At 45.7% G+C, this 115343-nt stretch carries 80 protein-coding genes and 1 pseudogene (1 of these 81 only partly in view); 42 read left to right on the top strand and 39 right to left on the bottom strand.

Annotated elements, in window-relative coordinates; genetic code table 11:
• A protein-coding gene (locus tag ACJJIV_RS18635; RefSeq protein ID WP_444889912.1) for a hypothetical protein crosses the window boundary here: on the top strand, positions 1-67 show its 3' end. Its footprint begins 404 nt before the window's first position; only the last 67 of its 471 coding nucleotides appear in the window; its start codon lies off the left edge, out of view; its stop codon occupies positions 65-67.
• A 63-nt stretch (positions 68-130) separates the two neighbouring features.
• Here the strand turns inward: ACJJIV_RS18635 and ACJJIV_RS18640 are convergent, their stop codons facing one another.
• The 3 genes from ACJJIV_RS18640 to ACJJIV_RS18650 all read right to left on the bottom strand — a co-directional run bounded on the left by ACJJIV_RS18640 (position 131) and on the right by ACJJIV_RS18650 (position 4812).
• Complete coding sequence (locus ACJJIV_RS18640; protein ID WP_444889913.1) at positions 131-418, bottom strand: helix-turn-helix domain-containing protein; 288 nt, start codon at positions 416-418, stop codon at positions 131-133.
• A gap of 372 nt (positions 419-790) precedes the next feature.
• Entirely contained in the window at positions 791-2968 is a 2178-nt protein-coding gene (locus ACJJIV_RS18645; RefSeq protein WP_444889914.1) for a hypothetical protein, read from the bottom strand.
• Between the two features lie 932 nt (positions 2969-3900).
• Positions 3901-4812 carry a LysR family transcriptional regulator gene (locus tag ACJJIV_RS18650; RefSeq protein ID WP_252082208.1) on the bottom strand — a complete coding sequence of 304 codons (912 nt, stop codon included), beginning with the start codon at positions 4810-4812 and terminating at the stop codon, positions 3901-3903.
• 126 nt (positions 4813-4938) lie between these two features.
• Here ACJJIV_RS18650 and ACJJIV_RS18655 point away from each other — a divergent pair, with 126 nt between their 5' ends.
• From ACJJIV_RS18655 to ACJJIV_RS18665, 3 genes are all read left to right on the top strand, one after another.
• Positions 4939-5781 (top strand): type 1 glutamine amidotransferase domain-containing protein, encoded by an 843-nt coding sequence (locus ACJJIV_RS18655; protein ID WP_444889915.1) that lies wholly within the window; start codon positions 4939-4941, stop codon positions 5779-5781.
• Between the two features lie 160 nt (positions 5782-5941).
• Positions 5942-6769 (top strand): SDR family NAD(P)-dependent oxidoreductase, encoded by an 828-nt coding sequence (locus ACJJIV_RS18660; RefSeq protein ID WP_444889916.1) that lies wholly within the window; start codon positions 5942-5944, stop codon positions 6767-6769.
• 454 nt (positions 6770-7223) lie between these two features.
• The gene (locus tag ACJJIV_RS18665; RefSeq protein ID WP_444889917.1) at positions 7224-8099 is read left to right on the top strand and encodes an SDR family oxidoreductase; all 876 of its coding nucleotides are present in this window, start codon (positions 7224-7226) and stop codon (positions 8097-8099) included.
• Between the two features lie 265 nt (positions 8100-8364).
• Here ACJJIV_RS18665 and csrA read toward each other — a convergent pair whose 3' ends face one another.
• A complete protein-coding gene (gene csrA, locus ACJJIV_RS18670; RefSeq protein ID WP_444886612.1) occupies positions 8365-8553 on the bottom strand; it encodes a carbon storage regulator CsrA in 189 nt (62 codons plus the stop codon).
• A gap of 853 nt (positions 8554-9406) precedes the next feature.
• Between csrA and ACJJIV_RS18675 the strand changes: the two genes are divergently transcribed.
• Together ACJJIV_RS18675 and ACJJIV_RS18680 are read left to right on the top strand one after the other, a co-directional pair.
• Positions 9407-10000: a TetR/AcrR family transcriptional regulator gene (locus ACJJIV_RS18675; protein WP_444889918.1), complete on the top strand. Its 594-nt coding sequence runs from the start codon at positions 9407-9409 to the stop codon at positions 9998-10000.
• Positions 10001-10082: 82 nt separating this feature from the next.
• Positions 10083-11219: a methyltransferase gene (locus ACJJIV_RS18680; protein ID WP_444889919.1), complete on the top strand. Its 1137-nt coding sequence runs from the start codon at positions 10083-10085 to the stop codon at positions 11217-11219.
• A gap of 40 nt (positions 11220-11259) precedes the next feature.
• Here ACJJIV_RS18680 and ACJJIV_RS18685 read toward each other — a convergent pair whose 3' ends face one another.
• Positions 11260-12657, bottom strand: a complete 1398-nt coding sequence (locus ACJJIV_RS18685) for an amidase family protein (RefSeq protein WP_444889920.1) — start codon at positions 12655-12657, stop codon at positions 11260-11262.
• A 233-nt stretch (positions 12658-12890) separates the two neighbouring features.
• On the opposite strand from ACJJIV_RS18685, the gene ACJJIV_RS18690 reads away from it, so the two are divergent.
• From ACJJIV_RS18690 to ACJJIV_RS18700, 3 genes and pseudogenes are all read left to right on the top strand, one after another.
• Complete coding sequence (locus tag ACJJIV_RS18690; RefSeq protein ID WP_444889921.1) at positions 12891-13310, top strand: DUF2267 domain-containing protein; 420 nt, start codon at positions 12891-12893, stop codon at positions 13308-13310.
• Positions 13311-13799: 489 nt separating this feature from the next.
• Positions 13800-14648, top strand: a complete 849-nt coding sequence (locus ACJJIV_RS18695; protein WP_444889922.1) for a TolB-like translocation protein — start codon at positions 13800-13802, stop codon at positions 14646-14648.
• Positions 14649-14820: 172 nt separating this feature from the next.
• Positions 14821-15152: pseudogene (locus ACJJIV_RS18700) on the top strand (IS30 family transposase); the annotation flags it as partial.
• On the opposite strand, the gene ACJJIV_RS18705 reads toward ACJJIV_RS18700, so the two are convergent.
• From ACJJIV_RS18705 to tkt, 8 genes are all read right to left on the bottom strand, one after another.
• Complete coding sequence (locus ACJJIV_RS18705) at positions 15130-15621, bottom strand: TlpA family protein disulfide reductase (protein WP_444889923.1); 492 nt, start codon at positions 15619-15621, stop codon at positions 15130-15132. The pseudogene ACJJIV_RS18700 and the gene ACJJIV_RS18705 sit on opposite strands and share 23 nt — an antisense overlap.
• Positions 15621-17729 carry a TonB-dependent receptor plug domain-containing protein gene (locus tag ACJJIV_RS18710; protein WP_444889924.1) on the bottom strand — a complete coding sequence of 703 codons (2109 nt, stop codon included), beginning with the start codon at positions 17727-17729 and terminating at the stop codon, positions 15621-15623. Before ACJJIV_RS18710 ends, ACJJIV_RS18705 begins: the two co-directional genes overlap by 1 nt.
• Positions 17730-18057: 328 nt before the next feature.
• Entirely contained in the window at positions 18058-18657 is a 600-nt protein-coding gene (locus ACJJIV_RS18715) for a DUF4360 domain-containing protein (RefSeq protein WP_444889925.1), read from the bottom strand.
• Positions 18658-19364: 707 nt separating this feature from the next.
• Positions 19365-20390 carry a nitrilase-related carbon-nitrogen hydrolase gene (locus ACJJIV_RS18720; RefSeq protein WP_252082182.1) on the bottom strand — a complete coding sequence of 342 codons (1026 nt, stop codon included), beginning with the start codon at positions 20388-20390 and terminating at the stop codon, positions 19365-19367.
• Between the two features lie 418 nt (positions 20391-20808).
• Positions 20809-21618 carry an SDR family NAD(P)-dependent oxidoreductase gene (locus ACJJIV_RS18725; RefSeq protein ID WP_444889926.1) on the bottom strand — a complete coding sequence of 270 codons (810 nt, stop codon included), beginning with the start codon at positions 21616-21618 and terminating at the stop codon, positions 20809-20811.
• Between the two features lie 378 nt (positions 21619-21996).
• The gene (locus tag ACJJIV_RS18730; protein WP_444889927.1) at positions 21997-22311 is read right to left on the bottom strand and encodes a putative quinol monooxygenase; all 315 of its coding nucleotides are present in this window, start codon (positions 22309-22311) and stop codon (positions 21997-21999) included.
• Positions 22312-22539: 228 nt separating this feature from the next.
• Complete coding sequence (locus ACJJIV_RS18735; protein WP_444889928.1) at positions 22540-23049, bottom strand: ester cyclase; 510 nt, start codon at positions 23047-23049, stop codon at positions 22540-22542.
• 384 nt (positions 23050-23433) lie between these two features.
• Positions 23434-25434 (bottom strand): transketolase, encoded by a 2001-nt coding sequence (gene tkt / locus ACJJIV_RS18740; RefSeq protein WP_444889929.1) that lies wholly within the window; start codon positions 25432-25434, stop codon positions 23434-23436.
• A 529-nt stretch (positions 25435-25963) separates the two neighbouring features.
• Here tkt and ACJJIV_RS18745 point away from each other — a divergent pair.
• A complete protein-coding gene (locus ACJJIV_RS18745) occupies positions 25964-27259 on the top strand; it encodes a hypothetical protein (RefSeq protein ID WP_444889930.1) in 1296 nt (431 codons plus the stop codon).
• A 353-nt stretch (positions 27260-27612) separates the two neighbouring features.
• Here the strand turns inward: ACJJIV_RS18745 and ACJJIV_RS18750 are convergent, their stop codons facing one another.
• The 11 genes from ACJJIV_RS18750 to ahpC (ACJJIV_RS18800) form a co-directional block, all read right to left on the bottom strand.
• A complete protein-coding gene (locus ACJJIV_RS18750) occupies positions 27613-28329 on the bottom strand; it encodes a LytR/AlgR family response regulator transcription factor (RefSeq protein WP_444889931.1) in 717 nt (238 codons plus the stop codon).
• A 3-nt stretch (positions 28330-28332) separates the two neighbouring features.
• On the bottom strand, positions 28333-29418 hold the full coding sequence (locus ACJJIV_RS18755) for a sensor histidine kinase (protein WP_444889932.1): 1086 nt from the start codon (positions 29416-29418) through the stop codon (positions 28333-28335).
• 65 nt (positions 29419-29483) lie between these two features.
• Entirely contained in the window at positions 29484-30911 is a 1428-nt protein-coding gene (locus tag ACJJIV_RS18760) for an alpha/beta hydrolase family protein (protein ID WP_444889933.1), read from the bottom strand.
• A 452-nt stretch (positions 30912-31363) separates the two neighbouring features.
• Positions 31364-32794, bottom strand: a complete 1431-nt coding sequence (locus tag ACJJIV_RS18765; RefSeq protein WP_444889934.1) for an alpha/beta hydrolase family protein — start codon at positions 32792-32794, stop codon at positions 31364-31366.
• Between the two features lie 318 nt (positions 32795-33112).
• Complete coding sequence (locus tag ACJJIV_RS18770; RefSeq protein ID WP_444889935.1) at positions 33113-33643, bottom strand: MaoC/PaaZ C-terminal domain-containing protein; 531 nt, start codon at positions 33641-33643, stop codon at positions 33113-33115.
• Between the two features lie 22 nt (positions 33644-33665).
• Positions 33666-34514, bottom strand: a complete 849-nt coding sequence (locus ACJJIV_RS18775; RefSeq protein ID WP_444889936.1) for an HpcH/HpaI aldolase/citrate lyase family protein — start codon at positions 34512-34514, stop codon at positions 33666-33668.
• An 8-nt stretch (positions 34515-34522) separates the two neighbouring features.
• A complete protein-coding gene (locus ACJJIV_RS18780; RefSeq protein WP_444889937.1) occupies positions 34523-35836 on the bottom strand; it encodes an acetyl-CoA hydrolase/transferase family protein in 1314 nt (437 codons plus the stop codon).
• Between the two features lie 1243 nt (positions 35837-37079).
• Positions 37080-38609 carry a lytic polysaccharide monooxygenase gene (locus ACJJIV_RS18785; protein ID WP_444889938.1) on the bottom strand — a complete coding sequence of 510 codons (1530 nt, stop codon included), beginning with the start codon at positions 38607-38609 and terminating at the stop codon, positions 37080-37082.
• 758 nt (positions 38610-39367) lie between these two features.
• A complete protein-coding gene (locus ACJJIV_RS18790) occupies positions 39368-39508 on the bottom strand; it encodes an acetyl-CoA hydrolase/transferase C-terminal domain-containing protein (protein ID WP_444889939.1) in 141 nt (46 codons plus the stop codon).
• 406 nt (positions 39509-39914) lie between these two features.
• Positions 39915-41465, bottom strand: coding sequence for an alkyl hydroperoxide reductase subunit F (gene ahpF, locus ACJJIV_RS18795; RefSeq protein WP_444889940.1), 1551 nt, complete (start codon positions 41463-41465; stop codon positions 39915-39917).
• A gap of 77 nt (positions 41466-41542) precedes the next feature.
• Positions 41543-42109: an alkyl hydroperoxide reductase subunit C gene (gene ahpC, locus ACJJIV_RS18800; protein WP_444889941.1), complete on the bottom strand. Its 567-nt coding sequence runs from the start codon at positions 42107-42109 to the stop codon at positions 41543-41545.
• 298 nt (positions 42110-42407) lie between these two features.
• Here ahpC (ACJJIV_RS18800) and ACJJIV_RS18805 point away from each other — a divergent pair, with 298 nt between their 5' ends.
• From ACJJIV_RS18805 to ACJJIV_RS18815, 3 genes are all read left to right on the top strand, one after another.
• Positions 42408-45764: a Gfo/Idh/MocA family oxidoreductase gene (locus ACJJIV_RS18805; protein ID WP_252082167.1), complete on the top strand. Its 3357-nt coding sequence runs from the start codon at positions 42408-42410 to the stop codon at positions 45762-45764.
• Entirely contained in the window at positions 45761-46957 is a 1197-nt protein-coding gene (locus ACJJIV_RS18810; RefSeq protein WP_252082166.1) for an MFS transporter, read from the top strand. The genes ACJJIV_RS18805 and ACJJIV_RS18810 overlap by 4 nt, the downstream gene beginning before the upstream one ends.
• Before the next feature lie 562 nt (positions 46958-47519).
• Positions 47520-49094 (top strand): ATP-binding cassette domain-containing protein, encoded by a 1575-nt coding sequence (locus tag ACJJIV_RS18815; protein WP_252082165.1) that lies wholly within the window; start codon positions 47520-47522, stop codon positions 49092-49094.
• A 311-nt stretch (positions 49095-49405) separates the two neighbouring features.
• On the opposite strand, the gene ACJJIV_RS18820 is transcribed toward ACJJIV_RS18815, so the two are convergent.
• Positions 49406-50089 (bottom strand): glutathione S-transferase N-terminal domain-containing protein, encoded by a 684-nt coding sequence (locus ACJJIV_RS18820; RefSeq protein ID WP_252082164.1) that lies wholly within the window; start codon positions 50087-50089, stop codon positions 49406-49408.
• A gap of 348 nt (positions 50090-50437) precedes the next feature.
• On the opposite strand from ACJJIV_RS18820, the gene ACJJIV_RS18825 reads away from it, so the two are divergent.
• On the top strand, positions 50438-51490 hold the full coding sequence (locus ACJJIV_RS18825) for a Gfo/Idh/MocA family protein (protein WP_444889942.1): 1053 nt from the start codon (positions 50438-50440) through the stop codon (positions 51488-51490).
• 173 nt (positions 51491-51663) lie between these two features.
• On the opposite strand, the gene ahpC (ACJJIV_RS18830) is transcribed toward ACJJIV_RS18825, so the two are convergent.
• On the bottom strand, positions 51664-52230 hold the full coding sequence (gene ahpC / locus ACJJIV_RS18830) for an alkyl hydroperoxide reductase subunit C (protein WP_252082162.1): 567 nt from the start codon (positions 52228-52230) through the stop codon (positions 51664-51666).
• 246 nt (positions 52231-52476) lie between these two features.
• Here ahpC (ACJJIV_RS18830) and ACJJIV_RS18835 point away from each other — a divergent pair, with 246 nt between their 5' ends.
• The 3 genes from ACJJIV_RS18835 to ACJJIV_RS18845 all read left to right on the top strand — a co-directional run bounded on the left by ACJJIV_RS18835 (position 52477) and on the right by ACJJIV_RS18845 (position 55005).
• The gene (locus ACJJIV_RS18835) at positions 52477-53793 is read left to right on the top strand and encodes a DUF2157 domain-containing protein (protein WP_444889943.1); all 1317 of its coding nucleotides are present in this window, start codon (positions 52477-52479) and stop codon (positions 53791-53793) included.
• On the top strand, positions 53790-54311 hold the full coding sequence (locus ACJJIV_RS18840) for a GDYXXLXY domain-containing protein (RefSeq protein ID WP_444889944.1): 522 nt from the start codon (positions 53790-53792) through the stop codon (positions 54309-54311). Before ACJJIV_RS18835 ends, ACJJIV_RS18840 begins: the two co-directional genes overlap by 4 nt.
• 94 nt (positions 54312-54405) lie before the next feature.
• On the top strand, positions 54406-55005 hold the full coding sequence (locus ACJJIV_RS18845) for a CPBP family intramembrane glutamic endopeptidase (protein ID WP_444889945.1): 600 nt from the start codon (positions 54406-54408) through the stop codon (positions 55003-55005).
• A gap of 32 nt (positions 55006-55037) precedes the next feature.
• Here ACJJIV_RS18845 and ACJJIV_RS18850 read toward each other — a convergent pair whose 3' ends face one another.
• On the bottom strand, positions 55038-55622 hold the full coding sequence (locus ACJJIV_RS18850; RefSeq protein ID WP_444886578.1) for an exopolysaccharide biosynthesis protein: 585 nt from the start codon (positions 55620-55622) through the stop codon (positions 55038-55040).
• Between the two features lie 263 nt (positions 55623-55885).
• Positions 55886-56527 carry an NAD-dependent epimerase/dehydratase family protein gene (locus ACJJIV_RS18855; protein WP_444889946.1) on the bottom strand — a complete coding sequence of 214 codons (642 nt, stop codon included), beginning with the start codon at positions 56525-56527 and terminating at the stop codon, positions 55886-55888.
• Between the two features lie 244 nt (positions 56528-56771).
• Between ACJJIV_RS18855 and ACJJIV_RS18860 the strand changes: the two genes are divergently transcribed.
• Complete coding sequence (locus ACJJIV_RS18860) at positions 56772-58010, top strand: alkylhydroperoxidase-related (seleno)protein (protein WP_444889947.1); 1239 nt, start codon at positions 56772-56774, stop codon at positions 58008-58010.
• A 229-nt stretch (positions 58011-58239) separates the two neighbouring features.
• Here the strand turns inward: ACJJIV_RS18860 and ACJJIV_RS18865 are convergent, their stop codons facing one another.
• Positions 58240-58752, bottom strand: a complete 513-nt coding sequence (locus tag ACJJIV_RS18865) for a DUF4174 domain-containing protein (RefSeq protein ID WP_444889948.1) — start codon at positions 58750-58752, stop codon at positions 58240-58242.
• A 250-nt stretch (positions 58753-59002) separates the two neighbouring features.
• Here ACJJIV_RS18865 and ACJJIV_RS18870 point away from each other — a divergent pair, with 250 nt between their 5' ends.
• The 3 genes from ACJJIV_RS18870 to ACJJIV_RS18880 all read left to right on the top strand — a co-directional run bounded on the left by ACJJIV_RS18870 (position 59003) and on the right by ACJJIV_RS18880 (position 63368).
• The gene (locus ACJJIV_RS18870; protein WP_444889949.1) at positions 59003-60385 is read left to right on the top strand and encodes an MFS transporter; all 1383 of its coding nucleotides are present in this window, start codon (positions 59003-59005) and stop codon (positions 60383-60385) included.
• Between the two features lie 88 nt (positions 60386-60473).
• Positions 60474-61862: an MFS transporter gene (locus tag ACJJIV_RS18875; RefSeq protein WP_444889950.1), complete on the top strand. Its 1389-nt coding sequence runs from the start codon at positions 60474-60476 to the stop codon at positions 61860-61862.
• Between the two features lie 117 nt (positions 61863-61979).
• Positions 61980-63368, top strand: a complete 1389-nt coding sequence (locus ACJJIV_RS18880) for an MFS transporter (RefSeq protein ID WP_444889951.1) — start codon at positions 61980-61982, stop codon at positions 63366-63368.
• Between the two features lie 155 nt (positions 63369-63523).
• On the opposite strand, the gene ACJJIV_RS18885 is transcribed toward ACJJIV_RS18880, so the two are convergent.
• The 4 genes from ACJJIV_RS18885 to ACJJIV_RS18900 all read right to left on the bottom strand — a co-directional run bounded on the left by ACJJIV_RS18885 (position 63524) and on the right by ACJJIV_RS18900 (position 66890).
• Positions 63524-63709, bottom strand: a complete 186-nt coding sequence (locus ACJJIV_RS18885) for a GNAT family N-acetyltransferase (RefSeq protein ID WP_444889952.1) — start codon at positions 63707-63709, stop codon at positions 63524-63526.
• A 15-nt stretch (positions 63710-63724) separates the two neighbouring features.
• On the bottom strand, positions 63725-64039 hold the full coding sequence (locus ACJJIV_RS18890; RefSeq protein WP_444889953.1) for a GNAT family N-acetyltransferase: 315 nt from the start codon (positions 64037-64039) through the stop codon (positions 63725-63727).
• A 1272-nt stretch (positions 64040-65311) separates the two neighbouring features.
• Positions 65312-65551, bottom strand: coding sequence for a DUF1059 domain-containing protein (locus ACJJIV_RS18895; protein WP_444889954.1), 240 nt, complete (start codon positions 65549-65551; stop codon positions 65312-65314).
• Positions 65552-66062: 511 nt separating this feature from the next.
• Positions 66063-66890 (bottom strand): cupin domain-containing protein, encoded by an 828-nt coding sequence (locus ACJJIV_RS18900; RefSeq protein ID WP_444889955.1) that lies wholly within the window; start codon positions 66888-66890, stop codon positions 66063-66065.
• A 121-nt stretch (positions 66891-67011) separates the two neighbouring features.
• Between ACJJIV_RS18900 and ACJJIV_RS18905 the strand changes: the two genes are divergently transcribed.
• The 3 genes from ACJJIV_RS18905 to ACJJIV_RS18915 all read left to right on the top strand — a co-directional run bounded on the left by ACJJIV_RS18905 (position 67012) and on the right by ACJJIV_RS18915 (position 70293).
• Complete coding sequence (locus ACJJIV_RS18905) at positions 67012-67440, top strand: organic hydroperoxide resistance protein (protein ID WP_444886568.1); 429 nt, start codon at positions 67012-67014, stop codon at positions 67438-67440.
• A gap of 52 nt (positions 67441-67492) precedes the next feature.
• The gene (locus ACJJIV_RS18910) at positions 67493-68455 is read left to right on the top strand and encodes an alpha/beta fold hydrolase (protein ID WP_444889956.1); all 963 of its coding nucleotides are present in this window, start codon (positions 67493-67495) and stop codon (positions 68453-68455) included.
• 533 nt (positions 68456-68988) lie between these two features.
• On the top strand, positions 68989-70293 hold the full coding sequence (locus ACJJIV_RS18915; RefSeq protein WP_444889957.1) for a carbohydrate porin: 1305 nt from the start codon (positions 68989-68991) through the stop codon (positions 70291-70293).
• 581 nt (positions 70294-70874) lie between these two features.
• Here the strand turns inward: ACJJIV_RS18915 and ACJJIV_RS18920 are convergent.
• From ACJJIV_RS18920 to ACJJIV_RS18935, 4 genes are all read right to left on the bottom strand, one after another.
• Complete coding sequence (locus ACJJIV_RS18920; protein WP_444889958.1) at positions 70875-72215, bottom strand: serine hydrolase domain-containing protein; 1341 nt, start codon at positions 72213-72215, stop codon at positions 70875-70877.
• Positions 72216-72469: 254 nt separating this feature from the next.
• Positions 72470-72622 (bottom strand): hypothetical protein, encoded by a 153-nt coding sequence (locus ACJJIV_RS18925; protein ID WP_444889959.1) that lies wholly within the window; start codon positions 72620-72622, stop codon positions 72470-72472.
• A gap of 459 nt (positions 72623-73081) precedes the next feature.
• Positions 73082-73669 carry a hypothetical protein gene (locus ACJJIV_RS18930; RefSeq protein ID WP_444889960.1) on the bottom strand — a complete coding sequence of 196 codons (588 nt, stop codon included), beginning with the start codon at positions 73667-73669 and terminating at the stop codon, positions 73082-73084.
• Positions 73670-73927: 258 nt separating this feature from the next.
• Complete coding sequence (locus ACJJIV_RS18935; protein WP_444889961.1) at positions 73928-74860, bottom strand: LysR family transcriptional regulator; 933 nt, start codon at positions 74858-74860, stop codon at positions 73928-73930.
• A 147-nt stretch (positions 74861-75007) separates the two neighbouring features.
• Here ACJJIV_RS18935 and ACJJIV_RS18940 point away from each other — a divergent pair, with 147 nt between their 5' ends.
• From ACJJIV_RS18940 to ACJJIV_RS19010, 15 genes are all read left to right on the top strand, one after another.
• The gene (locus ACJJIV_RS18940) at positions 75008-76021 is read left to right on the top strand and encodes an NADP-dependent oxidoreductase (protein WP_444889962.1); all 1014 of its coding nucleotides are present in this window, start codon (positions 75008-75010) and stop codon (positions 76019-76021) included.
• Between the two features lie 461 nt (positions 76022-76482).
• Positions 76483-76992: a hypothetical protein gene (locus tag ACJJIV_RS18945; protein WP_252082145.1), complete on the top strand. Its 510-nt coding sequence runs from the start codon at positions 76483-76485 to the stop codon at positions 76990-76992.
• 2 nt (positions 76993-76994) lie between these two features.
• Positions 76995-79205, top strand: a complete 2211-nt coding sequence (locus tag ACJJIV_RS18950) for a tetratricopeptide repeat protein (RefSeq protein WP_444889963.1) — start codon at positions 76995-76997, stop codon at positions 79203-79205.
• Complete coding sequence (locus tag ACJJIV_RS18955) at positions 79202-82372, top strand: tetratricopeptide repeat protein (RefSeq protein ID WP_444889964.1); 3171 nt, start codon at positions 79202-79204, stop codon at positions 82370-82372. The genes ACJJIV_RS18950 and ACJJIV_RS18955 overlap by 4 nt, the downstream gene beginning before the upstream one ends.
• Positions 82373-82395: 23 nt before the next feature.
• Entirely contained in the window at positions 82396-82980 is a 585-nt protein-coding gene (locus ACJJIV_RS18960) for a tetratricopeptide repeat protein (RefSeq protein WP_444884439.1), read from the top strand.
• Positions 82977-83300 carry a hypothetical protein gene (locus tag ACJJIV_RS18965; RefSeq protein WP_252082141.1) on the top strand — a complete coding sequence of 108 codons (324 nt, stop codon included), beginning with the start codon at positions 82977-82979 and terminating at the stop codon, positions 83298-83300. The genes ACJJIV_RS18960 and ACJJIV_RS18965 overlap by 4 nt, the downstream gene beginning before the upstream one ends.
• A gap of 69 nt (positions 83301-83369) precedes the next feature.
• Complete coding sequence (locus ACJJIV_RS18970; protein ID WP_252082140.1) at positions 83370-84137, top strand: MotA/TolQ/ExbB proton channel family protein; 768 nt, start codon at positions 83370-83372, stop codon at positions 84135-84137.
• Positions 84137-84727: an ExbD/TolR family protein gene (locus ACJJIV_RS18975; protein WP_444889965.1), complete on the top strand. Its 591-nt coding sequence runs from the start codon at positions 84137-84139 to the stop codon at positions 84725-84727. Before ACJJIV_RS18970 ends, ACJJIV_RS18975 begins: the two co-directional genes overlap by 1 nt.
• Positions 84724-85269 carry an ExbD/TolR family protein gene (locus ACJJIV_RS18980; protein WP_252082138.1) on the top strand — a complete coding sequence of 182 codons (546 nt, stop codon included), beginning with the start codon at positions 84724-84726 and terminating at the stop codon, positions 85267-85269. Before ACJJIV_RS18975 ends, ACJJIV_RS18980 begins: the two co-directional genes overlap by 4 nt.
• Before the next feature lie 9 nt (positions 85270-85278).
• On the top strand, positions 85279-86658 hold the full coding sequence (locus ACJJIV_RS18985) for an AgmX/PglI C-terminal domain-containing protein (protein ID WP_444889966.1): 1380 nt from the start codon (positions 85279-85281) through the stop codon (positions 86656-86658).
• A gap of 279 nt (positions 86659-86937) precedes the next feature.
• Positions 86938-100116, top strand: a complete 13179-nt coding sequence (locus ACJJIV_RS18990) for an isopeptide-forming domain-containing fimbrial protein (RefSeq protein WP_444889967.1) — start codon at positions 86938-86940, stop codon at positions 100114-100116.
• On the top strand, positions 100116-105341 hold the full coding sequence (locus tag ACJJIV_RS18995) for an OmpA family protein (protein WP_444889968.1): 5226 nt from the start codon (positions 100116-100118) through the stop codon (positions 105339-105341). Before ACJJIV_RS18990 ends, ACJJIV_RS18995 begins: the two co-directional genes overlap by 1 nt.
• A 1063-nt stretch (positions 105342-106404) precedes the next feature.
• Complete coding sequence (locus ACJJIV_RS19000; protein WP_444889969.1) at positions 106405-110136, top strand: RHS repeat domain-containing protein; 3732 nt, start codon at positions 106405-106407, stop codon at positions 110134-110136.
• A gap of 8 nt (positions 110137-110144) precedes the next feature.
• The gene (locus ACJJIV_RS19005) at positions 110145-111485 is read left to right on the top strand and encodes a polymorphic toxin-type HINT domain-containing protein (RefSeq protein ID WP_444889970.1); all 1341 of its coding nucleotides are present in this window, start codon (positions 110145-110147) and stop codon (positions 111483-111485) included.
• Positions 111485-111946 (top strand): CPCC family cysteine-rich protein, encoded by a 462-nt coding sequence (locus tag ACJJIV_RS19010; protein WP_444889971.1) that lies wholly within the window; start codon positions 111485-111487, stop codon positions 111944-111946. The genes ACJJIV_RS19005 and ACJJIV_RS19010 overlap by 1 nt, the downstream gene beginning before the upstream one ends.
• A gap of 46 nt (positions 111947-111992) precedes the next feature.
• Here ACJJIV_RS19010 and ACJJIV_RS19015 read toward each other — a convergent pair whose 3' ends face one another.
• Complete coding sequence (locus ACJJIV_RS19015; protein WP_444891729.1) at positions 111993-112094, bottom strand: SymE family type I addiction module toxin; 102 nt, start codon at positions 112092-112094, stop codon at positions 111993-111995.
• A gap of 749 nt (positions 112095-112843) precedes the next feature.
• Here ACJJIV_RS19015 and ACJJIV_RS19020 point away from each other — a divergent pair.
• Positions 112844-113176 carry a hypothetical protein gene (locus tag ACJJIV_RS19020; RefSeq protein WP_444889972.1) on the top strand — a complete coding sequence of 111 codons (333 nt, stop codon included), beginning with the start codon at positions 112844-112846 and terminating at the stop codon, positions 113174-113176.
• A 277-nt stretch (positions 113177-113453) separates the two neighbouring features.
• On the top strand, positions 113454-113699 hold the full coding sequence (locus ACJJIV_RS19025) for a DUF5992 family protein (RefSeq protein ID WP_444891730.1): 246 nt from the start codon (positions 113454-113456) through the stop codon (positions 113697-113699).
• Between the two features lie 192 nt (positions 113700-113891).
• Here ACJJIV_RS19025 and ACJJIV_RS19030 read toward each other — a convergent pair whose 3' ends face one another.
• Positions 113892-114227 carry a hypothetical protein gene (locus tag ACJJIV_RS19030; protein WP_444889973.1) on the bottom strand — a complete coding sequence of 112 codons (336 nt, stop codon included), beginning with the start codon at positions 114225-114227 and terminating at the stop codon, positions 113892-113894.
• Between the two features lie 562 nt (positions 114228-114789).
• Between ACJJIV_RS19030 and ACJJIV_RS19035 the strand changes: the two genes are divergently transcribed.
• Complete coding sequence (locus ACJJIV_RS19035) at positions 114790-115185, top strand: hypothetical protein (RefSeq protein ID WP_444889974.1); 396 nt, start codon at positions 114790-114792, stop codon at positions 115183-115185.
• The last annotated feature ends 158 nt before the right edge of the window (positions 115186-115343 follow it).

A 115343-nucleotide genomic window follows, 5' to 3' on the forward strand; every position in this document is an offset into this window, starting at 1 on the left:
TTGCTTTACGGTTGTATTTAAGAGTTTAAGTCGCACTACTAAGTCTACTATTTACAGGCTCCCTTAATCTGAAGCCTGTTTCTGGCCCCTCTTAAAAAGCCCCACTGGTGACCCCAGCGGGGCTTTGTATTTAACTGATCTGCCGCTTGGTATCCCAGCGCCGGGGTTGATACTTGATAATCATCCCGTCCAGCAACTCCTTGACGATCTCTTTCTCTTCCGTTGGCAGTTGGCTGATAGCTTCAAATTGCAGCCTTAGCGGGTCATCCGGTCCGCGCTCAACTTCTTCGAATACCAGCGAGTCAATGGTGATACTCATGGCGACAGCAATCTTCTTTAACGTCTCCAGGGAAGGCTGTGTTGCCCCGGCTTCATAGCGCCGAATCTGATTGACATGAACCCCGATGGCGCCGGCCATCTATTGCTGGGTCAGCTCGCACTCACGACACAGGATAATAGGTCTCTGTTGGATACTCATCCGGCGATAGGTCCAGAAGCTGTTGAAGTGACCCATAAGGATATCCCCTAGCAACCATTACAGGCTGATCAATATGCCAGTAGTGGATTATAAATAAAATCCAACTTGGGTGCGGTGACATTCCCAGTCGCACAATGATGAGAGAAGTGTTTTCAGAAATGGCACCGAGATTTCTGGGGTCTATATGTCGACTACTCCAGTCAATAAGCCCCAAATAGTGATCCAATTGAAAGGGTAATCCTTTCATCCAATAAAGAATGGAGAGCAAAGCTCTCCATTCTTTAATACGATAATGATCGCTCGATAACTAGATTAATTGGCACTGTTTGAATGGTAAATCATCGCCTGCCAAACATTTTGCTTGCCGCCACCGTAATTATCATAGGTGGGGTTCTTGATGTATGACCAAGCTACTTTACCGTTGCCAAGGAAAATGGGTTCATCCAAGCCACCCCAACCAAACTTGGTTAGTTTTACTGGCCCTTCTAATACATTGAGGTCTGCGTCAATTTCCATAACATAATAGGCCTTGGGGACCAGCATACGCATTGCGCCATTCTTCGCTGAACTTCGGTTGTACGACAGGTTGTCGGAGATGCACTGAAATTGTGCGTAGCCAAACAAGTAGCGGCCATTTTTCAAATCAATAAGTTGAGGATCACTGATTTGACAGTCGGGCTCTTCTACCAGCCATTTAAAGCCTTGTCCCTCGATACTGCCGTTACCATCGACTTTGGCGATACCAATACGGGTTAAAGAAGAGGCGTCCAGGGCATCGCCTCCGCGTAGGCCCTGCCTGGAGATGGTTGGGTTGCTGTTGCTTGACATATAGGAGAAGAAGCAATTCGTACTATCTGAACATTGCTCATCAAAGGGGCCGCCACTACTTGTATCAATGCCGTATTCGCTTTGTAGGAAGCGATCCATTTCCTCGTCATCAATATACTTGGGGGAGACGATAAGCGATAGATTTGTGTCTTTATCAACCGGCACTACCGTGTGCCCACCGCCATTGGAGAAGAATGCATTGTCGGAGGGAACTAGGTAATTGTAACTTCCTTCAAATCTACTGGTAGAGGAAGTATCCTCCATTTTGATCGCAATAGTGTTTAACCCGCGAGACTGATTATATTTTCCGCCATCGCTGGTACAAATTGCTCCATACTTTTCATTACCTGGATTATAGAAGGCGCGAATATTTAATACGTGGCCATAGCCACAAAGCCAATACCAACCCCTATTATTACTTCCACTCATGTTTAGGGACCAGTTATCCCGATCAATAACCGTCATTCCTGCAGAGTAGTGGGAGCCACCATAGCTGCCGTCAAATACTCGCGCTGTTACTGAGAAGGCATAGCTGGTGCGGCCTTGGCTATCATTGTCCACATAGATAAGCTCCTGGGCTCCGGCATGGCCACCACCGTGCATCTTGTTCACAACATAGGCCGCAGGCTTTTCACTGAGTGGTTGATCGTCCCACTCCATGAGCCAGATCTGGTCGTTATATTTATAACCTCTCTCACGAATGTACTCGACCATCGCGTTATAGTCGGCTTCAGAGAGCTGATCGACGATATAAGCCATCTCCTCTTGCATCTCTTTCCCTTTAATGGTCTTAAAGGATGGAGAATCACCAAAATCGGTCTCTGGGAATTTAGCTTTAAGCCCAGGGAGGAAGTCCTCAAATGTCAGGGTGGCATGATCAGTAAAGTAGCCGATGTACTGACTATGATTGGTTGATATCATCAGGCCGATGTCCCTTTCAATACGGGCATCAATAGGGCTGATGTTATCTTCCATTTTCATCCAATCGCTACCGTATTGCTCTACCAAGTCACCCTGCACCTCATAGCGCTTGTTGGCTTGGTATTCCGTGTTGCACAAGACCGCAACCCGGGAGCAATCTGAGCTGGCCGCAATACCGTGCGACTCGTAGCATTGTTTTAGTATCGTTGTGTTACCGGTTTGATCGAAGCTTGAAGTCTCTGGGTTATATTGCAGCTCATAAACAGTGCCATAAGTGACTTCATCATCTCCACTCCCCTCGCTTAGGGTCTTAGAAACAAACATTCGAGGTTTGTCGGTGTCAGTTGCGCAGGCAGCTGTGTAACTTCGCATGGGGACCGACTTTAGGGTGTCGTCCTGGGTGCTGTCTGTTCTGGCAATATAGTGTGGGAGCCCGTGAACCTCTTGGGCATTGGGTTGGCCATTCGGTAAGGTGATATCCCGAGAAGTGATTCGGGCAAATCCCAAGTCTGCAGTTTCAATATCGCCAACAGTCACTGTACCGGGTTCATTGTCTGGAAGTGGTGTAGTGCTACCTGATCCGCTGCCGCCCGTACCACTTCCAGATCCCTGGCCACTACCATCCCCCCCCGTGGATGGGGCTGGACCGGAATCCGAAGAGGAGCCTCCACCGCCGCTGCATGAGGCCAATACGACAGTAAGTGCCAGTGCCAAAACTTTCTTGCTAAATAGCTTATCCATAGTCTGCTCGAAGATACATTATTTAAATCGAATGCAATGTGGGAACTTGTGGACCACTTCACAGTGTTGAAAAGGTAAATTTGGGGAATCATTCTAGTACCCTTTATTTACTTTTCTGTGCAGTACTTAATATATTTTCCACTGAACCCTTTTTTAAGCGAGGATCTTGATAAATTTAGAGAGCACGCAACTCTTGAGGTTTACAAAAGTATTATGATATGAAACCTCTCTGTTTGGATGGTCTCCAACTAGAGAGGACGTATACAGAACTTTGAGCAATCTCGGATATGTTCAATTCCAAGTGGGAAAATCAATAGGTAGTAAAGAAAGGTGGGCGATCTAGTTGGGAGAGAAATCACCAGTAACTGCGGAATTCGAATCTCAAAGTGTCTTGGCTGGGTGCCTGACATATTCAGTACTATCTCGTTGTCGATATAGAGTGCGATGTGGTGGTGATTGCCCATTACTGCATAGGCAGCGATATCTAGCGCAAATTTTCCAGCTGGTTTATGCATTTGAAAATCAATCCACAAGCGGAAATATTTGTAGTCTCAATATTCTAAAGACCTAATTTATGAAAGTTGTAGTGGTAGTTATGATATTGATAGTCGGTGTTGTCTATTTTTCCAGGCCGGAAAAAGCAAGTGAGTTACTTGCTGAATACTGCAGAGCTTCCTATCCGGATAGGTCATTAGAGAATTGCAGACAGCAAATAACGACCCCTAAAATAAGGTGTGATATTCTGAAAGGTACCCTGGAGGAAGGTGATGTGTGTGTAAGGTGGAGTCCGCCAAAAGGTTCTCGGCGGCCTCTTGATAACGATATCAATTTATAAACTAAAGATTTGAGAGGTTTCACTGATTGTAGTCACGTATAATAAAGCTGATACTTGATGCATTAATTAAGTTGGTTAAAACTAAACTCACTTGAAACTAGTATTCAATACGAGCAACTTCCACGATCTTTTCTCTCAACCATTTATTTGCCGGATCATCCTTATTTTTTAAGTTCCAATAGGCTTTCATAGAGTATTGGGGGAGGGTGACAGGTGGAGTAAAATGCACAATATTGAATTTTCCGGCAATAGACTGGATAAATTTTCTTGGTGCGGTGAGGATTCCGTCACTGCATTCTACGATGTAGGGCGCACTGGAAAAATTCGCTACTTTAAATTGAACATTTCTGGATAAGCCAATTTCTTCTAGTGCCTTGTCAACTGTTCCGCGGTTATCTCTCCCCGTGCCTGCCATAATATGCGGATATTGACAAAAACTATGAACATTTTTCTTGTCTTTCAAAAATGGATGGTTATTTCTTACCGCTGAGACAAAAGAGTCTTTATACAAGGTTTTTACTATCAGGCTTGGATGACTTGATTCCATAACACTGATAGAAAGATCCGCCTCACCACTCTCAATTTGGTTGGCGATCCTGTGCTTATCTAACTTTATAAAAATAACCTGAACTCTCGGAGCGTCTTTTTGCAGTAATGCTATTAGGGGGGGAGCGATACTTTGCTCCACCAGGTCGCTCGTCGCGATATAAAAAGTGCGTTGCGTACTTTCAGGATTGAATTCTTCTTGATTTAATATATTCCGCTCAAAATCACTTAGCCAGCGACTTAACGGTGTTTGTAGGGACTCAGCCCTTGGAGTCAGTACCAGTTGATTGCCTTGCCTGATGACTAGTGAGTCATCAAAGCTGTGGCGGAGTTTCTTCAGCGTATGGCTTACCGCAGACTGCGTTAGCCCTGCACGCTCACCAGCCCGGGTCAGGTTTCGGGTCTCAAATATAATCTGCAGAAGCCTTAGTTGGTTCAGCTCAATGTCCGAAATATTGCCCATTCTAACCAGTCTCAGCCATTAGTTATGCTCATGCCTATATTAGGTTAATTAATTTCAGTAATGAAGCCTGGGGTCCTATTCTGCCGCCACTTCAATTGATTCAACCCTAATTTCGAGGAAGTGATTATGAACTTGAAGAAACTGCTTGCGATGGCAGCATTACTAGTCAGCCCACTGGCAGTGGCAGATAACGTTCTGGTTGTGATGTCAGACGTGTCAGAAATGAAGCTGAAGGGTGGTAGTGACTACAAAACAGGCTTCTATTTGAATGAGCTTATGGAGCCGGTCAAATTGATGATGGAAGCTGGCCACACAATAACATTCGCTACCCCGATGGGGCTGGCGCCGACATTGGACCCGGTCTCAGACACGCCTGACCATTTCTTAGATACTAGTCAAGAAAACTACAATGCCCATAAAGCGTTACTCAACCAGCTAATGCTGACTGACAAAGATCACAGCCCAGTAGTTAGCTTTGCTCGCATTGAGCAAATCGGTATAGAGAATTTTGATGCGCTGTTTGTACCTGGGGGGCATGCACCTTTAGGTGACCTGGTATCCAATGATCAATTGGGCAGCTTCTTACGTCATTTTAACGCTGAGTCCAAGCCTACCGGTTTAGTGTGTCATGGCCCAGTTGCGCTGTTGTCCGCTTTGCCTAACAGCTCTGAATTTGAAACCCAAATGATAGCCGGTAAGAAAGCGAAAGCTGCCAAGGGCTGGGTATATGACGGTTACAAAATGACCTCTTTTAGTAACTCAGAAGAAGCTGTAGCTACTCAATACTACTTAGGTGGTGATGAGCTGTTCTACTGGCCTCAAAATGCACTCACCAATGCCGGTGGTAATTACTCCCGTAGCAAAGAAGATTGGCAGCCGCATGTAGTTGTTGATCGTGAACTGGTAACAGGCCAGAACAACAAATCCTCCATTGCTGTTGCTCAAGAGCTTCTAAAATTGATGAAATAGTCGTCTATCCTAGTAGCAGGCTTCTTCAGGCAAAACTCCATTGAGAGTCCCAAGGCTGTAAAGAATGATTTCGGTAAAAAGCCTATGCCTGAAGGAGCAGTATTAATACCGTATTCCACAAACTCTAATTTATGTCTTTGACGATAATCCAGGAATCCCAATGAGCACATCTACTATCTTTCAGCCGAATAATGTTGCAGTTATTACTGGTGGTGCCAGCGGAATAGGTTTTGCGGCAGCAAAGGCCCTATCAAAAAGAGGGATGAAGATTTGTTTAGCAGATGTTAACAAAGAAAAACTGGAAGAAGCTAAGCGCGCTCTACCAAATGATACTTTAATAGTAGAAACCGATGTGAGTGATTTTAGCTCGGTACTAGCGCTCAAAGATCAAGTTAAACAAGAATTCGGTCGTATCGACTTTCTTTTTAATAACGCAGGAACTGCTGTTAAAAATGGAAGTTGGGAGAATTTAGATGGTTGGAATAAGATTATCAACACAAACCTTTGGGGTGTGATTCATTGTATTCATGCATTTGCCCCCGAAATGATCAGTCAAAATAGCCCATCTGTTATCGTTACGACCGGATCTAAGCAGGGAATTACAACTCCACCGGGAAATCCGGCTTACAACGTCAGTAAGGCTGCGGTAAAAGCTACTGCGGAGGCGTTACAGCACTCTATTCGAAATACACCTGGAAGCCAGGTCTCATCTCACTTGTTAATTCCTGGTTTCACTTACACGGGTATGATTGGTAGCCCTAGTAAACCAGATGGCGCATGGACTGCGGATCAAGTGGTCGATTTTATGCTGGAGAGCGTCGAGCGTGGTGATTTTTACATTCTTTGCCCGGATAATGACGTAGATCGTGAAACTGATGTTAAACGCATGAGCTGGGCGATAGGGGATATTATTAACAATCGTCCGCCACTCTCTCGTTGGCATCCCGACTACCGTGAGGCATTTGAGGCGGAGATGGGTAAACAATGAGAATACATTTTTCCTTGTGGAAAAAATAACTAGAGTTATCTAAATGGTGTGCAGGTAGGGCTTAACTCAATTTTGTAATTGTTTAAGTTCTATACCTGTATGGTGCTAGATGACAGTTTTTAAGGTCTTAATTCCTTAGACTGCTTATTCAAAATATCTTATGGCTTTTTATTCTGTACGTTGTGTTTAGCTATTTTTCCACTAAAAACTAGATGCAAAATCTGATAGATAACCAGTGCGGATCTTAGTGCTGAAGGCCTTTGCTCTTAATTTTTTTCAAAACCCCCTGATTGAATATCTGATCAATAGGGGTGGCTTATGAAGCCTTTTGCGTACTGGTTTTGTGGCTATTATTTTTATTCATTGCTATATGCATTAAATCAATTTCATTAATGCACGTGCAAGTCTTAATCTTTACACCAGTTGATGTGATGCAAAATTTAAGGAGACAATCATGACTCAAACAGCGCTTATTACTGGTTCAAATAGTGGTTTTGGTTATCTAATTGCCAATACACTTGCAAATAATGGCTACAAAGTCATCGGCACCATGCGAGACCCAAGTGGCCGCAATGCTTCTGTAGCTAATGAGCTTATTACTAAAGGTATCGTTGTCGTCGATATTGATGTAACCGATGATGAGAGCGTCGCCAAGGGTATTGCTCAAGCAACTAAAGAAGTCGGCCCAATTGATATCTTAATTAATAACGCGGGAGTCGGTACGCTCGGGTGGCAGGAAAGCTTTACCATCGAGGACTTTAAAAAGGTTTTTGATATCAATGTTTTTGGCGTTCAACGTTTAATACGTGCAGTGTTGCCGCAGATGAAACAGCGCAGCAGTGGAACTCTTATTCAGATATCAAGCATTTTAGGTAAGTTCGTATTACCTTTCCTTGGTTCTTATAATGCCACCAAACATGCGGTAGAAGGAATGGCAGAGAATTATCGCGTAGAGCTGGCGCAATTTGGTATTCAATCTTTGATTGTTCAACCCGGCGGATTTGGAACCGATTTTGGCTCAAACCTGTTAAGAGCAAGTGACAAAGAAGTGGCTGCGAGTTATGGTGAATATGCATATGCCCCGGAGCAAATGTGGGCTGGTACAGAGAAGGGCCATGAATCAGAGAATGCCCCCAGCCCACAATTGGTTGCAGATGCGGTTCTGAACTTACTGAATACAGAGCCTTCAAGTCGACCGTTTCGAACAACTGTTGATGGTACAGGATTGAACCCTACGATAGAAAAGATCAATCAAGTTACCGAAGAGGCAATGCAGGAAATATATTCAGCATACGAAATGGGTAATTTATTCCAGCTTAAAAAGTACTAAACGGCTTATGATATTAGTGGGCACTCTGCATACTTTCACAGGTATAAAGGTGCCTTTTTGTAAATGTACCTATCAAAAATTCTTGAGTACGTTTTTTTGATTGGCCCGAAAGTAACATTTTCTCAATGGAAGTTAACTATAGTTAGTATATGGAGCATGAGGGAGAGGGATAATATAGACGCTTATATTGCGAAGTTTTCAGAGCCATACCCATATAGAGAATTTTAGGCCCTTAGTGGGCCTTTCCTATTGGAGACGTAGGCTCTCAGCCACTTCGGTTTATCAATTTTCTTTCCTCTTGAATGCGTATATAAATTTCTTCACGATGCACAGGTAGGAATTTGGGGGCATGTATTCCTATCTTTACTTGATTACCCTTAACCTCCAATACTGTGATAGAGACATTTGTTCCAATTCTTAGATTTTCGCCAGTCCGGCGTTTTAAGATCAACATTTTCTTTTCCTACTGATATGCAAGTTATGGCTAGGCATTCCGTAATGGGAAGGCGGCTTGAAGGGCGGTGTTTGCAGGAAATTTGAGGTGGAGCACGGGAACGGTAGGCATAGAAGAAGAAAAGGCGGGCGCAACGCTCCCAGAGCTTGGGGAATCGCTCCAAGCTGCTGAATGTACTCCACTTTATTGAAGACGAGCGGGTTTCTAGCGTACTATGCATATAGCCATCTTGATAGTCTGTGTATCAATTTGGTCAGCTGGCCCCTGGTGTTCCCGCACCATGGGTCAGCGCCTTTTACTTACTCTTATGTCACGCTACTGTTCTCCTATAAGTAAATGGATTATTTGGAAAGCTTTTCGGATTTTTAAACTTGAGCTATGTGCCGATTAAACTCGCACAGTGACAGCCAAAAATACCGATAAATATCTACCAATTCTACGCAGCTTTGACACTAAAACAAACTTAATAAAATCCAATAAGATTATTTTTGTGCCTATATTTCGTTCTTTTTCCTCTAGATATATCTGATTTTTCTCTCAAGAAACGCAAGCTAAATTCGCATTCTTTATAGATTCTTGTGTTTTAACTAGCTGCTAATAATTTCCTCATTGCGAGCAGCCTGAATGACTTAGAATTTGTCTGTATGAATGGGCACGCTAAAGAGTGACTAGTTATTCATTTAAGAGCTAATGTGAGGAATCAGATTGTTCCTGTTATCTCTGTATAGCGGTCTAAGGTAGTTAAGCGCTCAGTGTTCGTACAAACCCCTTATATTGAACAACAGTCATTATGGAAGGTGGTGCTATACCCTGTTAGCCTCCATTGCATTACAAATCGGGGATGGTAAGGAATATGCAGGAGTCAGATGTTGCCAATCGGTTGATAGAAGCGGCACGAGAGTGCTTTTTGAACGATGAGTATCACCGGGTTACCACTCGCCAAATTGCTGCCAAGGCGGGGGTGGCGGTATCAATGATTCGATATTACTTCGGCAGTAAGGATGGCTTATACGAAGATATGATTCGTCAAACCTTACTCCCCCTGATTAATGCTGTTGAGCAGCTGAGCCTCGATGGCGACTGGGATTTTGGTGACTTCTTCGACCTCTACTATGCCACAATGCAGGAGAATCCCAAGTTTCCAGCCCTAATCTTGAAAGTTATGGCGCTTAACGAGGGGCCAGGAAAGAATGTTATTCGCCAACTCTTAGAGCGGGGGCGCCAACGGGGGACCAGGAGATTGGCGGAAATTCAGGGCGCTGAACCTTCGGGCGCTGGCACTGAATATGATTTGCTCAGGATTGCGTTTGTCAGTCTTGCCATGTTGCCCATGCTGGCCAAGCCAGTTCTTGAGGAGCAAATGGGCCAGGAAATGGGGCCTGAGTTTTTAAAGCAGCTTGCCGATTTTAATGGCCGAATCCTAAAGGCCGGTTTACAAAATATGTAACCTTTCAAGTCTCTGTTTGTAATAACAGAGATGTTTATTTTATTGGATATTTTTATCAGACATTTTTTTCTGAGGAGTTCTTATGCCCGGGTCTATGCAAAAAAATAGAGTCTCTAATTGGATATTTCAGAGGGTTTCCAATGCGGTTTATAGTTTGTGTAATATCCCAAATCGCCTGATCCCGGTTCCCTTTCGTTTGATGCAAATAGGATCTTTATTTTGGCAATCTCGCTGTTTATACGCCGTTGCCTGTCTTAATGTTGCTGATCATATTGAAGATAAAGCCATTTCGATAGATAAGTTGGCGGATGCTTGCAAAGCCGATAAACAGTACCTCTATCGATTGATGAGAATGTTATGCGCAATGGGGATTTTTAAAGAAGAGGAACCAAAATGTTTTTCGCATAATAGAAATTCAAGAGCGCTTCGTACTAACGCCGACAACAGCGTAAAAAATATGATCCTGATGCATAATTCACCTGAATTTAGTAGGCCATGGTTTTCAAACTTTGAGGGGCATATCAAGGAGGGCAATGTGCCTTTTGAAGGTGTGTATGAAAAGGAGATGTTTGATTATATGAATGATCACCCGAAGGTTAGTGACCTATTTTCGGATGCAATGGATACTGTTGATCATCTTACCGGTTTACAATACCTGCAAGACTTTAACTGGAAGAATTTTGATCGAATTATTGATTTGGGCGGTGCAAAAGGCAGTAAAAGTGCCAGTATCCTTTCTTCGTACAAACACCTGACTGCAGTTGTTGTTGACAGGAGCAATGTAGAATCGACTGCGCGAGAGTATTGGCATAGTCACCTCGGTGATGATGTTAGGAAACGATTAGATTTTTATCCTACTGATATCCTAAATGACCCACTTCCAGATGCAGTAAGTGATAAGGACATCTATTTGTGTGTGGCTATTTTTCACTTGCTGAATGATACCAGGGCTAAAGAGCTTTTAATGAATATTCATCGGGCGATGGGTGAACGTAATACTACTTTAGCGATTGTTGATGCTGTACTGCCAGAGAAAGGGGCAGATCTCAATTTAGCGGCAATGGATATGCAGATGCTAATGGGAACAAAAGGGCGTGAACGAACGGTCAGTGAATGGAATAAGTTATTTGCTCAGAGCCCTTTCTACTTGGTTGAGACTGTCAGTGTTCGGTCTTTCGCTAAAGTGATGGTTTTAAAGAAAAGAGAAGGGTTAAAGTGAGCTGCCAGTCATTGAGGCATCTCTAATGGGGTCTGAAGTTTCACTTCAGGCCATTCGACACCAATGCTGGTATCTGAAGTTCAATTTCCTTTGCTATGGCGAGAAGTGTTGAGTCTGCGCCGGGCACTCCATCCAGTTCCAGACCTACCGGTAAGCCATTATTGCCTCGCCCAATAGGAATGCTTATTCCGGGAGCACCGGTGACTGCTGCTGTGGCATTGTTGTGTATGAGTGTGTCCAGAGTTGGAAGTATTTTTCCGTTTAGTTCAAGTTGATTTGATGAAGTACTAATAGATTGAGCTTCGATCGGTGCTGTTGGGAATACAATCGCATCTAGTTGGTGCTGCTGGATGATTTTTAGGTAGTTGTCGCGTACTCCAGGCATCTTCTTTAAAGCGTTTTGATAGTCGGCATTTGATGGTGCCTTAGGGCCGAGTACTGACTCCTGATAGACAGCCTTTACATCATTACTTTTGATCATTGCAACCAACTCAGCCAGTTGGGTATTAGGCTGGTAGCTCGCCAGAAATTGGGTCATAGCGGTTTTCATTTGATGAAATCCGATAGGAAACCCAACATCAAGGACTGCGCTCACTAACGAGGATAAATCGATTTCTATTAGGGTGGTTCCCGCGGAGCTAAGGGAATGTAACGCAGCTTTAAAAGCTTGGTATACACCTGGTGAGAGATTATCAAATAACGGGTGGGCAAGCCCAAGGCGCAGCTGATTGAGTGGCTTTGCCTGGGGTAGGGCAGACCTGTTTAATATCTCAAACAGATAAGCAGTATCCTCTACATTGGCGGCCATGGGGCCAGGGGTATCAAACGCTGGTACAGAGGGCACTATTCCCTCGGTACTCAGGCAGCCAGTGGATGGTCGAAAGCCCACAATTCCTGTGAGGGCTGCTGGCAGCCTGATTGAACCGGCGGTATCTGTGCCCAGGCCTGCAGATACGATCCCGGCGGCAATGGCTACTGCTGTTCCCCCGGATGAACCACCTGGAAAGCAGGATTTATCCCAAGGATTCCTGACGGCACCATAGGCGGCGTTATTCGAGGTTACGCCGAAGGCGAGTTCGTGCAAATTGGTTTTGCCAATGACGATAGCTCCGGCCTTCTCTAGACTCTCAATTATTGGGGCAGAAGTCTTGGCCTGGAAGTTCATGCCAGGTGTGCCCACAGTCGTTTGAAAACCTCTCACATTGATATTGTCTTTGACAACGATAGGGATGCCAGCAAGAGGCCAGTTATTGCTGCTTTCTTTCAGCTCGTTATCAATGCGCTGTGCTTTCTGTAATGCGCCTTGCCTATCCAGGCAGATAAAAGCATCCAGATCTGAGTGGGCCACCGCATTATCGCAGGCCTCTTCAATTAAGGATGTCGCTGTGATCTTCCTTTTGCGGACCATTTCAGAGAGCTGGCGTATAGACGTTGTCATGGTTTGGTTTTTATGAAAATTTGAATCAATCTTAGTACATGTCAGTCATAATCCTGCACACTTAAGGTTATGAATTATGATAGGCAGCGTGTTTGGTTGCCATACATGATTAATCGTTAGGAAAAAACATCAGATTATTATAAGTATAGAATACATCAATCACGCTACTTCAGTAGTGTTTGATATAAGGTGTTAATCGTAATTAATATTAATCAGGATTAGTAAAACTAATTATGACTGTGCCATTGGAATATGAGAGAGCATCTGAAAAATTTTTTGAATATTTAGTTGATGCTCGAGATATAGCTGGGCTTTGGAGTACGCATGTTACCTATACAATGACACAGGGCGTTTTTCATGTGTTCCGCCGTCGAATTTCTACATCCGATGCTATTGCGTTTTCCAATGTCTTACCCGTTTGCCTGAGATCTTTGTTTGTGGCCGACTGGGATTTTAACGAAGAAAAGAAAGACTTTGATAGTGTTGAGGAAATGACCAGGGAGGTGCGGTTATTACGAGGAGAGCACAATTTTTCAACAGTTACAGCAATTAAAGATGTTGCTAAAGCTTTACGGAAACATGTGGATGAAGAGGTATTTGATGAGTTGCTTTTAAAGCTTCCGGATGGGGCCTTTGAATTTTGGCGGCCCTAAGCGGGTAGATGCTCATAAGGAGGGTGGGAAAGTCTATACACATTGAGTCCGCTTTACGGTTTGGTGAGATGTATGGATTTTTATTGCATTCAGAGGATATGACTACTGTATGACTATTGGATAAGGCGATGTAATTGCCAGAAGGACACAAAAGAGTAGAGTAAATTTTACGAGGAAGAAATAGCTAAAGTAGAGGGTGGCCACAAAGTAAAAAGTATAGAAATCCTGAAACAGGGAGAATGGTGGATTGGAAACAGTTGAGGAGTCTATGGAGGTTGATCCGTATTGTTATTGCTTCTTGAGCTTACCACCGCCCATAACTGAAAGCCTGCCTAAGAGGGTGGTATTTGTATATATTTTATACATGCAGTGAGCTGATTGCCGCCAGCAGAATAAGAATCAGGCAAAATTCACAAGGACGTCAGGCGCTATATAGCCAAGTTGATTACAGTGATTGCCAGTTACCCCCTGATCAAATAAGGATAAGTCATGAGGCATCGTTCTACTTCAGTCATTTTACTTTCCCTGCTAACTCTAAGTGGTACCAGCTATAGCAAGGATACCCTTGTAGTACTTGAGGGCCCTTACCTTGGACAGAAGCCACCTGGGCTGACTCCACAACTGTTCGCCCCTAAGCCTTCGAAAGAGTATCGTGACTGGGGCGGTTACTTCACGCCCGATATGAAAGAGTACTACGTTACAAGAAGATATCACCAAAGTGGCAAATCCTCGAAAGTTGTATTCAAGCTTGAGAATAATCGATGGCATGAGTCTGAAGTGGCCTGGGGCGGCTCCATCTCACCGGATGGTCAAACGATGTATGCTAGAAATCAATATAGAGAGCGTACCGCTAATGGTTGGTCAGAGCTTAAAAGTCTTGGCTCACAATTTGAAGACATTCGTATTATGCGCCTTACTGCTTCTGCGAAAGGAACCTTTGTATTTGATGAGGTAGGTCAAAACGGCGATGGAATTCTTCGCTATTCACGACTGTTAGATGGTAAGCGTGAAACGCCAAAGCCTTTTGGCCAACAGATAAACACGGGCAAGTGGACTGCTCACCCCTTTATTGCCCCTGATGAGTCTTACATCATCTGGGATAGTGAAAGAGAGGGCGGATATGGTGATAGCGACATGTATATCAGCTTTCGCCAGCAGGATGGCTCATGGGGTGAAGCTATTAACTTTGGTGATAAAATCAATACAGAGGGGGAAGATGGTGGTGGGTATGTAACACCAGATGGAAAATATCTTTTCTACTGTCGTCGTTGTACCCCCCCGAATTTTGAAATAATGTGGGTAGATGCGCAGTATATAGAGACTCTAAGGCCCAAATAAATTCTATAGTATTAAATCTAGAGTGACGCTCAAAGATAATAAATCTTCTGCGAGAGCTATCTATTTCTAGAGGTAAAGTATCCGGCCATTTAACTACGCAAGTCGAATGAAGATTGATTTTAATTTGGCTGCAAACTTAATTGACTTTCTTAGTACGGACAAGGCTAAATAATTACCATTCGATAATGGTCTTGAATTCTCTGGTTATGAAAGGATTGCAGAAGATTTAGAGGTTGATATATATTTTGCCCACCTATATTCATCCTGGGGAGGATTAACGAAAACACTAACGGCCTTATTCGACAGTATTTCCCAAAGGATGCCGACTTAAATAAAATAACAGACGAGTAGGTTCAATTTGTAATGGATCGTCTGAATAGTAAACCTAGAGAGAGCCGGGGTGACAGGTCACCGAATGAGTTATTTAAGGAACAGCAAGATGATCTACTACAGCATAAGGAATTGCAGTTATTAATTGAAATCAAGAAGTATTACTACAGGTAAATCCAAAGCTTTGTTCCAGAATGGGCTGCAATTGCTCATCAGGAATATATCCTCTGAGCCGGCGCAGTGGCTTGCCATTGGGTGCTATTAGAAAACTGAAGGGGGTGCCGGGAGTTTCACCCAGCACTTGCTGGAGTTTTCGATTCGCCTGGAACATGGGAAATTCCGGGCGCAATTTTCGATACTCAGCCAATAGTGCTTTGCGCGATCCGTTAATACCCAGGGCAAGTGGCTGGAACTGTTGTGAACACTTGTGTGTAAGCCGGTTGAGTGCTCGAACCTGACGAAAGCACCAGGAGCAGTCGGGTTCTACCAGTACCATCAGGCTTGGCTTGTCTTTGAAGTGCTGCAAGTTGATACGCTCAGGCCCGGCAAGGCTGCGCAATTCAAAATCGAATAGGGAAGTGGGAACTTCAGTCGCGCCAGTTGGCGCGAACAGAAGTGTGAGGAGTAAGAGCCAGGCTCGCATTACAGGTTCCAGTCGAAGCCCAGGTAGAATTCACGGCCGCGCAGGGGACCATAGATATAGGCTACGTCATAGGCACCACTGGCATCCCAGAACAGAGGGGTTTCCCCTTCCTCGACCTGGGTGTAATCCGTGAGATTGTTGCCGCCCAGGTACAGACTGAGGTTTTCACTCACATCAAAGGTCAATTTCATATCCAGTGTCCAATAGGCGTCTGCGTTTGTGCTCTTTAACGAGACGTCGCCCAATTGGTTAAAGCCCTCATAGCCAAATTCATCCAGGTCGCGGGCGCCTACCCAGGTGGCGCTAGCGTATAGCATCCAGTAATCGGCTTTGTAATCCAGATTGAATAGTGCACGTTGCTCCACAGGGGCAATGGCAAAGGACTCCCGGAAAACATCGTCGTAATTGTAGGTCTCCAGAGTGCTGCCAATAGATAGATTGTCGTTCAGCGCATAACTGAGAGTAATGTCGGCAGCGCCTACAGAGGCACTTTCCTGCATTTGGCTAAGCAGCGGTACCCCGTCCTCGGTTTCACTTAATGCCGCGAGGTTATCTACTTCGGTAAATGCCAATGACAGGGTACTGTTAAGGCGCTCCCCTTCGAAGCTCAGCGCATAAGTTGCAGATAGAGACTTCTCCAGACTTTCAATGTCGATGGCAAAGCCATCTCCGGCATCCAGGATGCCGTGATCCGTTTCGAAAAAGGATAGGGGGGCTCGGTAGCCTCGCCCCATCGCTACGCGAGAGGTCCATTGATCGTCGTGCAGGTAGCGCAAGTCTATACGTGGGGCCACCACAGTTTCATCGATTTCAGTACCGGGTTTTTGCTCGGCGACGAAATCGGCTTTGGCATTATCCAGGCGTATGGCTAGTGCCAACTCAAGATCTGGTGACACTGTCCAGGTATCCTGCAGGTAAAGGCCGGTAGTTTGGTAGTCGAAACTATCTTCGATGTAGTTGTCGCTTTCCGCCCCTGCAGCAGAGTCGGAGCGCATGGATTCATCGCGAAGGTCGACACCAAACGTCAGCATATGCTGGTCATTCAGGATCAGGTTGTTGCGCATGTCGAAGTAATTGAGCGTGTCGGTAGCGCTGTAGTCGAACCCCTCGTAAAAGGAGTCCTGTTTATGCTCAGACCAGGCAACTGTCAGCAAAGTGTTATAGGACTCGTTAAATTCGTGTAGCCAGCTGCCGGAAATTTCACTGCGGGTGGTGGCTATCCATTCAGTGGTTTCCCAGGGTTTACCGATATATTGCTGTCGCACATCGTCGTCGACAAATAAGTGGTCAGACTCCACACCATCGTATCCGTGCAAGACCGAACCAATGCTGTCTCCCTGGGGACCGCCAAAAATATTGGAGTCGATGTAGGCCGTGCGCAGGATCAGGTTGTCCCGTTCACCCAGGTCTTGCGAGAGACGCACCACGTAACTGGTATTTTCCTGTAAGGGCGCTTCGCTGGCGCCGTTATCATCGTTGTCCATCTGGTGATGTTTGTCATCCTGGATGACTAGCGATGTGCGGGTATGTTCATCATCGCTCAGATACCCTGCCATCAAGCCAAGAAAATAACTGTCGTTGTCCTCCATGGAGGCATTTATATTGACGCCAGTTTCTTCTATCTCCTTGGAAATCACATTGATGGTTCCGCCGATTGCTTCGGGTGCCAGCAGTGATGCGCCTGCACCGCGGGCCACTTCGATACGTGAGATGCCGGTGGTGGCCAGTGCATCTACCGCGTAGTAGCCAGCCATCATCGTGTGTAAGGGAACGCCGTCGGTGAGGATGGTGGAATGCTCCCCGCGCATACCATTCAGCATTACCCGCTTAACCCCGCACATAGAACACTCATTGGAAACCCTTACACCGGGGGATTTCTCAATGGCATCCGTCAGGTTTACCGCTTGTTGGGACTTGATCAGGCTTTCGTCTACGACTTCAGTCTTCTGTATGGCGTCTAAGAGGGCGCCGCGCTCATATAATCGCTGGCGGACACCTATCACTAGGGTCTCCTCCATTACAGCGTTTTGTCCGAAAGACGCGTCATTGGCAAAAGAGGCAGGGATTGCTGAGGAGAGGGCGATGGCAATCAAGCTTTTGCGAAACATGGGTGATTCCCCAGAAGTGAATTCATCTCACATGGTAATGATTCGCATTTGCGGTACAAGTGAGCAAAGGTGGTAGTTTTTTGCGACTTGAGGATTGGAGGGGGAGGGGCTATGACTAGTGCCGTTCAGGTAGCTCGTTGTTCAATAATTGAAAAATGGTCGAAATATCAGATAAAGCCATCAGTATGAATTACGATCTGCTGACTGGGTTGGCTGCTCAATTATTGAAAGCAAGAAGTAGATAATGATATTGCCATGTAAATCAAGAATTTTATTTTAATAAATACTCCCCACCTTATTAAGGGGGGAGTGAATACAATTGCTCTAATTATTCATCACAAGGAATAATTTGGATATTTAAAAGCAACTGTGCTCCAACATCGGCAGAACGCAGAGAAAATAGGCTGTCGGCACCGATTACTGTTGCAACGGTATCTGCTCTCGCAATAAGGGCCTCCCCATCGCACCCGGAATAGTAGGCAAATGGTGGGCGATCATTGAGGACAAAGTTCTCAAAGCCAGAGCTATTCCAGTTATTGTCATGGCTCGGGCCTTGACTGCCAGAAAAAAAGTATTCTCTATGGAAATTGATAAGGGATCCATCGGCAGAAAATACTGTACCCCGCCAATCAATATCTAATATGCCTACTGAAAACCCAGGTTCTACACTTAAAGGTATTGCCAAGTTACAATCAGAGCTAGCAATTGGATTTGAAGAATTTGTAACGGAGCTATATTTACTGAAAAGTATCGCGATATTTTTATTATCATCTGTTGCCGTAGCCGTTACTGACCCTACAGGGCAGCCTGTACCATTAACGGCAACTTCTCCAATCTCGATTTGTTGACCATCAATTAGTAAAGTTTTTGCCAAAGTGGGGATAGAAAAGATTGAACAAAGTGTGAGTGCTAGAATTCTATTAAGCATTGATACTCTCCATTCCTTGAAAAGTGTGAGCGGTTAATCTTTGTAAGTTCTATGTGTTAATTCCCAATTAATCGTTCTGTTGCTGGCGTCTCCCAATGAATTAGTTGGCTCATACTGCAAAATTCATATTTGCAATGTCAATTGGTTGCAGGCGTAATCATTGGTGGTGGTTTAGCTTTGAATATGTTTGTGAGCCGGGTCACGATTGAGTTCAATGATAATTTATTAATACGGTAGGGTTATTGATGTTGTTACCTGAGGTTGTGTGTGGTTAATTATAGGGGCGAAAAAGATGTGTGAGTGAGTGCGTTGTAATATCTACATGGATGGTGTTTCTACAGGGTGTTCATTGATGTTATTTGATTTGTGATTTAATGGCCCATTATGGGTTGTAGGATTGTTGTGAGGGAGTTGATTTATAACGTGGGCCTTTTGATAGTGATATTTTTTAGGGTTTTAATGATGATGAGATAAAATACTCGATACTGGATAGTTTATAAGTAGTAATTAAAATAATTAAATGCAGCGCTGAATCATTTAGCTTCGGCCTGAGGTAACATTCAGATGCCGCTTTCGCAATGAAATTTCAGTAGTAAGTTGCTGATCTTATGGATGTAAGATCCCCCTTTGATTAAAGAGGGAGTTAAGTAACCAAATTATTTCAGAATTAAATATGGTAGTTCTAAGAAAGAACTCTGCAAAGACTGCTACTCCTCTGAATCTGGTGATTTAAGGTTTTCTTTCTTTGAAGCTTCAGCCAGAATTTTTCTTCCTCTATTCGCGATCTTCTCGGCTTCTTTGCTTGGATCACGGTTCCATCGCTTAGGGATCTTATCCCAGTCACTATATATGCTAAAAGGGTTATGAGTTGCCCCCTTAGGAGGCATTCCTGTATACCCACGGTGTTTAATCTGATAAAGATAGTTGTTCGATAGCCGCTTATCACGAGCCTCTTCAGCTAGTTGAGGATAAAGGTCAACTTTTGTCATACCTTCACTGCCATCTAGAGAACATATGATGTTCCCATCATAATCGCAGGCCATTGAGCGACCAAAATAAGAGTAGGAACTATCTTCTCCAGTATGATTGACCGCTACTACATAAGCTTGGTTTTCATAAGCCCGCACTTGATTTGTAATCCCCCAAATATGATCCCATGGGTACATATATTTAGCAGGTCTTAGAATTACATTTGCACCCTTCCAAGCTGCTTCACGTGCCACTTCTGGGTAGTCAAAATCTGAGCAAATCGCAATGGCCAGTTTCGACCCTTTTGGACCATTACAAACTGACATTTCAGGCCCGGGACTCCAGGGCTCCATAGGACACCATGGAACCATTTTGCGATAGGAAAGAGCGACCTCACCATCACCATTGATCAGGACCATTGCGTTATATGGTTTCATATGTGGCTCAGGTGCAAGCTCGACAATTGATACACACAGCCAAACACCATATTGCTTAGCTATTTTCCCAAAAGCTTCTGTTTCAGGTCCCGGTATGGTTGTAGCAAGTTTTAAATGCTCAGCATATGGATGGAAGCCAAATCCGTAAGTGCTGTATTCAGGAAAAATGATTAAATCCACGCCCGGGAAGCATAAAGATGCACGATCAACATATGCTTCAATTCTCTTTATGTTTTGTTTGATGCCTTCTGAATCAGAGGCTGGGTAAGGCGAAAATTGGACAAGCACTACACTCATCGCATCTGGAATAGGGTTGATAGCCGGCACTTTATTTCTCCTTGAGAAAATTTGGCGGTCTCTTGGAAGAGAAAATCTCTATTGTTACTTGAAGAAAATTATAATTTGATGAGTTTTTAGTTTATTTTAATTGTCTGTTAGTTTGAGTAAAAGGACGTCCGAATTTATTTGTAAGCGAATAAATGCCAGTGACAAATCAGTTTGTTTGATCACTAATCTGTTCTTGTTAGTATAGGGTTGTTATTATGTGCGCTCGGTGTTAATGATTGTTTGTCCGGTAGAGGGTAAGATTAAACTTTGTGATAGTGACAGAGGTTATGATAGTTTCCAGAGCTATGATCTTGTATGAAGAAAAAAGTGTTATTCATATTGATATGTGAGGGATAAAAGGCCTCGCTATTATTGTTGGTTAGCCGCTGTATATGTTAGTTAATGAGAAAGCTAAATCCTACATAAAGCGGTCAGCTCCGCCTGATGCCTCAATACTATCCCCAGTGATAAAATTATTACGCGCAGAACAAAGGAAGGCCGCCAGAGTAGCAATGTCTTCTGGTTCCCCTGGATGTTTTACAGGCGTACATTCGTTCGATACTCGAACAAGAATTTCATCATCTGTAAGTGTTGCATACTCTGGCGTATTACTGCGGATAAATGGGATCATGTTATTTTTCCAGTTATCCGTTTTAATTGCGCCTACTCCAATCGAGTTAACTAGTATATTGTACGGTGCAACCTCTAATGCAAGAGATTTTGATAGATTATTGATTGCTGCACTTAGGACATGAGATATGAGTAGCTTTGGGTTTGGGTAGGTGCCGCCAATAGATGACATGTTAACTATTCTTCCCCAGCTTTTTTGCTGCATATAAGGGATGGCAGCTTTGCACATTCTCCGCATAGAAGTGAGTTTTACTGCAGTCATTTGTTCCCAGTCTTCCTCAGTTGAGGACATAAGTCCACCAGCATGGGCGCGCCCAGCATTGTTGACTAGAATCTCTGGTGCTCCAAAGGTGTTTAAGGTTTTGTTGATTATCTGTTGTGCAGCATGATCCCGAGTTATGTCTATTGAGATAGAAGTTACTTCAGACTTTGAATTTTTACGTAGCTTATTTTCTGCTTTTTGCAGACGTGCTTCGTTTCGTGCAACCAGAACTACCTTTGCCCCATTGGCAAGAAGCTCTTTGGCAATGGCATAGCCAATTCCTGAGCTGGAGCCAGTTACAATAGCTACTCTATTCGTAATTCCAAGATTCAACATTGAACTCCGCTAACAGTGTAAATGTTGTGATGTTAGGTTTTTAATTTACAGTTAGTACCTAACTGCTGGCAGTTTCTTAATTAGCTGAGAACCTTTCATGTTAAAGATGGCAGTGTAGATGATTTGGGTATCAAGTCTTAAGGTAAAAGTTCAAGATTTTAAATCAGCTTAATTATAGGTCTAAAAGTTGTTGTTCTTCCTATTTTAGGGAGTGCAAATATTAATGTGTGTGTCAATAGCAGGCTGGAGTTTAAGCTGAGGCTGTCTGAGGCTGTCTGAGGCTGTCTGAGGCTGTCTGAGGAGGCGTGAGATGTAGGTCATCTTTATGAGGTGGGAGTTGGTCAAGTACCCAAGAGTTATTGAGCATAGAGTAGAAGCTCAGTCGGATTGGTAAATATTTTTTAGCACAACCACGCTTATAGGTCTGGATAATAGATCTTCTATATTCTTTCGGTAGTTAATGTAGTGAGCTGAAGATTTGTGTTCACTGAGCGCGGTTTCATCTATATATTTCTCTATGAGACTATAGATTATTTTGTGATCTTTCTGGTCGATCTGTTCGCAAAGTTCATACAATAAATTACCAGGCTCCGCTCTGGATGGTGAAACCATCTCTGTGAGCAAATTTTTGACAGCTTGTTCCTTGTCGGGTTTTGGGTAAAAGGAAGCAAAGACTAAAACAGTTGTTTTCATTGGGAGTCTCAAGATAAATCAACTCAATGTGGCTGTTATTGAGTGGTTGTAATTATTTTGAAATCTTTGCCGTCTAAGTTTGAACTTAAATTTAGACGGCGATGACTGCTGTGCAAGTTATTTGGCTGAACTTGAAAGCTAAATCCATTCAATTGAAAGCCAATTGGTAAATCTCCAGATTTTGTTGGAGGGACTTGATCTGCACTGTTATATTGGGATTTCTAATGGCTATTTCAATACTCCAATCTGTTTCAAGAAACCATATTTGTCCCAGGTCACCCAGGTTTCTAGTATTTTTCCATCCTTGATTTTAACAAACTCTACGGCATCCCAGGTGATGGTTTTATTTGTTGGAGTTTCTCCCATAAATGATCCTGTGTGATTGGCGCTAACTTTTACATTGGTTGCGACAAGATCTCCCTCGGCGACCTGCATTGAATCAATCAGTTTTACATTTTTGAAGGCCGTATGAAATTTGGCGACTTCGGCTTTGAATTCCTTTAAATTTCGTTTTTGTGAGCCGATACTCAAATTTGTGGCCGAGTCTAGGTTGTTGATATAGTTAGGTGCCAAAATTGAATCAGGATTGACCTTTGACCCACTGTGCCATAGGTCGGCTGCCTGCATGGCAGTTTTTTTATTTTCTTCAAGGTTATTTGATTGGGCAATCGCATTGTAGGCAATACCTAACAGCAAGAAAGTTACAGTTAATGCCAAAGAGTAAGGGTGCTTGGACATCTAAATTCTCCCAATGTTAAGTTTTTTGCCTGATAGGCTGGTTAGGTGTGAAAATGATAGGGCCTAAATAGCTTTAGAGTATGGAGGCAAACTTGGGGATTTGTAGCGTGAGCAGGTAATTTGGCAACTTCCACTTCATTGTAGGGTAGTTAGGTTATAAAAATTTCACGAATACAAACAAGAAAAATTGTGCGAGTGCCAAAAGGAGGATGGAATAATCTGAATAGATATTGATGCGACTAAAACAAAATGATTTAATTTTTTCAATTATGAAAAATAGCTTTGAAAGGCGGAGCTATTAATGGCCAATGACTCGATGAAATATTTGCCCTATTAATGCTCGGCACCGTATTTTCTTTAGAAAGGGTGTACTTCCATACTAAATTACTTCAGCAGCCTCTCGATACTTTCAATAATTTTCTCAGCTGTAAACTCGAAGTACTGCATGACTTCCTGGCCGGGTGCAGATTTGCCAAAGTTATCCATTCCGATGATTTCACCGTCAAAGCCTACGAACTTGTGCCAATAGTCTTTATGACTAGCCTCTTCTACCACCCGGACGCGGAGAGTACTGGGGAGAACTGATTCACGGTACGGTTCTTCCTGTTCCAAAAAGGTTTCTATGCAAGGCATGGACACAACCCGAATTCTCTTGCTAGTAAGCTTTCTTTTAGCAGCTATGGCCTGCTCGACTTCAGAGCCGGTCGCAATAATGATTGCCTCAGGAGCGCCTTCGCAGTCGGACAGTACATAACCACCTTTTTCAATTTGTGCTATCTGCGTGGTATTTCGTTCCTGCGGAGCTAAATCCTGACGACTGAATACTAGTGCAGTGGGCCCCTCTTTGCGTGTAATAGCCATCTTCCAGCTTACCGCTGATTCCGTAGTATCACAGGGGCGCCAAGTGTGTAGATTCGGTGTAGAGCGCAAGGCGCTGAGTTGCTCCACCGGCTGATGAGTTGGACCGTTTTCACCTATACCGATGGAGTCATGGGTATAGACGAATATAACTTGTTGCTTCATTAATGCCGCCATACGCACGGCATTTCGAGCATACTCCATAAAAACCAAAAAGGTAGCACCATAAGGTATAAAACCTCCGTGCAGGGCAATGCCATTCATTATCGCGCTCATACCAAATTCACGAACTCCGTAGTGTATATAGTTGCCTGAAGCATCTTTCTCATTCAACCTTTTAGAACCGGACCATAGGCTAAAACAAGGGCCGGCTAAATCGGCTGAACCACCTAGGAGTTCGGGCAACAGAGGCCCGTAAACATTCAGTGTATTCTGGCTCGCTTTACGAGAGGGGATTCTTAATGCATCTTTTTGACATTGCCTAATGTAGCTATCGGCTTTTACCAGGAAATCTGGTGGAAGTTTTCCACTCTCACGACGCACAAACTCGAGTGCTATCTCAGGATACTCCTCACGGTATTTAGCGAAGAGACTCTTCCACTCCTTCTCTAATGCTTTACCTTTAGACCTTTGATCCCAATATGCATAGATATCTTCAGGGATCTTAAAAGGAGGGTGGTCCCAACCAATCGTTTTGCGAACGAGAGCTATTTCCTCCTCCCCGAGTGGTTGACCATGGCATTCCTTTCGGCCTTGCTTATTCGGGGAGCCGAAACCGATCACGGTTTTACAGCAAATAATGGTGGGCTTATCAGAACATGTATGGGCTTTTTCAATTGCTGCTTTAATCGCAATTGCGTCATGGCCGTCAACATTAGGGATGACGTGCCAATGGTAGGACTCGAAACGCTTGGGTGTATCGTCAGTAAACCAACCTTCAATCTGCCCATCGTCAGAAATACCGTTTTCGTCATAGAATGCGATCAACTTGCCCAAGCCTAAAGTACCAGCCAGAGAGCATACTTCATGGGATATGCCTTCCATCAGGCATCCATCCCCCATAAATACATAGGTGTGGTGATTGATCAACTTATAGCCAGGGCGGTTAAATTGAGCCGCCAGTACTTTTTCCGCCAGGGCCATACCTACGGCATTAGCAACCCCCTGGCCTAGGGGGCCTGTGGTGGCCTCAACACCAGGTGTGCAACCATATTCCGGGTGGCCCGGGGTCTTGGAGTGCAATTGGCAGAAATTCATCAATTCTTCGATTGATAAGTCGTAGCCGCAAAGGTGCAATAGGGCATACAACAGTATGGAACCGTGCCCATTAGAGAGGACAAAGCGGTCACGGTTAGGCCAATTCGGGTTAGCTGGGTTGTGCTTTAGGTAATCGTTCCATAAGACCTCCGCAACGTCTGCCATACCCATAGGTGTACCAGGGTGTCCGCTATTGGCATTTTGGACTGCATCCATGGATAAAGCACGAATGGCATTGGCCATGCTTCTTCTATAAGGAGAGGAGATCATGTAAATGTACTCTGGTGCTTTGAAAGCCGAAGCATCACCTTTACAAAAGGAGATTCCCAACTTAATAAGTGACAAACTAGTAATATAATAATTTTACAGTTTAATTTTCCATGACATAAATGATGAGAAATTTGTTGGCCTTTGCAAAAGATGTTGACCTGCATTTGGCGGCATTAGTGATGATAAGGAGTTATTTGCGTCTTTACAAAAATAGCCTGTTTTTCAAGAAACTTACAATCTAAAGAGTTGTAATAATCATGATAAAAAGAAATAAGGATTGTATTTTAAAGATCTGTTATGGATTACATGTCTTGAAATATCTCTACCACCGAGATAATTACTAAATTTCTTGGGGGAAAGTTAGTGTATATGTCAATGAGTAAGAAAAATCTAATTACATACTATGTTTCATTCAGTGATCTGTTGATGCTCTTGGAATAAATAAGGATAACTAAAGATCAATAGTTGTTGATTTACATGTCTCCATCATAAAGGTTAGAGGCAATGTTATGAATACAAGGTATTTTCAATGAGTCCAGAACCATTTTCGAGAGAGCTTGGGCCCCAAGAAGCATTATTTATTGAAATGAATAGGTTATCTCGTGGTGGCCTGCAATTTGTTTCTTTTATAAAAGTCTGTGAGCCCTTGCAAATGGAGTCCTTGCGTGAGGGGTTGGCTTACTTGCATAAGCGTCATCCATTTTTGAGGGCGCGTGTAAAAAGGGGTGAGCGATTAAGGTGGGTTTGTGATGTTGATTTTGTTGATGTGCCAATAGAAGTAACTCTAATTGTTGATCAGCTTGATTTGGAGAAAGAGTTTAGGGACCTTGCTGAGATCTTCATTAAAACTGAGGAGCATGTATATAGATTAAGGGTATATACAAATAAACAAGGCTTTGTTGAGTGGATTTGTTTTATAAATATACATGCCATACTTGATGGCAGATCCCTCATGACGCTGTTCTCTGATCTTGACAAGTTCCTATGCCTTCATGAAAAGCCAAGGCATGCCATTAAATCACTCCCTTTGCTAAATAGTATCGCTAGTCAACTAGAGGCTTCTGGATATTGTGGTGAGAAGGAATTTGAGCATCAAATAGAGGGGGGAAGCCGTTGGGCGGTTGAGAAGCAAGCGTCTGTTGCTGATAGAAGAGCCTGTGCTAAATCATATTTAGTATCACCTAAAAAAAACGAGGGATTGGCTTATTTGGCTAAAAAAAATCAGATAAAGCTAACGGCGCTTTATTGTGCTGTTGCATCAGTTGCTGCCCGGGTTATACCAGCATGTAGAGATTTGACAGAAGTTATTTTCACGATGGATGCTCGACTATTGTGCAACCCTATTATCCCTAGTGATCATGTTGGTTCATTTTCAGAAACTGCCAGCCTAAAATTACCACCAAACGCAACAAGCTCCGATATTTTCGAGGTGGCCAAGCTTTTGAACAATGAGATTAATTTAGTGCTCCTCAAACAAAAACCAATGACAAAAAGCTTAAGATCTGACTATAGTATAGAGGAGGTCACCCGCATGGCTGCTGAGATCACTGCGCCGAAAGAATGCTTTCCTGCAGGTATTCTTGTTTCAAATGTAGGGAATATGCGCCTTCTTGCAAATGAAATGCGATATTTTGAAATTCGAAAAGGGATGATTAGTTTAAAAACAGCAATTAACCCCTTAATGATTATAAATTATACGACTTATCGCAACTCGGCTTTTGTCTTCGGTTATTGTGAGCCTTTGATTAGCGAAGATAGTATCTCTGCGTATATTGATGAATATATGGGTATCATTAATAGATTGATCTCTAATGTTAAATGTTAGTTTAATATAGCGTCTAGCAAACTGTTGGTCAGTTGATTAACTGAAATATTTCCCGAAGTATAAGTATCAGTCATATTGCAATGCAATCTATTGAACACAATAATTTGATGATTTAGCCCTACAGGTCTGATTGATTAAATGGTTAATAGTATGATTCGTTGATGGGGTATATATCAGAAAATCTGAGATGTAGCTAAGCCGCAGAGTTCGAACCATATAATTTTAATATGGGTTAATCTTTATAGTTAAGACTTGGCTTGACCGTACACTTTATTTAAATAGGAAATGATCCTGCCAAGTCTGAACTAATCTAACTGATACTTTACTCCACTGCTATTTTTTAGGCTTGAATCTTAGAGGCTTAACATTTCACGTAGCCGAGTGGCTGGCCGTCTGGCAACCTCTATTTCTTTCCCATCGGTCATGGTTATTATTAATCCACTATTAACCCAAGATTCTATATTCTTAATAAAGTTTAGATTGATAATTTGTTGTCGATTTACACGGAAGAATACTTCTGGGTTTAATCGTTGTTCTATTTTGGTTAGAGATTTATAGATAAAAGGCTTGCTGTCATCGAAAAATACTTGAGCATGGTTGCCGCAGTTTTCAAAGTATCGAATTTTTCCAATTTCGATTAACCAGCAACGCTCCCCATCCTTGATAAATATTTTATTGTTGGAGTCTAAATAGCTTGTTGAGCTATTTGTGTGCTCGGTGGGTGTTTCACTTGACGTCTTATCGAGAGCTTTCTTTAGTTTTTCAGGGTTTATGGGTTTTAGTAGATAATCCAGTGCATTTACTTCAAAAGCTTGTATGGCGTATTCGTCATAAGCTGTTGTAAAAATAACCTGAGGTGTGAAATCCAGTTTTTCAAGTATGTCAAAGCCATTGCCATCAGGAAGATTGATATCCAGGAATACTAAATCAGGCTTTTCCTCTGATATAAGGAGAATAGCTTCTTCACAGTTTTTTGCTTCTGCTATTAAGTTTATATTCTTATAAGGTTTGAGTAACTCTCTTAATTCATTGCGTGCGAGTCGAGAATCTTCAACGATAATGGCTTTCACTTCTTATACCACTAATTGTAAGGGAGAGGAGGGAATATGGCACCGAGCAACTACCTGGGAGCCCTGCTGTTCAATTCCAAAATATGTCTTGTCTCCATATTGTATGGTTAACCTTTTTTGTATATTGATTAACCCCAGGCCGGTATCACCACTCTCTTTGGTTGACTCTCTGATGAGAGTACCTGGATTTATCACAGTGATTACCATATGATTGTCTTCTTTGGTGATTTTAACCACTAGTTCACCGCCTTGTTTACATTTTTCTATTCCATGGCGAACGGCATTCTCGGCAAGCAGCTGGATTAGGAGTGGAGGTATTCGCTCTCCCATTAAATCTTCGTTAACTTCCAATGTGAAAGACAATCGATCTTCATATTGTATTTTCAAAAGTTCGATATACTGACAAACGATTTCCAATTCATCTCTTAATGATACAGTTTTATGCTTATGGGCCATTAACGTATAACGTAGAAGGTCAGACAAGTTCGTCAACATATCTCTGGATTTAGCTGTATCTTCAAGGATTAATCCTCGAATATTATTGAGCCCATTGAATAGAAAGTGAGGGTTTAACTGCCCCATTAAAGCGCTCATTTTTACTTCGTTCAGTTGTAATTTAAGTTGTGTTGCATCATGTTCGGCTTTGCGTAATTGCTCTTGATTTACCAGAGTAAGATAAATGAAACTCCAAATAAATATAAGAATGGTAAGATAGAACCAATTGCTAACAACAACCTCCCAAAAGGAAGATGGAATTTCATATCCTACAAAGATGTAATATAAATATCCAAAGCCAGTTGCAATATAGGCGCCTATACCGCCAAGAGGAATGGCAGCTAATAGGAAGCCAATCCATTGTTGATACCCGTTTTTATCAAAGAGGCTAAATCGATATATGATTTCTCGAGTAAGAAGGGTAGAGATCCCTGTAATAAACCCTACAATAATAATATTAATCACGATTTTATCGGTGTGATTCTGAGATAGAAGCCCTAAAGAGAAAACATTAACTAAAGAAAATATCAACCAGCCACCAAAATGGTAGGCTAAAAATTTTGCGGATGGAGTTGGGGATTTGAAAATACTCATTGCACATATATCTAAGTAAGTTGGCTCCTAAATCAGGAGCCATGTCTTGACATTCTTATCAAGTATCAGAAGCGTTCATTCAGCCACGAGGACATTACTTCGAGAGCAATAGGTGAAAAACTCTCCTCTAGCTCGGCATACTCTGAAAATGAGCCCTTATTGGCTATTTGAAAAAGGTGGTTCATTTTGTTCAGCTCGATAGTTTTAAAGTCTTTATGTCCAGCGCTGCTCAATATTGATTGTATATTACTTAGGTTCATTTTTGCATCAACCTGGTAGTCAAGTGAGCCATTAAGAGCCAGAAGTGGTGACTTTGTTTGTTTCAAATAAGGTTCAGGATTGAACTTAACAAAATAACGGAACCAAGGAGTAGTATACTGCTTCTTTAGTTGTTCAACCTGAGCATCCAACTCCTCTTCCTGAGCGCCTTCGAGCTTCACGCTTTCATAAAGCAGCTCATGAATCTCATCATTAAGACTTTCATTCATTCCGAGTTGAGCAATATTCTCAAAAATCTCCTTATCCAACTGGCTAAGTCTTTGCATATTTTGTTCAGGTAAGTTATTGAACTTACGATTTCGGTGCCACTGATCGACCAGTAGTTCAGGTATTTTAACCCCTGGTCCAGCGAGTAAGATGGTAAATCCAATATCATCTCGACTACTGGCAACCATGGGAGCTATCATACCGCCTTCGCTGTGTCCAATTAATCCAACTTTACCCTTTGGGAGATCTTTACGGCTGTTTAAATAATCTACAGCTGCGTTAGCGTCACTGGCGAAATCCTTGCTGGTTGCTGCTTGAAAATCACCACTTGAGCCGCCAATACCGCGGTCGTCATAGCGAAATACTGCATATCCTTGCCGTGTCAAATGATCGGCGATTACCGCAAATGGTTTATGGCCAAACAGGGTTTCATCCCGGTCTTGAGGCCCAGAACCACTGATAAGAACAGCAGTTGCTTTGATATTAGACTTTGGTTTGGTCAGTGTTCCCGAAATGATATTGCCTGTCGCAGCATTCTTAAAGCTTACTTCCTCTATAGCATACGGAAATGGGCCCTTTGGTGTTTGGGGTCGCTTGCTAGTCCTGTTCTTTGCATCTTCAGATGCCCGGCTAAAGTTCAGAGGGGATGTCACTTCCTGGCTGATAGACCCAAATACAAGATCAACTGCTGCACTGTAAGTGCCTTTGTAGTTAATCTGTAAGTCTTCTACTTCGAAAGTGATACTGCTGTCCCGGATTTCCAGCATAGATATTTCTACTCCCTTAGCCCCAAGGGAAGGGCTATCTAAGGAGCCTTTCCACATACCGTTATCTTCTTCCAGGTGAATGACTACAGGTATATTCTTTTCACCATTAATCTGGGCTACGGACCTCCAATCCCCCTCTAAACCTGAAGCCATTACATTGGTTGATATTAAGCCAGTTGTGAGGATTACTGTTTTCAAGTGCCACTTGGCTTCTGCAAAGAGTGTTTTGATAGGCTGCATTTGTACTCTTCCTGTACCTACTTGTTGAATGGTTGATATTCTACCTGTCGATTAGCCTGGTGTTATGAATTTAGTAGGAGCGGCTTCCTGAGGGGATGAATGGTAGGGAGGGGCGGTGAACGGTCTAGGGTTACTCTGAATAGGAAATTCAAACAGATATCTTGCTCATAAAATGGTTGACCAAAGACTTGAGACTAGGGTGCACAGTATTCTAGTTTTGCTGTGATCGATCTCTCTATAAGGGAATTAGTCGGCCGATAGATCTTTGAGGGTTTACTAATTATCAGCTCCAGTATGGAGCGTTTATTATCAATATCTATAAGGTTTTGCCAATAGATTTTAATCTTTAGGTTAATTTAAGTATACCCACTCGATTTGATTTTTTTTAAATAGCATTTCGTTTGAATGTAATAAAATGGCTCCCAAATTGGAGCCATAAATTCTAGTCAAATCTAGATTTTGAATCGTTCGTTTAACCATTCAGAAATTACATGTAATGCTTTTGGCGAAAAGCTTTCTTTTATTTCAGCATACTCAGTACTTGAACCTTTGTTAGCTATTTGAAAAAGATGATTCATTCTGTCAAGTTCAATGACCGTAAAATCTTTATGTCCGATTCTATTTAACACTGATTGTATATTGCTTAAATTCATTTTTGAATCAACTTGAAAGTCTAAAGAACCATTAAGAGCCAATAGCGGAGCTTTTGTTTGTTCTAAATAGAATTCTGGATTGAACTTTAAGTAATCACGAAATATCAAACGAGAGTATTCTTTTTTCACCTCTTCAAATTGGGTATTTATGTCCTCTTCGGGCACCCCCTCAAGCCTGATGCTGGAATAAATAAGATCCTCAATGGCATCATTAAGCGGTTCATTTAATTCAAGATTACCAATTTTCTCTAGGATTTCCTTATCTAACTCTTTGAGTTTGTTTAATATTTCCTCGGATAATCCATTAAATTTACGACCACGGTACCACTGATCAACAAGCAAATTTGGTATTTTAACTGCAGGCCCAGCAAGTAAAATGGCAAATGCAATATCATCACGCCTACTGGCAACCATAGGAGCTATCATACCGCCTTCACTGTGGCCAATTAAACCAGTTTTACCCTGGGGTAGGTCGTTACGGCTGTTTAAATAGTCAACAGCTGCACTGGTGTCACTTGCGAAGTCTTTTGTAGTTGCTGTTTGATAGCTGCCACTAGATCCACCAACGCCTCGGTCATCGTAGCGTAATACTGCATATCCTTGCCGGGTTAGGTGATCGGCTATTACGGCAAAAGGTTTATGTCCAAAAAGAGATTCATCTCTATCTTGGGGACCACTACCACTGATAAGAACAGCCGTTGCTTTAATTCTGGATGCTGGCTTGGTTAAAGTTCCCGAAATTAGATTGCTTGTCTCTTTATTTTTAAAATTGACATCTTCAATAATATATGGAGTAGATTTTTTTTGTGTTTGTGAATGATTGCTAGAACCATCATTATGGTCATTTATTCTGCTAAAAAATGTAAGAGATGATGCCCCTTTCTTAATGTTTGCGCCAGCGATTAGGTCTACCTGATTAATGTAACTTCCCTCGTATTTGATATCTAGGGATTTTACTTCGAAAGCAATTCTATTATCTATAACTTCCAGTCCCGTAATATCTATTTTCATTTCCTCTGAAGATGGGCTATTTAATACGCCAGTCCATTCACCGCTATTCTCCTCTAGTTGAATCACTATTGGTATGATCTTCTCATCATTTGTTTTAAGCATCGATCTCCAGTCGCCTTCAATGTCAGTGGCCATAGCGTTGGAAGTCAATAAAGCGGTTAGGATTAATGACTTTAATTGCCACTTAGAAACTCTAAATTTCGTTTTGATCGTTTGCATCAGTAATTATTCCGTAGGGTTAGTTGAATGGCTGGCATTCTAGATGTTGATTAACTTTGTGCAGTTAATTTAGTAGGGGAGGTTTTATATAATGGATGAGCGGTAAAGAAAGATGATGAATGGCTAGGTCCTGCGCAAATTAAACAGGTTCTATCGTGCCAGTTACTTTGGGTAATGTCCTTTCAGCTTGTTTTTGTTCGTTAGGCGAAAGATGGTTCTGTGTAGACGGTCAGTTTTAGCAGTTGAGCATACAGCATAAGTAGCTCAAAAGGACCACTCTTACTGTCAATCGCTCTAAAAGTCAGGGGAATCTCGGAGTTATTCTGAGGCTTCGTCAATGTTATAGTTTGGTGAGTGTCCTTTCTTATACACTAATACTGTTCTCATAAAGCGCATAAATTGTTCGCCATCTTGCTTGAAGCCACGAGTCTCAACCGTCACTATTCCCTGAGTGGGGCGGGAATGTGATTCTCGTTTAGATAGGATCTCACTCTCTGCGTAGATGGTGTCCCCCTCAAAAACAGGTTTCAGTAGCTGTACCTTATCCCACTCTAAATTGGCTACTACCTTCTTGCTGATAGTGTTTACTGTCATTCCAGTTATAATCGCCAGGGTTAAAGTACTATCCACTAGCGGTAACTGCCACTCGGTTTTTTGTGCATAGTTGGCGTCAAAGTGTAACTGTGCCGTATTCATTGTTAATAGCGTCATCCAGGTATTGTCTGTTCGAGTTAATGTCCTACCTGGACGATGTTCAATGATCATACCTTCTGTGAAGTCTTCGAAGTAAAATCCAAAGTCTTCCCGGTAGCGATTATCGTTAATTTTTTTATATGGCTGGAATTGCATGACTACCACTTCCCTTTAAGTTTTAGCTAAGTTTATTGAATATAGAGATAACTTGCTTTGCTTTGGAGTAAACCGGTGCATCAATCATCTCCCCTTGGTATTGACAGGCTTTACCCTTTGAATTGTTATAGATTTCTACTATTTTCTCTGCTTTTTCGTATTGTTCTTGAGTAGGCTTGAAAGAGGACTTGATAGCAGAAATTTGTTTGGGGTGAATGGCGGCCTTGCCATTGAATCCCATCCCCTTAACGATATTTAGTTCTTTATTTAGTCCATCTTCATTATTGAAATCAAAATAGGGGGAGTCAAAGCAGGCCAGATTGTTTGCTGCTGAAGCTTCCACGATTTTACTACGTGCAGAGCTTAGGGCGTCTATTGAGTTGTCACAATTGAGGTCGTTGGCATAGTCTGCGGCACCAAACATTAAGGCCTGCAGTTTTTTGGGGCTGCCCTTAACAATATTGTGGATATTCATTGTTCCACAGGCAGTTTCGATTAAAGCAATAATGGCTATGTCCGTATAAGTTTGAGCAAGGAGTTTTCCAAGTTGTTGGATGTCACTAGGAGACTCTGTCTTAGGGTAAAGTACAGCGTCGATGTGTAACTTGGTTGTAGTAATGGCAAGTATGTCTTTTAGTCCTTCATTGCTCGTTAGGTGGTTGATTCGAATAATATTGGCTGTATTGTCGCTTTGGCTTTTGGAGCAGTAGTGAATAGTATTGTCTCTGGCTAATTGCTTATCACTAGTGGGTACACTGTCTTCGAGATCAATAATAATTGCGCTGGCTTCTACCTCTGTTGCTTTCTGAAAAAGATTGGGCTTATTGCCTGGCGTAAAAAGTAGTGCAGGATAAATGTGTAGGTTGATCATATGCTTGGTTAGATAAAGTTGTGTTCTTTAGCCTGCTTTATCAGGTTGTCTCTAAAGTCTGGGTGTGCAATGTTAATTAGGGCATGTGTGCGTTCTGTGGTTGATTTACCCATAAGCTGGCAGCAACCGTACTCAGTAACGACATAGTCAACATCCAGTCTAGAGTCTGTTGTGATTGTATTTAGGCGCGGTACAATCCGGGAAATTTTCCCTCCTTGTGCCGTAGAACTGCTCGCCAATATGGTTTTACCATTTCTTGAGTAATATACGCCTCTGATAAAATCCAATTGTCCACCCACCCCAGAGAATTGATGATCGATAAATTCTGCATTTACCTGCCCATTGAAATCGATCTCAATAAAGGAATTGACTGAGATCATGTTGTCAATTTGAGCAATAGTTTGTGGTTCATTCACGTAGGAGACTGGAAGGCAGGCCATTGAAGGGTTGTTATCAATAAAGTCATAGAGTGTCCTATCCCCTATGGCAAAGGTGAACACATTGAGGTGGGTGTTTAGTTTTTTGCGTGAATTATTAACCGCACCAGATTTGATTAGGTTTATCATTCCGGAGGTGATAACCTCGGTATGTATCCCAAGATTCTTCTTGTTTGCCAGCTGCTCGCACACGGCATTGGGAACACCTCCAATCCCCATTTGAATTGTAGCGCCATCGGGTATTAGCGGTGCAATATAATCGCTAATTTTCTTATCCAGTTCAGAGGTTTCTCTTTGCGGCTCTTCAATTAATGGGGTGTCATTTTCTATAATTGCATCTACTTCATTAATGTGAAGTAATGTGCCCCCAGAAGTTCTCGGCATATTTTTGTTGACTTCAACGATGAGTTGGTCTGCATGTCTGGATAACTCAATGGCATAATCTCCACTAGTACCAAAATTGAAATATCCATATTTATCCATTGGGGATACAGTTACTAGGAAAGCATCTAGATTCACTTGCCTTTTTATAATTTCCGGATATCGACTAAAGGAAATGGGAACATAATTGATATACTTCTTTCCTTTGGCGAAGCCTTTCTTTGCGAGCTTGACCTCGTCTTTGGTAAGCATGGATGAGAAGGGCCTGACACGGTCTAGCAAGTCCTCCTGAAAGATTGTTTTCATCGCGACACCGCCACAACGCATGTAATAAACCATGAGTTTTTTTATGTCGCCTGTCCGAACCCGGTTTTCTAAAGCTTTAAGTAAAGCTGGCGGGGTTGCGACGCGCATACCCATGGAGATGATACTCTCGCTGGGGATAGAGGCTACGGCATTATCGGCTGTGGTTAGCTTTCTGTGGTATTGATCTTCGTGATTCATAGTGGGCTAAATTTCCAGTGCCTTAGGTGGGTTCTTGCCGTGGTTTTGGTAGATTTCTTGTCTTTCGTGAGCCTTGACTTTGAGGTATATGGTTTTAAATATTTTTTGATCTGTTTGGGAAGATAAATATTCTGCAGGTTTACCTTGCTACGCATCTATGCCATTATTCCAGGGCATTATAGGTGACATTTAGAAGGCTAAGATCGATGAAGTGATATATTGGGGTTGTTTCGCGACTATTTTTCTAGAAACTATTTCAAAGTTTCATTAGATTAATTGATTTGCAGGCAATATAGAAAAATGCTCTTTAAGTAGATAGATAGCAATTCTCCCTGGCGACCAAGCGGCGGTAGTTTCTTTATCATGTTAAAGTTCGCCCAACCTTACTGTGTCGCACATACCTTCTAAACTTTCTGCCATGTTGTTTCAACGGTACCCTTCTATTCCTGCGGTGAGGGCAAAACAGGCCGATTTTATGGCGGGCAGGCTGTATCGTAGCGGATTCCCAATCCGGAGCTTTGTTGTGCTAATAGGCGTCGTTTCTTTGACTTTATATCTTGCCCCTGAGTACAAAATCCACAAGAGATCTTCGAAATAAACAGAGTTATCAATGAGGTTGGGACCATCTTTGCCACGTTTTAGTTGGGGGAAGACGTGGGTGATAAATTTCCACTGAATGCCTGTTAAATCTGGCTTAAATCTACTCGCACCTGCTGTTCTTATCATTCTATTCGATCGTAAGAATAACTGATTTCAAGTTATGAAACATTTTCTAATATTATTTGATTTCTCACTAGAGAGTTGACTCTCTCCGTAAAATAAATATTGGCAATGTCAATTAAATTTACGGGAAATGAATTGTGATGCTTTGCTTTGCTTTGCTTTGATTGTGTTCTGCGTGGGATCGTGAATGGGTTCAACAATCATGTATTTACGTGATGTGGAATAGAGGTTTGATCAGGTTTGTGTGAGCAGCGGGATATAATCTAAGAAAATGTTGGCTTATTTTGGTGTTTGTGGTTTTGGCGATGGTTAGAAATTCAGCTTATAAATTATAGCGATGTAAAGCGACCGTGAAATATCATAAACCAGACTTGATAGGGTTTTAGGTGGGCTGTATAGAAAATTTCGTCAGGGCCTCCCTAGGTTTAATTGAGTTTTTTTTAAATTCCTGGTGTGTAAAAAACGGGGGCTTATTGCCATAAACCCCCGAATCCTGTGAGATAAATTATTGATTGGTGACTTAGCGCCAAACACCCCATTGCCCGGTTGTGCCTGGCTCTTCACCCCTGGTCCACCATCCGGCAGTCCATGTTTTACCATTATGGCTTACCGTGTCCCCTGCAGTGTAGATTTGGTTACTGTCCCAGGTTTGAATAGTGGGATCTGTGGGATCTGTGGGATCTGTGGGATCTGTGGGATCTGTGGGATCTGTGGGATCTGTGGGATCTGTGGGTGTCGAGGGTTCAACGACAAAGGAGTAGACCTCGTCATCATTGGCAGAACTACTACTTACGGTTAACTTGAAACTCAACTCGTGTCGGGCATTGGTTAAACTTGAAGTGTCAATAACCAATGCACCACTCGGCCCGGCTGCTGTTTCCACTGGGCTGCCACTCACTTGAGACCATTGGGTATCTGTGATGTTTCCTGTACTTTCTCCTGTAGAGAGCACCAGTAATTCACCGTGCTCCACCTTGGCTATGTCGAGAGGCCTTAACACCTTGGGCGTAATAGACGCAATCAATTCACTGCCATTACTTGTGATGCTGAACTGGCCTGAAGCGCGTGCATCTTTAGAGTTAAAATAGTTGCCATGCAAGTCACCTTGGAAATACATGTAATGGTTCATTTCCTCATGCCAGCGACCGATAAAGACATTTCCATTGTGATTGGATTGATACCAGCCAGTAACTTGAGATGCTAGCAGTCTATCCCAATCATTTTTATTGTCCTCAGTAATTGCTAATGAAAACGATGAGTGTTCCTCACTATTTTTATTGAAGACCGTATAATTGACAGTATCCCCTACAGCTACTGAATCGATATTAATACCCTGCGGGATAAAGGTGTTGCCTTGAATAAGGTATGGCTCTGTTGTACCCGGATCAGGTTCGGTAGGCGGTTGAACATCACCATTTACAATGGTGATATCACTACAGTTGTAGAAACCTTCACCCGCTGCATCTACTCGTTGCCAGCGTACAAATAAAATCGCATTGCCAACCCTGTCTTGAGGGATCGTAACATTCATTCGGTATTGGCTATTCACAACTGGCACATCGCCCACTTCCTGAATAAGCTCCAAGTCATCCCAGGCGAGAGGCTTTGAAAGGTCAGCGTTGGGCTTGGTTAGATAAAACTGCCAAAAAGAGGGGTTGTGCGGTGCGGTTGCATTGAATACGTATTCAAAGGTTCCAGCGTTAACTTCAACTCGGCTCCAAGTGTCTGTAGCTGCACCCATGCCCTTTTTTTGTGGGTCATTGGCATAGCAGAGTGTTCCATCTGGAATGGCTGCTTTTACGGCCGTAAAATTATTGTAGTCAGGAATGTTGATGGAAAATTCATTGTGTTGCTGAAATGGATAAGACCCAGAGATGGTTTTTGCTAATGCACAGCCAGGATTTGGGGGAGTTCCAGACCAGACATTCCCTTGGTCATAGCATATTTTTTGCCTCGCCTTTGGGTATTCAGACCAGCCGTGAGCTTGAACCTGCAAGCTGAAAGGCATCAGTAGTAATGTGGCAATGGCACATTTTGTTCTTAGTAGCATGGATTTACTCCTGGTATCTCTATTTTTGTGAGTCCGTTAACTTCGTGAATAAGAGTGCTTCACGGTGGTTGAATTCTTGTAATAAAAAACTGTTTGTAGAGTGTTCCTTTAGATGATGTCGAAAAAATCTAGGTGACACTCTAAATTTAAAATCCAGTGTGAACTGTGACGAAGGTTGAGTTTTTTATTACTTAAAAAATGTAAAAAAATTTCGAATTAATATTTGTGTTTGTTCAGTTGCATCACTCAAACAGACATTCGGTTTGGATGTGGGTTCCCGTTGGTAGGGTAAAATCTAACTTCTTGGTTTCTCTTTCCGGATAAATTGTCGGTGACCAGCTTTGCTATTTTGGTCTAGATATGTCTTTTTTGATCCCGATATCTCAGCTAAATAAAGTCAAAATACGATGTTAAGGGTAAAACTTCTGGTTTTTTTCTCTTTAGCGGATTTATATGTGGCTTCGTGAACATCTGGTTTTAGTGACCGGGATGGGTAAAAAAGCTGGATAGTCCGTATGGTCATTTCTTTTTATTGCAAACATCGTGGCTCAATGACCACAGGGCCACACTGTGACGATTTTGGCATAATACGCTTTCAGTTTGCTTGAGGGGCTTCAGGTAAATTGCTTGGGGTTAAAGGCACTGTGGGAAGTTTATTTAGGGCACTTATTTGGTGGTTTATTTAAGGTTGTGTTCTATGCCCATTTGAACAGGTCTTCTCTAAAGCTTGTGTGAGCAATGTTGTCAGTGCGTGTGTGTTAATTCGTGGATTTTCCCATTAATTGACAGTAGCCATATTCTGTAACAATGTAGTCAACATCAAGTCTCGAGTCTGTTGAGATTGTATTTAATCGAGGCTCAATTTTTGAAACGCTTCCCTCTTTAAATGGTAGAGCCACTTGCTAATATTTTTTTATAAAATCCAGCTGACCATCAACACCTGGAATTGATGATCAAGAAATTTGACGTTAACCAGCCCATTGAAATCGATCCCAATAAAGGGACCAACCGAGATCAAGTTGTCAATTTTTCATTCTGGAATGTAAAAGCAGTCTGTTTGTTGGAATACCTCAAATTGCTTGTATGTACACCGATTTGTACGTATCCATGAGGAAGTTGCTGATGTCACTATGAGCTTGTGAACCATTCAATAGGCAGTAGGCTATTTGTTTTACGAAAAGGTAAGCAAAAGAGATTGTTATTGAACTTGGCAGTAAAGCCCTTATAGCGGCGTGGCGTGGAGAAATAGAAGGTGAAGATTGAGTGAGTGGCCGGTCAATGACCGGCCGTTTGATGTTCCAGTCTTTATTCCACAGAAGACCGAATTAAGTAGTCAAACGCTCCCAGTGCCGCTGTGGCCCCTGCGCCCATTGATATCACAATTTGCTTATAAGGGGCTGTAGTGGCATCGCCGGCAGCGTAGACGCCTGGAATGGAAGTTGATCCGCGCTCATCGATTTGAATTTCACCCATACGATTCATTACGACATCACTCTCTTTGAGGAATTCTGTATTTGGCACTAGTCCGATTTGCACAAAGACTCCTGCAAGGTCGAGCTTTTTACTCTCTCCCGATTTGCGATCGGTGTAGGCAAGGCCATTGACTTTGTTACCATCCCCCAATACTTCGGTAGTTTGTGCATTGAGGATAATGTCGATGTTGTCCATTTGTTGTGCCTTGCGCACCAGTACTTCATCGGCACGCAATGAGTCAGCGAACTCCAGTACGGTGACATGTTCGACAATTCCAGCAAGATCAATAGCCGCTTCAATACCAGAGTTACCGCCGCCAATAACCGCTACGTGCTTACCTTTAAAGAAGGGCCCATCACAATGGGGGCAGTAGGCAACGCCCTTAGTACGGTATTCCGCTTCGCCAGGTACACCAAGCTCTCTCCATCTTGCACCAGTGGCCAGCACCACAGAGCGACTGGATAGAGTGGCACCGCTCTTTAGTTCTATATCTACCAGTTCATTGCGCTGTAAATTTGCTGCACGTTGGTCAGTAATAATATCTACACCGTATTCTTTAACGTGCTGTTCCAGGCTGGCTGCTAGCTTCGGGCCCTCTGTATAAGGTACGGAGATAAAGTTCTCGATACCTACAGTATCCATCACCTGGCCGCCGAAACGTTCGGCTACTAGCCCGGTGCGAATACCTTTACGCGCAGCGTAGATGGCAGCTGCTGCGCCGGCAGGTCCACCACCAATGACTAGTAGGTCGTAAGGAGCTTTGTCATTCAGTTTCTCAGCTTTGCGTTTTGCGGTACCTGTATCCAGTTTGCCAATAATCTCCTCAAGGGACATTCTGCCTTGGCCAAGGTGTTCGCCGTTTAAGTAGACCGCAGGTACCGCCATTACATTGCGTTGCTCTACTTCCTGCTGGAACAACCCTCCATCGATCATCTCGTGGGTAATGTTCGGGTTGAGGGTGGCCATCAGGTTCAGTGCCTGTACGACATCTGGGCAATTTTGGCAGGAGAGAGAAATATAGGTTTCAAAGTGAAATTCACCTTCCAGATTACGTACTTGCTCCAGTAGCTGCGGGTCTGCCTTGGATGGGTGGCCACCCGCTTGCAGGAGTGCCAGAACCAATGAGGTAAATTCGTGGCCCAGGGGAATACCGGCAAAGCTTACGCGGGGTTCCTCTCCAGCAGGGGCGATAGCCATGCTTGGTGTGCGCTTGGCCTGGCCCTGTTGTGTAGTAATTTTATTGGAGAGCCCGGAGATTTGATCTACCAGGGTTTCCAGCTCTTTCGATTTTTCGCTGTTATCTGTGGACACACGAATCTCGATCGGTTTGACGATATTCTGCAGGTAAGTGTCCAGTTGTTTTTTCAGGTTTGCGTCCAACATCGGTGTATCCTTTCTCTAACAAATTCAGGCTTGGTTGTTGCCCATCATCTAGATGGGCCGGGTCAGAGGTATTGGGTTTATATCTTGCCTACCAGATCGAGGGACGGTGCTAAGGTTTCTTCACCTTCCTTCCACTTAGCAGGGCAGACTTCTCCAGGGTGAGCGGCGATGTATTGGGCCGCTTTGATCTTGCGCAACAGCTCACTGGCATCGCGGCCTATTCCGCCGGCTGTGATCTCCACAATCTGGATACGACCTTCCGGGTCGATGACAAAGGTGCCGCGATCGGCTATGCCCTCTTCTTCGATCATCACTCCGAAGTTACGAGTGATGGTGCCGGTAGGGTCGCCAATCATGGGGTATTGAATTTTACCGATGGTGTCAGAAGAGTCGTGCCAGGCCTTGTGGGTGAAGTGGGTATCGGTAGATACGGAGTAGATCTCCACACCCAGCTTTTTGAACTCTTCGTAGTTGTCCGCCAGATCACCCAGCTCGGTGGGGCACACAAAGGTGAAGTCTGCGGGATAGAAGAAGAACACCGCCCACTTGCCGTTTACGTCGGCGTCGCTCATATCGAAGAAGTCGCCATTCTGGTAGGCCTTAGCGTTAAAGGGCTTTAGTTGGGATTCGATGTAACGTGACATGGATAACTCCTTATTCATCACTTTCTATTCAGTCTTTGTCTTTGGAACGGCATTGATACTATCGATTCATTTCTTTTAATAAAAATTATCAATATAAATACTTCTAATAAATTTTCCCAATCGATCATTGGTTTATAGGGGAGGGGAAGGCGCCAGTTGGCTGATGTAGCCTTGTCGTTACAGGCTCATGAACAGAAAAGACTTGGAGTCTAAATGGGAGGACGTTAGCAATGAGTTAAAGAAGTAACTCGGATTCATGTGAGCCTGGATGGCTTAGATTTGATATGAGATCGCCCCTATGAACCAAAATGTGGTGCATGTCATCGTGATTGGTGTTGGCTTGCCAGGGGAGTCAATCGGATGGCTGCATCTTTCTCAGTTGATGAGTATGCCTAATGTCGTAGTAGATGCCATCGTTGAGCAGCACTGGCTGTCTGCTGCTGTTTCGTCTTCTAAAAAAGGGATGGCATTTCATGAGGAGATGGCAAGGCTCAAAGATCAATTTGGTGACTTCAAACTCTATTCCTCTTTAGAACAATTACCTAAGGCAAATCTTTCCCATAAAAGTTTGGTGTTGATTTCAGTTAGAACTCAATCAACGAAAAGGATTTTTGATTTTGTAGTAGGCAAAGGGTATAGAAATATCTACCTGGAAAAACCTGGCGCCGACTCACTGGAAAAATTGCGTGACATGGAGAGACGTGCTGGTGAGGAGCATGTAAATGTTGTTATAGGCTATCAGAAGCATATCGCCAGCTACGTCAGCGAAGCTGAGAGAATTAATGAACAATGGCAGTTAAAGTCCAGAAGTGTGGGATTTATACATCACAATCCACATCCAGAAGCTAATTTGGAAAGCATCTTCAGGCAAAATGCCGAAGGTATGTTACTTAACCAATGCTGCCATGAGCTTGAGCTTTGTGTCGCAAAGTGGAATCTAGCCCCCCACAACATTGTGGATGTAGTGGTGAATCAGGATGAGACGGCACAGAAGCAATTTGGTGATATTGAGGATTTCAAAAAGCTATCTTTTACTTTAAAAACCAATTTGGGAATCAGTTTCTCCTTTCTGGCTACCCGTTGTGAAGGTGTAGAAAACTGTATAGTGATGCGGAAAGGGCTCAGGGGCAGGCCGATTTTCATTCGACAAGCTATGCCGGATAGGCTTGATCGCGCGCTTGAACTTACAAGAAAGGAAAAGGGGGCTATATGGTATTGTTATTTATTTGAACAAGATTATCGTGATTTGAAGAGGCTTTTCATTGAATCTATCTTGGATGATGATAATGAAAAATACCAGCGGCTACCGCGGTTAAATCATGCATGCAGTGTACTTGAGTTAGCCACATTGATTGAGCCTAGTATCAAGGCTCAAGTGCGAGCAGACGAAAACCATCACTCTATTGTCCAAGTTTCAGACACTATTTGTCAGGCCCCTACAAATCAGAGAATCTGGTATCACCACGGGCTGTTTGACCTCGGAAATCGGTTTCTTATTGAGCTCTTAAGGCCCCCAAAGAACAGAATTATTTGTTGTGTTGATGACAAGGTTTGGGGTTTGTATGAAAAATCTATCATTGCGTGGGAAAAGTCTGTTGGGGTTAAATTTATTCCAATTGTTATGAAGGGCGGTGAGCAGTCAAAAAATATTGACAGTCTTTTAAAAATGATTGATGAAATATGGAAGGTCAACCCTCTTCGTTATAGGGAGCCAATTGTAGCTATCGGGGGGGGAGCGGTAACGGATACAATAGGGTTTGTCAGTGCGGTATGGCGACGTAATACGCCCTGGATACGTATCCCAACCACTCTAATGGGCATGATTGACTCATCTATCGGTATTAAGGTTAGTGTAAACCACAACATCAAAAATGGGATAGGTGCTTTTCATAGCCCTTTGCACACAATAATTGATCCAACCTTCTTAAAAACTAATCCACAGCGAGTGCTGAAAAGCGCGATTGGTGAAATGATCAAGGTTGGCGTGGTATTTAATAGAAATGTACTCGATACATTGTCAGCCCAAGGTGCATCATTATTAGAAAATAAATTTCTGGGACCTGATGGGCTCCCGGGAGAAGCATCCTATAAATTATTAATAAATTGTATCGATGCAATGCTTGACAGTATTGCGGGAGATTTAAAAGAGGAGAACTTATCTAGGCCAATGGACTTTGGACATACGCTATCTCGATGGTTGGAACGTGATGAGGCTTTTAGGTTGATGCATGGTGAAGCTGTGGGTATTGATTGCCTATTTACTTCACTGGTTGCTGAACAGATGGGATTGATATCTAAGGCAGAAGTTAAATTGCTGTTTGACATTTACGTGAATCTGGGACTTTCCGCTAGTGTGAAGGGGCTGAGTCTGGATGTATACAAAACGGCAATTAAACAGATTTCAATCCACCGTTCAGGAACGTTACGCGCGCCTCTACCTGCACCTCTCGGAAGGTGCATATGGGTGAACAAAATAAAGGGTAAACATCTTGAGGGTGCCTGGAATAGCCTGCAAGAGAGGCTTTACTACCACCCTGAACTCGTATTAGATCCCGATACTATAGAAGATGAAGAGGGGCTGATTGAGGACGTAGAAATAGCGAATGTTTATACTCCAGAGAGGGTCTCTCCCCAAAAGCTACGTTGGGGGTTTATTGGTTGTGGAAGGATTGCGAATGATTTTGCCATAGTGATCAATTATCTGGAATCTGCAGAAATTCATGCTGTGGCTTCTAGGGACTTTGGGCGGGCTAAAGATTTTGCAGGTAAGCATGGAGTCTGTCGAGCATATGGAGATTACCAGGAATTAGTTTCTGACCCAGAAGTCGATATTGTCTATATTGCGACTATTCCCGAGTTGCATCGACAGCATGCTGAATTGGCTTTAAGGGCAGGGAAGCCGGTACTGATTGAAAAACCTATAGCGCTGACCGTCGAAGATGCCCAAAAGATTAAGGATCTTGCCAATAAAAAGCGGCTTTTTTGCATGGAAGGTATGTGGATGAGATTCTTTCCAGCTATACAACACTGCAGAAGCATTATAACTTCCGGTGGCATTGGGGATGTTTGTCAGCTACGGGCTGATTTGAGTTTTGATTTACTCATGGACGAAGGGCTTCAATCTCCTAAATGGAAAGTTGGGGCAGGTTTGGATGCCGGGGTATACCCAATACATGCAGCGTTGATGATGCTGGGTCGGGATACATCAGATCTGGAGTTCTCCGGGGTACTTGATGATCATGGATTTAAGGAAGATGGAGCCGGACTGATTTATGCCCACTTTAATTCTGGATCTACTGCAGTTGTTTCTTGGAGTCATCTGGTGGAGGGAGCAGAAGAGTTGGAGATCTATGGAACTGAAGGCAGGATAAAAATTTTTACGCCGGCGCATTGTCCAACAAAGATTTCAACAACTAGAATTTCAGGCGATAGAAGATCGAATAATGTTTCTAAGATGTATGAATTCCCGCTGCCGAGAATTAGGGGTAAATTTAATTATCCCAACTCTGAGGGGCTATACTACGAGGCTCGGACTGTGCAGCAATGTTTGGAGAAAGGTTTAATTGAGTGCCCGGAGCTTCCTCTAGCAGACTCCGTGCGAGCGATTCAGATGGTTGTAGAGTGCGATCACTATATTAAAAGAAGAGCTGCGTGAAGCAAAAGATCTATTGGTTTGGATTGTTATCCTGTTATGGAGCGCTATTTCTTCTAGGTTTTATAGAGGTTTATAAGGCGCCAATTTATCCTCAAATCTTGGATTACTTTTCTGTAACCCCTTCTAAGGGTTCTACCTTTTTCTTTTTGTCTACTTTTTCTGCCTTATTAATGACTCTATCAGGATCTTTATGGGTAAAGAGAGTTAGAGTGATATCGGGTTTGGGGTTATTTGTCGCTTTTATGGGGGTTGGCTCAATACTATCGGGAGTTTCTGGTTATTATCATTCCTTTCCCACTCTTATTTTAGGAAGTTTTATTTTTGGAATGGGAGCAGGGGGCTGTATGGTACTGATTAATGTAGCAATCCCTCTTTTTGTTCCTCAAGATCTCGCGCGTCAAGGATATTGTGGGTTGCATAGCACCTATGGAGTTGCATCGATACTATCTCCCTTAATACCTGCATTATCCTATAAGTATCATTTTGACTGGGAAGGGGGGTTCTATTTATTTGGCGTACTTGCTGCTGTCATTCTTCTATATATTTATGTCGGCTTATTCAGAAGAAAAAGAAGGCATCAAACAGGAGGTGGGGACTTTGATCCCAGTGCTTATCGAGAAAACAGTAAACGAGATAAAGAGCCAAAAGAATGGTGGATTGCAATTGGGGGTGGGTTAATTGTTTCTGCATATAATGGATCTGAACACATCCTTGCTAGTCGACTTGTGTTATTTCTTGATGCAAGGGGTGGTCCATGGGCTGTTGAGGCAGATGTTTTACTTTCAATTTTTTTTGGCCTGCTGTGTATTGGAAGGATATTTTTTACCTTCATCCTTCTAAGGGGTAGTGCATTTATTTGGTTGATAATTTCTTTTGTATCAACAGCAGTTGTATTTCTTCTTGGTTATTGGGTTAATCCTTTGTGGTTGCCTGTATGTGGTCTAACTCTATCTTACCTTTTTCCCTATACGATGGAGTGGTTGACGCGTAGTTCAAGAAATCCACCGTTTACTGTTTCATTTTCTCTTGGAATGGGGGGCGTGTTTTTGATATTTGCCCATGCCTTAGTAGGATGGCTGGATGAGAATTATGGTATACAAACTGCTATCTATATAGTTCCAGTATTTCTTCTGGCGGGGATTGTTTTCTGCACACTGGTAGCCTTTATTGAGAGGTTGGTAAAGTCTCGGTAAGTTCCTGACAATCCATATTACCTTTATGGCTCAGAAAGAAAGTTAACCCGTTGAAATTCTTAATGTGCAGGGTTATTTAATCCTAACCATTCACTTACAGATGAATCAGTCTGACTATAAGAGAGTGGTTTGAACGAAAATACTGGCGGGTTGTTAAGGTACCCCCTTCCTACAAGTTGAGACTTAGAAAGCTACTAGATGGTCGGATTGGTGGCGCAGTGTTCAGTACCAAGTCTCGATGGAGAAGCATATTAGGTTACTCTAACCGCTAGGATAGTAGGTATCATCTAAGTTGATTGGTTTGCAAATAGTGCTTGAAATATATTGGCATATTAATTACGCTAAGCGCCTTTAATAGATGCCCACGCCTTGGGAAATACTAATCTAATATCTTGTCCGGAGTCATTTACGCCGATGAATTAAGCCCTGCGCATAACTGGAACTAAGTTCGCACTCTATCGCTGCGGACCTAATCAATCCTTTGCAGGTGGCGTATCTTCCTCAAACACCTATCTTGGCTGATAGCAGAAATACGCCGCACGGTCCTATGATCGGAGGGCATATGACAGCTATTTGTACTCTTGAAAACATCTCCCTGATATTTGGGGACACCCCGATTTTCCATAAAGTAAGCTTGGAATTACCTATTGGAATCACTGGATTAGTTGCACCTAATGGCAGCGGGAAATCCACACTACTAAGTGTTCTTCACGGTCAAGCTTCCGTTACTGGTGGTAAGGTCTCTTGGAGAAGACGCCATCATCTGGTGAAACAGCTTAATCCCCGACTTGATTTGCGGATCGTCGATTGTCTTGCAGATGGCCATTTGTATGAAGTTTTTTTACGGGTAGAGCAAGGGCATGCATCAGAGGATGACCTGATATCCGTTGCGGACTATTGGCATCTGCCTCTTACTTGGCAGCGCCAGCTAGAGGAAGCAAAAATCAATGCGCCATTGGATACGCCGATAGAACGATTGAGTGGTGGTCAGAGAGCCAAGTTAAGCCTTGCCTATGCATTTTCTCTCTCAAGTGACTACTTACTGCTAGATGAGCCTAGCAATCATCTTGATCAGAGTGGGCGGGAGTGGCTGCAAGAGAAAATCTTAAATCATGCAGGAGGGGCACTGGTCGCCAGTCATGATGTAGAGCTGCTGGAAAATGTCCGACAAATAATAGAGATTTATCAGCGAGGATTGAAAACCTATGGCGGCGCATACAGTGCGTATATGCAACAAAAAGAATCAGAGCAAGCAGCCCTGCTCCAAAGGGCAGAGGATAATCGAAAAGAGTTCAACCAACTAAATAATGTCAGGCAGAAAAGTCTGCATAATTTCGCTACTAGACAACGGCAGGGAAAAGGCAAGCGGAACTCTCAAAGTAAGAGTCTTATGGACTCACAAAAAGATCGCGCAGGGAAAGGTCTTGGAAAATTAAAGCGAAAGTTAGAGCAGCGCCAGTTACAGTTAGAGAAAAAAAGAGAGGAAATAAGTAAAATAACAGTAATTGAGTCACAGAGACTAAGACCGCAAAAGCTATCCCTCACTAAGTGTGATTCTCGCAAGTCAATACAATTACATCTTGAAAATTTGCAGCTCCCATATGGTTCTCATGATAAGCCTATATCTTTAACAGTCCGCAAGGGGGAACGTTGGAGGATAGCGGGTGGCAATGGTAGTGGAAAATCCACTCTGCTAAAGGTCATAGCTGGTCAGCTAAAAGCTCTAAGTGGCGTCTGCCAAACTCGTGGAAGTTTGTGTTATTTAGACCAGGGCTTCAGTTTTCTCAATAAAGAGTTATCCGCCTTAGAGAATCTTTTCTATCTTCACCCCGGTAGAAAAGAATCTGAATGGCGTACCATGCTAGGTAGTTTGCGGCTAAGGGGAGATACGCCGCTGCTGCCTCTCAGGCTCCTAAGTGGAGGAGAGCAACTAAAAGTGGCATTACTTGCCGTTACACGGGGCACCATTGCCACAGACTTGATACTGCTAGACGAGCCAGATAATCACTTGGATCTGGATTCCCGCCAGCTATTAGTAAATGCCATTATGGATTTTTCTGGTGCTGTCTTATTGGTCTCACATGATCTGAGTTTTATTAATGCTATAGGTGTAGATAGTCAGCTCAATTTGGATTGAAGAATCTTTATCGTTTGGTAGGTAAGGGGTGTTTGTAGGTAGTGTGTCACAGGTGGCAATCTATATAGTTGATCATGATAATAGCTAGGTTACTTTGTATTTTTTATCAATAATCTCTGGACATTTGCTATTATCGAGAGGCTTTGGGGTGGGTTTTCACCATAATTCCAAGTCTTGGATTGGCTAATCTTTCGGGGGGTACAGGGGGCTTAGCCTGGTTAGCTCTCTGTAAGATCTACAACACATCTGTTGTTCAACCCTATGAAGCCTTAGTTTAAATTGGGTTTAGCTGGAAGTGGGATATCTATAGTTTATCCTTGTCCTCTCTTGTCTCTTATTATCCTCCCAATATCCTTTTCCATTTCTTCATATTCTGAAACTTTCCATGGTTCCTGTATGGCCTGACCTATCCATTCCTTTAAATTTGGTAAAGCCAATATCTTGTTGAAATATTGGTTTGTCTCTGTGCTAACTGATAAATTGTAGTTATTTATTTTAATGATTGTTGGAGAGTAGAATGCATCTGCGGCGGTAAACTTTTCGCCGGCAAGGAAAGGGCCACCAAAATTTCCAAGTCCTTCCTGCACCAGATCATCAATTCGGGTGACCGCTTTACTAAGATTATCTGGTATTACTGGGGTGTTAACTTCTGTCGCGCAGCTTAGCGATTTGCTATTGAAGAATTCAAAGTCTGAGTGCATTTCTGCTGAAATACTGCGCGCCCAAGCTCTGGCAGACCTATTCATTGGCCAGATGAGAGAGATTTTTTCGGCTAGATACTCTGTAATTGAAAGAGAATCCCAGATTAAGAGATTGTTATCTTTCAGGCAAGGTAGTTTTCCGCTAGGTGAGAAACTGGAAAATTTTTTCCAACTATCCCCACCCTCAAAAGTGATCATTTTTTCCTCGAACGGTATACACATCTCCTTCATTAAGAGCCAAACTCTTAAAGACCATGAAGAGTAGTTTTTATTGGCAATAAATAGCTGGTACATGATGGTTTGATTACATTAAGTAAGATGTAGTAATAGAGGCAAGCTTATTGTCTTCGATTTGATATCTCGGTTAATGAAATATTGCTATATCTATTACTTGCCATTATAGGAAAAAGACGTTCAGTAAGTTGTACTATTTCAAAATTCATTAGGGGGTTTGGATAATTGTCACTTTTCCAGATCGCAAATGACTGGTCGGTCAAAATGTTTGGTTGGTTCAATTTATAACTCCGCAGCGTTTATTTGGCGGTAAACCTAACTTTTTTCATTACACTGGTGTTTAACAACTTATTGGAGATTAACCCAGTGGGCCTATATACATCCGAGTCGGGTATGGTTGTAATGCCTATGGATAATTTACCAGTGAGAAATGATCGGGTGTATAGGTGGGGTTTTATAGGTTGTGGGAAAATTGCAAATGACTTTGCCTTGGTGCTAAATTTTCTTGAGTCAGCCCAACTCTATGCAGTTGCAGCACGAGATATTAGTCGTGCGCAGGCATTTGCAACATCGCATGGGGCTAAAAGATATTATGGGGATTATGCCCACTTATTAAATGACCCTCTTGTAGATATTGTTTATATAGCAACAACAACAGAGTTTCATGCTGAGCATGCTTTACTTGCCCTAAATGCCGGAAAGCATGTATTCATCGAAAAGCCAATCGCCCTTTCAGTAGATGATATTGTTAAAATTAAAATTTTGGCTAGCGATAAAGATCTTTTTTGTAGTGAGGCTATGTGGATGCGCTTCTTTCCTGCAGTTGAATACTGTCGGGAATTAATTAAAAAAGGTGAAATTGGAGAGGTTCAACAAGTTAGGGCGGATTTTAGTTTTGATATGAAGAGTGATGAAGGCTTGGAGTCACCAACCTGGAGAACAGGGGGTATCTTCGATGCCGGTGTCTATCCTGTTCATCAATCTTTAATGATTTGTGGAGAAAATATTAAAGAGACTGTGTGCGCAGGAATAATTGATGGTTATGGTTTTGGGCAAGTTGCCGCAGGTATGCTGTACGCTCGTTTTGAAGGATCTTTATCCGCAATCTCAGAATGGAGTATTTTATATGAAGGTGCGGAGGAAACCGATATTTATGGGTCGGAGGGTAGAATTAAGTTGCACTCTCCAGCACATACTCCAACGTGTGTTTCGATAATTAAGTATGGCGGGAGTCGCCGAAATCCTGATAATACTATTGAAACACAGGACTTTCGTCTGCCTAGTATTCCCGGAAAATTTATCTTTCCATGCTCTGAAGGGCTGATTTATGAGGCTGCCGCTGTACAACGGTGTCTTGCTGCAGGACGCACTGAATGCCCTCAAGCTCCTATGGATGAATCATTATTGGCTATTCAGTTATTATCTGAGTGCGATCGTATCATCAAAAGTAGGGAGAACTAGATTCTTACTGCACTCAAATTTGTGATGATCAGGTGAGCTTTTTCTGAAAAGAAATCAGTGGTAATGCTTACTCTATTGAATTTGTTCGGATCAGTTTGTCAGAATTTATAAATGACAATGCCCACCAAAGAGTGGGCAAAGCCAGTTCCAATCCTGTGAGGGCTTGGGAAAACTTAAATCTTACCTACCAGGTCGAGAGACGGGGCTAAGGTTTCCTCGCCTTCCTTCCACTTGGCCGGGCATACCTCACCGGGGTGTTCGGCAACGTACTGGGCGGCCTTGATTTTACGTAGCAGTTCGTTGGCGTCGCGGCCAATACCACCTGCAGTGATCTCAACGATCTGAATACGGCCTTCCGGGTCGATCACAAAGGTGCCGCGGTCTGCGATACCTTCTTCCTCAATCATTACGCTGAAGTTGCGGGTGATAGTGCCGGTGGGATCACCAATCATCGGGTACTGGATCTTACCGATGGTTTCAGAGGAATCGTGCCACGCTTTATGGGTGAAGTGGGTATCGGTGGATACGGAGTAAATCTCCACTCCCAACTTCTTGAACTCTTCATAGTTGTCGGCCAGATCGCCCAGCTCGGTGGGGCAAACAAAGGTGAAGTCGGCGGGGTAAAAGAAGAATACCGCCCACTTGCCTTTGACATCGGCATCGCTGACGTCGTGAAACTCGCCATTTTGGTAGGCTTTGGCGTTGAAGGGTTTAAGTTCGGATTCGATGTAACGGGACATGGGTAACTCCTTAAGTGAATACCGCGTTGTGTCAGTAATTTCTATGGGCTTAATACTATTGGTGGTTTCATTTTGATAAAAATTAACAATTTAAATGTGTCAGATAGCTTGTCGCTATTTTGCTGTCCTGGGGCTTGACCGGCTTGGTTATTAGATTGTGGATGGAGACGACATCAGAGATACTCCAAAGACTTACAGCGGGCGCTGAACAGCGCCGCAATGGATATTTGGCCGCAGGACAGTGGTATGCGATTGATACGCTTATTGAAATATGACTTGGCGCGTGAAGCCGAGGATTGGGTCGATGACGGGGTGATTAGCGAGGCACAGGCAGAGCTAATCTGCGCCCGCTACCAGGTGGATTATCGCAGTGCCCGGCAGCGCTCACTGGGCTACAACGTGTTAGTGGGGCTCGCTTATCTATTTATCGCACTCGCACTGATCACCCTGATTGGCGCCAACTGGGAGGAAATTCCCCGTGCTGCGCGTATGGGCGGTTTGATTGCGCTCACGCTGGTCACTCAGTGTGTTGCCTTGCGAGCTTATTGCACAGGGGGCCGCCGTGCCGGCGAAGGGCTCTTTCTGCTGGGGAACTTCTTTTTTGGTGCCGCGATAATCCTGATCGCACAAATCTACCATCTGGGTGAGCATATGCCCGATGGAATCTTTTGGTGGGCACTGGGTTGTTTACCATTTGCCTTGATTACCCGCAGCCCTTGGCTGGCCATTCAGGCTAATGTGCTGGCACTGCTGTGGTTCTTTTTACAGGTGAGCATGGGCTATTACCCGGCGCTCTTCCCGCTCTTTATAGCGCTATCTCTCTATGTACTTTTACGTGGGCGAGCGAGCACCATTCTTATGCTGCTGCTTGTGGTGAGCATCGGCTTCTGGATCGAATTCTCGCTATCGGAATTCTGGCGTGGCGAGCAGCTGGGCGGGGGGCTGGAATTTTATTCAGAGAATCTGGCGGTGGCGGTCTCCCTGTTTATTCTGCTGTATACCTTTAGTCATTGGCTGGCGCTGAGGGCTTCGCCGGTGGCCAAGGACTACGCTGCGGTGATCTCGGTGTGGTGTCTGCGTTTTGCCCTGGCCAGCCTGTTGGTATTCAGCTTCGCACAGCCTTGGGAGGCGTTGATCGAGGCCGATTGGCAACACCGGTTGTCTATGTGGCTGGTGGTGGCCGTGATGGCCAATGTTACTCTGCTGTTGGCACTGCCGGCCAGGCACTTGATATCGAGTGGTTTGCTCTATGCGTTCTTTATTGGTGCCCTCATCACTGTCAGCAGCAGTGATAACCAAGACTTGGCGATGTATTTGCAAGTGGCTACCAATTTCGCCCTTATTGGCTGTGGTAGCTGGTTAATTTACCGGGGTATTCACGATGGTATTTCCCATTATTTCTTCCTTGGGGTGATGTCGATACTGATCACTGCATTGCTGCGTTATATCGATCTGATCGGTGATTACCTGGGGGCTTCGCTGATCTTTATTTTATTTGCGGGCCTGTTATTGGGCGCCGCTAAGTACTGGAAGTACCACCAGGGCAGGGAGGGAGCACAATGAAAAAGGGACTGACTTTTGCCTTGGGTATGGCGATAGCTGCACAGTTTTTGATTCTGGTAGGCATGTATGTAAAGGCACAGGTGCCGCTTTGGACTGGAGAGCCAATCCGGGTAAAAACGATACCGGTAGACCCCCGCTCCCTGTTTCGCGGCAACTATGCGCGCTTGAATTACGACTTTTCCCGTATTGCCAAGTCAGCCTTAACGGGAGAGCGCCCTATACGAGAGGGGGAGGTGGTGTATGTCTCCTTGAAAAAATCCCCCTCAGGGCTTTATGAATTTTCTGCGGCGAGCCTGGAAAAACCGATCGAGGGGATATTTATTAAGGGGCGGATTGCCGGTGCTAATCCTTGGAGTGCAGAGCAATTTTACCGCATCAAGTACGGTATAGAGGCCTACTTTGCCCCCAAAGAAAAGGCCCTGCAGTTGGAGCGGGAATTACGCGATGGTGGGATTGCCGAGCTTATGGTAGCGCCCAGTGGTCAGGTGAGCCTCAAGAGTGTAATAGGGGGCGGCTGAGTCACTCACTTTATGCTCTGGAGTTGTAACGCGAGGCTGTATTGGGCCAAGAGTCGAGGGAAAAAAACAGCTCTAAAGAATGGAGTCAGAATCTATGTCACAGGGAAAAAAGCGCCAGATAAATATCTTCAGCACCATGATGTGGGTGCAGGGGGCTTGCCTGTTGTTGGCAGTGATCGGACTTTGGCTTTCCGATGTGACGCTATCACCAGCAAGAGGCGACCCGTGGAGTTCTATTGCCTGGGGAGTCTTGGGCGCACTGTTTAGCTTTGCTGTGGTTGTGGCATTGACCCGCGCCCATCATCGCGTGGGGCGTACTCTGCGTTGGTACTGTGCCCAGCTGGCGCCAATTTTCTGCAAAATGCCCTTGGCCCAGGTGGTACTGTTGTCTCTCGCCGCAGGTGTTTGTGAGGAGTTGTTATTTCGTGGCTTTCTGCAAACCTGGCTGTCGCAACTGAGCTCCCCGCTGCTGGGGTTGCTCGGAGCTTCTTTCGTTTTTGCCCTTCTTCACTGGGCTTCGCTGATCTATGTGCTGCTAATTTTCGCATTTGGCTTAATCCTTGGTTTTGTCTACCAAGCCAGCGGCAGCCTATTGGGGGTGGTTGTCTGGCATGCCCTCTACGATTTTTTTGCCCTGGCCACACTTGCCTATTACCCGAAAGTACTGGGTGCGGACCGTTGGCTGGTCAAGTAACAGACGCATTTTAGTGGCTGAGTGCGTCAGCCTTAAAGCAGGGTATGCGCTAGTAGTAGGGTTAGTAGGGCGGTCATGGTAAAGCCGATCAGCGCTAGCAAGCCATCGTGAGCCACCAAGGCCAGCCCAAAAATAGTGAGGGCGAAGCCGGCTGTAGTGGCCGAAAAGGGCACCAGTTCCATCAGCGGCATTGTCAGGGCGATAAGTGAGCAAGTAGTGGCAATAGCATAGGTACCACTGCGCTTTACCAGAAAATGCAGGCGTGGCTGCATCCAGCGATCGGCAAACTCTGCCGGTCGCCTCAACCAGTGCAATGCTCGGGTGAGCTTCTTCTTGGAAATCGAACGGTTTAATAGCCACTGGGGCAGCCACACATGTTTGCGCCCCAGTAGCAGCTGAATGGCCACTAGTAGGAGTAATGCTGCCATGGAGGTAGATATGCCGGGCACGCCGCTTAGGGGAGAAAATAGAATCAATCCCACCACCAGCAGAAAGGGCGCATAAGAACCGAGCCCTACGGCATCTATTACCAACTCTAGGGAGACCCGTTCAGTATGCTGGCAGCTGGCTTCTATGTGTTCCAGCAGCTGGCATAGGCCGGTAAATTCCTGGGGCATAGGCTTAGGCTTCAATGCCCATTACTGATTGATCGGACAAGAACGGTGAGTCGGGATCTTCCATCCGGGATCTTCCATCTGGGATCTTCCATACTGGCGCTTATACCGGTGATAGGCTACGTAGATAAGCAGCAGGGAGGGGGCTAAAGACAGGAGCAGTCTAGATAAATAGTGCACAAACAACAGCATGGCGTTCACCGCAAAGGGAATCCTATAGAGATAGTCTGTGCCGCCAAAGCCTCAAGCGCCAGCCCAAAAAGGCGCTAGTTGGAAAACAATTCATCCAGAGTGAAGGTTTCTTGGCCTTTGCCCCCTTTAAGGCTCTCTCTCACCATCTTTGCCGCTACCTGAGCACCCTCGATTGGGCGATAACGCTGTAGTCCGGGGAGTCGGCAGATCCAGGGTAATAATATGGCGCCAATTTTCTCTGCTGGACGGGAATCGCCCCGCTCACCTAAAAGTAGGGAAGGGCGAAAGATACTGGTTCGTGCAAAGGGCAAAGATAAAACCTTCTGTTCAAGTTCCCCCTTCATTTGCAAGTAGGCATTGCCACTTTTGGTATTGGCACCGCTAGAGGATACCAGCAGGTAATGCGACACCCCATTATCCGCGGCGAGCTTTGCCGCCTGGTATTGATACTCCACATCCACCTTATGTTGTTGCTCCAGGCTGCCGGCTTGTTTTTTGGTAGTGCCAAGGCAGGAAAAAAGCAAGTCACCACGGAATAAGTCTGCAAAGTCTGCCAGGTGTTCAAAGTCCACAATTTCATTGCGTACCTTGGGGTGGCGAATAGGGAGATTTCGGCGGGTAAGAGTGATTATCTCATCGATAGCGGATTCCTTTGCCAGCAGTTCAACCAGTTCACTGCCAATCAGTCCCGTTGCACCGATAATAATTGCCTTCATTAGAAAGATTTCCGATTCATTCATTTGCCATTTAGCTGATGATCCACTATTTAGGGGTGGGGTTGTCAAGTGTATTGGTCCCTTTCCCCGCTGTAAATTTTCCGACTATTTTTTTAAATAAATGGGCGATTTATTTAAAAAAATAATTCCAAAAATAAATGTAGAAATGTTTACTTATTACGTATTAATCTCCTTCGTAATTGTTGGTGAGGGTATCAACCCTTTTAGGGAGTTGGATTGAACAATGCTATTTGATTACTCGAAACAGAAGTTGCCTATTCGTGAAGGTCTACGTGAGGCAAATTTAAAAGCCTGGCAGTTTATTGGGGAGACCGGTAATTGGTGGTCTGCCCAGCAGCACCTTGCCATTGCCAGAGAGGTGCGTGCAGCACATGAATGTGCATTTTGCCGAGAGCGGAAGAAAGCACTTTCACCTTATCAGGTGGAGGGGCGGCATGAATCTAATTCGGAACTTTCTGAAGTTATTGTCGATACAGTTCACCGTATAGTGACAGACTCCTCCCGCTTAAGTGAAGAGTGGTTTAAAGGGCTAGTACCCTCAGAAATCTCTAAGGGACAGTATGTGGAGTTGGTCGCTGTAGTTGTATTTGTCATGAATGTGGATACCTTCCATCGGGCACTGGGTTTACCTTTGGAGGCATTGCCAGAAATTCAAACTTTAGTGAATGAATCGCCATCGCAATATATTCCCGAAGGCCTGGAAGAGGGTGCAGCCTGGGTGCCAATGATCGGCAAGGGCCAGTGTGCCGAGGAGGAGCAAGATTTATATAGGGATGTCCCCAAGCCCACTAATGTGCTTAGAGCTTTGAGTTTGGTACCAGAGGCGGTGCGTTGTCAGCGCTATATGGAGAATCGTTATTACTTTTTACCCTCTGAGGTCATGCAGGTAGGTGAGAGTCACGATCGTGCGCTATCTCGTATAGAAATTGAGTTAGTCGCTACCAGGGTGTCGATGAATAACGAGTGTTTCTATTGTTCGGCATCTCACGCAATGTTGCTGCAAGTAAGCGGAGAGGTGCAGGGTAAGCAGCAAGATATCACCAACTTGCTCACTTCGGAAAGAGCGGCAGCTAGTGAAAATAATAGGCCTGGTAATGGGGGAATCTCCGGGGAGTATGCGGAGCTTATTGGTTTTGTGGACGCTGCTATGGGGGATGATAATCAGCAACTTGTCCTCGCCAGGGAGAAGTTATCCAGGGAGCATGGTGATTCTGCACTGGTGGATACGGCCGCGCTAATTGGCAGTTTCCATCGTATGAATCGTATTGCCAGCGCCACAGGAATAGAGCTAGATAAAGAAGTGGATCTGTTAAGTCAGCAGGCACAAAGTCAACTGGCGCTGGATACATATGCCCAGGCAAGTGAGACGACGGCCGGGGGTAAGGCATTGGGGTGGCTGTTTGCCAAGGTTCGCCCGATTTTGTTTAAAATGGTGGGGAAAAGAGCCAGGGATAGGGCTTAAGTAGCAAGCTACTCTCCCATTGGAATAGTGAGCCAGATTCAATTGATAAAATGCCTATGGTGGGCTAGAAAAGCCCATATGCCAATGAGGATGAAGCGTCTACCGTTATAATCGTTATCGGTATAGTATGGATCTTGATGGACCCGCTTCAATAGTGGTTTTAAAGGTCCTCTCCAGGTTTGGTGCAGTAAATATAAAGCAAGGTGCACCACAGAGAAATTGAGTGTAATCATTCCTGGCAAAACCTTCTGGTGAATCTTGGTGCAAAATTTAATGAGCCAACAGATACAGTACATTTCTCCAAAAGTACTTCACTGGGCTGATGGCTGCCCTGCATCTCCTGCTTGCGCATAGGCATACGGTCTATGCGCTGAAAAATTTCTACTGGGGAAAAGGTAACTGTACGATATTTTTCTCTGCCATCCTTGCCAATTAGCACAACTTGTTCACTATTTCCCTTGAAATATTCATCGCGAATATTTTTACCAAAATCCCCGGTAATTTTTCCTGCATAATTCGTTTCAATTTGGTCACCTGAAAATAAAAACCAAAGAAGTTGCCTCTCAGCAAATTGTGGCCCCAGCTTGAGCAGTGACTCTAGGGTTTCAGGGGGCTTTGGTGGGTTTGCTAGCAGTAAAATACGATTTTTCCATTGGAAATCTTTGAGATTACTTATAGCTGTTTCTTCAGCGGCAAGCTGTAAGGATTGAATAAGTAATAGCAAGAAAAATAGTATACGCATTATCACAACTCTGCTATTTAGATTGCTAAATACATTGGAGTTTAGCTGAGTAAACTCAACTAAGCTTAAGTAGTACCCTTTGTGGCACTCCAAAAGAAACGGTTTTGGGTGACCCTTTCAAGCTTACCGGTTTTTGTAATCAGGTTTTAGGATAAAAAATCGAATCTGCGATAGATTAGCGTATTGCATGGTGTGGTCGAACTCCCCTGGCCTAACAATCAAATTGGAGTTTCTGAAGCTGGTACCATTTATGGCACATATGCAGGAGCATACCCAGCAGTCAAACCGTTTAGGCCTATTGGCCATTTATGTTGCCCTATTTATCATTGCCATTGATATCAGTGCATTCTCCCCGGCGATTCCCGCCATAGAAAGGGAGATGAATATGAATATTACCACTTCACAGTGGGTAATTAATGGCTATGGGCTAGTTTTTGGGGTAATGGTTGTTACCGGTGGCCGTATTGCCGACATTATTGGGCGGCGCCGTACCTTCATCATTGGTGCGTGTATATTCCTTATCTTTTCCCTACTCGGAGGGCTAGCTGTAAATGTTCCAATGCTGTTGGCTGCCAGGGCTGCAATGGGTATTGGGGCCGCCTTAATGTGGCCATCAATTCTGGGGATGGCTTACAACCTTATGCCAGAAGAACGCGCAGGGGAAACCGGCGGATTAATTATGGCCATCTGCGGTCTTGCCAATACTTTGGGGCCAGTAGTGGGGGGAGTGTTGGCAGATCTACTGAGTTGGCGCTGGCTATTCTTTTTCAACTTGCCCATCGCTACTGCGGCGGTCTATATGTGCTGGAAATATATCCCGATAGATACACCTTATGACCCAAACGAAAAAATTGACTATTTTGGGGTTTTGACCCTTACGGGTTCTTTGTTAAGTTTTCTCTTGGCCTTAAATTTCGCTTCTGAAAATGGCTTTATGAATCCCTTGGTAGTGGGGTTATTAACCTCCTTTCTTCTGTTTACGGTTGCTTTTGTACTGATTGAAACAAAAGAGCGAGATTTCGCCCTGATACCTCAGGATATCATTAAGAATAAGCGATTCTTTGCCGCAGGAGCTGTTACCCTTTTTACCTCCGTAACTTTTTTTTCCGTGATCCTGTATTTGCCACAATACTTAACCAATGTGCGGGGTTTCTCTACTATTCAGTCCGGCTTGTCCCTGGTACCCATGATGGTTGCTTTTGGCATGATGTCCTTTATTGCAGGTAAATTATATTTGCGTACCGGAGGGAAAATATTGGTATGTGTTGGAATTTTGGGCATGAGTCTGGGGATGTTTTACTTGTCCAGACTGGGAGAAGGGTATAACTACATCTTAGGGCTGATTATATTAGGCGCTGGCCTGGGGCTGTTTAACCCCTCGACAACCACAATGGTTATTGCGGTTGTAAATCCCAACCGCGCTAGTTTAGCAAGTGCCATTATCTATATGCTCAAAATTACCGGTGGAGCGGTAGGGCTTGGTGTAAATGCGGCAATATTGGGTTTCTCTCCAGATATCACATCGGGTATTAGCTTGGCATTTGAGGTTAACGCCTGCTTTGCTTTTGTGGGCTTTGTTGTTGCGTTCATGTTTATGAGCGCCCCTAGAATTCCAGAGCGGGAAGGCGGGTAGTCACTGAAGTGCAAGACCATGTGATGAAAGTGAAGGAAGCTGCGAATCTATCCGATTGGCTTGCAGAATTGCTGAGGGATTTACAGTGGTGAGTCAGCTGCAAATTTCCAGAGGGCTGGCTTATGGCTTATTTGCTGCCGCTCTAGCCTTATTTATGATCGCGATTGATATGAGCGCCTTCTCCCCTGCGTTGCCAGCTATACAGCGTGAGTTTGGATTTGATATCACCACTTCGCAATGGGTGATTAATGGTTATGTACTTGTCTTTGGTATTTTGGTGGTCACTGGCGGTCGCATAGCGGATATCTATGGCAGAAAACGTGCATTTATGGTGGGAACGGCTATTTTTGCTCTCTGCTCATTAATTGGTGGCCTCGCTATTGATATGGCCATGTTACTGGTAGTCCGCTGTCTGATGGGGATAGGTGCAGCGTTAATGTGGCCCTCTATTATAGGTATGACCTATGGTCTGGTTCCCAAAGAGTATGCTGGGCAGGTTGGTGGGGGCTTGATGGCAGTATTGGGGGTGGCAAATATTGTTGGGCCTGTGGCTGGAGGGGTGTTGGCTGAATATTTAAGTTGGAGGTGGATTTTTTTTATAAATATTCCTCTTGCGATTACCATAATTTGTTTTTGTTGGAAGTCTGTTCCAGATGATGTTCCCAAAATTTCACGGGAGAAGATAGATTACCTGGGGGTTTTGACGTTGAGTATTTCTCTGTTCAGTCTTTTGATTTCTTTGAATTTGGCTGCCGAAATTGGTTTCAGGGATCCATTGGTGATCTATCTGATAATGCTATTCTTAGTTTTCATCTGCTTGTTTATTATTGTGGAAAAGCGCAATCAAGAGGTTGCATTAATTCCTGCTGATATTGTCTCTAATAAAATATTTTCCCTTGTAAGTTTGGTTACTCTTTTATCGGCAGTGATGTTTTTTGCCGTTATTTTGTTTTTGCCCCAGTTTTTAATTGAATATCTGGGGTTTACGGCAGTTCAGTCTGGTATAGGAATGATCCCCATTATGGCAACCTTTGCCCTGACCTCCTATCTATCAGGTGTTCTGCATAAACAGCTGGGGGCCAAGTTGTTGATATGTGGGGGACTTGTCTGCAAAGGCGCTGGAATATTTTCATTATCTTATTTGAAAAAAGAAACAGAATATCTTGAACTTATACCCGGATTGATTATTTTGGGGATTGGTATTGGCTTGTTCAATCCGGCGGTGACTACCGCTGCGATATCAGTTGTAGATTCTGCGCGCTCAAGCTTGGCGAGTGCGATTCTTTATATGTTCAAGATTGCAGGAGGTGCCTTGGGCTTGGGAATCAATGCGGCTATTGTAGGTTTTGCGCCAGATGTGGTGAGTGGTATTGGTTGGGCCTATACGGTAAATGCTTATTTTGCTCTTAGTGCGTTTGTGATTGCTGTTTTCTTTCTTCCCGGGCAGTTACCAAAAGCCTTCTCGAGACGGCAGTAATAATGAAACTTAATCGTTTTAAAAGATCCTATGTTGGGTTTGTAAATGTGATCAGGAGCATGGTTTGATAATGTGTTGAGTTCGATTTGAGATCTAGTGCGCAGGAGGTTTCAATTAATGCCCGCGCTAAATTCTACTCTAGGAAAGGAGCAATATTTAGGGCTCGCGGCCTTGTCAGTGGCTGTGTTCCTTGTGGCAAATGACTTTACGGCTTTTGCTCCTGCATTACCTGCTATTGAAAATGAATTTAATGTAGATATTACCACCTCTCAGTGGATTATTAATGGCTACGCGCTGGTCTTTGGGGTGCTGATCATTACTGGTGGCCGCCTTGCTGATCTCTACGGTGGAAGAGGTGTATTTTTTTGCGGTACCCTGATTTTTATATTTTTCTCCATTTTAGGCGGATTGGCAGTTAATGCTAATATGCTGTTGATTTCCCGAGCTTTGATGGCAGTTGGGGCAGCGTTGATGTGGCCATCAATTCTGGGGATGACCTATAACTTGATGCCCGATGACCGCTCTGGCCAGGCTGGCGGGCTGATTATGGCAGTTTGCGCTTTTGCTAATGCCGTAGGCCCAGTACTGGGAGGAATACTGGCGGACCTTTTAAGCTGGCGGTGGATTTTTTTAATCAATATCCCTATAGCATCAATCGCACTATTTGTCTGCTGGAAAGTAGTTCCGTTTACACCACCAGAGCAGACAGAAGAGAAAATTGATTATCCAGGTGTAGCAACACTTTCTATTTCACTATTTGGGCTATTGTTTGCGTTGGATATTTCTGGACAGATTGGCTTCCAGCATCCATTGGTTATTGCATTGTTGACGATATTTTTAGTTTTTATATGTTTATTTTCCGTTATTGAATGTCGCATAGGGCGTACTGCATTGGTTCCAGGTGATGTTATCGGCAATAAAAAATTTCTTTCAGCAAGTGTTGTTACCCTGTTAGTCGCTGTTTTATATTTTTCAGCCTTACTTTATATTCCGCAGTTTTTGACAAAAACACAGGGGTATAGCGCGATGCAATCTGGTATGTCATTGATTCCATTGATGGTTGTTTCGGGAATCTTTGCTTATATATCAGGGCGTTTTTATGAGCTGATTGGGCCAAGGTGGTTGGCTGGGGCAGGCACACTCTGTATGTGCGTAGGAATGTTTATGTTGTCTCATCTAAGCGACCATACCGGGTTCATTAGCCTTTTGCCGGGTATGATAATACTGGGTACAGGCATTGGCCTCTTTAACCCTGCAATTACCACTGCTGCAATCACTGCTGTATCACCAAGTCGAGCCAGTTTGGCCGGAGCCGTATTATATATGTTTAAAATTGCTGGAGGTGCCATTGGTCTTGGGATGAATGCGACTATCGTGGCTTTTTCACCAGATATCTCTTCAGGTATTGACCGGGCGTTTACGGTTAATGCTTATCTTGCACTTGCAGGGTTGGTTGCTTGTCTATTTTTTGTTGGTGCTAGCCAGAAGAAAGAGGTATCTGGTTAGTATTCCTTTTGAGAATATCTATAAGTAAATAGCTCTTCAAAAGAGTGATGATTTTAGGGGTGGCGGAGGGCACTTTACAGTAACTATCATAGTTTTCAAGCTTCTATCCGCTCTTAATTACTAAAATAGCAGAGTCTAGTCGCAGCGAATTATTTCTAAGCTTCTATTTTTCGAAAATAAATATGGTCGCTATAAGTTTTTCCGCCAATCATATGAGCTTCTGGGATGATCACATCAAGATGAAAGCCGCACTTTCCGAGCACTCGCTCTGAAGCAATGTTGCCTTCTGTTACCACTGCCTTATAGTGCGCAATACCATGCTCTAAATATGCCCATTCCATTAAGCCGCTAAGCGATTAGGTACCATAACTTTTTCCATGGAATTCTGGTAACAGTAAATAGCCAACTTCAGCTATACCATCCTCCAAGTGAAACCCAGTTACACCCATTTTCTGTCCGGAGAGCTTATCTATAATAACCATACACAACCAAGTATTAGAGTTTGCTTCCCAGGGGGTAAGTCTTGATTCAAACTTAGACTTTAATACTGTTTCATCTGGCGTATCGAAACATAACTGGATTACTTGAGGTTTAGTATGCAGACTTACAAAAAGTGACCAATCATCCTCGGTGATTAGTGACATGGTTAAGCGCTGGGTACTGACTTTCATTGTCTGCTCAAGATTCCATTAGTTCATTAATTTTGATGATATTTCAGGTTTGTTTAAAAGTTGATCTACACCTTTGAGTGGGAATGAATCTGCGAAGTAAGTTTGAAATAAATTCAACTTCGCAGATATCTAAAGATTAAGAGGTTATTAAAGTTTTTGCTCTTCAATGGTGGAATTCATTATGGCTACACATGCACTCCCTGGCCCAGCGCAGGGACCTTTCAAAATGTATGTGGCGCGCTTATTACAGCCGGAAGCGCCGTATGTACGCCGGTCAAGTTGATGGATCGTCATTGATTTAGCATCACAGTTTAAGTCAAAGGGTGCTCTTTTTGTGACAGTTTCCTCCATGAGGGAGGTGCAACCACTTAGTGAAGCAATCAAAATGCTTGACCACATTAATTTACGTCCCACGGGTAATCCTTTTCTATAAAATTGATGAAGTAGATAGGGAAACATAAACAGGCCTAAGCTTGTGGAATGTTAATAGATTTATTAATACAAACTTGACTATGTTTCCTGTTGCTGAAAGTTAGATTTATTTCCCTTTAAGGTCTAGGTAACAATTATATTGTTAAAGCTATCCTTTGGGGAGTAGCCATTCTGGCTTTTGTCGTAAGTTAACGATCTCTTAGGGAAGGAAGATCGTCTTACCTTGATCGTTAGTACTAGTTAATCCTTTCATCATCACCCACCTGAAGGTGGTATGTTCGGCTTCCAAGCTGATTGCACCTTAAATCGCTTAATAAGATCCTGAATCTTGGGGCTCATACAGCTTGCGGATTCTATTTCCTGATATACCCTATCAGTTGCTCGTTTACCTGCGTCTAGAAGTATCTGCGCTGTTTGTTTTTCTGTTAGTTGGGGCCTTTTCTCTTTAAGGTATTGAGATGACATACGTGTTACCAGCTCATAATTTGCCAAGAATGAAGCTAGCTCTGGATTTTTAGGTTGGTAACACTTACCAGCAGCGGCACTAGACAAGGTAAAGTGTTCATACATTTTAAGGATCTCAAGCGTACTCTGGTTGGAGCTTGAGCTAGATAAAAGTGTGATGGATAGAGTTATTATGATTTGCATAACATTTCAACATGTTCAATGGTCTGTACCTATTTTAACTTAGAAAGTCTATTTTTTTACACTGCTATAGTGATTGCTTTCACTATGAGGTGGCTTGTTTGGTTGGAAAATTGATTTGTTGGTTTTACCAGAAATACCAAGTAGCCATCGATATTCTCTTTGTAGTATTTTTGGTCATCTTTGGGTTCACAATTAATACTGAGAGGGTAGGGAGCTGAAAAGCTCCTTTTTGTATTTCATCCATTTTTTCATGAATTCAGAATTTCTTATAAGTTCCTGTATTTTATGCATGGACTCTAGATGCTTCGGTTCTTTTTGCTGATACATCTCTATGCCATGTTTCTTACTAAGATCCGCAATCTCTTCAAAGGAGTTTGCTTGAAATTCAACATCACAAGCGCCATCTAATTGCTTGCAGGTCATAGTTTTCATATCGAACTCCTTTGTGAAAGGCAATTGATTTTTTGGCGTGCTAATTTTAGGACAACTGTAGATTTTAAGAGGTAATGGTGGAGAGGTACAGATTGGAAGACTTGAGCGATAGATGGTATTGCTAAGCTTGCTGCAGCTCTTTGAGAGGGCTTTTGTGTGTACTTATGGGTATTAACGGGTCTTACAAAGGGCCATGTGGCCACAGTTATTAGACTCAAAAATCTTATGCGTGCCTAACCATTACCTTAATAGTAATATCTTACGCTTGTTTGAATACTCGTGATAGAGACTAATTGTAGTGGTCTAATCCTACGGGCACCTGGCTTCTCTGCAATCTACCACTCACCATTCTTTGATTTAAGCTCTTCTCGCTTCTTTGCACCCATGATAAAGGGATTGTTGAAGTTTATTAAGTTCGCTTGGTAGGATGGTGAGAATAAGCATGAATTGCTTCCTTAGGTATCAGGCATGGACTTCTTGATATTATGATGAAGTCTAGTTAATAGAGTCTTCACAAGGCTTGTTGTTTAAGCCATTGTCGAGGGGAGCATCCCACGCAGGTTTTAAAGGCGCGTGACAATGCGGCCTCGCTTCCATAGCCAACTTCCTCTACCACCAGTTTGAATGGCAAGCCCTGTTCCAAAGCGCGCTGTACTAACGATATCCGCCAACGTTGCAAGTATGCAGCTGGAGTGGTTCCAACTTGATCACGAAAAGATCTGGCAAATACACTCCGCGACATGCCAGCTTGATGGGCCAGCTGATCTAAGGACCAGGCATGTGCGGGCTGTTCATGTATGGCAATCAGCGCTAGGTGCAAGCGTGGGTGTGCCATACCAGCCAGCATACCAACCCGTATCAGCTCTTCCTCCATCAAGTGCCGAAGTACCCGAATTACTATGACTTCGAATAGGCGATCCAGTATTGCCTGGCGACCACAGTTTTGGGCGAAAGCTTCTTCAAAAATCAGGTCCAGTACACTTTTTGAATCGGATATAGCTGACAATGGAAGGCAGATAAAGTCGGGCAGGGCTGCCGCTATAGGATTACCAGGGCCGCCATCAAAGCTGAGGTTGGCACAGGCAAAATCTGCCCCACTCTCGGAGTCTGTAATAAAGCGATGTGCTAGCGGTCGCGGGTAGAACAGCAGGCTGGGCTCTGTAATCTGCAATGTCGGACCACTGCTGTGGTTGACTTCGACAGTGCCCTGGCGAATCAAATGGAGCTGCCCCATATCACCGTCGCCATTTAGCCCATTAATACCGCATAAAGTGCCTGTGTGGAATACGCGTGCTGTGATTGAGAACTTATCCAGCAGGGCAGCCAGCCGATCCCCCATTCCGATACTCCTGGTTAACTTATGGAGACTTATTGTTACATATCGTCCCATTTCTGGGGGTAAATTTAAACCCGTTGACAGATATGAGCCCCGGCTCTTCACAGAACCAAGGAGTATTAGCATGCAGTTAGAAAAAGTCCTCTACACAGCCGAGGCTACCGCTACAGGTGGTCGGGAGGGGCGAGCACTATCAACTGATGGTGCCCTCGACGTCCAACTTTCAACACCACGAGAACTTGGTGGTGCAGGTGGTAACGGCACCAATCCTGAACAGCTATTTGCGGCAGGCTATTCCGCCTGTTTTCTGGGTGCATTGAAGCATGTCGCAGCTCAAGAAAAAATCACTCTGCCAGATAGTTCACGGGTTACCAGCAAGGTCGGCATAGGCCCGATACCCACAGGTTTTGGCATTCAGGTGGCGCTGTGTATCAGCTTGCCCGGACTGACGGAGACTGTGGTGCAGCTGCTAATTAACAGGGCCCATATCGTATGTCCCTATTCAAATGCAACCCGTGGAAACATTGATGTATACCTTATGCCCGCTGAATAAGTGGCCGGCATTTTCCAATACCTGATTTAAATGCTTCGAAGGAGAAGCCAGTATGAATCCCTTAACTCGTAAGATAGGTGCTCTTGGAATAGCTCTCCTTACTACATTCAGTGCAATACAATCTTCAGCTGACTCAAAATCTAGTAAAGCTGCCGAGTCTGCTAATAGTTATTCTAAGACATCCAGCACCATCACCACCCGTGATGGAGTGCAGCTTTACTACAAGGATTGGGGGCCAAAGGACGGGCCGGTTGTAACCTTCAGCCATGGTTGGCCACTAAGCTCGGACAGCTGGGAGTCGCAGATGATATTCCTGGCATCCAAAGGTTATCGCGTTGTGGCGCATGACGGGCGAGGGCACGGCCGCTCCAGCCAGCCCTGGGACGGTAATGATATGGATCATTACGCAGATGATCTGGCAGCTGTCATCAAAGCGCTGGACCTGAAAGATGTGACCCTGGTGGGTTTTTCCACCGGTGGCGGTGAAGTCGCGCGCTATATCGGCCGACATGGTACAGGTCGCGTTAAGAAAGCCGCGCTGATCTCAGCCGTGACACCGCTTATGCTTAAGACCAACACCAACCCGGGTGGTTTGCCGCTGGAAGTATTTGATGGTCTCCGTAAAGGGTCCCTGGAAAACCGCTCTCAACTTTACCTGGATATCGCATCTGGACCATTCTTCGGATTCAACCGTCCAGATGCAGAGCCCTCACAAGGTTTGATTCAGTCATTCTGGGCGCAGGGAATGCGAGGTGGACACAAGAATACCTACGATTCTATCGCTGCCTTTTCGGCTACAGATTTCCGTGGGGACCTGAAGAAATTTGATGTGCCTACGCTGATAGTTCATGGGGATGACGACCAGATTGTACCCATCGACAATTCGGCCCGTGCCGCAGCAAAAATTGTCCGTAATGCCAAGTTGATTGTTTATCCCGGTGCGCCGCATGGCCTTGCCGACACTCATAAAGAGCAACTCAATCACGACTTATTGAAGTTTTTACAGGGCAGGTAAATAGCACCAGGAGTGTCCTGCGAAAGCAGGGCAGCCTCCAAGAATACTTTTTTTAGTTTTGACAATACTGGCTATACCTCCGTAGTTAGAAAACGGATGTAAATTAAATGCGTGATACAACAATTGTAGGTGGTGGTTAATCGGGCCTGCATCGAAGCCTCCCCCCTTTGTGATGGCTCGTAAAAACTTCCTGTTTGCGTCTTTGGTCAATGACTCTAAAGTATTAAGCCTGCACTTCAGTTTGATCCACACTGCTAATCCGTTGAGGATTATGAGGCATTGCTGTCCCAGAAATATCCAACTTGAGTAGGTTGGGCTAGCAATAGTCGCGTCGCGAAATATAAGAACGTTGCTAGTAAGAAAGGTTGGCACAGGCTGCATCCCTATATATTTATCGATTAACAACACTCTCTTGGGATTTTCTGGCTGGCCATTCAACGAACCAACTTGAATGCCTTGAATAGAGTCCTCACTTGGTCCTAGTGAGATCGCTTACATAAAATATAATGAATTAGAGTGCATGTGAGAAATCTATGCAGCATAAGTTGGAATGGGTGATTGCCGTAATCGTATTAGTATGTGCCACATCTTTGCAGGGTGCTTCCGCTCAAAATGTCGAAGAAGCTGCGCCCTCGTACTCATATTGCTTACGTCCATCATTATTCGATTGGCCAGGTGGTTTGAAGCACGCCTTTCGGGAGCGTGGGATAAAAGTCGATGCTTGGCTTACACAATTCTACCAAGGTGTGCTCACAGGAGATGGCGACAAGACTTGGCAATACGGTGGTAAAGGAGACCTAATCGTAAATCTGGATATGTCGAAGTTGGGTCTGTGGCGAGGCCTGTCAGTCAATGTGCACCAGGAATGGATTTTTGGTGATGATGTGAATGACTTGGGGAATGGGGAGTTATTGCCGTTTAATACAGCGCTCGCTTTTCCACGACTCGGTGGCAGTGATCGCGAAACTTCCATTACTCTATCGCAAGCCATCGGAGATCGCTATTCGCTCACCTTAGGCAAGTTTTATATGTTTGATGTAGCCGCTAAGAAGCCTCTAATCGGCGGTGGCGGCCTGGATACTTTCATGAATATCGGACTTGCGGCCCCAATTAGTGGAGTAACTCCACCATACTTGTTTGGCGCTATTGGGAAGGTCAAGGCCGATTATGCAACCTTTACATTAATGGTTTATGATCCCCGCAACGCGCAGATGAAGGAGGTAATCAGGAGTCCCTTTGCTGAAGGCAAAACTACAAGCCTTTCAGCAACTTTCCCTACCAAGATAAACGATCAAAAAGGTTTTTATACTGTGCGCGGCGTGTACAGTTCGAAAAAGGGGCTGAATCTTTCGACTATTCCCTCGCTTCTCGACCTTCCTGCAGCGTCCGAATCCATCCTCACGCGGAAAGGTTATTGGTATCTAAGTACCAGTGTGCAGCAATATCTTTATCATTACCCAGGCAACCCGGATATGGGATGGGGCCTCTTTGCAGAAGGCGCAATTTCCGATGGAAACCCTAATCCCCTTAAATGGCATTTTTTAGCTGGCGTCGGTGGGCAGGGGTTGTTTCCTGGCCGGCAGCAGGATCGATGGGGGATCGGTTATTTTAAATATGGATTAAGTAACCAGCTGATCAAGGGACTGGCAAGGATCGGTTCTACCATGCCATTCAATCCCGAGTTCTTTATCAGGGACGAACAGGGTATAGAACTTTTCTACAACATGCACTTGGCGCCTTGGCTACGCATCACTGGCGACCTGCAATGGGTTAGGCCACATGAACTGAGTCGCAAGAGGATTTCTGTTGCGGCCCTGCGATGGCAGATCCGTTTTTGAATTGAGACACAGTGTGAAACTGATCGATCTATCGACCTGATGATACTGAATGACCGTCTACTCAATGCCGAGCCTTAGAAACATCCACAAAACCGATATTCTAGTTACCTCTATTATGGAGGAAAGATGTGCATGACACCGTGGACTGGGAATAGATGTTTTGGAAGTTCGGTGCTGAATTCTCATAGAAATGGTACTGCCGCGGACCGCGACGGCTTTCGCCATCATCTTCTGCGGTGTAGATATTGCCATTGATAAAGGCAGGGACGGCGGTTTCGGCCACAGGAATGCCTGCTTCCGATTGCTTGGTCACCGGGGAGTTGGAGTATGGTTTCTCGGAATAACCGGAGAGAGCAAGGACGAGTCAAGCGCTGATTCCAAACAGATACCAGATTCGAAACAGGCCTACCTCCCTGAAGTGTATTGCACAGTTTCGCGCGACACCTTGGCTGCTCAGCTCGTCGAATTTTGCATGTCATTCGGATCAATGTCGAACAAAGTCTATCGAGCGCATCATGTCTTCTATCTGGCCCACAAGATTGCTTACCGGAACTATCAAATCATTTAGCTATTTTGAAGCTTTACCTTCCCGCCAGATATTTAATGATCCCATAGAAGCCCTGCAGGTTGTACCCGTCCAGGTAGGTGTCCTTGGATGGCGGCATGGAGGATTGTTTGATGATGGCGATGTCATGGTTCCTGTCGATATAGATCCACTGCCCGTGAACTCCAATGGCCATGAAGGCTTCCATGCCCGGCGTATGTTTGACCCACCACTGGGCGCGGTAGCTCCATTCGCCTTTTTTATACACAATATCGTCGGAGTCTGGACCTTTATCGAAGGCCTCGATGCTGCCCCCCTTGGCGATCTTGTCGACTACCTCTTTCGGCACGACCTGCCGCCCGTTGAATTTGCCGTTATCCTTCATCATGATCGCAAAGCGAGCGAGATTGTAAGGTGTCGCATTCAGGCCACCACCGGCTACCGGCGTCGCGTTGTTGTCAACCAACACGTAGGTCTCACCCTCGGTGCCAATCTTCGACCAGACCTTTTCGTGCAGAGCTTTTTGGAACGATTCGCTGGTCACACGATTGGTAACCCAGTTAACGACGTCGGTCTTGGGGGTCTGATAGTGAAATACTTGGCCGTCCTTGTAGTTCTTGTCGGTTTTGAGAGTCACTAGGTAATCGTACAGGCTCTCAGGGTATTTGATCCCCGGCAATTTCGGCGTCCAGCCCAGGACAGCACTATACATGCGGATGCCGGATTTGGGATCCGCATAGTCCTCAGTGAAATCCATGGAGTTGGTCATATTCAGAACTTGGCCAAAGGTAGCGTTGGCGAAAGCCCCGTCCTTCACGTTGAGTTCTGGAACATATTTCGTAACGGGGTCGGTTTCCTTCAGTTTTTCTTCTGCTACCGCCATCAAGCCGAGCAAGCCGCAGAATGATTTGGTCACAGACATCATCTGGTGCGGCGTGTCTGGCGTCATGCTATTGAGGTATTCCTCGTAGACGATGTCGTCGCCTTTAATCACGACCAGGGAATCTGTCCAGGTCTCTTTCAGAAAATCAGCGACCGACTTGATATTACCCTTTGGATCCGTGATCTTGACGCCGGACGCAAAACTATTATCGATAGCCTTTTGGAGTGTTGACGGGTCGGCAGCGGCGGGTATATTCGCCGAAGGATAAAACATCCGCATGTGCTGATAGGACCATCGGATGAACGGCGAAGTCATTAGGGCATTCTTTTTGGTGACTTGCTTATCAGGTGGTGGCGGAAATCCTTCCATGATACCCAGCTCTTTGGCTGTTGCATATTTGTCTTCCGCATGGGCTATAGAGTTTATCGTAACGGTGGATGCTAATACCGAGCAGGCGAAAAAAATGGTTCCCGGAATAACTTCTAACTTACTCATCGTGTACTTTCTCCATAACTAGCAATTGGTCTGCGAGCAGGTCCTCTGCTTGCTAATCGCTGCAGGCCTTCGTAAGCGGTATATAAACCACATTGTAGTGGTCTAATCCATCTGGGCACCAAAGAGTTGATCAGATGCTGAGTTTTTATGTAGCGTGTCAGCCTCCAGCAGCACAATGCCATTAATCTATTTCCTGAAAACGATGGGCTGACGGAAAAACCAGACTTTTCTGTTAAACGGTAACCATATCGTATTTACAGGTCCATAAGGTCAGGAATTTGCGCCAACAACACAGGGCTATTGATCACCAGCTTAATGCCATTAGGGCACTCCAATATATCCAGATTTCCCGTAGTGGCCACAGGAGATCGGATATCCACAAGAACAAAGTCAGGGGTATCAGACACCAAAGTTTGTTCAGATAGTTTGCGGTACCAGTAGAGGAGCAGGCTGTAGTTTATGTTGTGCTTACGTATTAAGACACCGGATAAATGTAGTAGGTAAAGGAGTATAGCCCGCGTTACATATAGCGACTAACCCACATACTTTGCGCCACAGCATTGCTATCAACCACCTGATAGATGGTAAAACCCTAGAGAAAGTACAAGGCTTGTATTGAAAGCTCTTAGTATCGAGTGTTTGGTTATGTAAGTAATTAAAATCATGATTAAGCCAAGAGCTGATGAGGCCTGGGATACAACCCTATGTACAATCTAAATCCACTATTATCCTTTAGGTTTTGGTGGTTTAAATAGATTGCTGCGAGAGAACATCAATAGAGAATCTTAGATGGATTGTGTGCTAGTTTCTATCTATTGTTTAATGCTAATTTCTTATTTTAAAGTTTTAATGTATAGGTGTGGGTGTTAAATAGATATTTCTGTGTCGGTTAACTTTGTATAATTTATATGGTTAAACCCAAAAAATGACCTCCTACCATAAAGACGTAGTTTGTCGCCAGGTTTGAGATCCTCCCATGACTTTTTTGTCACGCCGCATATCTGATTGCTCATTAAGGAGTTGTACTCACTCAGAAGGATTCTACCTTTGCAATGCTTCTCTCGGTATCTAGATGATTTTCCTGAAACTGTCACATCTATGCTGCCGTGAGTTGATATGAAAAAATGTAATGTTGCTGGTAATCCTCTTGCTATTGAAAGATAGATGGTAATTGGGATCCCCATAGTTAAAGCTATCCCCATCAAGAGAGGGCTTTTTTTCTGATCTGCGATAATTTTCCTTATTGCCGATTTTCTTCTGGGGAGAGAAATGAATAAGATTGTGAGTAGAACCATAGAGAGAGTGATGCTAGTAAAAGCAAGAAACCTAGCTTTTTCATCACTAATCAAAAGTTCACTGGAAGCTCCAATTGGGAGTAGGCAGACTATGCCAAAAGCTATACATGCATATATCTTGTGCTTAAGTGTTGCTCTTTTCTCGAGTGAGGAATCCATCGTTACCTTTGTACGGCTGACTGATCATTTATTGAAGTCGCAATATACCATTTGATGTATGTGCTTCCCAGGCACTTACAACGATTTATATTTCAGTTGGTTATTCGTTGGAGAGTAAATTTTTAAAGTGACAAAAACATAAAATTCAAGTCGTGATTAATAAGGTTAACTAAGGAGTGGTAAATTTTTCAGTAAAAATGGTAGCTTAGTCAGCTATATGGCACTTCTCAAAAATTCATTTATTGGTATTCGGGTTACTTATATTGGCTCGTTGGTTCTATCTAGGTGATGCTGCAAATGCTCACAAATAAAATCCACACATAGTTTAATTTTTGGTATTTGATATTTACTGCGCTCGTAAAGAAGAAAGATGCCAATATCACCTCCAGGGCTGACAGAGACTTTACCTTGGGTGGAAACCTGTACTAATTCTCCAGATTCCAGGTGTTCGCAAATACTCCATGAGGGTACACAGAACATACCGCGATGATTCAGTGCTGCAGCCAGTAAAGCTTTGCCATTATTGCTGATCAGGTGGGTGGATAGCTTTAGTGGCACCCAATGATCATCATCGAAATAGTGCCAGTCAATCAGTCCTCTGGGGCCGCGGTATTGGAGGGCGTGGGCAGATTCAATAGCCTGTTTGTTTAGTGGTAACTCTTTCCCTAGGGTGTTTAGGTACTTGGGTGTGGCGGTGAGTGAGAATTCGTTCTTGGATAAACGCTTGGCGATGACATGCTCATCGGGAGCGGAGCCTCCGCGAATGGCGATATCTACAGGGTCTTTACCTAGCTGGGTAAGATCGTCGCTATAGTGCAGGTCAAAAACAATGTTTGGGTAACGTTGGACGAATTGTTCCAGTAGGGGGGTTAAGTGCTGTTCGCCGTAAGAGGGTAGGCAGCTGATACGGATCAACCCGCTGGGGGCTTCGAAGGTTTGGCTCACCAGCTCATCTGCCTGCTCCAGTTGGCGAATGGCTTCATTAATCATTGAGTAATAGAGCTTACCCAGTTCGGTAACTTCCACCTTGCGGGTGCTGCGCTGCAATAGCTCTACTCCCAGAGACTGCTCAAGGTCCCGCACACGCCGTGAAATAGAAGAGGCGGGAACATCGAACTCCTCAGCCACTGCAGTAAAACTACAGAGTTCTGCCACGCGCTTGAAGTAGCGTAATGCCCGGATTTTGTCCATAAAGCCCCTATTCTTGCTTGTTTACACGGCAACTTAGCATTCATTATTGTCAGAAAGACAAAAGACTTCCACTAAATGCTCTCTGTTTCTCAGTTGGGGCAGGGGGCACTATCGCTCTCATTCTTGAACTGATGACTAGAGAGATTAATGAAAGCACTCAAAATTACCCAGTATGGCGATATCGATAGCAGCCTGGCTTTCCAGGAAGCGAATGTACCCGAGCCAGGTGCGAGCGAGGTGTTGATCAAGATCAATGCTGCCAGCATCAACCCCATTGATCTAATGGTGATGCGCGGCGAGATGAAAGCGCTAAAGAAGCTCAACTTGCCGGTGGGAATTGGCCGGGATCTGAGTGGCGAGGTGGTCGCAGTGGGTAGTGGAGTCTCACAATATCAGCCCGGAGAGGAAGTGTTCGCCAGGGTGGGGGAGGATCACGTGGGCACCCTTGCCCAGTATCTGGTGGTGGATGCTACGCATCTGGCGAAGAAACCTGAAAACCTCTCCCATGAAGAAGCTGCAAGTATCCCTTTGGTGGGGCTGACCTCCTACCAGGCCTTGATCCAGGTTGCTGGTTTGAAGAAGGGAGAGAAAGTATTGATCCATGCGGGTTCCGGTGGCATCGGCTCTATGGCGATTCAGCTTGCCAAGGCCTACGGCGCTTATGTGATTACTACAACCAGTAGTGCCAATGTGGACTGGGTGCGCAAACTCGGTGCGGACCAAGTGATCGATTATAAGAAAGAAAACTATCTGGATTTATTGTCTGATATTGATGTGGTGTATGACACTCTAGGCCAACAATACACAATGGATGCCTTTAAAGTATTGAAAAGAGGCGGCAGAGTAGTATCTATTGCTGGGGTGCTGGACCCGTTGACGGCTAGGGAGTTGGGTATCAACTGGTTTTTCCGTAAGCTAATCGGGCTTAAGTCTCGCCCGGTATTGAAACAGGCGAAAGACAAGAATGCGTTTTACCGTATGGTCATTATGCAGGCGAATGGGGATCAGCTCAGTGAGCTAAGCGCCTTATACAGGGACAAAATCATTTCTCCCGTCGTTGATAAAGTTTATCCATTCAGCCAGAGTCTGGCGGCTTTCTCTTACCTGAATACCAAGCGAGCAAAGGGTAAAGTGATCATTTCATTGAGCAGCGGCGATTAAATCGCCGGGCTATTTCAGCGGCTTCTTTACAAGTTGGCAGTCATTCCTGTATCTATTGGGTGATTGCCAATGGCTAGCCACGCTTATTTTATTGCTAGTCGCAAATGATAAATGATTATCGATTTCACAGCAGGTACTTTTAATATTTTATAGGTTGGCAGTTTTGCTTGTGAAAGACTTTCACAATGAATCTATAAAACAGTAGCCATTAACATTTTGGCGCGAATTTAGAATTAATGAGATCCACCTCACATAATTGCTCAGTCGCATCACTTCTCAGTGCAAAAAATTAGCAATTGCCGGTTTTCCTAGATTTGACTTTCCTCACATCTGCCTATTTCTGTATTCACTACAATGCCGCTGGCTGAAAGGTCCCTGTTTACAGGCACTTCAATGTGGCCCTCAAGGGGTTTGCATATCGCTGGTTTTCATTGATAAGGATTGGGTCAGAGGTAGGCCACATGTTCAGAATTTTACAGATAGCTCTCCTTCTTTTACTGGCTGCCGCAGTGAATGCGCAGAATGTCAGTCGTGATGATATCCGTGGTTTGGACGAGCAAATCCAGGATGTTAAGAAAGATGTAATTGATCTGACAGCAACTTTGGCACAGTTGGAAGAGAAACTGTTGTTTCCTTCCAATACTCAGGTGGCTTTGTTTGTTTCTGTCGCAGACGAAAAGCCTTTTGAACTGGAATCCGTAGAAGTCACTCTCAATGGTGAAATCGTGGCGCACCACCTCTACACCTATCGGGAAATTGAATCCTTACAAAAAGGGGGGGTGCAAAAAATCTATACCGGTAATGTGCAGGCTGGTGGACACCCATTACAAGTGCGCTTTATAGGCAAGACCCCTTCCGGTAAAGAGTATCGAGCCAATGCTTCTTATCAAATCGACAAGGCGGTAGGGCCAAAGTTTGTCGAGATCAGAATTTCCGGAACCGAGTCCGAGATTAACTTCAAGGACTGGTAACCATGCGTATACCCCTGCTTTCGGCATTTCCCGGCGTAGCTGGAGCTGGTCTGCGAGTTCTCAGCTTTACTTTATGTAGTTTGTCTCTACTCCCTAGTGTGGCTGGCGCAGACGATGATAAAGAAGAATTACGCGATCTGTTCTTTGGTGCGGCCATGTACTACGCCCACCAGGAAAACTACTTTGATGCGATTGTAGCGCTGGATAACGAGTTGGCCCAGTATCACCGTCTGGATGAGCCCGAGTTAGACCCCTTCAGTAATCATCTTGGGCAGGCTGAATTCTCTGTGGGTGACATGGAGCTTTCCTACCGTATGCACCGGGAAGCGGGGCGCGCAATTGAAGCGGTGCTGAAGGGCAATGTTTCGCAGGAGGTGCGCAATGAAGCCGCCTATCGTCTGGCTAAAATTCACTACCACAAACAGCAGCCTCTAAACGCTTTGCATGCGCTGGAAATGATTGAGGGCAAGGTGCCCTTGCGGGTGCGTGCCGAGGAGCAATTCCTGCGCGCGCGGGTTTTTATGGAGTTGGGGCGTCTCGAAGAAGCGGTAGAGCTACTGAAAGACCTGAAAGGTGAGGAATCCCTGGAGGGCTTTGTGGAGTTCAACCTGGGCATTGCCCAGTTGAAATCCGGCGAGGAAGCACGCGGGGTGTTGGAGCTGACCGCTCTGGGCAAGCGCCACAGTGGCGACCCGGCCGATCAGGCCCTGTACGACAAGACCAATTTATTACTGGGTTCCCACTTGATGGAGGCCGGCGAACTGCAGCTGGCGCGCCCTTATTTTGACCGGGTGAATCTCGAAGGGCCTTTCTCCAATCGGGCGCTGCTCGGTGCCGGTTGGGTGGAGGCCCGAGCGGGGCGTTTCGATCGCGCCCTGGTACCCTGGCGGATATTGCAAAACCGTAAGGGCACCAATGAATCGGTGCAGGAAGTGATGCTGGCTATACCTTACGCCTATGGAAAATTGGATGTACACAGTACTGCGGCAATTCATTACGGCCGGGCCCTGGATGCCTTTGGCCGTGAGATCGACACACTGACGGCTTCCATCAACAGTATTCGTCAGGGCAAATTTCTCGAAGCGCTGCGGCGCAAAGAGGCTACCCAGGTACAAAACTGGGTGGTGGCGCTGCGCAATCTGCCGGAGGCACCGGAGACTCACTATCTCCTCGACCTCATGGCCTCCAATGACTACCAAGAATTTCTGCGTAACTACCGCGACTTGAATGATCTCTACGAGCGCAATAAAGAGTGGCTTAAAAGTCTCACTGCCTTCGAGGATATTATCAGCGCGCGTCGGGCTTACTACGAGCCCCTGTTACCACAGCTGGATGAGCAGTTCCGTACCTTGGATGCACGTATCAAGCTGCGTATGGAGCAGCGCGATCAATTTTCCAGTCGCATAGAGCAAATGCTGGTTTCTCGCCGCCCGGAGTATCTCGCCACCGCCGAAGAGCAGGAAGCGCGCCTGCAACTACTGCAGCTGCATAAGCAGATCGCACGCAACCCTAAAGGTTTTACCGAGCAAAGCAGCAGCCGTGTTGAGCGCTTGCAGGGTATTTTGGATTTGCGTCTCTCTACCGAATATCACCAGCGTCTCACCGAGGCCTATAAGCATTTACAGGCGCTCAACGCTGAGATCGAAAAGTTACAAACAGTGTACCGCTCCTATGTGCGCAGTCGCCAGGCGGCGACCCACAGTTACACCGGTTATAACAAGGATATCCAGCGTTCGCGTGCGCAGATTCGCTCGGCCCAGCAGCGTCTGGAGATGTTGATGGCGCGCCAGGGCAGCATGTTGGAAGCGCTCGCTGTTGAAGAGCTGGAACGCCGCCGCAGCCAATTGGAGAGTTACCAGATCAAAGCGCGCTTCGCCCTAGCCGACAGTTACGACCGTGCCAATGAGCTGCAGGAGCAGCGCGAGGATCAGCGCAAGATTGAACAGCATCGCGAGGCTCAGCCTGAAACTTTGCCAGAACAAAACCCTCCCGAATTGGAAGCACCGGAAAGCGAAAATGGGCTGCAGGAGCAGAGCCAAGCAGCCCGGCCGGAAACTCTGCCTGAGAGCAATCCTGCCGAATTGAAAGTGCCAGAAAGTGAAAATGGGCCACTGGAGCAGGGCGGGCAACCCCAAGCAGACCAGCCAGAAATTTTACCTGAGAATAACTCCACTGAACGGCAAGTTTCAGAAACTGAGGGGGATAAGGCGTGAAACCTGTAAATCATCGCGTAAGCCCCTCTGCTAGTATTGCGGTTGAGCCAATAGCTACAGGGTGGAAGCCCAAAAATGCACTGCGCTATGGTGCATTCGCCGCGGCATTACTGTTACTTAATGCTTGTGCGGTGAACAGCGGTAAAACAATTGGCAGCCTGCAAAATGTCGATATTGAGATTAAAGAGGAATATATCGACGGCAGCCTGGAAAAGGCCCTGGCAAGTTATCAGCGCTACCTGCAGGAAACGCCCGAATCGAGTCTCACCCCTGAAGCGATGCGTCGGATTGCCGACCTGAAAATTAAGCAGGCGCACCGGGCCGAGGATGCTGCCATTGACGGTATTGCCCCTGCCACAGCAGGCAGTGGTGCTGTGATTGCCATCGAAGCTCCGGAGGCAACTGCAGAAAATACTCTGGAAGCCCCGGCTGAGGTAACCGCGCCTGTTGCCAAGGTGCAGCGCACCCCCACTGAGCATGTAGCAGGTGCGGAGTCTGATGCGGACTTTGAAGCTCGCGCTAGTGGCAGTGTGGATATCGCCGCAGACACCACTCCACTGCAGGTTCCTGAAGAAGACCCGGAAGCACTGATGTCGGCGAATGCCCGAGAGGCCATCGCGCTGTATCTCAACCTGCTGAAGAAATACCCTCTTTACGACCGCAACGACCAGGTGATGTACCAGCTCTCCCGCGCTTATGAAGAGGCCGGGCAAATTGATGCTGCAGTAGATGTATTGCGGCAGTTGGTGGCCAAATACCCGGATTCCCGTCATATCGATGAAGCCTGGTTTCGCCTGGGGGAATATTACTTTACCCGCAAAAAGTATCTGGATGCGGAAGAGGCCTATGGCCGGGTAATCACCATCGGGCAGATTTCCAGTTTTTACGAGCTGGCCCTGTATAAACGTGGTTGGTCCCTGTTTAAGCAGGATATGTACGAGATGGCCCTGGACGATTATGTGGCCATGCTCGATTACAAAGTCTCCCAGGGTTACGACTTTGACCAGCAGACCAATACGGTTGAACGCAAGCATGTGGACGATACTTTCCGAGTGGTGAGTCTGAGCTTCTCATATATGGAGGGCCCGGATTCTATTGTCGACTATTTCTCCCGCAAGGGTGCGCGCCAGTATGAATACCTGGTGTACAGCCATCTCGGTGAGTATTACCTGAATAAACGTCGCTACCAGGATTCGGCCAAATCCTATATCGCCTTTGTGGAGCGCAATCCACTGCACAAGGTTTCTGCGGACTTTTCCATTCGTGTGATCGAGATTTACAGCAAGGGCGGCTTCCCCAAACTGGTGCTTGAAGCGAAGAAGACTTTTGTAAATACCTATGCCCTCAATGCCGACTACTGGACAGTATTCGATATTAATGAATTTGGTGAGGTGGTCGAATTTCTACAGGCTAACCTGATCGACCTGGCCGGCCATTACCATGCCGCCTACCAGAACAAGAAGCTGAAGGATAAAAAGGGCGAGCACTACCTAGAGGCAATTCACTGGTATCGCCGTTACTTGCAGTCCTTCCGTGAAGCTGAGCGCGCGCCGGAAATGAACTACCAGCTCGCCGGCTTGATGCTGGAAAATCGCGATTTCCACAATGCCGCTCTGGAATATGAGCGCACCGCCTACGAATACCCTGCCCACAAGGATTCCAGTGAGGCGGGTTACGCTGCGGTTTACGCTTATCGCGAACATCTGGCCAATAATCTGAAAGAAGCCAGTGCAGATCAGCGCGCTCCATTGTTGCGTGAAATTATTCGTTCTTCGTTAACGTTTGCCGATACCTTCTCACAGCACGCCAAAGCGCCGCAGGTAATGCTGGGTGCGGTGGAAGATTTGTACGGTCTTAAAGACTATACGCCGGCGATCGATAACGGGCGTCAGCTATTGGAAAAATTCCCAGCTGCAGAGCAGGAGATTCGCCGCTCAGCCTGGATGGTGGTGGCCCACGGCTCCTTTGATACCCATGCCTATGCCGATGCGGAGGTGGCCTATGGGGAAACCCTGAATCTCACCGCCACCGATGCCAAGGATCGTGCTGGTCTAGTCGATAATCTGGCGGCATCCATTTACCAGCAGGGCGATATGGCGCGCAAGCAGGAGGACCACGCTACTGCTGCCGGCCACTTCCTGCGCATTCGCGCTGCGGCTCCGGGAGCCACTTTACTGGCCACCGCCGAATACGATGCTGCTGCCTCCCTGATTGTGCTCAAGGATTGGACCCAGGCCGCCACAGTGCTGAACAATTTCCGTGGGAATTTCCCAGAGCATGAACTGGCCAAAGATGTCACCAAGAAACTGGCGGTGGTCTACCAGGAAAGTGGCGAGCTCTTATTGGCAGCGGCGGAGTTTGAGCGTATTGAGCGAGAATCTGAGGATGAGGAAATTCGCCGCGAGGCTCTGACGCAGGCAGCGGATCTCTACAGTACCGCTAAAGACAGCGACAGGGCGCTGGCGGTGTTGAGGCGCTACGTGAAGCTGTTCCCCAACCCCATGGAGCCCGCCCTGGAGACGCGGCAAAAAATCGCCGATATCTACAAAACTGCTGGGCAGCAAAAACGCTATATGCAGGAACTGCGTGAGATGGTGCGTATAGAGAAGCGTGGCGGTTCCCAGCGCAGTGATCGCACCCGCTACCTGGCTGGTAGCGCCGCGTTACAGCTGGCTGAGCCCAGTTATCGGGCCTTTACCCAAGTGGCGCTGGTTAAGCCAATCGAGCAGAACCTCAACCTGAAACGCAAGCGTATGAAAAAAGCGATTAGCGATTTCTCTGCCCTGATTGATTACCAGGCAGCGGATGTGACTGCCGCAGCCACTTATTACCTCGCGGAAATTTATTTGCACTTCAGTGTGTCTCTGAAGGAATCCGAGCGCCCAACGAATTTGAGTGCGCTGGAACTGGAAGAGTACGAGCTGGCTCTGGAAGATCAAATTTATCCGTTCGAGGAAAAAGCGATTTCCGTGCATGAAAAAAATGTCGAGTTACTTGGGATGGGTATCTACAACCCCTGGATCGATAAGAGTATCGGCCAACTTGCCGGTCTGATGCCGGCCCGTTATGCCCGTGTCGAAGAGGCTGGTGACTATCTGCAGAGTATTGTCCCTCTGCCACCGGAGCCGGAGGCCTTGGAATCAGCGGAAGTAGTTTCCGGCCAGTAATAGCGAGAATGGAGAAGAGGGCTATGCAAATAAAACTGCGAGTGGTTTTCCTGTGGGTGGTTACGCTGTTTTTGGCTGCCTGTGCGGGAGTTCAGACCAAGTCGGGCAAGGTTTCTGATTATTCCTCTGTGCGGGTGTCCGGCAGTGTGAGCCGGGACTTTGAACGATCCCTGGAATTCCTTGCGGATAAGGAGTTTGCGCGCGCGATTGAATTGTTGGAGACGGTAGTTGAGCGGGAGCAGCGTTTGCCCGCGCCTTATATTAATCTCGGCATTGCCCAAATTCAGGTGGCAGAAGAAAAAAAAGCGGAAGAGGCTTTTCTTAAAGCACTGGAAATAGATGCCGAGCACCCGGTGGCCACTAATGAACTGGCAGTGCTTTACCGCAAGCAGGGCCGTTTTGCCGATGCGCGCAAAATTTATGTGAATGCCTTGGCAGAAAACCCCGAATACCTGCCATTGATAAAAAATCTCGGCATATTGTGTGATCTCTATCTGCAAGATCTCCAGTGCGCTCTGGCACAATTCCAGCAATATGTACAGCTGGAACCCGAGGACCAGGATGTGTCTATCTGGCTGGCGGATCTCAAACGGAGGGCGGGCAAGTGATAGCGCAGTGTAAATGGATTTTGCCGTTTATGATGGGGTTTGCCATTTTTCCTTTTGCCGGTGCGCAGGCACAAGAAGGTGAAAAAAACCAAGCCACAGATAAGAAAGTGGATACCAAAGTTAAAGAGTTATCGGGTATTTCCATTATTGGTAATAAGGAAGCGCCCAAGTCTCTGTATATCGTTCCCTGGAAAAGTTCCGAGGTGGGTGTCGAAAGTGATCTTGTCTCCAGTTTGATGGACGACAAGCTCAAGCCGCTCGACAAGGAAGTTTTCATGCGTGAGCTGGAGTTCTACCAGCTCAGCCTGTCCGGCGATTAACGCCGTCCTTTCTCTGGCTAAAGCCAGAGCAGCAACCAATTACTGCAGTATTTCTCAAGAGGGTTTGTAATGGACTTTTTCAACAGCGTCATCGAGTTTTTCCAGACGGGCGGTACTTTTATGTACCCCATTCTTGTGGTGGCCGCCCTGGGTGGCGCAGTAGCAATTGAGCGATTTATTCGCCTGCATTACGAGCGTCGTACCAACCGCACTATGTGGGATAAATTGCAGCCAATCCTCTCCAGTGGTGATTTCGATCGTGCGCGCAATCTGGTTAAGCAGGATAACTCCAGTGTGGCAAAGCTACTTTCCATGGGGCTGGCCCGTCAGGGTGCAGTGCGCCGCCGCGAAGATATCGAAATCGCGATGGAAGAGAGCATGATGGAAATCACTCCACAGCTGGAAAAGCGCACGCCCTACGTAGCACTGTTTTCTAATATCGCCACGCTGCTGGGTCTGCTCGGTACTATTATGGGCCTGATTGAAGCCTTTACCGCAGTGGCCAATGCCAACCCGGCAGAAAAAGCCGATCTTCTTTCCGCTAGTATCTCGGTAGCGATGAACACAACGGCTTTCGGTCTGATGACCGGTATCCCCCTGTTGATTGTGCATGCACTGCTCAACTCCCTCACTGGAGAAATTATCGATAGCCTGGAAATGGTTTCCGTAAAAGCCTCCAATCTGATTGACAGTTCAACCCGCCGTCGCTTCGAAGTCGATGCGCCTGCTTCAAAAAATAAAGGTGAAAACAAGTCGGCTAGCAAGTCTGAGAAGCACACCAAATCACAACCAGTGGCCGAGGCCAAAACCGAAGAACAGCAAACGGAAACTGCGTAATGAGAAGGCGGCGCCACGGGAGAGATAAAGAGGCCCCGGAGCTGGACATCACCGCCTTCCTAAACCTGATGGTGGTGCTGGTGCCGTTTCTGTTGGTATCGGCGGTGTTCTCACGGGTAACAATTTTAGAGCTGAATATGCCGAGCGGAGCCGGTGGTGGAGCGCCGGATGATCCCACGGTCACGGTAGAAGTCGTCGTTCGCACAGAGGCGCTGGAGATTAGTGATGGTGAGAAAGTCATTGCGCGTTTTCCAAACCTGACGCAATCCGAAGGGGGTGAGTCTGCACCGCTGGAGGCGGCTACAGAGGAAGGTGCCGGGGAGGGTGAACAGCTTGCTCTGTTGCCAACCGCGGAGGTCTACGACCTGAAAAAACTCACCGAGTTTTTACTGCAGGTTAAGGCCAGCTATCCAGAAAAAACCGACTCCATTTTGTTGATGGAAGCGGATATTGCCTATGAGCACTTGGTGGGTGTAATGGATACCGTGCGCGGAGCCGAGGTGCGTGTGGAAGGCAGCGATCCCAGTGATCCAAGTGCTGTAGAGAAAGTGGTGCTGTTTCCCGATATTTCCATAGGAGATGCGCCGTGAGACATGAAAGCCGACGTATGAAGCGCATGGCGCGCAGCCATAAGCGTAAAAAAACCTCGGGTATGAACCTTACCTCGCTAATGGACGTGTTCACCATTTTGGTTTTTTTCCTCTTGACCAACACTTCCAGTAATGAAGCGTTGGAGCCACCCAAGGTGATCACACTGCCGGATTCGGTGGTGGAGACCAAACCAAGGGAAACCGTAACCCTGATGGTGACCAATGAGGAAATTCTGGTGGAATCCAATTCAGTGGTGGCTACCAGCGAGGTACTTGAGAGTGAAGAAATCATTATCGAGGCCATTAAGCAGGCGATGATCGCCGAGATGGGTAAGGCTATCGGTGTGGCCCAGGCCTCTGCTGAGGCGGAGGCCGAAGAAGCCGGCACCGAGGGAGAAGTTCAGCCGGAGCCACCGGAAGTTAATATTCTCGCGGACAGGGGCATTCCGTTCAGTTTGCTTAAGAAGGTGATGTCCAGTTGTACGGAAGCTGGTTACACCAAGGTATCGCTGGCGGTTATTCAGAAAGCATCTCAGGGTTAATGGAAGTTTGTGAGTAATTTTCTACAACAACAGCAGGCGCTTAGCGAATCGCTCAATGCGGTTCGCCAGCGCATGCTCCTGCTCGAGGATGAGCGGCAGCAGATAGAGGCACAGCTGGCCGAGTTGCAGGCCAATGGCACCAAGTTCCAGCTGCTTGATGAAATTTCCGAGCGCTTGCGCAAGCTCGAAGAGGCCGGCGCCGGAGAAATGTTCTGGGCCGAGGATTACCGGGTCGATGCCTCCGAGCGGGTGATTGCTCGAATCGGTGAGTCCACCCGCGATTTCAACGAACAGCTGGAGCAGCTGCATCAATCCCGCCGACAAGTTCTCGATAATATTGAATACTGCAGCGAGGAAATCTTTGCTCTGGACGAACAGGCAGATGAGCTGCGCCGTGAAGAGGAAGAGTCCAAGTACGAATTCGAAATCACCCGTGAGTTCGAGCAACCGGATTTTCGCCCAATGGTTATGCCCTGGCATACCCAGGGTGAAGATGAAAAGCGTTTCCGTCTCTGTGTATTCGCCTCTCTGTTTATTGCCACTTTATTAGGTTATCTGGTGCCACTCTATACATTGCCGGAACCGGAAAACGAAGTGGTTGAGATTCCAGAGCGCTTGGCCAAGCTGGTAATCGAGAAGAAAACCAAGCCCAAGCCACCGCCGGAGCCGGAGAAAACCAAACCCAAGAAAGAGGAGACGAAGCCCGAGCCCAAGCCTGAGCAGAAGGTGGCCAAGCAAGAGCCCAAGCCAACCAAGACTGAGAAGAAGCAGGCGCGCAAGAAAGCTGAGCGCACAGGTGTTCTGGCCTTTAAGGATAATTTCCAGGATCTGATCCAGGATGATCTGGATAACCGTCTCGGCCAGCAGACCCAGCTGAGCACGGCGGGTAAGAAAGAGAATCGCAGCCAGCGCTCTCTGATTACGTCTGCCGCAGCCAAGGGCAGTGGTGGCATCAGCGCTTCAGATGTGAGTCGCAATGTGGGTGGAACGGGTTCTTCCCTGGGTGGTGTCGAGTTTGCACGTGTTGAAAGTGCTATTGGCAATGAGGGTGACTTTGCCGGTGAGGACCGACCGCTCAGCGATGGTGTTGGCCCGTCTCGTACCGACGAGGAAATCCAGATTGTCTTCGACCGCTATAAGAATGCGCTCTATCGCATCTACAACCGCGAGCTGCGCAACAACCCGGCTCTGCAGGGCAAGATGGTGCTGAAGATCACTATCGAACCGGATGGCTCTGTGTCCCTGGCACAAGTGGAGTCCAGCGATATGGATTCGCCGGCACTTAATGCCAAAATTGTTGCAAGGGTCAAACGGTTTAACTTCGGTGAAAAGGCTGGTGTTCCAACAATCACCATTCTCTACCCGATCGACTTCCTACCGCAGAGTTAATCAAATGGGCCTCCTTCTCGCTTGTGCGAGGAGGAGCCCATTTTTTCGGGCAGTTTTTGTCTGCTTTCACAGCTTTTTCCCTCCTGGGTTTGCCTGAGAACCACTTGGCAATCTTCAAAAAAGTCCTCCTGCCGGGCGGTATTTATGACCTGCTTCACGGCCACTTTTCCCCTCTGCAATTAAAGTTCGTGCACCGGGCAGACCCTGTGCGGCGGCAGTGCCTGAGGGTGCTGTCAAGGATTTTGTAAACAGAAAAGCGGCGGCTAATAAGTGACGATGATGTCGGAAGTAATTAGGCAAACCTCTCGGAAGTACTCTTTAGCTGGTTTTATTTTAGCCAGTATGTTCTTCCTGTTTGTAGCGAGCAACGCCTCGGCTACTGAAGAATGCCCCGTAAACTTCTTGCCGGATGTTGTAGAAATCGCCAACGATAGTCACTGTGAATTATGTGGAACGGGTACAGTTCGTGTAAGGCTTCGAAACCCCACTGATGAGCCGTTACGAGATCTTGCTTTGAATGTAGATCTCAATAACCCACGTCTCGAATATGCTGGTAATTTACGTATATCCGGTAGTGCTAGCTTAACCTCCATACCAAGTGATGGTGACAATAACCCTTACTTTTCTTTTTCTGATTTACCAGCCTCACCTCGAGATCCCATTTTTTTGGGCAGACGATGCGATAATTCCAATGTATTTGATAATGATTGTGAGTTTGTAGAGCTGAGCTTTGATGTACGTAGCCGCCCTGGGGAGGAAGAAAACCTTGCAGAGCAAAACTTAAGATTGGACATAACTGCTCTTGCTCAATATTCGGCTTGTGGTAGAACAACGATTCAGCAGCAGAGTCACAATCGCACTCTAGATATTGAGCAGCCGACCCCAACTCTTAGTAAATCGGTAAGAACATTTGATACCGGTACGGGTGCATTGATTCCAAGGTTTGGTGATTCCACAGCCTATGGGCATATAGAGGATGGAGTTCTGTGGGAAGTCACTATTGATAGTGGGGCTCGAGCATTAAGTTATGTAAAGTTTGAGGACTTGCTGAGTCCTGTAGATGGTGCAACAGATTTAGAGTATGCATGTTTTTCACAAGCAGATGCGATTAACTCTGTCATTGCGGGTAGCCGTCAAGGTAATTGTGCCTCGATTGCTAGTGTGAATAATGAATTGATCGGGGGTAATGCTGGAGGCTTACAATTCCCATTGGGCACCATTAATGGGGCCGTGTCTATCTACTTTTCTGGGAAAATGGATAGTTCTTGTAATAGCGCTCGACAAATCAATGTAGTTAGAAATCTCGAATGGGGTTGTAGCTCTCCCATAGGTGGAATTACCCATGCTTGGGGAGAGGGGCCCCCATCATCTAAAGTTGCTAACCTGTTTGGGACCCAAAACCAGGGAGACTTAGAGGTTAACACTACTATACGAAATGCACAGGGGATAGCAGGCAGGGCAGGCTCTCGTGCCAATATTACCGTTCGTGTAGAAAATAATACTGGTCATACAGTAAGTGGTCTACGACTGCTTAATACTCTACCTTCCCAGTATATTATGGATCCAACACATCCTGTAGAGGTTGTTGGTCGACGAGGAGGTGGGGGTAATAACTATCCTGGCAGAATTAACTTTGGCGGGGCTGGTGTTACTTGGGAAAACCCAGTGGCAGTTGATGCTAGTCAGTCTAACTTAGCAAAAGCAGAACTTAAAACACCTAATTTTTCATTAGAGGGAAATGGTGTCGCAAACAATGAAGGGTCTCAAGTAGACATTTTGCGACATGGGGATTGGGTTGAAGTTAGGTTTGGAGTTGTACTAATAGATCCAGCTGCTTTTGATCTTAAAACCAACCTTGATGAAGGTATCAATGAGCCTGATACCGGGTATAGGAAGACACTACAACATAAAGTAGAGGTTGAGTTTGATAACTATTGTTCTTTAAATAATGCAAAAATTACAGAGACTACCAATTTCGATGCTTGGCCAGAAGACCTGGATGTTGACATCCCTGCGGCTTTACATATTGTAAGAGATAATGGCACGACCGATCTCACTTTTGAAATTACAAATGAAGGTGGAGATCAAGCCGATAACTTCTTTGCTTATGTCTCTTTTGGGGCAACGATGAATGTTGTGGGTGTTCCCAATGGTTGTAGTAGTGCTACAGTTGCGAACCCTCCAGTTCACCCCAGTAGCACACATCCTTCTGGTGCCAACGTCAGGATGCCTATTTGGAAGCTGCCGCCGCCTGATAACAACACTGTACCCATTCCTAATAATGCAAGTGTCTACCTTTGCTCAATTGACAATGGGCTAGACATTTTAAAAGCCCAGAATGACAGTTCTGGGGATATAACATTTGTGGTTGAGAAAGATACAAGCAGTACAGGCTTGCAAGCTGATGATCTTACTTTTCGAGTAGATTTGATCGGGGAAATAACTCTTAATGATGGTACACCATTAATTTATCCTGCACCGGAAGCTGCTAATTCCGAAACCAATCCTGGGAAACAGCAAGCCAATAATTATTCGTTGGATGCTATGCGAGGAAAGGTACTTGGCTTCAATCTATTGAAACGTCATGTGCCAGGTAGTTGTAATGAATTGCCCAGCAGGGATTCTGGTGAGCCGGAAATATTAATTGGGGAAGAGTGTGACTTTGAGATATATGCTGGTGGTTGGTTTGGATTTGAGACACCAGGCTACAACTTAATTGCTGTTGGTGGCATTGATATCGCAGATGATACACCCGGGGTCCATAACGGACGTGACGGTTATCAAGGGTATATCTCCCATAGCCAGCTTGCTTCTTGTGCGGATGCTACCTTCCCTGACCCATCCAGGACAGACTGTAGTACTACTATCACTAATTTTACCAGTATGCCGGGCACATTGCTTTCAGATGCAGGCTTACACTGGGATGTGAGCGATGGTGGCACTTATGCTGTAGATAAACGTGGGCAGTGGTTCCTTGCGGACATGACTACCCGCTTGCTCAATAAAGATGAGGATAAAGTCTCAGGCCCTACCACTCATGGTGATACGAGTATTGACTATGGCCGGGCTCGTTTCACTGCTTTTTTTAAGACTACTGTGGATGGCACCGGCACCCCAACAACTCAACAAATAACCATTGATAATTATTCCTGCACAAAAGGAAATAGTTGTAATACAGAATATCCAGGCTATCCACAATGGCAAGACTGGACTGCAGAGCTTACAGTAACTGAGCCAAACCTTAATATCTCTAAAAAGGTCTGTAATTTTAGTCAGGCTGGAGGAAATATTAATAGCTGTAACTGGGTGGATTCGGTGTCTGGTAGCAAGTTTGATGACTTTGTCTACCGAATAACTGTAGAAAATAATCAAGACAGCGGTCCAAGTGCTGCCCCAGCATATGATGTCGTAATTACCGACGAGCTGGAGAGTGCACAAATGTGTGTTTGGCCATTTGCATTAGATGGTTTAAATAATACTCCTGAGGGCGACTTTGGTCTTGTGGGCACTTTGGTTGGTCGAAATGATTATGACTACGACCCTAATGATCCCGAGGCCTCCCCACACTGTTTGGAAAATGGAAGCCAGGCTTTCTTAACTTTTTCCTATGATCATTCAACAGCATTAAAACAAATTGACGATAAAGATAGTGTTAATCTTTACTATCGTGTGAGCCCACACCGTACAGTGGTTCCTAATCAGTCGTTTAAAAATACGGCCTCTATTTTTCGTTACGACAGTCTAAAAGGGCTGGCGGGTGCGCAAAGTAACCCAGTTATTGATAATAATAACCACCCTGGCACAGATGGAAAAGTTCCACCACGTACAGCCACTCCGGCGCTTGGTGGTGCTCGTATCTATTGTGTTGATGGGAGTGGCTATTGCGGTTCTGATGATGCGACTATGACCATCATTGATGTTAAAACCGAACCGAAAGAAATTATTTCACTCTCCCTGAGCGACCCAAAAAATAATAACGTGGTTGTTGGCGAAGAAATCCGATATCAGCTGACGGGTAAGGTGCCTGCTTCCCGATTAATTGATTTTACTTTCCGTGATGATCTTCCCGAGGGGTTAAGTTGTATTGAGGCGGTATCGCTGGATTTAACATCCATTCCGGGTACCACATGGTTTACTGGTGGTGGAGCAACAACCCCTCAAATCGATTGTAACGATGACTTTGTTGAGTGGCGTTATGGCGATCAGCATCTATTGTCTTTTGACCGTGGAGCCTATCCTGACGGTTTGGTACCTGTCGAACTAACATTTATCGCGCGAGTGGAGAACAATAAATATACACCTCATGCCGCTACTTTAGTTAATCCTAATGTTAGTGGCGTAGCGCAAATGACTTATAGACCTGCGATTGGAGCTACCCCGGTAGCAACTACTTTTGATCCACATACAATTAATGTAACGGGTCCGAGGATACAGCTGAACAAATCGTTCGCAGTAACTAACAGCGATGCGGATGATATTCTCACAGTAACTGTCACTGCAGAAAATATCGGTACCGCCGCCGCCTATAACCTACAGGTACTCGATGACCTTACCGGCTCCAAGTTGGTTTATATCGGCAATATTGGAGGTAATGATCCACCCCAAAATGTCGATATCACTTCCGTGGGTGCTAATGCACCGATCTTTAGCTGGAATCGCAGTAATGCGGATTACAGCATCGCCGTGGGCGCTACCAAGTCATTCACCTTTGATGTGCGGGTAGAGCAGGGTGTAGAGCCCCATGATATTCTGGATAACACCATTCAGGCCCGCTGGCAGTCCCTGCCGGGCAAAGATATTTCATTGAATAGCAGTAAGACTATTGGCAATGATGGAGCTGCTGACGGTATGCGTATCGGCGTGCTACCCAATGGTGGCGACGCTATTAATGATTATGAAACCAATGCCAGTGCCCAGACAGAAGTCTTGCCGCTACAGATAAACAAAACCGATTTACAGTCCGCTGTAGTTCCCACCATTGGTGCTCATAAAAAATTCCAGCTGGAAATCCGCTTGCCAGAAGGTATCAGCCAAAATGTAGCGGTTACCGATCAGCTCGGCAGCCCGGAAGGCTATGTGCTTAGCCATAATGCCGATTTCGATATTACTTATGATTTTGTCGGTATCGAAACCATTAACGGCGCAGCGCCATCTGAAACAGCATTCAATAGTTTCCCCGCAGATAATACTGCCGGCAATGCCACCTGGAATATTGGCACCGTGGATACTGCCAGTGAAAATGACACGGTTGGCGGTACTATTGAACCACTGATTCGTATTACCTACTTTGCCCGTATCGCCAATGATTTGGCTACAAATAATGGCGATTCCCGTCGCAATGGTGCCACCCTGTCTTACCGCAATGGCGAAACCGGAGCCGGGGAAAATCTCAATGACAACACCGCTGCGGTTACCGTGGTAGAGCCTTTGCTAGCGGTCAGTAAAACCGTCAGTAATGCGACCAACCCCGGCAATTTGCCTGTGGGTGGTGATGTACTGGAGTACGAAATTACCGTGGCCCACGATGGTGGCTCCACAGCAGCTGCTTACGACTTAAATCTGGTGGATACACTACCTTCGGAATTGCGCCTGGAGAGCAGTTTCACCCCAACGGCACTAATTAATGGTGGTGCTGTGGCAGGTTTTGTCTCAACACCGGCGGCAGCGCCCAATGGCCCCTTGATTTGGGGGCGGGAGAACGGTGATAACAGTCTGGACCTGCAGTTGGGTGAAACTCTGGTGATTACCTACCGCACTCAGGTGAATGGGGTATTTGGTTCTCCCATTAGCAATAGTGTGATGTTGGATTGGACCTCTCTCGACAACAGCAGTACAAATGATCAGGCCTATGAACGCGATGGTGCTGGCTGCCCAAGCATTTCGGCACCGGATGATTACTGTGTGGGCCCGGCCAGCGCCAGTATCGACACGGTGGATAACACCACTATTTCCAAGACAGTCATTGCGGATTCCGATAGCGCCACTCCAGTGGGTACGGTACGGGTTGGTGACACTGTTACCTATCAGCTGGTTCTGAATCTGCAGGCGGGCACCACACCGGCGGTAACCGTTACCGATATGCTGCCGAGCGGATTGGAGTTTGATTCCATTGTCAGCGTGAACGGTGATACCACCGCGCCCTACGATGACAACTTGAATGATTACACCTATGCGGCGATTGCCGTGCCTGGCGCCGGGGATACTGGTACCGTGACCTGGAATCTGGGCGATATCCTCAGTAACTTCGGTAATACCAATCAATTTATTATTGAGTACACCGCCAAGGTACAAACCGGCGCGGGCATTGCGGTGCCCACTGCCACCCTCACCAATACTGCGCAACTGAATTACACCGGTGCCGCCAGCACATTGCAGGACAGCGCCAGTATTACAGTACTGCAGCCGCGCCTTGCGAATCTGACTAAAACCGATGCCAACTGGCCCAGTTCCCATATGAATGTGGATCCGGCCAATGATGTGATGCAGTTTACTTTACAAGCCTGTAACACTGGCTTGGCTCCAGCGTACGATCTGTCTTTGACCGATGATCTGGCGACGCAGATGGAGCAAAGTTCCATCGCCAATTTACGGGTCTCCCTGGATGGCACAGTACTGGCTCAAGGTACTGATTACAGCTACACTGCACCGGTCAATCGCGGTGACGATATGCACTTTACTTTACAGGTGCCTATCGACGCTGGTGCCTGCTTGGATGTTTATTATGAAATTGGCTTTTATACTGATATCGGCGGCGGTGAAAACTGGGTAAACACTTTTACAGCAAATGAATTCTGGTCACTGCCCAGCAAGAGCGGTGAACAGTATGCTGCAGTTCCCCTGGCAACGCCTTACCCGATGGGTACTGTTGCCACTACGGTAACGCCTCCGCAGAAAACGCTGCTTACTGCCCCCACAGCGGCAGTGGGTGAGGAAGTGATATACCGCATTCAAGTACCGGGTAGCGCCACTACTGCGGCGATTCACGATTTGGTGATTACCGATGTGCTCGACCCCAGCCTGACACTGGTGCAGCTGCAGGAAATTAATGGCCGCGCATTTACCGATAACACCAGCAGTAACAATATTGCCCTGGCTGTTGACATGCTTCCGGCCGGCGAAGTGGCAATTTTTGAAGTGCGCGCACGGGTTGCCAATAATGCAACCGCGCAAGCGGGGCACAACTTTGCCAATCAAGCCAGTTATACCTTTGCCGCCACCAAAGGTGGGGCTGCACAGGGCGGCGGTGTCGGCACTGCGCCGGTGTTTACTATTGTGGAGCCGGATTTATCCGCAACCAATACGGTGGTCAACCAGACCAGCCCCGGTAATGACCCCGATGCGGGCGATATTCTGCGCTTTACCCTGGACCTAGCCGCTGCGGGCAGCCCGGAGAATTCCGCCGCTTTCGATTTGGCTATCCTTGAGCAGCTCTCTCTGGGGCTGCAATTCGTACCGGGCAGTGTCACCTTTGCAGGTGCCGCCCAGGCCGACCCCACGGTAACCGGCGATGGTGTTAATACTGCGCAAACTCTCGAGTGGAGCCGTGCCAACAGTGATCTGGATATCTCTGCCGGTAATAACAGCCTGTTGGTATTCGATGCTCTGGTACTGGATGAAGTGCTGGCAGCAGCCACACTTTCCACCACTGCGCGCATCGAGTGGACCAGTCTGGATGAAGATAACAGCAGTCCCCATGAGCGCAATGGTGCTGACGGTGTCGGCGGTTTAAATGATTATGTACTGGAAAATATTGCCGCACAGCTGACCGCCGCCAATGACAGCGTACTGAGCAAAACCCGTGTTGACGATAGTTACGGTAGCACTGATGTGCAGTTGCGTATCGGCGATCTGGTGGAATACGAGCTGCGTCTGGCCCTGCCAGAAGGTACAGCACCGAAGGCGCAGATTGTCGATACTTTGCCGCAGGGCATGGTCTTTGCCGGCACGGTGTCGATCAATGGCGATAGTAATGCACCTTTCGCGGCTGTGGCACCTTTCCTCCATAACGATATCGCCGAGCCGGTGCAGGCTGGTGACCCGGCCGCGGGCCCGACCACACTGAGTTGGAATATTGCTGATTTGCGCAACCAAGGCGATAACAACGCAGCTAATGATGAATTTGTGCTGCGCTATCGCGCGCGGGTATTAAACCGCGATGTGCACCCATGGCCAGCCAACAATACTGCACTCACTAATAATGTTGTTTTCAGCTTCGATGCCGCTACCGGTAATGAAACACGCAATGACAGTGAAACTCTGGATCTGCTACAGCCAGACCTGGCAATAGCAATCAGTGCGAATCCTGCTGGGGGTACCACTCTCTCCGCCGGTGATAGGGTCGATTACACCATTACGATTACCAATAATGGTTCTGCGCCCGCCTATGATCCGCTCTTTAAAGACTTGATTCCCCTCGGCCTGCGCCAGGCTGGTATCAATGTGCAGTCAGTAACTGTTAATGGCGCTACTGCAACGGCTGTTGCTCCAACTTTCGACAGCAGCACTGGCGCAGCGGTTTGGGATTTCTCCGCGGGTACCGGTTACGCCATTAACCCGGGCCAGACTTTACAAATGGTGTACCGCGTTCAGGCGGATGCTAATTTGGGCGCGGGCCTTAATCTGCAAAATGCCGCTTATGTGGAGATTTATTACTCTCTGGATGGCGACAATCTGCCTTCTCTCGGTACGTCGGCCGTGACTGCGGATATGCGCGAAGACTACGGCCCCACAGCCCCGGTGAGTGTGCAGTTTAATACTCCCAATGCCGCGCCGCTTTTCATTGAAAATACTCAGCCCACGGCTTCTATTGGCGAGCCGTTCAATTACCGCATTACTATTCCGCAAACGCCGCAGCCAGCAGCCCTGCACGATGTTAGCGTGTTGATTGACCTCAGTGCTTCCGCGGCGGATTTGGAATTTATTGGTGCGGCCAAGGTTTCCGGTAAAAATGCATTTACTCCGCAAAATACCGGTTCCGCTTCTGCACTGGTGATTGCCGATACTACCAACGGCATCGATGTGCCCGCAGGTGAGCAGGTGGTTATTGATGTAACGCTGCGCTTGCGCGACAGCAATCCACCCAATGTGGATGGCTTCATGTTTAGCAACAGCGCCAGTTACAGCTACAACTACGATAATGACAACCCGGCCATGGGGCAGGGTGCTGGTGCGGGTAATACCACCTTGGATATGCAGGTGGTAGAACCCACGGCGATTACCCTGACAAAAACCGGCCCGGCCAGTTTGCAGTCCGGTTTACCTGGCACCTTTACTTTGGACTTACACAATATTGGTACCGGCCCAGCCTGGGATATCAGCGTGACCGATATCCTGCCGGACAATAATCCCGGTGGCATGTGTGAAACCGCACCAAATAATTTTGCTGCACAAATCACCGATGCGGCCGGTACTGCGATTGCCACCCTGAGTGAAGGTACCGATTTTAATACGGCCTTTGATGCAGCCAGTTGTACTCTTACCATCACATCAATTGGTGCTGGGGCAATGTTGGCTGCGGATCACCATCTGCTGCTAAGTTACGACGCTACTCTGGATGCAGATACCCGCGATGGCGATACGCTCACCAATATTGCCGGGGTAACGCTGTGGCATAGTTGGGATAGCAGTGCGCCTGAAGCGCGTCAGTACACCCGTCCGGCGCCTACCGATGGTACACCTGGCGTGCTCGATCATGAGGATGCCTATACCCTAAGTGCTTCAGTACCCAAGGTAACTTTCTACAAGACTGTCGAGAATGTTACTCGCGGACAAAATCCGGCTGCCACGGCCAGCCCTGCAGAAGTATTGCGCTACACCCTCACTTTGAAAAATATCAGCGGTGTGGATGTCAGTGGTATTGAGATTACTGATGACTTGGGCCGCCTAAACAGCTTGCCATTGTTCCAGTCGGGCTCCCTGCAACTGGTTACTGCTCCGGCGAGTAGCGATAGTAGCGGGACAGATGCTTCTGCTGGTACCCACGGCAGTGGCTTGTTGAAGGTGACCAATCTTGACCTGGCGGCAAGTGGCAGTGCGGGTGATTCCATTCAGTTGATCTATGAAGTAAGTCTCGCCTCTGTAATTGACAGCGGTACAACTGTGTTGAATCAGGCTCAGGTACAGTTGCCCGGTCAATTACTGAAAAACAGTGATGATCCCAATATTAACGGTACTGATGATCCTGACGCTGCGGGGGATGAAGATCCTACTCAGGTATTAATTGAATCTGAACCACTGCTGGTAATTCATAAAACCTCAGCAGATATGACCGGTGACCCGGACCTGCTGATGGTGGCGGATACCCTGCGCTATACCATTCGCGTGGAAAATACCGGTAACGAAAATATCGTTAACGGGATGTTGCGTGATCAGATCCCTGCGAACACTACTTATGTTGCTGGCTCCACCACCTTGAATGGTTCTGCGCTTACAGATGTAAGTGGCGCGTCGCCGCTTGAAGCGGGTATGAACATTAATACATCTGGCGAAGCCGATGGTTTTATTGCTGCAGCGGCAACTGGCGCTGTGCCTGTGATGGTTACCTTTGATGTCACCATTAATGACGTCAATGACGGCACTATTATTTCAAACCAAGGCTTTGTTAATGGCGAAGGTGCTGGTAGTGGCCCCTTCGATGAAGTCCCATCGGATGACCCCGCTACAGATGCCCCCAACGATCCAACAATAGATATTGTTGGCGATGTTCCCCTGCTGGTTGCTCATAAGACCGTGGCAATTGCGGTGGATAATATTTCCACGGGTATTGTCGACCCCGGTGATGTGCTGCGTTACACCATTGCGATTACCAATATGGGGGGGGTTGATGCGCTGCAGGTCGCACTCACTGACCAAGTGCCTGCAAATACCACTTATGTTGCCGGCAGTACCACCTTAAATGGTATCGCGGTTGCTGATAATGCCGGTGGTATGTCACTGCTGAATACTGCATTGCCGGTATCTTCTGATGACCTAACCCCACCGTTGCCAGGTGCCAACGAGGGGGTGATTACTTCTGCACAAACTGCCACCGTAACTTTTGATGTAATGGTGAATATGGATGCTGCCAGGGGTACGGTAATCAGTAACCAGGGCAGTGTTGCTGCAGAAGAACTGCCACAGGTACTCACTGATGCAGATGGCAATCCGGCCAATGGTGCCCAACCGACACTAGTGGTGGTGGGTGATGCACAGCTGCTTTCAATTGTAAAAGAAGTTGCCGTTGTCGGTGGTGGCGCAGCCGAAGCCGGAGCAGTGCTGGAATATCTGGTGACCATTGAAAATATCAGTGGTGTGCCGGCGACCATGGTAAATATTACTGATGACCTAATGGTTGCCGGCGATGGTGTCCTTACCTACGTTGCAGACTCTGCCATGCTCAATGGCCAAGTAGATGGGGTCAGCGTTGCCGGTACGGTAATTACTGCTGACTACTCCACAACTTATGGAGATTTGCTGCCGGGTGAAAGTGTGACATTGCGCTTCCAGGCAAAACTTTCCGACAGCCTGGAAATTGGCTACACCGTGGTGAATACCGCGGAAGTGCACTGGAATGATCCACCTTCAAGCAACCAGGCCAGTGTTGCTATCGATGTTGGTGGCACACCGGGAATCGCTAATTTGGCCGGTTACCTGTGGCACGATGTGAACTTCAATAATCAGGCCGATGCCGATGAACGCCTGCTGTTGAATTGGGCAGTGGATCTGTATTTCAACGGCGCATTGCTGGAAACTATCCAGACTGATGAAAATGGCTATTTCCATTTCCAGGGACTGGTACCCAACAATTATGGTGGTCTTAGTTACGAGATGCGCTACACCGCGCCGGATGCCAGCGAAAGTACCGCATCTCTGGGTAATCCGGTTTCCGATTTCACCAATGGTCCCCAGCGTATCAGTGAGATCTTTGTGGAGTCTGGTGCTAATCCGCAAGACTTAAACCTGCCGCTCACGCCAAACGGAGTTATTTACAACTCCATTCTGCGTGCTCCGATTACCGGCGCGACGCTGAGTATGCTGCGTGCCAGCTCAGGCCAGGAGTTGCCGGATCGTTGCTTCGATGATGAAAAGCAGCAGGGTCAGGTAACCCGTGCCGGTGGCTACTACAAGTTTGATATTAATTTCGATGATGCCGCCTGTCCGGCCAATGCGGACTACCTGATTCGAGTAGAACTGGCCGATGACAATTATGTCGGTGGTGAATCCCTGGTTATTCCAGCGCAGACCAATGAGGAGACTGCCGGATTCGATGTGGGCGCCTGCCTCGGCAGTAATGCAGATATGGTGCCGGGTACTGCGCAACACTGTGAGGTACAACTGTCCCCGGCTAATCCGCCGCTGGATATAGAGGCGCGTGATACCTTGACCAACTATTACCTGCGCCTGACTCTGGATAACAAACAAATTCCAGGGGATAGCCAGTTGTTCAATAACCATATCCCCCTGGACCCGAAATTAGAGGGGGCGCTCTCTATTACTAAAACTGCGGCCATGTTGAATGTGACCCGCAGCCAATTGGTGCCTTACACCATTACCTTCGGCAATAACCTGCCAGTACCGCTCACCGATTTGCAGCTGGTGGACTTCTTCCCCGCGGGCTTCAAATACGTGGCCGGCTCGGCGCGTCTCGATGGCGAACCGGTGGAACCGGAGATGAAGGGGTTACAGTTGATCTGGTCGGACCTGCGTGTAGAGGCGGATCAGACCCGCGAGTTGAAACTGCTACTCGTGGTAGGCTCCGGTGTGGGGGAGGGCAAGTATGTCAACCGTGCACGTATGTTCAACCAGCTCTCCGGGCAGACGGCGTCTGGTGAAGCCTCGGCGACCGTGCGTGTGGTACCGGACCCCACTTTCGACTGTACCGATGTGATCGGTAAGGTCTTCGACGATAAAAATATGAACGGCTACCAAGATGCCGGTGAAGGTGGGCTGGCCGGTGCGAGGGTCGTCAGTGCAACGGGTCTCAATGCCACTGCCGATGCCCACGGTCGATTCCATATCACCTGTGCGGTGGTGCCAAACCCCGATCGCGGTTCCAATTTTGTGCTCAAGCTCGACGACCGCAGTTTGCCAAGCGGCTATCGTCTCACCACAGAAAACCCGCGCGTGGTGCGTGCGACCCGAGGCAAGATGGTGAAGTTTAACTTCGGCGCCAGCCTGCACCGGGTAGTGCGCCTGGATATGGCCGAGGCGGTCTTCGAACCGACAACTACCGAGATGCGTCCCCAATGGCAGTCCCGTATTGAGCTGCTGCTGGAAAAACTCAGCGAAGCACCCTCGGTATTGCGCCTGTCCTACCTCGCGGAAAATGAAGACCCGGATTTGGTGGAAGAGCGTTTGCAAACGATCAAGGCGGATATTGCCGAGCAGTGGGCGCGTAGTTATGGCGACTACGAACTGACGATTGAAACGGAAGTGTTCTGGCGGCGTGGTGCGCCGCCCAGCAAAGGAGGGTGGCAGTAATGTCCTTTGCAGATGGCAATAAAAAGCGCAGTAACCTGGAGTGTTCGCACAGATCTGGCACAGCGCTTGTTGCGAAAAAAAACACTCACACATTTCGTCGGCGTGAGCGTTGCCTGGCCACAGCGATTACTTTGGCCTTGGCAATGCCTGTACACGCGCAGCAGAAAACTGACACCGAGGTAGCCGAACCCCTGGAAACCAGCTGGTGGCAGGTGTGGCAAAAAATTCCCGGACTGGCGCCAGAGGTAGAGAAGCCGCAGACGGAGTTTGAGGAAAAATCCATAGGCAGCAATACGGAAACGATGTTGCTGCGCGCCCCTTCCAATCAATGGCTTCAGAATGCGGGCACTTTTATTGCCCCTCCCGAGCCGATTGTGGTGGAAGACTTTATCGAGCCATTACAGTTTTTCGCTGTGGCTGATGAAGTTTCTCCTGAGGCCATCGCGTTATTGCGTGAAAAGCTGGATGAGCTGGGAGAAACGCCCAATTTCCAATTGCATTTTATTGGTCACACCGATTCGGACCCGATGCAAAAAGAATTCGTTACGGATTACGTAAGTAAGGAAGAATTTACCCTTGCTCGCGCTCAATTCGTGGCAGATTTTTTCCAGCAGGCTTTGGAACTGCCGGAAGAGATGATCGCGGTGGAAAGCCGTGGTGACGCAGAGCCCATTGCCGACAATATCACTACTGCCGGACGCGAACTGAACCGTCGCGTGCAAGTGCAGGTGAGTTACGATGCTCTGGATGCAGAGGCTATGGCAGCCCGTGCCCGCGCTGAAGCCCTGACACTTAACCGGGTCAAAGTGTGTCGCCAGGAAACGGTTTGTAGATTGAATTATACCGCTGGCACTGAACAGCGCGCGCGCTTAAAAAACCTGGTTAATCCTTTGCGCTGGCAGCCGGGGCAGGCGAATTTACCCGAGGCGTTCTTACGGCGTATCCGCGAAGTGCGCACAAATCTGGCCAACAAAAATAATCTGGTGATTCATTTTGTTGGTCATACCGATGCGTTGCCTCTGCAAATTGGTGAAAGCTCTGAGCAGCAACAGAATGCCTATCAGGAAAAGTCACATAGCGAAGCCCGACGTGTTGCTCTGGCGGTGCGCGATGCCCTGGGCCTACCGGACACGATGATAACCAGCAGCGGCAAGGGCGCCAGTCAGCCCATAGCCGCCAATGACACACCCAAGGGGCGCACCCTAAACCGCCGTGTGGAAGTGGAGTTCTGGTACGACGATCCCCTCGAAGTGGCGGTGGATGGCGTGCAGGCCTGCCCGGAAGCGGCAGCCGCGGAAACCATTACCATTGCTCACCAATCCCTGCGTGGCGATATAGCGCCTATTCGTTTCGATAATGGCGATCCGATTATTACCCAGGCGCAGCTGACTCAAATTCGCGCTGCCATGGGGGAAATTTCGAGCAAAGCCAATGTACGCCTGAGCTTTATTGGCTATAGCGAAAACAAGCGCATGGACCGCCGGGAAGCCATGGTCTACGGCGATGATGTTGGGCTCTCTGGTGCACGCGCGCGCCGTGCGATGGAGCAGGTAAAAGAGCTTCTCAGCCTCGAAGACTCCCAAGTGGAATTTGAAGGGCGCGGTTATGTGCAGTCCGACGATGTAGTGGCCAACGGTTTCACCCTGGATGAAGGCGCGAGGGTTGAAGTGCAGGTGCTCTACGATGAGCTGGCGATTCTGGCGGAGAGCGACCGCCTGGAGATCGAGCGTATTAACCGCGAAGCCATCGCTAACAACCCCTATTCACTGAATTTAATGCGTATTACTGTGGATGGCAGCCCCGAATACGATCCCTATAAAAACTCTGCCGATCTGCAGCGCTGTACCGATGTGGCGCTGGATAATGCGAATATCCAGTTCCGCTTCGATAACAAAAAAATGCAGCCGCGTCTGAATATTTCAGCCTGGCCCAATACCATTCGCTATGCGGATAACCCGGATACCGAGCACAGCGAGAACCGCGTGGTTTTCCGCAGCTACACCAACTATCCCAGTTTTATTGAGCGGGCCGAGGTACGCCTGTTTGAAGAAGGACAGTCCCTGAGAGACACGCCGCTTGACATAGTCCCGCTGGCTGCCGGAGAAGGGGAGTGGTTTGCAGAATTTACCCATTTCCAGGCACCGCTAAAAAAACTGCACTATGTCTTGCGGGTGTACGATAAAAAAGGCCGCTTCGATGAAACTGCCGAACAGACTCTGTGGCTGGTGGATAAGATTGAAGAGTCAACGAAAGAGGTAAACGTTTCTCAGGAATTATTGGTTGGCTACGGTGAAAATCGCCTAGCGCGAAGAAATATTCCTCTAGATGGCAACAGTGTGCTGGTGAACGGTGCCGAGGTACCGCCAGGGCACACTGTGTGGCTGGCGGGCAACCCGGTACCGGTCAACGAACAGGGCCAGTTTGTCGCCGAACAAATTTTCGACCCCGGTATGCACACCGTGGAAGTGGCGGTTCTGGATCAAGAGGGCAATGGCGAATTGTTCCTGCGCGATCTGGAATTTGCCAAAAACGATTGGTTTACCGTGGGTATTGCCGATCTCACGATTGGCTATGACAAAACCAACGGCCCAGCGGCGCTGGTTACCGGCGATGAAACCCACTACGACAATTCTGTTAGCTACGATGGCCGCCTGGCGTTTTATACCAGCGGTGGTTTCGGTGAGGGCTGGCGCCTCTCTGCCAGTGCGGATACGGAAGAGGGGCCGGTGGATGATTTATTTTCCAACTTTATGGAAAAAACGCCCGATGCCCTGTTCCGCCGTTTAGATAGTGATCTTTATTATCCCACCTTTGGTGATGACTCCACCGTAGTGGAGGACGCACCCACCTCCGGCAAGTTTTATGTGAAGTTGTCCAAGTACGACGACTACGGCTTGTGGGGTAATTTCAAAGCGACCTATGCCGATAACGAATTGGCGCAAATAGACCGTGCACTCTATGGTGCCAACGGCCACTTCGAAAGTGATTCCATGACCAGCTTCGGGGAAAAACGCTTTCAGGTGGATGCCTTTGGTGCGGAGCCAGGCACTATTGCCGGGCGCGATGAGTATCGTGGAACCGGCGGCTCCCTATATTTCATGCGTCATCAGGATATTCTAAACGGCTCCGAACGCCTGCGGGTTGAAGTTCGGGATAAAGACTCCGGTTTGGTACTGGCCGTAAAAAACCTTTCCCCGGTGATCGATTACGATATCGATTACATTCAAGGCCGCGTACTGCTGAACAAGCCCTTGTCTACCCTGGCTAACGATAATCTGTTAATCCAGGATGGCTCTTATAACGGTAACCCTCAGTATCTGGTAGCCCGCTACGAATACACCCCCGGCTTTGAAGAGATGGATACCCTTGCCTTTGGTGGCCGCGCCCATTACTGGTTTGGAGATCACGTAAAGCTGGGGCTCAGTGCTACCCAACAGGATGAGGACGATAACGAAACTGCGCTGCAAGGCTTTGACTTAACGTTACGTAAAACGGCAGGCAGCTGGTTGAAAGTGGAAGTGGCCAACAGTGAAGGCGGTAATCTCGATAGTACCAATTCCCTGGATGGTGGCTTTACTTTTGATAGCGGTCAAACTTTTGATCCTGAGGCTAGCGCTGCTGCCAACAAAATTGAAGCTAGCCTGCAGCTGGGTGATTTCTTCGAAAGCCTACGCGGCTCCGGTAATTTCTACCACCAGCAACGGGAAGCGGGCTTTTCTGGCCCCGGTCAATTTGCCCGCGGTGAAACCACCCAGTTTGGAGCGGGGATCAACCTACCTCTCGGTGAAAGTTTCGATGTGGGCTTGAAAGCGGATAGTAAAGAAGAGGAATTCGGCCTGCACACCAGTGCAACGGATTTCATGCTCGGCTACCGCCTCAACGATCACTGGCATCTCAGTTCCGGTGTGCGCAGCGATAGCCGCGAAGATTTCTCCCAAGTTGTGGCGGCCACCCAGACCCAGGGCGACCGCACTGATATGGCAGTGGAGGCCAGTTATGATTCTGGCGAAAATTGGAGTGCTTTCGGCTTTGTGCAGGGTACCGTAGAGGTGACCGGCACTCGTGAGGAAAACAATCGTTTCGGTGTCGGCGGTGCCTACCGGGTGAGCGACAGACTCACCATGGATAGTGAGGTTTCCAGCGGTGATACCGGCATGGGCGCGCGATTGGGCACTGACTTCCTGGTGAGCGACAGAACCAGCGTATACCTGAATTACACCCTCGATAACGAGCGCAGCGATACCGGCGTACGTGCCCGCAAAGGCAATATGAGTACCGGCTTCCGCAGCCGTTATTCCGATACCCTGAGCATGTATGGTGAGGAGCGCTACAGCCACGGCGATGTCTCCACCGGCCTGACGCATGCCTTGGGTATGGACCTGGCACCCAACGACCGCTGGACATACGGCACCACGGTAGAGGCGGGCACCCTGGAAGACCCACGCACCGGTGCCAAAACCGAGCGCAACGCTTTGGGGCTCAATATGGGCTATAGCCTGGATGCGATCCGTTTGGCCTCGGCGGTAGAATACCGTACCGATGCCATGGAAACCGCAGTGGATGAAAACACCGTGCTGGAATCCGAGCGCGATACCTGGCTGTTGAAGAACACCCTGAGCTATCAGCTCAACCCAGACTGGCGCTTGGTTGGCAAATTCAATTACTCCGATAGCAAAAGTTCCCAGGGCGAGTTTTATGATGGCAAATTTACTGAAGCGGTAATGGGCTACGCCTACCGCCCGGTGAATCACGATCGCCTCAACACGCTATTGAAATACACCTATTTCTATAACGTGCCCACCAAAGATCAGGTAACCGTAGAAAACACCTCGGCTGAATTTATTCAAAAGAGCCATATTTTCTCCGTGGATGCCAGCTACGATCTCACCCAGCGCTGGACCCTGGGAGGCAAATACGCCTACCGCCTTGGCCAGCTAAGCCTGGATAGAGAAGACCCGGAATTCTTTGACAGCCGTGCTAGCCTCTATGTACTGCGCGCAGACTGGCATTTTGTAAAACGCTGGGATCTCCTCATCGAAGGGCGCCTGCTCGATTTACCCGACGCACAGGACAGCAAGAGCGGTGCATTAATTGGCCTATATCGCCATATCGGTGATCACCTCAAGCTGGGGGTGGGCTACAACTTTACGGATTTCTCTGATGATCTTACTCAGCTGGATTACGACAGCCAGGGATTGTTTGTGAATATTGTTGGGAAGTTGTGAGCGTTGATTGTGTGGCCCGGCGGGAGCCTGGCTTCAATGACGCCTCTCAACTTTTCGACTTTAGCTGAACAGCCATCCTAAATGTAGCCGCCTACCAAGCAGTTTACCCCTATGAATAGAAATTGATGACATCTTGTTAACTCAAAATTAACATATAGTATTTGTCACAAGTTTTGTGATTTAATTCAATAGCCTTAAATAACCGTTTTACACTATGCCAATTAAAAACTATCGATATTGCTCCTCGCATAAAAGAGTGCTTCCCTCTATGTCTAAGATTTTCAAATTTTTTAAATATATTTCCTAAAGTTCCATCCAAAAAATACATTTCAAGTTTTAGGCGAAGCTAAATGAGTGCTCTTCAGCGGGAGCATGTAAGACCAAGCTTAAATGGTAGTTGGTTTGGAGAAATTAGATTGAGCAACCCATAAGTATTTTGTTCTGCCTAGAAGCCACTTCGTAACGATTTTTGAAGTAATTAACATGCATGCATTATACAAAAATCCTCAATAAGAGGAGTAGTGGCGGTTCTAACTAATGACTAAGGGGTAGCAATTTGCGAGTCATGTGAAAGTACGCTCTACTCTCCATTGCGGATCATGTCCTCCGAACCTTCTTCCATCTCGCCTTGAAGCTTTCCTACAATTTATTTTGTATAGGCATATAATATAAATTCCGTTACTCGGCAAGCCATCTCGATAAGTGTATTAGTCCATCGCCTTGTCATGCACTAAACGATGAATTGTTGAAATCTTATACGTAACATCAAGTAATGGGTGTAATAACTTCAATCCTGTTGGTGTGGCCGAGGTGGTGGTGTTTTCCTTTCCTCGTTTTAACTATGGAAGGTAGGGTTAGATCACCTTCCACTGAGCGTCGAGTAACCCTGACTTGAATCGCTCTCTACTGTGGCGTTTTCTAAGTAATTGCGTGAGAGTAACCAATTTGAGGTTGTGAAACAACTGCTAGAGAAAGCACGGTGACTGGATGCCTTGATGGTTTATAAATGTTCTTAAGTTTATAATAAAAGATCACTGAGTTAAATTTTGAGTAGGGAGACAGAATGAATAGATTATGGCTGATGATACCGCTTTTACTTTTTGCCGGTACAGTATTTTCTGAAGAAGAATATCAAGATCCTGGGGTTTATGAAAGCAGCCATTCCCAGACTGCCGAAGCACCATTTCCGATGATTGCCGGTGAAAACTTGGACCTTCGTACAGGTTCAAGTTATTGGGAGATCCCTGGTCCTGCTATTCCTGGGCAGGGAGGGTTAGATGTCCGCGTGAATTTTTCGTTTAATAAGAGTAATGAGAGTGGTTACTATAATCTAGGTAGTTGGGATTTGGAGATTCCACGGATTGAGATAGCAGCAAGAACACATGTATATGGGCATACCAGAGGCAGTTACAATAATAGAAACAAAGCTTGTGAAGACCCCTATACGAAAGGTTCAGATTTTTTTGGGGTGCCAGATGGTAAAAGAAGCCCTATAAGTTTAATTATGCCTGGTCTTGCGCCACAAGTAGTGCTGGAAAGGGACGCTTCCGCAAATATATATCCACCATCAGTTAAATATGTTACGACACAAAATTATATAATTTCATGCTCGGATAATGGTGCAACCTTTAAGGTGGTTTCTCCAGAGGCGATCACATATGAATTTAATGTCTTAAGTTCTACTACTGGATTTTTTGGGTGGAGAGATTACCCTGCATTTCTAACTATCTATCCAAGTAAGATATATGATTTATGGGGTAACAAATTAACATTCAGCTACTATGATAGCCATGAAGTTATGGAAGCTAGAGCGTTCCATACTCGAAAAGTGATCGATAAAATCCAGTCTAATGATGGTAGGCTAATTGATTTTACTCATTCATCAGAAGCAAACCCAAAACTAGAAAAAATAACGGCTGGTGATCGAACCTGGAAATTCAAATATGAGGGTGCAACTACAGCGTCCAAGTATTTAGAAGGAATAGTATTACCTGATGGTTCAAAGTGGGAAGTGAAATATGATAAGCATGCAAGGGGAGATTGGAATGATTCTTCGATAGGGGTTTTACCTGATAAGGTTAATTCGACAAGCTCATCAAAGAAAAAGTATGCTATCAAGGAAATAAAAACTCCAACAGGAGCAAAGTTAAATTATACATATATAGGTATCGATAAGAAATATTGGGGCCTGAAAGCCTGCTGTGCTGATACTCCAGCGGTAAAGACAAGAACTTTGAGTGGCAGCGACATACTGTCACATACATCGACCTTCAACTATTCTCAGCAGCAAAATAAAACGATTTCACGCACAGAAATTGAGTCTGGTGGTAGGAAGGATACTTTTGATTTTCATAGAAATGTCTGGCAGCACGGACTTCTTGAGAGTCACACTGTTTATGAAAATGGCACACGGGTACTAAAAAAGGGCTATGAATGGGGGCGAGGAGGTAGAATTGGTAGAACCTATCTTGAGAATGAGCATGAGAGTGGTCAATCCCTGCGCTGGGTAAAAAATATAGAAACCTTAATTTCTGGGAAGACGTTAAAAGTAACTTATTCCGGACATGATAAACTCGGGAACCCTAGAAAGATCTCGGAAAATGGTACAAGAGCAAGAGTAACGAATTTCTCTTACCATAATGATACCTCGAATTGGTTTGTAGGTAGGGTGAAAAGCATATCTGTAGACGGCGTTTCGGATGTTACTTCTTACACTTACGAAAAAAATAAAGTCAAGACTGTTACAGATAATAAGTTAACACAGACCTTCTATTACCACAGTAATGGTAATGTCAAAGAAACAAGAAGAACAGTTGGTGGAATTCTGGAGAGGGAATATTACAGTGATTACTATCGAGGTATCCCTAGAAAAGTTACAGATGCTGATGATCATATAACTGTAACCAAGGTTGATTACTTCGGGAATACCAAGCGTATTGATGATCCCGAAGATAACTGGGTTGAATATGAGTATGATTCAATAGGTAGGGTTTCTAGGGAAAGGCGGCCAGGAAGGGCGGATATTATTATATCGTGGCCTTCTACCACTCAGAAAAATACTTCACAAGGCAATTATAGAAATATAGAAAAGTATAATGCTTTAGGGCAGGCCAAATATTCAAAATCCTGGGATACTGCTTATTCATCCGAACCTGTTATTGTAAATAAACAATATACAAACCGTGGGGGCCTTCATTTTACCTCCTGGCCTTCTGATGTAGAGGGTGAAGCAAAAGGGGTTAAACAGTATTACGATGTTTTGGATCGCTTGGTAAAAACGACCAACACCACTACAGGAAAGAGTAAGACCATCTGTTATGGTGCAGCGTGCATTCAGTCTGGTGAACCCTCCATTGGGTATGGCATTAGAACAGTCAATGAAAAAGGTGTTAAAACCATCTTAGACTTTGAAGTTTATGGAAGTCCAAGTGAAACATATCTAAAAAATCTCTATCGCCAAAAATCACTGGGTGTAAATAGTTTTGTTAAAACCTCTCACTCTCGCAATACCAAGGGGCAGCTGGTTTCTGTTGCTCAGGGTGGTATTACTGAGTCCTATACTTTAAAGCCTGGAACACGATACGTAGAGAAGATTACGCGCCCGGAATTGACAATAAATAATGCCTTAAATGAAAAGGGGCAGGTGGTTGAGAGATGGTTTAATAATGATAGATCACAGCTAGCGCGATTTAAATACACTAAAGCTGGCAGGCTAGAAAGTATTGATTATCCTGCAGCAACTTATGATGTGCTTTTTGACTATTATAAAAATGGCGCTATGAAACGTGCTCGCAGGGTAAATAGCGCTAATAATCCTACACACAACTTAAGTGACTGGAATTACAGTTATTATCAGGATGGAAGCCTAAAAAGCGAAAACCTGTCTGTAGGAGGGGATACCTTTGGTTTAGTTTATTCCTATACTCCCCAGGGAAATGTAAATACCATTACTTATCCATCAGGAGAAAAAATCAACCATTCTACAGATGGTATGGGTCGAGATCGGGCGTTATACAGTGACTATCCAAGTAAGGCAGACCGATACTTAGTTAATAGTGTTGCATATCACCCCAATAATTCTATAGAGAGAATAAATTTTACCAATGGTCTTTCTCAAAGTTATGGTATAGATTCCCAGAAGCGAATTGATAGTGTATCTGTACCTGGCAAGGTGAATCTCAAGTATGGGTTTGATTATTTAAATAATATTGAATCTATTACTGACTATATGGAAGGTGGGAGAAAAGATCACTTTTCCTATGATGGATTAAATAGGCTTGATACTGCAAATGGTCGATGGGGTAGCTATAAATATACCTATAGTGATTCCGGAAATATCCTTAATCGGTATAAGGCTGGTAGTAGCACTCTGTCGTATAAATATGATTCAAAAAACTTGCTACGTTCAGTCTCTGGACCCTTTGCATCTTCATATAACTATGACAGCCAGGGTAATGTCATCTATAACTCAAAAAATCATTTCATCTACGATTTTGCAGGCAATGCACTGGGTATGGGGGAAACGAGTAAGGCAGATGACTGGGTTTATGAATATGATGCGCATAACAAGCGTGTAATCAACTATGCCGGTAGGGGTGAATACGTGTCTATGTATAACCGTGATGGAAAGTTGATGGCTGAAATGGATACCAATGGAAACATCAGTGAATATTACTACCTGAATGGTGAACTTATTACAAGGCGGGATAATTGTGTTTCGTTTTCTGATGCCCAGGGAAATTGCAGGACCAAGGTTGAATGGATTCTTCCTGCAATTACCATGATGCTGAACTAGGGGGATATATGAAAAAAATAGTAACAGCACTTTTAATTCTTACAGCTGCACTGCTTTCCTCCTTCGTTGCTGCTGAAGAGAAGCTTACGTTTTATCATAATGATATGCTCGGTTCACCAGTAGCCGCTTCAAATGAAAAAGGAGAGCTTCTCTGGAAGGAGTCTTATGAGCCATATGGTAAGAGGGCTGGAGGCGAACAGAGCCTAAACCACCGGGGTTATACTGGCCATGTAGAGGATGCCAACACTGGCCTTGTATATATGCAGGCCCGCTATTACGATCCATTAATTGGCCGTTTTTATTCCATTGATCCCGTTGGTTATTTAGGGCATCTGGAAAGAGGCAATCCTATCCAGGGGATGAATCGTTACGCCTATGCAAATAATAACCCCTATAAATACAATGATCCTGATGGCGAATTTATTAATTTTGCTGTCAAATTTGCGGCAGATGTAGCCTTAGGAGCTGCCTTAAACTATGCGGAAACGGGCTCTTTCAACTTACTGGGGGCAACACAAGACGCTGCCATCGGTGTATTGAATCCCGCAAAAACCTTGCAAAAAGCCAGGCGTGTCGCAAAGCTCTTTAAACGCGGAGGATGTAGCTTTACGCCGGAAACCCTAGTCCTGACCCAGGAAGGCTATAAGTCGATTATAGAAATCCACGTTGGAGATATTGTTCTTTCTAAAAATGACTTAACAGGAGAAGTTGCTTGGCGTGAAGTGACCGATACCTTTAAGGATTGGCACCAGGAGACGATCACCTTCACCGTTGTCGATGAAAATGGTGTCCAGGAGACTATCACCACCACAGCGGAGCACCCTTTTTATGTAACGGGTCAGGGGTGGCTACCCGCAGGTGAAGTGGGAGTGGATACTGTTTTTGCCGGCTCTTCTGCTGAAAGTGCGATTAGGGTTGTTGATATTGATGTTAACCAGTCGCCCCAATATGCCTATAATTTTACCGTAGAAACGGACCATACATATTTTGTCAGCAAGACGGATATTTGGGTTCATAATACATGTGATTTAAATATTACAAAGTGGGCGCCAGGAAAACAGCTTTGGTCAAAAGGAAAGTTAAAAACGCACTTTGAAAAACATGGTGCTGAGTTCGGCGCTAAAAATTCGAAGGAATATAGTGAAAAAGCTCTTAAATTTGGTGCGAGAAAAAATAATGGTGACCTAGTTGAAACGACGAGTGGAGCTTTTAGCTATCGATTCGAGCCGTCCACAAACACTATTTTCGTGGGGACAAATGCAGGCGGGAAAATAAAATCATTTTATAAGTGGGACGGTCGAAGTGATGATGTTGTTATTAATACTCTAAAAGAGGCTGGCAAATTATAATGAAAACAATATCTAGAGAGGAAGTTGTTAAGCTTGTTACGAAATGTCGTTTAACTTTTAATTCTCGCGATGAACTTTTGGAGTTTCTGGAGGATGTAGGTGACGGTGAGGTTGAGCTTGAAAATAAAGTTTTTGAGGCGCTATCAGAATTATACATGGGTGTAAGCAATGGTTACTTGTCAGAACTTTATGAAGGGGTGACGGGTAAGAAAGTTGAAGTTATAGGCGATATTGCCGAAATGTTTCAGTGCCCCTGTTGCAACTACAAAACGCTTTCCGAAATTTATAATCAAGAGGATGGTACTGGTTATGATATTTGTGACTACTGTAACTGGGAGGATGACGGAACAGTAGATATAGATTCTCCTAGTAGTGTAAATAAAGGTTGTATAAAAGAATATAGAGATAAGATCAAAGCGCGGCCAAATTTATTTTATAGAAATAAGTGGTTAAGAAATTAAATTTAGTACTTGTTAGAGTGGCCCCGCATTCGCGGGGTTTTCTTCTTTAAGTCACAGTAAAAATTAAATTTTTGCTATACACCTCTATGGGGTGTTGCGCTCCAATCTCAAATCCCGCTTCCTCTAACCATAACCCTCGTAAATTAATCTAAGGAAAGCGCCTGAGCCTGAATTATTTTTCAATGGTGGGTAAGTGGTGGACTGCACCGTGACTTGTTTGGTCGTTGGTGAATTTATCGCCTTATAAGGCGTGCGAGGTTCCTACACCAACCATAGGCAGGTAGAATGGTCGATAGTCATAATAACCTCGTAACAGGTTGTTGTGATTAGCTGGTACTGGGTGTTGGCGCACCCTTGATCAGCGCTTAGTTTACTTGGCGGTCTTTTTAGTGGCGGACTGCCTCTTCATGGATTGCTTGGTCTGATGTTTAAGAGTTAACCCTTCAAGCATATTATGTGCGGTCTGTTTATCTTCCTCATCAAATTGACTGACAGCTTCAAATTGGAGCTTTTAGGCATTGTCAACCCTCGTAAATCTTTCCCGAAGGTCAGCCCATCAAGGCTGACATACAGTATTAATGCGATCATCTCCAAGACCTCAAGCGATGGTTTATCCTTACCTTATTCATAGTGTCGTACTTGATTGACGTGAATGCTCATTAGTATTTACGAAGCCCGTGTATGCGGGCTTTTACTTCCAGTTGAAAATTTTGTTAAGTAGTGGTTCAATAATTTTCATATATTCATAGAGTTTAACAATGGGGTTGCTTTTTAGCTTATGATTATGAGTCGGCCTACGTTGGTGATTTTTGAAGGTTTCTTGCGTCAAAAATGATTGTTAGATCATATAACTTGATACATTTATAAGTATTGTGAAATTCTAAGGTTAAGTTGATAGTGAAAAAATTTTTACTCATAGCTATTGGAGTAATGTTAAGCACCCAGGCACTTGCGTTATCCTTAACAAATACAGGAACAATTATAGAGATTAACTCATATACTGATTATGGCAATGGTGATGTGCTTATCTATTTTGATACCGGATTAGATGCTTGCCCAAGTGGTGGCTATATCAGCCCAACTATGCCGGGATATAAAACAGCACTTTCCATTGCCCTTACTGGCTACACAGCAGAAAGAGATGTGAGGATGGAAGTTTTTACAAGTAACCTATGGTCTGGAACTTCATCAAATAAATTCTGTGCCATACGTAGAATTGACCTTAAATAGGCGGTTAAAACTATTTCAAGAGTGTGGTAAGGCTAGCTTAAAATTGTCAAGCTTTGCCACATCTCAGTTATTTTATTTTATATGCATAACTGCTCACGGTAGTCCGAAAGATTTAAAGCCAGATGAGGATTGATTTACCAATCTGACAATGTCAGGAAGGCATATGAAGCCACGTTCGTTTATTAATCTTATACAAATGAGTGCAGGCTTAGACTGATGCTCTCAAATTGCTAATTTGAAGTGGGTGTGAAGAAAAGGATTAAAGTTTAAGAATAAAATTTCTTACCACTGCGATGGTGTTTTTAGAAATGTATTAGCAGCACCAGGATATATTGCGCAAGATATTGAAATTGTTTCTGTAGCAAATATGGATGTAAACGTAACGTCCTTTACTTTAAAAACAGCTAATGCCACTGGCATATGGAGTGGTGAGTCCATCACATTTCCCTTATCGATTACTGGTGATGCGGGAAATAATGAGAGTATTCATCAGCATGCCTATAGCAGGGCGTTAATGGCCTAGGCTTTAGAGTTAAAGTCACTGTTTATTGCAATGAAGACTCTTCTATTTGCAGTAAGACTACCTATATTGAAGTCTTCAAATAAAGTAATAATGTCTTTCTTACTTAGATTGAACTCCTCCCTGATGGGAGGAGCAGTCATGATATTTCACCGTACTTTTAGTGATTAATTTGCGGAGGCTAGTAGCGACCTATTACTCAGCAGAATCTATACTGACATATCGGATAAGTACATAATCATGGTCGTCGCTACAGCTAATACTGTTGTCTTCAAATTCGAGTTTCACTTTCTTTCCTGACATCTGGGCGGACAACAACATACTGAATTGTCTGTCATGCAGCTTAGAATAAGAATCACCACCAAAGCCAAGCTTGGCGCTTCCATTCATACCGCTGATATTCACTTGGGTTCCTTCTCCTGTAGCCCTGGTTACTAAACGAGTAACTTCACCGGTACAGGTATGGAAGCCAGCTGCAAGGCTAGACTGGGAGATAAGTACTAAACCAATCATGGCGAAAAGTTTTCTCATCTTTTACTCTCTGAGGTTTGGTGGTGGAGGCTTTCTATCAGATATTTATTGCCGATTATACAGTAAATCTTTGGTGTGATTTGAGACTCATAGGTTCTATTTTCTCAATTTATTATGCAGGTCTACAAATTGAGTGTTGTTTCCTTGGTGACCTGTTGCTTAAGAAGTGAGTAGGTGGTTCTGAGGTCGGGTGTTACTTAGGCGATTCAAATTTCGAATTACGAAATAGGCCATTTTTGATTCTGGGGCTATCTTTGTTAGGTATATAAAATAGTTTAATTGGTTGACACAGGTTTCTGCATTCGAGTTGCCATTCCCTGAAAAGTAAATATGTAAGTTTCTCTCAGAATTGGAGTGTTAAGCTTCTGCAGATATCTGAAGTAGCTTTCTTACTTGGTTCTATCTAATCGGCCGACTCTTGCCGAACTGAAAGCTCAAATGTGATATTATCTCCCAAGGGTGCGCACCTTTTTATTTTTGCCCTTTGGTGACGGGGAGTTAATAAGGTGTGCCGTATTTAAAAGTCCCTTAACTCAAAATTTAAATGTAGCGCGAAGTAGATATGAATAGTAAATTAAGACAATATATTTTAAAGGCCGGGAGAGTGATTCTGCCGGGGCTGCTTTTTGCCTCAGGTGCCGCCTACTCTGGCACCGAATGTACCGGTAAAGTAACTACGGTAGAAATTGCGTTAAACGGAAATGTTAACGCCAGTATAAAAGACAGTGGTAGCGGCACTAATTTTCATAGTGTCGCACTTTGCAGGATCACAGAGGATTTAGAAGGCGGGTTCAAGCAAGAATCCTGTAAGGCAGCTTTTTCTCTTTTAACCACTGCGCATGCAACTGGTAAGAGTGTGACCTTGTGGTTTAGTGAAGATAAGTTTTCTTCCTGCTCACAGTCATGGGGGGAGATTTGGTCGCAAGGATTTTACCATCTTCGCCTTAAAGAAAGTTAAAGGCTGCGGCATATACTACTTAATCATAATCAGTGAAAAAACTTTAAATACCTATCTAATTACTATAGAAAATGAGGCAGTAATCAAAGCGGGCACTTATTAATGACTAAGTTATCACAGTCATACCGACTAGCGATAATATGTATATTTATATTGGT

This window comes from Microbulbifer mixtoriginis (SeqCode), from assembly GCF_052466765.1.

What these genes read in the sequence shown, in the direction of transcription:
- ACJJIV_RS18640 (WP_444889913.1), bottom strand. Translation starts at nt 418, where the DNA reads ATGGCCGGCGCCATCGGGGTTCATGTCAATCAGATTCGGCGCTATGAA.
- ACJJIV_RS18645 (WP_444889914.1), bottom strand. Translation starts at nt 2,968, where the DNA reads ATGGATAAGCTATTTAGCAAGAAAGTTTTGGCACTGGCACTTACTGTC.
- ACJJIV_RS18650 (WP_252082208.1), bottom strand. Translation starts at nt 4,812, where the DNA reads ATGGGCAATATTTCGGACATTGAGCTGAACCAACTAAGGCTTCTGCAG.
- ACJJIV_RS18655 (WP_444889915.1), top strand. Translation starts at nt 4,939, where the DNA reads ATGAACTTGAAGAAACTGCTTGCGATGGCAGCATTACTAGTCAGCCCA.
- ACJJIV_RS18660 (WP_444889916.1), top strand. Translation starts at nt 5,942, where the DNA reads ATGAGCACATCTACTATCTTTCAGCCGAATAATGTTGCAGTTATTACT.
- ACJJIV_RS18665 (WP_444889917.1), top strand. Translation starts at nt 7,224, where the DNA reads ATGACTCAAACAGCGCTTATTACTGGTTCAAATAGTGGTTTTGGTTAT.
- csrA (WP_444886612.1), bottom strand. Translation starts at nt 8,553, where the DNA reads ATGTTGATCTTAAAACGCCGGACTGGCGAAAATCTAAGAATTGGAACA.
- ACJJIV_RS18675 (WP_444889918.1), top strand. Translation starts at nt 9,407, where the DNA reads ATGCAGGAGTCAGATGTTGCCAATCGGTTGATAGAAGCGGCACGAGAG.
- ACJJIV_RS18680 (WP_444889919.1), top strand. Translation starts at nt 10,083, where the DNA reads ATGCCCGGGTCTATGCAAAAAAATAGAGTCTCTAATTGGATATTTCAG.
- ACJJIV_RS18685 (WP_444889920.1), bottom strand. Translation starts at nt 12,657, where the DNA reads ATGACAACGTCTATACGCCAGCTCTCTGAAATGGTCCGCAAAAGGAAG.
- ACJJIV_RS18690 (WP_444889921.1), top strand. Translation starts at nt 12,891, where the DNA reads ATGACTGTGCCATTGGAATATGAGAGAGCATCTGAAAAATTTTTTGAA.
- ACJJIV_RS18695 (WP_444889922.1), top strand. Translation starts at nt 13,800, where the DNA reads ATGAGGCATCGTTCTACTTCAGTCATTTTACTTTCCCTGCTAACTCTA.
- ACJJIV_RS18705 (WP_444889923.1), bottom strand. Translation starts at nt 15,621, where the DNA reads ATGCGAGCCTGGCTCTTACTCCTCACACTTCTGTTCGCGCCAACTGGC.
- ACJJIV_RS18710 (WP_444889924.1), bottom strand. Translation starts at nt 17,729, where the DNA reads ATGTTTCGCAAAAGCTTGATTGCCATCGCCCTCTCCTCAGCAATCCCT.
- ACJJIV_RS18715 (WP_444889925.1), bottom strand. Translation starts at nt 18,657, where the DNA reads ATGCTTAATAGAATTCTAGCACTCACACTTTGTTCAATCTTTTCTATC.
- ACJJIV_RS18725 (WP_444889926.1), bottom strand. Translation starts at nt 21,618, where the DNA reads ATGTTGAATCTTGGAATTACGAATAGAGTAGCTATTGTAACTGGCTCC.
- ACJJIV_RS18730 (WP_444889927.1), bottom strand. Translation starts at nt 22,311, where the DNA reads ATGAAAACAACTGTTTTAGTCTTTGCTTCCTTTTACCCAAAACCCGAC.
- ACJJIV_RS18735 (WP_444889928.1), bottom strand. Translation starts at nt 23,049, where the DNA reads ATGTCCAAGCACCCTTACTCTTTGGCATTAACTGTAACTTTCTTGCTG.
- tkt (WP_444889929.1), bottom strand. Translation starts at nt 25,434, where the DNA reads ATGATCTCCTCTCCTTATAGAAGAAGCATGGCCAATGCCATTCGTGCT.
- ACJJIV_RS18745 (WP_444889930.1), top strand. Translation starts at nt 25,964, where the DNA reads ATGAGTCCAGAACCATTTTCGAGAGAGCTTGGGCCCCAAGAAGCATTA.
- ACJJIV_RS18755 (WP_444889932.1), bottom strand. Translation starts at nt 29,418, where the DNA reads ATGAGTATTTTCAAATCCCCAACTCCATCCGCAAAATTTTTAGCCTAC.
- ACJJIV_RS18760 (WP_444889933.1), bottom strand. Translation starts at nt 30,911, where the DNA reads ATGCAGCCTATCAAAACACTCTTTGCAGAAGCCAAGTGGCACTTGAAA.
- ACJJIV_RS18765 (WP_444889934.1), bottom strand. Translation starts at nt 32,794, where the DNA reads ATGCAAACGATCAAAACGAAATTTAGAGTTTCTAAGTGGCAATTAAAG.
- ACJJIV_RS18770 (WP_444889935.1), bottom strand. Translation starts at nt 33,643, where the DNA reads ATGCAATTCCAGCCATATAAAAAAATTAACGATAATCGCTACCGGGAA.
- ACJJIV_RS18775 (WP_444889936.1), bottom strand. Translation starts at nt 34,514, where the DNA reads ATGATCAACCTACACATTTATCCTGCACTACTTTTTACGCCAGGCAAT.
- ACJJIV_RS18780 (WP_444889937.1), bottom strand. Translation starts at nt 35,836, where the DNA reads ATGAATCACGAAGATCAATACCACAGAAAGCTAACCACAGCCGATAAT.
- ACJJIV_RS18785 (WP_444889938.1), bottom strand. Translation starts at nt 38,609, where the DNA reads ATGCTACTAAGAACAAAATGTGCCATTGCCACATTACTACTGATGCCT.
- ahpF (WP_444889940.1), bottom strand. Translation starts at nt 41,465, where the DNA reads ATGTTGGACGCAAACCTGAAAAAACAACTGGACACTTACCTGCAGAAT.
- ahpC (WP_444889941.1), bottom strand. Translation starts at nt 42,109, where the DNA reads ATGTCACGTTACATCGAATCCCAACTAAAGCCCTTTAACGCTAAGGCC.
- ACJJIV_RS18805 (WP_252082167.1), top strand. Translation starts at nt 42,408, where the DNA reads ATGAACCAAAATGTGGTGCATGTCATCGTGATTGGTGTTGGCTTGCCA.
- ACJJIV_RS18815 (WP_252082165.1), top strand. Translation starts at nt 47,520, where the DNA reads ATGACAGCTATTTGTACTCTTGAAAACATCTCCCTGATATTTGGGGAC.
- ACJJIV_RS18820 (WP_252082164.1), bottom strand. Translation starts at nt 50,089, where the DNA reads ATGTACCAGCTATTTATTGCCAATAAAAACTACTCTTCATGGTCTTTA.
- ACJJIV_RS18825 (WP_444889942.1), top strand. Translation starts at nt 50,438, where the DNA reads ATGGATAATTTACCAGTGAGAAATGATCGGGTGTATAGGTGGGGTTTT.
- ahpC (WP_252082162.1), bottom strand. Translation starts at nt 52,230, where the DNA reads ATGTCCCGTTACATCGAATCCGAACTTAAACCCTTCAACGCCAAAGCC.
- ACJJIV_RS18835 (WP_444889943.1), top strand. Translation starts at nt 52,477, where the DNA reads ATGCGATTGATACGCTTATTGAAATATGACTTGGCGCGTGAAGCCGAG.
- ACJJIV_RS18840 (WP_444889944.1), top strand. Translation starts at nt 53,790, where the DNA reads ATGAAAAAGGGACTGACTTTTGCCTTGGGTATGGCGATAGCTGCACAG.
- ACJJIV_RS18845 (WP_444889945.1), top strand. Translation starts at nt 54,406, where the DNA reads ATGTCACAGGGAAAAAAGCGCCAGATAAATATCTTCAGCACCATGATG.
- ACJJIV_RS18850 (WP_444886578.1), bottom strand. Translation starts at nt 55,622, where the DNA reads ATGCCCCAGGAATTTACCGGCCTATGCCAGCTGCTGGAACACATAGAA.
- ACJJIV_RS18855 (WP_444889946.1), bottom strand. Translation starts at nt 56,527, where the DNA reads ATGAAGGCAATTATTATCGGTGCAACGGGACTGATTGGCAGTGAACTG.
- ACJJIV_RS18860 (WP_444889947.1), top strand. Translation starts at nt 56,772, where the DNA reads ATGCTATTTGATTACTCGAAACAGAAGTTGCCTATTCGTGAAGGTCTA.
- ACJJIV_RS18865 (WP_444889948.1), bottom strand. Translation starts at nt 58,752, where the DNA reads ATGCGTATACTATTTTTCTTGCTATTACTTATTCAATCCTTACAGCTT.
- ACJJIV_RS18870 (WP_444889949.1), top strand. Translation starts at nt 59,003, where the DNA reads ATGGCACATATGCAGGAGCATACCCAGCAGTCAAACCGTTTAGGCCTA.
- ACJJIV_RS18880 (WP_444889951.1), top strand. Translation starts at nt 61,980, where the DNA reads ATGCCCGCGCTAAATTCTACTCTAGGAAAGGAGCAATATTTAGGGCTC.
- ACJJIV_RS18885 (WP_444889952.1), bottom strand. Translation starts at nt 63,709, where the DNA reads ATGGAATGGGCATATTTAGAGCATGGTATTGCGCACTATAAGGCAGTG.
- ACJJIV_RS18890 (WP_444889953.1), bottom strand. Translation starts at nt 64,039, where the DNA reads ATGAAAGTCAGTACCCAGCGCTTAACCATGTCACTAATCACCGAGGAT.
- ACJJIV_RS18895 (WP_444889954.1), bottom strand. Translation starts at nt 65,551, where the DNA reads ATGAAAACTATGACCTGCAAGCAATTAGATGGCGCTTGTGATGTTGAA.
- ACJJIV_RS18900 (WP_444889955.1), bottom strand. Translation starts at nt 66,890, where the DNA reads ATGGGGGATCGGCTGGCTGCCCTGCTGGATAAGTTCTCAATCACAGCA.
- ACJJIV_RS18905 (WP_444886568.1), top strand. Translation starts at nt 67,012, where the DNA reads ATGCAGTTAGAAAAAGTCCTCTACACAGCCGAGGCTACCGCTACAGGT.
- ACJJIV_RS18910 (WP_444889956.1), top strand. Translation starts at nt 67,493, where the DNA reads ATGAATCCCTTAACTCGTAAGATAGGTGCTCTTGGAATAGCTCTCCTT.
- ACJJIV_RS18915 (WP_444889957.1), top strand. Translation starts at nt 68,989, where the DNA reads ATGCAGCATAAGTTGGAATGGGTGATTGCCGTAATCGTATTAGTATGT.
- ACJJIV_RS18920 (WP_444889958.1), bottom strand. Translation starts at nt 72,215, where the DNA reads ATGAGTAAGTTAGAAGTTATTCCGGGAACCATTTTTTTCGCCTGCTCG.
- ACJJIV_RS18930 (WP_444889960.1), bottom strand. Translation starts at nt 73,669, where the DNA reads ATGGATTCCTCACTCGAGAAAAGAGCAACACTTAAGCACAAGATATAT.
- ACJJIV_RS18935 (WP_444889961.1), bottom strand. Translation starts at nt 74,860, where the DNA reads ATGGACAAAATCCGGGCATTACGCTACTTCAAGCGCGTGGCAGAACTC.
- ACJJIV_RS18940 (WP_444889962.1), top strand. Translation starts at nt 75,008, where the DNA reads ATGAAAGCACTCAAAATTACCCAGTATGGCGATATCGATAGCAGCCTG.
- ACJJIV_RS18945 (WP_252082145.1), top strand. Translation starts at nt 76,483, where the DNA reads ATGTTCAGAATTTTACAGATAGCTCTCCTTCTTTTACTGGCTGCCGCA.
- ACJJIV_RS18950 (WP_444889963.1), top strand. Translation starts at nt 76,995, where the DNA reads ATGCGTATACCCCTGCTTTCGGCATTTCCCGGCGTAGCTGGAGCTGGT.
- ACJJIV_RS18960 (WP_444884439.1), top strand. Translation starts at nt 82,396, where the DNA reads ATGCAAATAAAACTGCGAGTGGTTTTCCTGTGGGTGGTTACGCTGTTT.
- ACJJIV_RS18970 (WP_252082140.1), top strand. Translation starts at nt 83,370, where the DNA reads ATGGACTTTTTCAACAGCGTCATCGAGTTTTTCCAGACGGGCGGTACT.
- ACJJIV_RS18975 (WP_444889965.1), top strand. Translation starts at nt 84,137, where the DNA reads ATGAGAAGGCGGCGCCACGGGAGAGATAAAGAGGCCCCGGAGCTGGAC.
- ACJJIV_RS18990 (WP_444889967.1), top strand. Translation starts at nt 86,938, where the DNA reads ATGTCGGAAGTAATTAGGCAAACCTCTCGGAAGTACTCTTTAGCTGGT.
- ACJJIV_RS18995 (WP_444889968.1), top strand. Translation starts at nt 100,116, where the DNA reads ATGTCCTTTGCAGATGGCAATAAAAAGCGCAGTAACCTGGAGTGTTCG.
- ACJJIV_RS19000 (WP_444889969.1), top strand. Translation starts at nt 106,405, where the DNA reads ATGAATAGATTATGGCTGATGATACCGCTTTTACTTTTTGCCGGTACA.
- ACJJIV_RS19005 (WP_444889970.1), top strand. Translation starts at nt 110,145, where the DNA reads ATGAAAAAAATAGTAACAGCACTTTTAATTCTTACAGCTGCACTGCTT.
- ACJJIV_RS19010 (WP_444889971.1), top strand. Translation starts at nt 111,485, where the DNA reads ATGAAAACAATATCTAGAGAGGAAGTTGTTAAGCTTGTTACGAAATGT.
- ACJJIV_RS19030 (WP_444889973.1), bottom strand. Translation starts at nt 114,227, where the DNA reads ATGAGAAAACTTTTCGCCATGATTGGTTTAGTACTTATCTCCCAGTCT.
- ACJJIV_RS19035 (WP_444889974.1), top strand. Translation starts at nt 114,790, where the DNA reads ATGAATAGTAAATTAAGACAATATATTTTAAAGGCCGGGAGAGTGATT.